105 protein-coding genes, 1 tRNA gene and 1 riboswitch (2 of these 107 only partly in view) are annotated in these 111,749 nt (G+C 65.4%); of the genes, 61 read left to right on the top strand and 45 right to left on the bottom strand.

Features of this window, described 5'->3' with window-relative positions:
- Positions 1 to 1,054: the 5' portion of a PHA/PHB synthase family protein gene (locus tag ACE3OV_RS05430; protein ID WP_374325797.1), read on the bottom strand. The gene continues 779 nt to the left of window position 1, outside the view; only the first 1,054 of its 1,833 coding nucleotides appear in the window; it begins with the start codon at positions 1,052 to 1,054; its stop codon lies off the left edge, out of view.
- Positions 1,055 to 1,077: 23 nt separating this feature from the next.
- On the bottom strand, positions 1,078 to 2,118 hold the full coding sequence (locus ACE3OV_RS05425; protein ID WP_374326234.1) for an MBL fold metallo-hydrolase: 1,041 nt from the start codon (positions 2,116 to 2,118) through the stop codon (positions 1,078 to 1,080).
- A 97-nt stretch (positions 2,119 to 2,215) separates the two neighbouring features.
- Here ACE3OV_RS05425 and ACE3OV_RS05420 point away from each other — a divergent pair, with 97 nt between their 5' ends.
- From ACE3OV_RS05420 to ACE3OV_RS05325, 20 genes are all read left to right on the top strand, one after another.
- Positions 2,216 to 2,605 (top strand): MerR family DNA-binding transcriptional regulator, encoded by a 390-nt coding sequence (locus tag ACE3OV_RS05420; RefSeq protein WP_374325795.1) that lies wholly within the window; start codon positions 2,216 to 2,218, stop codon positions 2,603 to 2,605.
- A 61-nt stretch (positions 2,606 to 2,666) separates the two neighbouring features.
- Positions 2,667 to 3,110 (top strand): PaaI family thioesterase, encoded by a 444-nt coding sequence (locus ACE3OV_RS05415; protein ID WP_374325793.1) that lies wholly within the window; start codon positions 2,667 to 2,669, stop codon positions 3,108 to 3,110.
- A 28-nt stretch (positions 3,111 to 3,138) separates the two neighbouring features.
- Positions 3,139 to 4,311, top strand: a complete 1,173-nt coding sequence (locus tag ACE3OV_RS05410; RefSeq protein ID WP_374325791.1) for an isovaleryl-CoA dehydrogenase — start codon at positions 3,139 to 3,141, stop codon at positions 4,309 to 4,311.
- Positions 4,312 to 4,442: 131 nt separating this feature from the next.
- On the top strand, positions 4,443 to 5,591 hold the full coding sequence (gene can / locus ACE3OV_RS05405; protein ID WP_374325789.1) for a carbonate dehydratase: 1,149 nt from the start codon (positions 4,443 to 4,445) through the stop codon (positions 5,589 to 5,591).
- A 36-nt stretch (positions 5,592 to 5,627) separates the two neighbouring features.
- The gene (locus ACE3OV_RS05400) at positions 5,628 to 6,818 is read left to right on the top strand and encodes an acetyl-CoA C-acyltransferase (protein WP_374325786.1); all 1,191 of its coding nucleotides are present in this window, start codon (positions 5,628 to 5,630) and stop codon (positions 6,816 to 6,818) included.
- A complete protein-coding gene (locus ACE3OV_RS05395; protein ID WP_374325785.1) occupies positions 6,819 to 7,733 on the top strand; it encodes a DMT family transporter in 915 nt (304 codons plus the stop codon).
- Positions 7,730 to 8,866: an acyl-CoA dehydrogenase gene (locus tag ACE3OV_RS05390; RefSeq protein WP_374325783.1), complete on the top strand. Its 1,137-nt coding sequence runs from the start codon at positions 7,730 to 7,732 to the stop codon at positions 8,864 to 8,866. Before ACE3OV_RS05395 ends, ACE3OV_RS05390 begins: the two co-directional genes overlap by 4 nt.
- 60 nt (positions 8,867 to 8,926) lie before the next feature.
- Positions 8,927 to 9,547 (top strand): 2-hydroxychromene-2-carboxylate isomerase, encoded by a 621-nt coding sequence (locus ACE3OV_RS05385; protein ID WP_374325781.1) that lies wholly within the window; start codon positions 8,927 to 8,929, stop codon positions 9,545 to 9,547.
- 18 nt (positions 9,548 to 9,565) lie between these two features.
- Positions 9,566 to 10,165: a TIGR00730 family Rossman fold protein gene (locus ACE3OV_RS05380; protein ID WP_374325779.1), complete on the top strand. Its 600-nt coding sequence runs from the start codon at positions 9,566 to 9,568 to the stop codon at positions 10,163 to 10,165.
- Positions 10,166 to 10,220: 55 nt separating this feature from the next.
- The gene (locus ACE3OV_RS05375; protein ID WP_374325778.1) at positions 10,221 to 11,828 is read left to right on the top strand and encodes a carboxyl transferase domain-containing protein; all 1,608 of its coding nucleotides are present in this window, start codon (positions 10,221 to 10,223) and stop codon (positions 11,826 to 11,828) included.
- A gap of 684 nt (positions 11,829 to 12,512) precedes the next feature.
- Complete coding sequence (locus ACE3OV_RS05370) at positions 12,513 to 13,301, top strand: enoyl-CoA hydratase/isomerase family protein (RefSeq protein WP_374325776.1); 789 nt, start codon at positions 12,513 to 12,515, stop codon at positions 13,299 to 13,301.
- Positions 13,302 to 13,304: 3 nt separating this feature from the next.
- A complete protein-coding gene (locus ACE3OV_RS05365; protein WP_374325775.1) occupies positions 13,305 to 15,305 on the top strand; it encodes an acetyl-CoA carboxylase biotin carboxylase subunit in 2,001 nt (666 codons plus the stop codon).
- A 64-nt stretch (positions 15,306 to 15,369) separates the two neighbouring features.
- Complete coding sequence (locus ACE3OV_RS05360) at positions 15,370 to 15,609, top strand: type II toxin-antitoxin system Phd/YefM family antitoxin (protein WP_374325774.1); 240 nt, start codon at positions 15,370 to 15,372, stop codon at positions 15,607 to 15,609.
- Positions 15,606 to 16,007 carry a type II toxin-antitoxin system VapC family toxin gene (locus ACE3OV_RS05355; protein ID WP_374325772.1) on the top strand — a complete coding sequence of 134 codons (402 nt, stop codon included), beginning with the start codon at positions 15,606 to 15,608 and terminating at the stop codon, positions 16,005 to 16,007. The genes ACE3OV_RS05360 and ACE3OV_RS05355 overlap by 4 nt, the downstream gene beginning before the upstream one ends.
- A 4-nt stretch (positions 16,008 to 16,011) precedes the next feature.
- Entirely contained in the window at positions 16,012 to 16,920 is a 909-nt protein-coding gene (locus ACE3OV_RS05350; protein ID WP_374325770.1) for a hydroxymethylglutaryl-CoA lyase, read from the top strand.
- Positions 16,917 to 17,906: a hypothetical protein gene (locus ACE3OV_RS05345; RefSeq protein WP_374325769.1), complete on the top strand. Its 990-nt coding sequence runs from the start codon at positions 16,917 to 16,919 to the stop codon at positions 17,904 to 17,906. Before ACE3OV_RS05350 ends, ACE3OV_RS05345 begins: the two co-directional genes overlap by 4 nt.
- Positions 17,906 to 18,100, top strand: coding sequence for a DUF1289 domain-containing protein (locus ACE3OV_RS05340; protein WP_374325767.1), 195 nt, complete (start codon positions 17,906 to 17,908; stop codon positions 18,098 to 18,100). Before ACE3OV_RS05345 ends, ACE3OV_RS05340 begins: the two co-directional genes overlap by 1 nt.
- Complete coding sequence (locus ACE3OV_RS05335; RefSeq protein ID WP_374325764.1) at positions 18,097 to 18,264, top strand: DUF1289 domain-containing protein; 168 nt, start codon at positions 18,097 to 18,099, stop codon at positions 18,262 to 18,264. The genes ACE3OV_RS05340 and ACE3OV_RS05335 overlap by 4 nt, the downstream gene beginning before the upstream one ends.
- Positions 18,261 to 19,175 (top strand): MBL fold metallo-hydrolase, encoded by a 915-nt coding sequence (locus tag ACE3OV_RS05330; RefSeq protein WP_374325762.1) that lies wholly within the window; start codon positions 18,261 to 18,263, stop codon positions 19,173 to 19,175. The genes ACE3OV_RS05335 and ACE3OV_RS05330 overlap by 4 nt, the downstream gene beginning before the upstream one ends.
- Before the next feature lie 58 nt (positions 19,176 to 19,233).
- Entirely contained in the window at positions 19,234 to 20,847 is a 1,614-nt protein-coding gene (locus ACE3OV_RS05325; RefSeq protein ID WP_374325760.1) for a methyl-accepting chemotaxis protein, read from the top strand.
- A gap of 3 nt (positions 20,848 to 20,850) precedes the next feature.
- On the opposite strand, the gene ACE3OV_RS05320 is transcribed toward ACE3OV_RS05325, so the two are convergent.
- Together ACE3OV_RS05320 and ACE3OV_RS05315 are read right to left on the bottom strand one after the other, a co-directional pair.
- Positions 20,851 to 22,029: a M20 aminoacylase family protein gene (locus ACE3OV_RS05320; RefSeq protein WP_374325759.1), complete on the bottom strand. Its 1,179-nt coding sequence runs from the start codon at positions 22,027 to 22,029 to the stop codon at positions 20,851 to 20,853.
- A gap of 82 nt (positions 22,030 to 22,111) precedes the next feature.
- The gene (locus ACE3OV_RS05315) at positions 22,112 to 23,455 is read right to left on the bottom strand and encodes a tetratricopeptide repeat protein (RefSeq protein WP_374325757.1); all 1,344 of its coding nucleotides are present in this window, start codon (positions 23,453 to 23,455) and stop codon (positions 22,112 to 22,114) included.
- A 114-nt stretch (positions 23,456 to 23,569) separates the two neighbouring features.
- Here ACE3OV_RS05315 and rapZ point away from each other — a divergent pair, with 114 nt between their 5' ends.
- The 5 genes from rapZ to ACE3OV_RS05290 are packed head-to-tail and all read left to right on the top strand — an operon-like array spanning position 23,570 to position 26,537.
- Positions 23,570 to 24,412, top strand: a complete 843-nt coding sequence (gene rapZ, locus ACE3OV_RS05310; protein ID WP_374325755.1) for an RNase adapter RapZ — start codon at positions 23,570 to 23,572, stop codon at positions 24,410 to 24,412.
- On the top strand, positions 24,412 to 24,786 hold the full coding sequence (locus ACE3OV_RS05305; RefSeq protein WP_374326233.1) for a NusG domain II-containing protein: 375 nt from the start codon (positions 24,412 to 24,414) through the stop codon (positions 24,784 to 24,786). Before rapZ ends, ACE3OV_RS05305 begins: the two co-directional genes overlap by 1 nt.
- Positions 24,767 to 25,300: a Gx transporter family protein gene (locus tag ACE3OV_RS05300; RefSeq protein ID WP_374325753.1), complete on the top strand. Its 534-nt coding sequence runs from the start codon at positions 24,767 to 24,769 to the stop codon at positions 25,298 to 25,300. The genes ACE3OV_RS05305 and ACE3OV_RS05300 overlap by 20 nt, the downstream gene beginning before the upstream one ends.
- Positions 25,297 to 25,908, top strand: a complete 612-nt coding sequence (locus ACE3OV_RS05295) for a flavin prenyltransferase UbiX (protein WP_374325750.1) — start codon at positions 25,297 to 25,299, stop codon at positions 25,906 to 25,908. The genes ACE3OV_RS05300 and ACE3OV_RS05295 overlap by 4 nt, the downstream gene beginning before the upstream one ends.
- Positions 25,908 to 26,537 (top strand): LON peptidase substrate-binding domain-containing protein, encoded by a 630-nt coding sequence (locus tag ACE3OV_RS05290; protein WP_374325748.1) that lies wholly within the window; start codon positions 25,908 to 25,910, stop codon positions 26,535 to 26,537. Before ACE3OV_RS05295 ends, ACE3OV_RS05290 begins: the two co-directional genes overlap by 1 nt.
- A gap of 46 nt (positions 26,538 to 26,583) precedes the next feature.
- On the opposite strand, the gene ACE3OV_RS05285 is transcribed toward ACE3OV_RS05290, so the two are convergent.
- Both ACE3OV_RS05285 and ACE3OV_RS05280 read right to left on the bottom strand, forming a co-directional pair.
- Positions 26,584 to 26,892: a P-II family nitrogen regulator gene (locus ACE3OV_RS05285; protein WP_374325746.1), complete on the bottom strand. Its 309-nt coding sequence runs from the start codon at positions 26,890 to 26,892 to the stop codon at positions 26,584 to 26,586.
- The gene (locus tag ACE3OV_RS05280; protein WP_374325744.1) at positions 26,889 to 27,833 is read right to left on the bottom strand and encodes a sodium-dependent bicarbonate transport family permease; all 945 of its coding nucleotides are present in this window, start codon (positions 27,831 to 27,833) and stop codon (positions 26,889 to 26,891) included. The genes ACE3OV_RS05285 and ACE3OV_RS05280 overlap by 4 nt, the downstream gene beginning before the upstream one ends.
- 107 nt (positions 27,834 to 27,940) lie before the next feature.
- Here ACE3OV_RS05280 and ACE3OV_RS05275 point away from each other — a divergent pair, with 107 nt between their 5' ends.
- The gene (locus tag ACE3OV_RS05275) at positions 27,941 to 28,846 is read left to right on the top strand and encodes a LysR family transcriptional regulator (RefSeq protein WP_374325742.1); all 906 of its coding nucleotides are present in this window, start codon (positions 27,941 to 27,943) and stop codon (positions 28,844 to 28,846) included.
- Here ACE3OV_RS05275 and ACE3OV_RS05270 read toward each other — a convergent pair.
- Positions 28,843 to 29,277 carry a cyclic nucleotide-binding/CBS domain-containing protein gene (locus tag ACE3OV_RS05270; RefSeq protein ID WP_374325739.1) on the bottom strand — a complete coding sequence of 145 codons (435 nt, stop codon included), beginning with the start codon at positions 29,275 to 29,277 and terminating at the stop codon, positions 28,843 to 28,845. The genes ACE3OV_RS05275 and ACE3OV_RS05270 overlap by 4 nt on opposite strands.
- A gap of 174 nt (positions 29,278 to 29,451) precedes the next feature.
- On the opposite strand from ACE3OV_RS05270, the gene ACE3OV_RS05265 reads away from it, so the two are divergent.
- Positions 29,452 to 31,689 carry an alkaline phosphatase gene (locus ACE3OV_RS05265; RefSeq protein ID WP_374325738.1) on the top strand — a complete coding sequence of 746 codons (2,238 nt, stop codon included), beginning with the start codon at positions 29,452 to 29,454 and terminating at the stop codon, positions 31,687 to 31,689.
- Here the strand turns inward: ACE3OV_RS05265 and ACE3OV_RS05260 are convergent.
- The 3 genes from ACE3OV_RS05260 to ACE3OV_RS05250 form a co-directional block, all read right to left on the bottom strand.
- Positions 31,686 to 33,968, bottom strand: a complete 2,283-nt coding sequence (locus ACE3OV_RS05260) for a response regulator (protein ID WP_374325736.1) — start codon at positions 33,966 to 33,968, stop codon at positions 31,686 to 31,688. The genes ACE3OV_RS05265 and ACE3OV_RS05260 overlap by 4 nt on opposite strands.
- Positions 33,965 to 34,951, bottom strand: a complete 987-nt coding sequence (locus tag ACE3OV_RS05255) for a sugar ABC transporter substrate-binding protein (RefSeq protein WP_374325734.1) — start codon at positions 34,949 to 34,951, stop codon at positions 33,965 to 33,967. Before ACE3OV_RS05255 ends, ACE3OV_RS05260 begins: the two co-directional genes overlap by 4 nt.
- A gap of 342 nt (positions 34,952 to 35,293) precedes the next feature.
- Positions 35,294 to 35,367 (bottom strand) — tRNA-Gly (locus tag ACE3OV_RS05250).
- A gap of 262 nt (positions 35,368 to 35,629) precedes the next feature.
- On the opposite strand from ACE3OV_RS05250, the gene ACE3OV_RS05245 reads away from it, so the two are divergent.
- On the top strand, positions 35,630 to 36,088 hold the full coding sequence (locus ACE3OV_RS05245) for a hypothetical protein (RefSeq protein ID WP_374325733.1): 459 nt from the start codon (positions 35,630 to 35,632) through the stop codon (positions 36,086 to 36,088).
- 84 nt (positions 36,089 to 36,172) lie between these two features.
- Here the strand turns inward: ACE3OV_RS05245 and ACE3OV_RS05240 are convergent, their stop codons facing one another.
- Complete coding sequence (locus ACE3OV_RS05240) at positions 36,173 to 36,664, bottom strand: flavin reductase family protein (RefSeq protein WP_374325730.1); 492 nt, start codon at positions 36,662 to 36,664, stop codon at positions 36,173 to 36,175.
- 63 nt (positions 36,665 to 36,727) lie between these two features.
- Here ACE3OV_RS05240 and mutY point away from each other — a divergent pair, with 63 nt between their 5' ends.
- Positions 36,728 to 37,768 (top strand): A/G-specific adenine glycosylase, encoded by a 1,041-nt coding sequence (gene mutY, locus ACE3OV_RS05235; protein ID WP_374325728.1) that lies wholly within the window; start codon positions 36,728 to 36,730, stop codon positions 37,766 to 37,768.
- Here the strand turns inward: mutY and ACE3OV_RS05230 are convergent.
- Positions 37,740 to 38,942 (bottom strand): HD-GYP domain-containing protein, encoded by a 1,203-nt coding sequence (locus tag ACE3OV_RS05230; protein ID WP_374325726.1) that lies wholly within the window; start codon positions 38,940 to 38,942, stop codon positions 37,740 to 37,742. The genes mutY and ACE3OV_RS05230 overlap by 29 nt on opposite strands.
- Positions 38,943 to 38,961: 19 nt before the next feature.
- Entirely contained in the window at positions 38,962 to 39,525 is a 564-nt protein-coding gene (locus ACE3OV_RS05225; protein ID WP_374325724.1) for a hypothetical protein, read from the bottom strand.
- Between the two features lie 90 nt (positions 39,526 to 39,615).
- On the opposite strand from ACE3OV_RS05225, the gene ACE3OV_RS05220 reads away from it, so the two are divergent.
- The 5 genes from ACE3OV_RS05220 (at position 39,616) to ACE3OV_RS05200 (ending at position 44,260) form a co-directional block, all read left to right on the top strand.
- Positions 39,616 to 41,523, top strand: a complete 1,908-nt coding sequence (locus ACE3OV_RS05220; protein WP_374325721.1) for an ATP-binding cassette domain-containing protein — start codon at positions 39,616 to 39,618, stop codon at positions 41,521 to 41,523.
- Between the two features lie 86 nt (positions 41,524 to 41,609).
- A complete protein-coding gene (locus ACE3OV_RS05215; RefSeq protein ID WP_374325719.1) occupies positions 41,610 to 42,023 on the top strand; it encodes a hypothetical protein in 414 nt (137 codons plus the stop codon).
- Positions 42,024 to 42,142: 119 nt separating this feature from the next.
- Positions 42,143 to 42,751 carry a bifunctional phosphoserine phosphatase/homoserine phosphotransferase ThrH gene (gene thrH / locus ACE3OV_RS05210; RefSeq protein WP_374325717.1) on the top strand — a complete coding sequence of 203 codons (609 nt, stop codon included), beginning with the start codon at positions 42,143 to 42,145 and terminating at the stop codon, positions 42,749 to 42,751.
- Between the two features lie 103 nt (positions 42,752 to 42,854).
- A complete protein-coding gene (gene purU / locus ACE3OV_RS05205) occupies positions 42,855 to 43,718 on the top strand; it encodes a formyltetrahydrofolate deformylase (protein ID WP_374325716.1) in 864 nt (287 codons plus the stop codon).
- Complete coding sequence (locus tag ACE3OV_RS05200; protein WP_374325715.1) at positions 43,718 to 44,260, top strand: hydrolase; 543 nt, start codon at positions 43,718 to 43,720, stop codon at positions 44,258 to 44,260. Before purU ends, ACE3OV_RS05200 begins: the two co-directional genes overlap by 1 nt.
- A 4-nt stretch (positions 44,261 to 44,264) precedes the next feature.
- Here the strand turns inward: ACE3OV_RS05200 and ACE3OV_RS05195 are convergent, their stop codons facing one another.
- From ACE3OV_RS05195 to ACE3OV_RS05180, 4 genes are all read right to left on the bottom strand, one after another.
- Positions 44,265 to 45,020, bottom strand: coding sequence for a metallophosphoesterase (locus tag ACE3OV_RS05195; RefSeq protein WP_374325713.1), 756 nt, complete (start codon positions 45,018 to 45,020; stop codon positions 44,265 to 44,267).
- 68 nt (positions 45,021 to 45,088) lie between these two features.
- Positions 45,089 to 46,582 carry an ammonium transporter gene (locus ACE3OV_RS05190; RefSeq protein WP_374325711.1) on the bottom strand — a complete coding sequence of 498 codons (1,494 nt, stop codon included), beginning with the start codon at positions 46,580 to 46,582 and terminating at the stop codon, positions 45,089 to 45,091.
- Positions 46,583 to 46,593: 11 nt separating this feature from the next.
- Positions 46,594 to 46,932, bottom strand: coding sequence for a P-II family nitrogen regulator (gene glnK / locus ACE3OV_RS05185; protein WP_374325709.1), 339 nt, complete (start codon positions 46,930 to 46,932; stop codon positions 46,594 to 46,596).
- An 81-nt stretch (positions 46,933 to 47,013) separates the two neighbouring features.
- Positions 47,014 to 47,820 carry a TorF family putative porin gene (locus ACE3OV_RS05180; protein ID WP_374325707.1) on the bottom strand — a complete coding sequence of 269 codons (807 nt, stop codon included), beginning with the start codon at positions 47,818 to 47,820 and terminating at the stop codon, positions 47,014 to 47,016.
- Positions 47,821 to 48,063: 243 nt separating this feature from the next.
- Between ACE3OV_RS05180 and ACE3OV_RS05175 the strand changes: the two genes are divergently transcribed.
- Genes ACE3OV_RS05175 through ACE3OV_RS05165 form a run of 3 tightly spaced genes read left to right on the top strand, consistent with a single transcriptional unit; the run spans position 48,064 to position 51,008 of the window.
- A complete protein-coding gene (locus tag ACE3OV_RS05175) occupies positions 48,064 to 48,312 on the top strand; it encodes an accessory factor UbiK family protein (RefSeq protein WP_374325705.1) in 249 nt (82 codons plus the stop codon).
- A gap of 4 nt (positions 48,313 to 48,316) precedes the next feature.
- The gene (locus tag ACE3OV_RS05170) at positions 48,317 to 49,804 is read left to right on the top strand and encodes a YifB family Mg chelatase-like AAA ATPase (protein WP_374325703.1); all 1,488 of its coding nucleotides are present in this window, start codon (positions 48,317 to 48,319) and stop codon (positions 49,802 to 49,804) included.
- 4 nt (positions 49,805 to 49,808) lie between these two features.
- Positions 49,809 to 51,008: a multidrug effflux MFS transporter gene (locus ACE3OV_RS05165; protein ID WP_374325701.1), complete on the top strand. Its 1,200-nt coding sequence runs from the start codon at positions 49,809 to 49,811 to the stop codon at positions 51,006 to 51,008.
- Here ACE3OV_RS05165 and ACE3OV_RS05160 read toward each other — a convergent pair.
- Entirely contained in the window at positions 50,988 to 51,380 is a 393-nt protein-coding gene (locus ACE3OV_RS05160; protein WP_374325700.1) for a rhodanese-like domain-containing protein, read from the bottom strand. The genes ACE3OV_RS05165 and ACE3OV_RS05160 overlap by 21 nt on opposite strands.
- A 90-nt stretch (positions 51,381 to 51,470) precedes the next feature.
- Here ACE3OV_RS05160 and ACE3OV_RS05155 point away from each other — a divergent pair, with 90 nt between their 5' ends.
- The gene (locus ACE3OV_RS05155; protein ID WP_374325699.1) at positions 51,471 to 51,968 is read left to right on the top strand and encodes a hypothetical protein; all 498 of its coding nucleotides are present in this window, start codon (positions 51,471 to 51,473) and stop codon (positions 51,966 to 51,968) included.
- On the opposite strand, the gene mobA is transcribed toward ACE3OV_RS05155, so the two are convergent.
- The 3 genes from mobA to ACE3OV_RS05140 all read right to left on the bottom strand — a co-directional run bounded on the left by mobA (position 51,965) and on the right by ACE3OV_RS05140 (position 54,600).
- Positions 51,965 to 52,549, bottom strand: a complete 585-nt coding sequence (gene mobA, locus ACE3OV_RS05150) for a molybdenum cofactor guanylyltransferase MobA (protein ID WP_374325697.1) — start codon at positions 52,547 to 52,549, stop codon at positions 51,965 to 51,967. The genes ACE3OV_RS05155 and mobA overlap by 4 nt on opposite strands.
- Positions 52,550 to 52,667: 118 nt before the next feature.
- On the bottom strand, positions 52,668 to 53,216 hold the full coding sequence (locus ACE3OV_RS05145; RefSeq protein ID WP_374325696.1) for a flavodoxin family protein: 549 nt from the start codon (positions 53,214 to 53,216) through the stop codon (positions 52,668 to 52,670).
- Positions 53,217 to 53,301: 85 nt separating this feature from the next.
- Positions 53,302 to 54,600: a DEAD/DEAH box helicase gene (locus tag ACE3OV_RS05140; protein WP_374325694.1), complete on the bottom strand. Its 1,299-nt coding sequence runs from the start codon at positions 54,598 to 54,600 to the stop codon at positions 53,302 to 53,304.
- A gap of 61 nt (positions 54,601 to 54,661) precedes the next feature.
- On the opposite strand from ACE3OV_RS05140, the gene ACE3OV_RS05135 reads away from it, so the two are divergent.
- Positions 54,662 to 54,811 carry a hypothetical protein gene (locus tag ACE3OV_RS05135; protein ID WP_374325692.1) on the top strand — a complete coding sequence of 50 codons (150 nt, stop codon included), beginning with the start codon at positions 54,662 to 54,664 and terminating at the stop codon, positions 54,809 to 54,811.
- On the opposite strand, the gene ACE3OV_RS05130 is transcribed toward ACE3OV_RS05135, so the two are convergent.
- From ACE3OV_RS05130 to ACE3OV_RS05115, 4 genes are all read right to left on the bottom strand, one after another.
- Complete coding sequence (locus tag ACE3OV_RS05130) at positions 54,795 to 56,276, bottom strand: N-6 DNA methylase (protein WP_374325690.1); 1,482 nt, start codon at positions 56,274 to 56,276, stop codon at positions 54,795 to 54,797. The two genes, ACE3OV_RS05135 and ACE3OV_RS05130, sit on opposite strands and share 17 nt — an antisense overlap.
- An 84-nt stretch (positions 56,277 to 56,360) precedes the next feature.
- A complete protein-coding gene (locus tag ACE3OV_RS05125; protein WP_374325687.1) occupies positions 56,361 to 58,007 on the bottom strand; it encodes an RNA-binding domain-containing protein in 1,647 nt (548 codons plus the stop codon).
- A 51-nt stretch (positions 58,008 to 58,058) separates the two neighbouring features.
- A complete protein-coding gene (locus tag ACE3OV_RS05120; protein ID WP_374326232.1) occupies positions 58,059 to 60,212 on the bottom strand; it encodes a restriction endonuclease subunit S in 2,154 nt (717 codons plus the stop codon).
- Positions 60,212 to 63,046 carry a DEAD/DEAH box helicase family protein gene (locus ACE3OV_RS05115; protein WP_374325685.1) on the bottom strand — a complete coding sequence of 945 codons (2,835 nt, stop codon included), beginning with the start codon at positions 63,044 to 63,046 and terminating at the stop codon, positions 60,212 to 60,214. Before ACE3OV_RS05115 ends, ACE3OV_RS05120 begins: the two co-directional genes overlap by 1 nt.
- A gap of 93 nt (positions 63,047 to 63,139) precedes the next feature.
- Positions 63,140 to 63,208: riboswitch (S-adenosyl-L-homocysteine riboswitch) on the top strand.
- 75 nt (positions 63,209 to 63,283) lie between these two features.
- On the opposite strand from ACE3OV_RS05115, the gene metH reads away from it, so the two are divergent.
- From metH to murB, 13 genes are all read left to right on the top strand, one after another.
- Positions 63,284 to 66,943, top strand: coding sequence for a methionine synthase (gene metH, locus ACE3OV_RS05110; protein ID WP_374326231.1), 3,660 nt, complete (start codon positions 63,284 to 63,286; stop codon positions 66,941 to 66,943).
- A gap of 19 nt (positions 66,944 to 66,962) precedes the next feature.
- A complete protein-coding gene (locus ACE3OV_RS05105) occupies positions 66,963 to 67,439 on the top strand; it encodes a VF530 family DNA-binding protein (RefSeq protein WP_374325683.1) in 477 nt (158 codons plus the stop codon).
- A 140-nt stretch (positions 67,440 to 67,579) separates the two neighbouring features.
- Positions 67,580 to 68,776: an NrdH-redoxin gene (locus tag ACE3OV_RS05100; RefSeq protein ID WP_374325681.1), complete on the top strand. Its 1,197-nt coding sequence runs from the start codon at positions 67,580 to 67,582 to the stop codon at positions 68,774 to 68,776.
- A gap of 75 nt (positions 68,777 to 68,851) precedes the next feature.
- Positions 68,852 to 69,508 carry an HAD family hydrolase gene (locus ACE3OV_RS05095; protein ID WP_374326230.1) on the top strand — a complete coding sequence of 219 codons (657 nt, stop codon included), beginning with the start codon at positions 68,852 to 68,854 and terminating at the stop codon, positions 69,506 to 69,508.
- Between the two features lie 207 nt (positions 69,509 to 69,715).
- The gene (locus ACE3OV_RS05090) at positions 69,716 to 70,672 is read left to right on the top strand and encodes a TAXI family TRAP transporter solute-binding subunit (RefSeq protein WP_374325679.1); all 957 of its coding nucleotides are present in this window, start codon (positions 69,716 to 69,718) and stop codon (positions 70,670 to 70,672) included.
- A gap of 6 nt (positions 70,673 to 70,678) precedes the next feature.
- Positions 70,679 to 72,748 (top strand): TRAP transporter permease, encoded by a 2,070-nt coding sequence (locus tag ACE3OV_RS05085; protein WP_374325677.1) that lies wholly within the window; start codon positions 70,679 to 70,681, stop codon positions 72,746 to 72,748.
- Positions 72,745 to 73,125 carry a DUF1850 domain-containing protein gene (locus tag ACE3OV_RS05080; protein ID WP_374325675.1) on the top strand — a complete coding sequence of 127 codons (381 nt, stop codon included), beginning with the start codon at positions 72,745 to 72,747 and terminating at the stop codon, positions 73,123 to 73,125. The genes ACE3OV_RS05085 and ACE3OV_RS05080 overlap by 4 nt, the downstream gene beginning before the upstream one ends.
- Positions 73,107 to 74,978 carry an ATP-binding protein gene (locus tag ACE3OV_RS05075; protein ID WP_374325673.1) on the top strand — a complete coding sequence of 624 codons (1,872 nt, stop codon included), beginning with the start codon at positions 73,107 to 73,109 and terminating at the stop codon, positions 74,976 to 74,978. Before ACE3OV_RS05080 ends, ACE3OV_RS05075 begins: the two co-directional genes overlap by 19 nt.
- Positions 74,959 to 75,318, top strand: a complete 360-nt coding sequence (locus ACE3OV_RS05070) for a 5-carboxymethyl-2-hydroxymuconate Delta-isomerase (protein ID WP_374325671.1) — start codon at positions 74,959 to 74,961, stop codon at positions 75,316 to 75,318. Before ACE3OV_RS05075 ends, ACE3OV_RS05070 begins: the two co-directional genes overlap by 20 nt.
- A complete protein-coding gene (locus tag ACE3OV_RS05065; protein ID WP_374325669.1) occupies positions 75,311 to 76,642 on the top strand; it encodes a sigma-54-dependent transcriptional regulator in 1,332 nt (443 codons plus the stop codon). Before ACE3OV_RS05070 ends, ACE3OV_RS05065 begins: the two co-directional genes overlap by 8 nt.
- Positions 76,643 to 76,706: 64 nt before the next feature.
- Positions 76,707 to 77,297 (top strand): BglII/BstYI family type II restriction endonuclease, encoded by a 591-nt coding sequence (locus ACE3OV_RS05060; RefSeq protein ID WP_374325667.1) that lies wholly within the window; start codon positions 76,707 to 76,709, stop codon positions 77,295 to 77,297.
- A 1-nt stretch (position 77,298) separates the two neighbouring features.
- Positions 77,299 to 77,961, top strand: coding sequence for an MT-A70 family methyltransferase (locus ACE3OV_RS05055; protein WP_374325665.1), 663 nt, complete (start codon positions 77,299 to 77,301; stop codon positions 77,959 to 77,961).
- Between the two features lie 9 nt (positions 77,962 to 77,970).
- Complete coding sequence (murB, locus tag ACE3OV_RS05050) at positions 77,971 to 78,984, top strand: UDP-N-acetylmuramate dehydrogenase (RefSeq protein WP_374325663.1); 1,014 nt, start codon at positions 77,971 to 77,973, stop codon at positions 78,982 to 78,984.
- Here murB and ACE3OV_RS05045 read toward each other — a convergent pair.
- Positions 78,959 to 79,660, bottom strand: a complete 702-nt coding sequence (locus tag ACE3OV_RS05045; protein ID WP_374325661.1) for an N-acetylmuramoyl-L-alanine amidase — start codon at positions 79,658 to 79,660, stop codon at positions 78,959 to 78,961. The genes murB and ACE3OV_RS05045 overlap by 26 nt on opposite strands.
- A 61-nt stretch (positions 79,661 to 79,721) precedes the next feature.
- Here ACE3OV_RS05045 and ACE3OV_RS05040 point away from each other — a divergent pair, with 61 nt between their 5' ends.
- Together ACE3OV_RS05040 and ACE3OV_RS05035 are read left to right on the top strand one after the other, a co-directional pair.
- Positions 79,722 to 80,114: a cupin domain-containing protein gene (locus tag ACE3OV_RS05040; protein WP_374325659.1), complete on the top strand. Its 393-nt coding sequence runs from the start codon at positions 79,722 to 79,724 to the stop codon at positions 80,112 to 80,114.
- A gap of 39 nt (positions 80,115 to 80,153) precedes the next feature.
- Positions 80,154 to 80,723 (top strand): hypothetical protein, encoded by a 570-nt coding sequence (locus tag ACE3OV_RS05035; RefSeq protein ID WP_374325657.1) that lies wholly within the window; start codon positions 80,154 to 80,156, stop codon positions 80,721 to 80,723.
- 9 nt (positions 80,724 to 80,732) lie between these two features.
- Here the strand turns inward: ACE3OV_RS05035 and ACE3OV_RS05030 are convergent, their stop codons facing one another.
- From ACE3OV_RS05030 to ACE3OV_RS04990, 9 genes are all read right to left on the bottom strand, one after another.
- Positions 80,733 to 81,068, bottom strand: coding sequence for a DUF1840 family protein (locus ACE3OV_RS05030; RefSeq protein ID WP_374325655.1), 336 nt, complete (start codon positions 81,066 to 81,068; stop codon positions 80,733 to 80,735).
- Between the two features lie 33 nt (positions 81,069 to 81,101).
- Positions 81,102 to 82,421 carry a sigma-54-dependent transcriptional regulator gene (locus tag ACE3OV_RS05025; protein WP_374325653.1) on the bottom strand — a complete coding sequence of 440 codons (1,320 nt, stop codon included), beginning with the start codon at positions 82,419 to 82,421 and terminating at the stop codon, positions 81,102 to 81,104.
- Positions 82,418 to 84,331 (bottom strand): ATP-binding protein, encoded by a 1,914-nt coding sequence (locus tag ACE3OV_RS05020; protein WP_374325651.1) that lies wholly within the window; start codon positions 84,329 to 84,331, stop codon positions 82,418 to 82,420. The genes ACE3OV_RS05025 and ACE3OV_RS05020 overlap by 4 nt, the downstream gene beginning before the upstream one ends.
- Before the next feature lie 100 nt (positions 84,332 to 84,431).
- Positions 84,432 to 85,832 (bottom strand): aspartate ammonia-lyase, encoded by a 1,401-nt coding sequence (locus ACE3OV_RS05015; protein ID WP_374325649.1) that lies wholly within the window; start codon positions 85,830 to 85,832, stop codon positions 84,432 to 84,434.
- Positions 85,833 to 85,868: 36 nt separating this feature from the next.
- Positions 85,869 to 86,597: an amino acid ABC transporter ATP-binding protein gene (locus tag ACE3OV_RS05010; RefSeq protein ID WP_374325647.1), complete on the bottom strand. Its 729-nt coding sequence runs from the start codon at positions 86,595 to 86,597 to the stop codon at positions 85,869 to 85,871.
- Positions 86,598 to 86,620: 23 nt separating this feature from the next.
- Positions 86,621 to 87,304, bottom strand: coding sequence for a glutamate/aspartate ABC transporter permease GltK (gltK, locus tag ACE3OV_RS05005; protein ID WP_374325645.1), 684 nt, complete (start codon positions 87,302 to 87,304; stop codon positions 86,621 to 86,623).
- On the bottom strand, positions 87,305 to 88,042 hold the full coding sequence (locus ACE3OV_RS05000; protein ID WP_374325643.1) for an amino acid ABC transporter permease: 738 nt from the start codon (positions 88,040 to 88,042) through the stop codon (positions 87,305 to 87,307). It lies immediately after the preceding gene.
- Between the two features lie 58 nt (positions 88,043 to 88,100).
- Positions 88,101 to 89,165: an asparaginase gene (locus ACE3OV_RS04995; RefSeq protein ID WP_374325641.1), complete on the bottom strand. Its 1,065-nt coding sequence runs from the start codon at positions 89,163 to 89,165 to the stop codon at positions 88,101 to 88,103.
- 85 nt (positions 89,166 to 89,250) lie between these two features.
- A complete protein-coding gene (locus ACE3OV_RS04990) occupies positions 89,251 to 90,150 on the bottom strand; it encodes a glutamate/aspartate ABC transporter substrate-binding protein (protein WP_374325639.1) in 900 nt (299 codons plus the stop codon).
- A 307-nt stretch (positions 90,151 to 90,457) separates the two neighbouring features.
- Here ACE3OV_RS04990 and ACE3OV_RS04985 point away from each other — a divergent pair, with 307 nt between their 5' ends.
- From ACE3OV_RS04985 to ACE3OV_RS04970, 4 genes are read left to right on the top strand one after another with little or no spacing between them, the layout of a single operon-like run.
- Positions 90,458 to 91,108, top strand: a complete 651-nt coding sequence (locus ACE3OV_RS04985) for a methyltransferase domain-containing protein (protein WP_374325636.1) — start codon at positions 90,458 to 90,460, stop codon at positions 91,106 to 91,108.
- The gene (locus ACE3OV_RS04980) at positions 91,108 to 92,001 is read left to right on the top strand and encodes an ROK family protein (RefSeq protein WP_374325634.1); all 894 of its coding nucleotides are present in this window, start codon (positions 91,108 to 91,110) and stop codon (positions 91,999 to 92,001) included. The genes ACE3OV_RS04985 and ACE3OV_RS04980 overlap by 1 nt, the downstream gene beginning before the upstream one ends.
- 11 nt (positions 92,002 to 92,012) lie before the next feature.
- A complete protein-coding gene (locus ACE3OV_RS04975) occupies positions 92,013 to 92,714 on the top strand; it encodes an MOSC domain-containing protein (RefSeq protein WP_374325632.1) in 702 nt (233 codons plus the stop codon).
- 17 nt (positions 92,715 to 92,731) lie between these two features.
- Complete coding sequence (locus tag ACE3OV_RS04970; RefSeq protein WP_374325630.1) at positions 92,732 to 93,922, top strand: nitrate/nitrite transporter; 1,191 nt, start codon at positions 92,732 to 92,734, stop codon at positions 93,920 to 93,922.
- Here ACE3OV_RS04970 and ACE3OV_RS04965 read toward each other — a convergent pair.
- On the bottom strand, positions 93,866 to 94,849 hold the full coding sequence (locus tag ACE3OV_RS04965) for a hypothetical protein (protein ID WP_374325628.1): 984 nt from the start codon (positions 94,847 to 94,849) through the stop codon (positions 93,866 to 93,868). The genes ACE3OV_RS04970 and ACE3OV_RS04965 overlap by 57 nt on opposite strands.
- A gap of 134 nt (positions 94,850 to 94,983) precedes the next feature.
- Between ACE3OV_RS04965 and ACE3OV_RS04960 the strand changes: the two genes are divergently transcribed.
- Both ACE3OV_RS04960 and ACE3OV_RS04955 read left to right on the top strand, forming a co-directional pair.
- The gene (locus ACE3OV_RS04960; RefSeq protein ID WP_374325626.1) at positions 94,984 to 95,823 is read left to right on the top strand and encodes a phosphate/phosphite/phosphonate ABC transporter substrate-binding protein; all 840 of its coding nucleotides are present in this window, start codon (positions 94,984 to 94,986) and stop codon (positions 95,821 to 95,823) included.
- Positions 95,820 to 98,126, top strand: coding sequence for a response regulator (locus ACE3OV_RS04955; RefSeq protein WP_374325623.1), 2,307 nt, complete (start codon positions 95,820 to 95,822; stop codon positions 98,124 to 98,126). Before ACE3OV_RS04960 ends, ACE3OV_RS04955 begins: the two co-directional genes overlap by 4 nt.
- A gap of 7 nt (positions 98,127 to 98,133) precedes the next feature.
- Here the strand turns inward: ACE3OV_RS04955 and ACE3OV_RS04950 are convergent, their stop codons facing one another.
- The 8 genes from ACE3OV_RS04950 to rsmB form a co-directional block, all read right to left on the bottom strand.
- On the bottom strand, positions 98,134 to 100,116 hold the full coding sequence (locus tag ACE3OV_RS04950) for a primosomal protein N' (RefSeq protein ID WP_374325621.1): 1,983 nt from the start codon (positions 100,114 to 100,116) through the stop codon (positions 98,134 to 98,136).
- Positions 100,117 to 100,377: 261 nt separating this feature from the next.
- Positions 100,378 to 101,445 carry a uroporphyrinogen decarboxylase gene (gene hemE / locus ACE3OV_RS04945; RefSeq protein WP_374325618.1) on the bottom strand — a complete coding sequence of 356 codons (1,068 nt, stop codon included), beginning with the start codon at positions 101,443 to 101,445 and terminating at the stop codon, positions 100,378 to 100,380.
- Between the two features lie 670 nt (positions 101,446 to 102,115).
- Entirely contained in the window at positions 102,116 to 103,570 is a 1,455-nt protein-coding gene (locus tag ACE3OV_RS04940; RefSeq protein ID WP_374325616.1) for a TrkH family potassium uptake protein, read from the bottom strand.
- A gap of 11 nt (positions 103,571 to 103,581) precedes the next feature.
- Positions 103,582 to 105,015, bottom strand: coding sequence for a Trk system potassium transporter TrkA (gene trkA / locus ACE3OV_RS04935; protein ID WP_374325614.1), 1,434 nt, complete (start codon positions 105,013 to 105,015; stop codon positions 103,582 to 103,584).
- 16 nt (positions 105,016 to 105,031) lie between these two features.
- A complete protein-coding gene (locus ACE3OV_RS04930; protein ID WP_374325612.1) occupies positions 105,032 to 106,297 on the bottom strand; it encodes a sigma-54-dependent transcriptional regulator in 1,266 nt (421 codons plus the stop codon).
- The gene (locus ACE3OV_RS04925; protein ID WP_374325610.1) at positions 106,275 to 108,410 is read right to left on the bottom strand and encodes an ATP-binding protein; all 2,136 of its coding nucleotides are present in this window, start codon (positions 108,408 to 108,410) and stop codon (positions 106,275 to 106,277) included. Before ACE3OV_RS04925 ends, ACE3OV_RS04930 begins: the two co-directional genes overlap by 23 nt.
- Entirely contained in the window at positions 108,407 to 109,039 is a 633-nt protein-coding gene (locus ACE3OV_RS04920) for a DUF4390 domain-containing protein (protein WP_374325608.1), read from the bottom strand. The genes ACE3OV_RS04925 and ACE3OV_RS04920 overlap by 4 nt, the downstream gene beginning before the upstream one ends.
- Entirely contained in the window at positions 109,002 to 110,261 is a 1,260-nt protein-coding gene (gene rsmB / locus ACE3OV_RS04915; RefSeq protein ID WP_374325606.1) for a 16S rRNA (cytosine(967)-C(5))-methyltransferase RsmB, read from the bottom strand. The genes ACE3OV_RS04920 and rsmB overlap by 38 nt, the downstream gene beginning before the upstream one ends.
- 33 nt (positions 110,262 to 110,294) lie before the next feature.
- On the opposite strand from rsmB, the gene ACE3OV_RS04910 reads away from it, so the two are divergent.
- The gene (locus tag ACE3OV_RS04910; protein WP_374325604.1) at positions 110,295 to 111,194 is read left to right on the top strand and encodes a S1/P1 nuclease; all 900 of its coding nucleotides are present in this window, start codon (positions 110,295 to 110,297) and stop codon (positions 111,192 to 111,194) included.
- Here the strand turns inward: ACE3OV_RS04910 and fmt are convergent.
- Positions 111,178 to 111,749: the 3' portion of a methionyl-tRNA formyltransferase gene (gene fmt / locus ACE3OV_RS04905; RefSeq protein ID WP_374325601.1), read on the bottom strand. The gene runs 352 nt beyond the window's last position; 572 of the gene's 924 nt are visible here — the last part of the coding sequence; the start codon falls outside the window, past its right edge; the stop codon is at positions 111,178 to 111,180. The genes ACE3OV_RS04910 and fmt overlap by 17 nt on opposite strands.

The following is a 111,749-nucleotide window of genomic DNA, read 5'->3' as shown; positions in this document are numbered from 1 at the left end:
CCTTTTTTGCCGCCATGTAGGCCAGCGTGGACATGGTCAGCGTGCCGCCGATGCAGTAAGCGGCCAGGTTCACGGAATCCTCGCCGGTCTGTGCGCAGACCTGGGTGATCGCTTCCAGCGTTCCGTTCAGCATGTAGTCTTCGAAACCAACCTGAGCCATCTTCTCGTCCGGATTGACCCAGGAGATGATGAAGGTGGTGTGGCCCTGGTCGGTCGCCCACTTGACGAAGGAGTTCTTCTCGCGCAGGTCGAGAATGTAGTACTTGTTGATCCACGGCGGGACGATCAGGAAGGGCTTCTTGTACTGCTCGGTGGTGCCCGGGTTGTACTGGATCAACTGGAACAGTTCGTTCTGGTACACCACCTTGCCCGGCGTCGTCGCGACGTTCCTGCCCATCTCGAAAGCCGAAGTGTCGGTCATCCGGATGCGCAGCTGACCGTCTTCATTCATGTCCTGCAGCAGGTTGTTCAGGCCCTTGATCAGGTTCTGGCCGTGGCTCTTGACCGTCTCGCGGAAGACTTCCGGGTTGGTCAGCGCGAAGTTGGACGGCGACAGGGCATCAATGTACTGACGGGTGAAGAAGTTGACCTTCTGCTGCGTCGCATCGTCGAGACCCTCGGTGCAGCAGACCGTGTCATGGATGTGGCGGGCGGCGATCAGGTAGGACTGCTTGACGAAGTCGAACAGGAAATGCTGTTCCCAATCCTCGTCCTTGAAACGCTTGTCGCCCTTCTGCGGCACGGCAACCGGCGCAGTGCCTGGCATGCCGAGCATCTTCATCATCGAGCCCTGCCACAGCGAGAAGTAATCCCACATCATGTTCATCTGGGTCTGCGCCAGCTTGTAGGGATTGGCCATCAGGCGGGCAGAGAGGTCCATGAAGGCACGGGCAACGCCCATTTCGTCGGACGGCGTCTCGACCCCGTCCTTGGCCTTCTTTTCCATGTACTGGGTGATGATGCGCGAAGCGCGCTGGGCGACCTCGGCGTAGGTCTTGGCCATTTCGGCCGGATTGGGCAGATTCAGGCCCTGTTCTTCCGTTTGCTGCGACATGTGAAGCTCCCTCTGTCAGTGCGTCAGTGCGTGGCGGATCGTTGTGGCAACCGCGAATAGCGAATCACGCCGTCGTCGCCGATTTCCCTCGACAATCGTCCGGCCTGTTCCAGATAGTTCAGATGGGCAATTGCTTCACCCATCGCGAACATGGTTTGGTGTGTATCGAGCGCCCGACCAAACAACACGTCGAGCAACCCGGCTGCGCTCTGCGGCGCTTGTTCACAGCTATTCTCCAGCGCATGCAATCGTTCTTCGTGGTGCGCATGCAAGGCACCCACACGCGCCTGCACCCCGGTGAAGGGCAGGCCGTGCGATGGCAGGACCAATGTCTGCGGCGGAATTTCCCCAGCCATCACGGTCAGCGATTCGAGATACCAGCGCAGCGCATCGGCATCCGGCGTTGCGGCAAAAACGCTGATGTTGGTCGAGATTTTCGGCAGCAGCATGTCGCCTGAAATTAACACGCCAAGTTTGGCACAGTAAAGCGCCAGATGTTCCGGCGAATGGCCGTAGCCGATGAGAATTTTCCAGGTCTGTCCATCGACCGTCACCGACTCCCCCGCCTTCAGCCGGTGATAGTGCGCCGGCAGACCCGGTACCGCCCGCCGGTAGCCCGAGCCACGGCTGGCGAACTTGTCCAGGCGGTCAGCATCAAGACCATGCTGCCGGAACTGTTCGACCATGTACTGAGCACCATGGCCGCCGACCTCGTTCCACACCGCGTGCGCAGTCAGGAACTCGGCGCTGGTCATCGCCAGTGGCGCACCCGTCTGCTCCATCAGCCAGGTCGCCAGACCGAGGTGATCTGGATGGAAGTGGGTGACGATCAGGCGCTTCACCGGCCCGTCCAGACGGTCGAGGATGCCGCGCCAGGTGGCGCGCACACCGTCATCCGGGAAGCCGGTGTCGATGATGGTCCAGCCCTCGCCGTCGCGCAGCAGCCAGAGGTTGATGTGGTCGAGTTGGAAAGGCAGCGGCATGCGCAGCCAGAAGACGCCGGACGCGACCTCGCGCAACTCGCCGGCGGCGGGTATCTCCGGGTAGGGGTAATGTAGGGACATGGTTTTCCGTTTTCGTTTTTCGAGCAAGTTACCATACGGTAGCGGATTGAAAAAAGCCCCGCCATCTGCTTAACTTCGCCGCAACCAAGGAGTCATGATGAGCCAGCCGGCCACCTTCAGCATTTCCGACCTCGCGCGTGAGTTCGCCATCACCCCGCGCACCATCCGTTTCTGGGAAGACCAGGGCATCCTCGCCCCGCAGCGCGAGGGCCAGAAACGCATCTTCACCCGCCGCGACCGCGCCCGCTTGAAGATGGCCCTGCGCGGCAAGCGCCTGGGCTTGAGTCTGGCCGAGATCAAGGACCTGATCGGCATGTACAACTCGACCGAGGACGAAACACCACAACTCCTCGAATGCCTGCGCATCATCGAGAAGCGCCGCGCCGCGCTGGAACAGCAGCGCGAGGACATCGAAGCGGTGCTCGCCGAGATCGGCCAGTTCGAACAGCAGTGCCAGCAGGAACTGACGCGCCGGAAAAATGCGTGATTTTTTTTGCCGGTTGGTTTACGTTTACGTCAACGTAAATTAATTCATCCCCATGTACGCCATGCCCCACCCCGCCGATCCCGATTTCGCCGCCCGCGTTCTTGCCAGTTTCGCGCGCCAGAACGCCATGCAGCTGATCCGCGCGGAGATGCCGCTGGTCGCCTACGGCCGCACCGAAATCCACGTTCCGCACTGGGACGGCATCGAGCAGCAGCACGGTTTCGTCCATGGTGGCGTGGTCGGCATGATCGCCGACTCGGCGGCCGGCTACGCGGCGATGACCACGGTTCCGGCCAGTGCCTCGGTGCTGACCGTCGAATACAAGATGAACCTGCTCGCCCCGGCCGATGGCGACAAGCTGATCGCCCGCGGCAAGGTGGTACGCGCCGGGCGCACGCTGATCGTCACCCAGGCCGAGGTTTTCGCGGTCAAGGGCGAAAAGGAAGTTGCCTGTGCACTGATGCAGCAGACGATCATGGCGATGCACGGCAAGACGGAAAAGTAAGACCAGACAACAAACCGGAGACAAAGCAATGAACATTCCCAGCCTCGACTTCGCCCTCGGCGAAGACATCAACCTGCTGCGCGACGCCGTCAAGGCTTTCGCCGACGCCGAGATCGCCCCGCGCGCCGCGGAAATCGACCGGGTCAACGAATTCCCCGCCGACCTGTGGAAGAAATTCGGCGACATGGGCCTGCTCGGTATGACCGCCGGAGAGGAATACGGCGGCACCAATATGGGCTACCTCGCCCACATCGTCGCGCTCGAGGAAATCTCGCGCGCCTCGGCCTCGGTCGGTCTCTCCTACGGCGCCCACTCGAATCTGTGCGTGAACCAGATCCGCCGCAACGGCAGCTCAGCGCAGAAGCAGAAATACCTGCCCAAGCTAATTTCCGGCGAACACGTCGGTGCGCTGGCGATGTCCGAGCCGAACGCCGGTTCCGATGTCGTCTCGATGAAGCTCAAGGCGGAGAAGAAGGGCGACCGCTACGTGCTCAACGGCGCCAAGATGTGGATCACCAACGGCGGCGACGCCGACACCCTGGTGGTCTACGCCAAGACCGATCCGGAGGCCGGCGCCAAGGGCATGACCGCCTTCATCGTCGAGAAGGGCATGAAGGGTTTCAGCCACGGCACCCATCTCGACAAGCTGGGCATGCGCGGCTCCAACACCTTCCCGCTGTTCTTCGACGACTGCGAAGTGCCGGAGGAGAACGTGCTTGGCGGCGTCGGCAACGGCACCAAGGTGCTGATGTCCGGCCTCGACTACGAGCGCGCCGTGCTCTGCGGCGGTCCGCTCGGCATCATGGCCGCCTGCATGGACGTGGTCGTGCCCTACCTGCACGAGCGCAAGCAGTTCGGCCAGGCGATCGGCGAATTCCAGCTGATGCAGGGCAAGGTCGCCGACATGTACTCGACCTGGCAGGCCACCCGCGCCTACGTCTATGCGCTGGGTCGCGCCTGCGACACCACCGACCACAGCCGGACCCTGCGCAAGGACGCCGCCGGCGCCATCCTCTACTCCGCCGAGAAGGCGACCTGGATGGCCGGCGAGGCAATCCAGACGCTGGGCGGCGTCGGCTACACCAACGAATACCCAACCGGCCGCCTCTGGCGCGACGCCAAGCTCTACGAGATCGGCGCCGGCACTTCGGAAATCCGCCGCATGCTGATCGGCCGGGAGCTGTTCAATGAAACGACCTGACGGACGGCTGGAGACTTCCTGAATTCATAATTATTGGCACGATAGAATGTGCGCCTGACCGCAGCCTCGGGCTGGGTAAACGCACATCGCGGCGCCTCCTCGCAGCGCCGCCCTATCAGGAGCCACACTGCATGAAACTGAACCTACGCACCCTGACCGCCGCCGACACCAACGAGATCGAACGCGTCCGCCAGTTCTTCCGCAACTACGCGGGCTGGCTGGGCGTCGACCTGTCGTTCCAGAATTTCGACCAGGAAATGGCCTCCTTGCCCGGTGCCTACGCGCCGCCGCATGGCCGGCTGTTCTTCGCCGAATACGACGATCAGGGCGCCGGTTGCGTCGGCATCCGGCCGCTCGCCGATGCGGCGGGGGTCTGCGAGATGAAGCGGCTCTACGTCGAACCGAACTTCCGTGGCCTCGGCATCGGCCGCCGGCTCGCCCTGGCTGCGATCAAGGCAGCCAAGGAACTCGGCTACCGCAAGCTGCTGATCGACACCCTGCCGAGCATGCGCATGGCGGTCAAGCTCTACCGCGAACTGGGTTTCACCGAGGCGCCGAGTTACTACCATACGCCGATCGAAGGCACGATCTTTCTCGCCCTCGACCTCGACAACTGGTCGGAAGAGGAAATCCGCAGCGAAAACCTCTGCCACCTGTTCGATTTCAACCGCGCCTGGGCGCGCCAGATGCAGGAAGTCGACCCGCAGTATTTCGACAAGCTGTCGACGCTGCAGGCACCGGAATTCATGTGGATCGGCTGTTCCGACTCGCGGGTGCCGGCCAACCAGATCGTCGGCCTGCTGCCGGGCGAGGTTTTCGTCCACCGCAACATCGCCAACATCGTCGTCCACACCGATCTCAACTGTCAGTCGGTCCTGCAGTACGCCGTCGATGTGCTCAAGGTCAAGCACATCATGGTCGTCGGCCATTATGGCTGCGGCGGCGTGCGGGCGGCAATGAACAAGGATCGCAACGGACTGGTCGATGTCTGGCTGCGTCACGTCCAGGACGTGCACGCCAAGCATGCGAACCACCTTGAGGCCCTGCCCGAAACTCAGCGCTATGACCGCCTGTGCGAACTCAATGTGCTTGAACAGGTGACCAACGTCTGCCAGACCTATGTCGTCCAGGATGCCTGGAAGCGCAACCAGAAGCTCACCATTCACGGCTGGATCTACGGGCTCAAGGACGGTCTGATGCATGACCTCGGCGTCACCGTCGATTGCCTGGACGACCTGCCCACCCGCTACGACGCCGCCCTGCGAGCGCTGCTCGGCTGAACCCATTCCCATAACAATCCGCAAGGAGAACACAGCATGAATGACCCGATTGTCATCGTATCCGCCGCCCGTACTGCCATGGGCAGCTTCCAGGGCGGTTTTTCCGGCCTGACCGCCGCCAACCTTGGCGCCGAGGCGATCAAGGCCGCCGTGGCCCGTGCCGGCATCGACGCCAACCTCGTCGACGAGGTCCTGATGGGCTGCGTCCTGCAGGCCGGCCAGGGCCAGGCCCCGGCCCGCCAGGCCGCACTGCAGGCCGACCTGCCGCTGTCGGCCGGTTGCGCCACCATTCACAAGGTCTGCGGCTCGGCGATGAAGGCGACGATGCTCGGCCACGACGGCCTGCTCGCCGGTTCCTGCGACATCGCGGTGGTCGGTGGCATGGAGTCGATGACCAACGCCCCCTACCTGCTGCCCAAGGCACGCGGCGGCTACCGCCTCGGCCACGGTCAGATGATGGACCACATGTTCCTCGATGGCCTCGAAGACGCCTACGGCAAGGAAACGCGCGGCCGCCTGATGGGCACCTTTGCCGAAGAGTGTGCGGCCACTTACGGCTTCACCCGCGAAGCTCAGGATGCCTACGCGATGCAATCGACGACGCGCGCCATCGCAGCCAGCAACAACGGTTCCTTTGACTGGGAAATCACCCCGGTCACCGTCGCCGGCCGCAAGGGCGAAGTCGTCATCGACAAGGACGAAGGCCCGTTCGCGGTCAATGTGGACAAGATCCCGACCCTGAAGCCGGCGTTCAAGAAGGACGGCACCGTCACCGCCGCCAACTCCTCGTCGATCTCCGACGGCGCCGCCGCCATGGTACTGATGCGCGCCTCGCAAGCAGAAAGGCTCGGCCTCACGCCGCTTGCCCGCATCGTCGCCCACACCACCCACGCGCACGCTCCGGCACTGTTCCCCACCGCACCGGTCGGCGCCATGCAGAAGTTGTTCGGCAAGACCGGGTGGACCGCAGAGAGCGTCGATCTCTACGAAATCAACGAGGCTTTCGCCGTCGTCACGATGGCCGCGCTGCACGATCTCAAGCTCGACGCCGCAAAGGTCAACGTGCATGGCGGCGCCTGCGCACTCGGTCACCCGATCGGCGCTTCCGGCGCCCGCATCGTCGTCACCCTGCTCGGCGCCTTGAAGAAGCAGGGGCTCAAGCGCGGCGTCGCCTCGCTGTGCATCGGCGGCGGCGAAGCGACCGCTCTCGCGGTGGAAATGCTCTAAGTGCCGCAAGCGGCCCGGACCCTGACCTACGTCAAGCTGGTGGCAGCGATGGCGATGTGGGGCGGCACCTGGATTGCCGGGCGAGTGATCGCCCAGGAACTCAGTGCCCCGCTCGCCGTCGCCGCGCTACGCTTCGTCGTCGCCGGCCTGGTGGTCGGCGGCGTGATGCTGGTCGCCGGCGGCGGCATACCGCTGCCGAAGGACCGGCAGGAATGGGGTCTGGTCTGGGCCCTCGGTTTCTTTGGCATCTTCCTCTACGGCCTGTGTTTCTTTTTCGGGCTGCAGCACATCCCGGCCGGGCGCGGCGCCCTGGTGGTCGCGCTCAATCCGGTGGTCATCGTGCTGCTCGCCTGGGCCATCGGCAAGGAAGGCATGAACCGGCGCAAGGCGCTGGGCAGCGCGATCGCCCTCGCCGGCTGCCTGACCGTGATCGGCAACGGCGACCCGCTGGCCCTGCTGCAAGGCACGGTCGGCATCGGCGAGTGGCTGATCCTCGGCTGCGTGCTGAGCTGGGCGGCCTACACCTTCATCGGCTGGCGGGCGACCGGCCATTTCTCGGCGCTGGCGACCACGCTCTACGCAAGCTTCAGCGGCGCCTTCCTGCTCGGCCTGGCGGCGCTGGTGCAGGGCGACATCGACCTCAGCGCCTGGTCGTGGCGGGTGTGGAGCAGCATGCTCTTCCTCGCCGTCTTCGGCACCGCCATTGCCTACACCTGGTTCACCGCCGCCGTGCAACAGCTCGGCGCCGGCCACGCCTCGGTCTTCATCAATCTGGTACCGGTCTTCGCCGTGCTGCAGGCAGCCGTCCTGCTCGACGAGCGCCTCGGCCTGCCGGTGCTTTTCGGCGGCCTGCTGGTAATTGCCGGCGTCTGGCTGACCACCGTACAAAAAACAACTCTGGAGAAAACAGCATGATTCTGACGCAAGAACAGGAAATGATCCGCGACACCATGCGCGCCTTCGCGCAGGAACGCCTCGCCCCCTTCGCCGCCGAATGGGACAAGAACCACACCTTCCCGGCCGACGCGCTGAAGGAACTCGGCGAACTGGGCGCCATGGGCATGTGCGTGCCCGAGGAATGGGACGGTGCCGGCATGGACTACATGTCGCTGGTGCTAACGCTGGAAGAAATCGCCGCCGGCGACGGCGCCACCTCGACCATCGTCTCGGTGCAGAACTCGCTGGCCTGCGGCATCACGCAGAAATACGGCACCGACGCGCAGAAGGAAGAATGGCTGAAGCCGCTGGCTCGCGGCGAAAAGTGGGGCTGTTTCTGCCTGACCGAGCCGCACACCGGGTCGGACGCCGCCGCGATCACCACGCGCGCCGACCGTGACGGTGACCATTTCGTGCTCAACGGCGTCAAGCAGTTCATCACCACCGGCAAGCACGCCCACATGGCCATCGTCTTCGCGGTGACCGACAAGGCCGCCGGCAAGAAGGGGATTTCCTGCTTCCTGATCCCGACCAGCACGCCGGGCTTCATCGTCGGCCGCACCGAGGACAAGATGGGCCAGCACGCCTCCGACACCGTGCAGATCATCCTGGAAAACTGCCGCGTGCCGGCTTCCGCCCTGCTCGGCCAGGAAGGCGAAGGCTACAAGATCGCCCTCTCCAACCTCGAAGCCGGCCGCATCGGCATCGCCGCGCAGAGCATCGGCATGGCGCGCGCCGCGTTCGAAGCTGCCGTGCGCTACGCCAGGGAGCGCGTTACCTTCGGCGTGCCGATCATCGAGCACCAGGCGGTCAACTTCAAGCTGGCCGACATGAACACCCTGCTCGACGCCGCCCGCCTGATGGTCTGGCGCGCCGCCCAGCTGAAGGATGCCGGCAAGCCCTGCCTGAAGGAAGCGTCGATGGCCAAGATGTTCGCCTCCGAAGCGGCCGAGAAGATCGCCTCCGACGCCATCCAGATCCACGGCGGCGTTGGCTACACCAGCGACTTCCCGGTCGAGCGCATCTACCGCGACGTACGCATCTGCCAGATCTACGAAGGCGCCAACGACATCCAGCGGCTGGTGATCGGTCGATCGATCGCGGCCGAATAAGCCTTTGCGGCCGACCGGGCGAAGAACCCCGGCGGCCGCCCTACCCCTGCGGAGACTTTCATGAGCGATATCACCACCCCAGCACCAATCGATTTCTGGTTCGATTTTTCCAGCCCCTACGGCTACCTGATGGCCGAGAAGATCGACGACGTCGCCGCCCGCTTCGGGCGCAAGGTGCGCTGGCATCCGATCCTGCTTGGCATCATCTTCCAGGCCACCGGTTCGCGCCCGCCGGTCGACGGCGTCAGCAGCAAGGGCAACTACATGCTGCACGACTTCGCCCGTTCGGCGCGCTTCCTCGGCGTTCCCTACAAGATGCCGAGCCGCTTCCCGCTGCCGACACAGAACGCCGCCCGCGCCTACTACTGGCTGCACGGCCAGGATTGCGCGCTGGCCCGGCGTTTCGCCCGCGCCGTCTATCGCGCCTTCTTCGTCGACGACCTCGACATCTCCGCGCCGGACACCGTTCTCGACATCGCCGCCAGCCTCGGCATCGACCGCGCAGCCCTCGCCGCCGCACTGCAGGCCCCGGAAATCAAGGCCCGCCTCAAGGATGAGTGCGAGCAGGCGCTGGCCGCCGGCGTCTTCGGCTCGCCGCACGTGATTATCGACGGCGAAGCCTTCTTCGGCGCCGACCGCCTGCCGCAGATCGAACGCTGGCTGGAAAGCGGCGGCTTTTAACCCACTCACAGGAACAGCATGCAACGTATCTGCGTCTTCTGCGGCGCCAACGCCGGCAACAAACCGATCTACCGCGCCGAGGCCGAAAAACTCGGTCGGCTGCTCGCCGCGCGCGGCATCGAACTGGTCTATGGCGGCGGCAACGTCGGCCTCATGGGCGCCGTTGCCGATGCCTGCCTCGATGCTGGCGGCACGGTCATCGGCGTCATCCCGCAAGCCTTGATGGGCAAGGAAGTCGAAGGCCGCCCGGTAGATCACCGGACACTGACCCGGCTCGAAGTCGTCGATTCGATGCACACGCGCAAGGCGCGGATGGCCGAACTGGCCGAAGGCTTCATCGCCATGCCGGGCGGCTTCGGCACCTTCGAGGAATACTGCGAAATCCTCACCTGGGCGCAGCTCGGGTTCCATGTGAAACCGATCGGCCTGCTCAACATCGCCGCTTACTACGACCCGCTGCTGGCGATGTTCGACCATGCGGCAGCGGAAGGCTTCCTGCGCGAACAGAACCGGGCGATGGCGCTGAGCGACAGCGACCCGGAAGCCCTGCTCGCCGCGATGGCCGCTTTCCGACCCGAGCCGGTCAGCAAATGGCTCAAGGAGGAAAGGCAGTTGTAACAGCTTTCCGTTTTTCCATTTTCAGGCAACGCAAAGAGAAAAGAAGCGAGGAGACATGACCATCCTGAAATCCCAACTGAACCCGCGTTCGGCCGACTTCCAGGCCAACGCGACGGCCATGCAGGCGGTTGTCGCCGACCTGCAGGAAAAGGTCGAGAAGATCGCCCTCGGCGGCCCGGAAGCGGCGCGCCAGAAGCACCTGGCGCGCGGCAAGCTGCTGCCGCGCGAGCGGGTCAGCGCCCTGCTCGACCCCGGCACGCCCTTCCTCGAGATAGGACAATTCGCGGCGTACGGGATGTACGGCGGCGACGTTCCCGCCGCCTCGGTAATCGCCGGCATCGGCCGCGTCGAGGGCGTCGAGTGCATGATCGTCGCCAACGACGCGACGGTGAAGGGCGGCACCTACTACCCGCTGACCGTCAAGAAACACCTGCGCGCGCAGGAAATCGCGCTGGAAAACCGCCTGCCGTGCATCTACCTCGTGGACTCCGGCGGCGCCTTCCTGCCGATGCAAGACGAGGTCTTCCCGGACAAGGAACATTTCGGCCGTATCTTCTTCAACCAGGCCAACCTGTCGGCTCAGGGCATTCCGCAGATCGCGGCGGTCATGGGTTCATGCACCGCTGGTGGCGCCTACGTGCCGGCGATGTGCGACGAGTCGATCATCGTCCGCGATCAGGGCACGATCTTTCTCGGCGGCCCGCCGCTGGTCAAGGCGGCGACCGGTGAAGTCGTCAGCGCCGAAGACCTCGGTGGCGCCGACGTGCATACGCGTATCTCCGGCGTCGCCGACCATCTGGCCGAGAACGACGCCCATGCGCTGGCCATCGCCCGGCGCATCGTCCGCGACCTGAACTGGAAAAAGACGCCGCCGGTCACCTTGACCGCACCGAGCGCGCCGCTGTTCAGCCCGGAAGAGCTGTACGGCGTGATTCCGACCGATACCAAAAAGCCCTTCGACGTGCGCGAGATCATCGCCCGCATCGTCGATGGCTCCGACTTCGACGAATTCAAGGCACGCTACGGCACCACGCTGGTCTGCGGTTTCGCCCGCATCTACGGCTACCCGGTGGGCATCGTCGCCAACAACGGCATCCTGTTCAGCGAATCGGCGCTCAAGGGCGCGCACTTCATCGAACTCTGCGCCCAGCGCGGCATTCCGCTCGTCTTTTTGCAGAACATCACCGGCTTCATGGTCGGCCGCAAGTACGAAAACGGCGGCATCGCCCGCGACGGCGCCAAGATGGTGACGGCCGTCGCCACCGCCAAGGTGCCGAAATTCACCGTCGTCATCGGCGGCAGCTTCGGCGCCGGCAACTACGGCATGTGCGGCCGCGCCTACAGTCCGCGCTTCCTCTGGATGTGGCCGAACGCGCGCATCTCGGTGATGGGCGGCGAACAGGCGGCCGGCGTGCTGGCCACGGTCAAGCGCGACGGCATCGAAGCCAAGGGCGGCAACTGGTCGGCGGAAGAAGAAGCCGCCTTCAAGGCGCCGATCCGCGAGCAGTACGAAACGCAGGGCCATCCCTACTACGCGTCGGCGCGACTGTGGGACGACGGCATCATCGATCCGGCGGATACCCGGCGCGTGCTCGGGCTCGGGCTGTCGGCGGCGATGAATGCGCCGGCGGAAGCGACGAAGTTCGGGATTTTCCGGATGTGATGGGGATGGGGTTTTCTGAAACGCTGGGTTCCGATGGACCGCTGAGTTTCGCGCCTGGCGCGCGGGCTTATTCGGTTGTTGAACCGCTGGGTTCCGCCGTTGACCGGCGGGCGTACTTTCTTTTTTGTGGAAAAAAGAAAGTAGCCAAAGAAAAAGCCACCCCCAGGTCGGCGCCGGGCTACGCCCGGTCCCTTGCGCTACTCGACGGTCCGGGCGGCTGGCTAAACTCGCCGCTACGCGGCTCAAACAACTCCAGCCGACTTCCCCCGGACCGCCTGCGTTGCTCAGCGCCTCTCAGGGGGGCCCTGAAAACCAATGGCGCGCAAAGCCGGGTTGGCAAAACAATCGACAAAGCCAACACGCCCCAAACTGCGATCGGTTTGCCGGGCCCCTTGGAAGGCGCCGAGCAACGCAGGGTAGTCGGGGGCCTTCGGCTGGCGTTGTTTGAGGCCCGCAGGGCCGAGTTTAGCCAGCCGCCCGACTGCCCGAGTAGCGCAGGGAAGCCGCGCAGCGGGCGCCGACCTAGGGGTGGCCTTCTTTTTGGCTACTTTTTCTTGGCCACACAAGAAAAAGTACGCCCGCGCGTCAGGCGCGGAAGGCAGCGCTCAAAAATCCAAAGCTACCCGCATCAAACCAAAAACACACCCGTAAAAAAACCAACAAATCCGCAGGAGACAAACCCAAATGCCCTTCCAAGCCCTGGAAATCGAACTAAGCGGCCCGATCGCCACGATCTGGATGAACCGCCCCGACCTCCACAATGCCTTCGACGAAACCCTGATCGCCGAACTGACCGCCGCCTGCATCGCCCTCGACGGTGATGCCGATGTGCGTGTCGTCGTCCTCGCCGGGCGCGGCAAGAGCTTCTCGGCCGGCGCCGACCTCAACTGGATGCGTCGCGCCGCCAACAACGGCATCGATGAAAACCTCAACGACGCCCGCGCGCTGGCCGGCATGCTGCGAACGCTGGCCGAGATGAAGAAGCCGACCATCGCCCGCGTTCAGGGCGCTGCGCTCGGTGGCGGCATGGGCCTGGCGTCGGCCTGCGACATCGCCGTCGCCTCGACCAAGGCGGTGTTCGCCACCTCCGAGGTCAAGTTCGGCATCATTCCCTCGGCGATTTCGCCCTACGTGCTGCGCGCCATCGGCGCCCGACAGGCGACGCGCTACTTCCAGACCGCCGAGCGCATCGACGCCGCCCGTGCCCGCGAAATCGGGCTGGTGCATGAAGTGGCCGAACCGGAAGCACTCGACAGCAAGGTCGCCGAGATCGTCAGCGCCCTGCTCGCCGGCGGTCCCAACGCGCAGGCCGCCGCCAAGGACCTGATCCGCGCCGTCGATCACCAGCCAGTCAACCACACCCTGGTCGAGGAAACCGCCCACCGCATCGCCCATTTGCGGGCGACGCCGGAAGCGCGCGAGGGCATTTCCGCCTTTTTGGACAAACGTCAGCCCAACTGGATGGGGGAATAAGCGATGTTCACCAAGATTCTGATCGCCAACCGCGGAGAAATCGCTTGCCGCGTGATCAAAACCGCCCGCCGCATGGGCATCCGTACCGTCGCCGTCTATTCCGAAGCCGACGCCAACGCCCGCCACGTGCGCCTGGCCGACGAGGCGGTGCTGCTCGGGCCGGCGGCAGCGCGCGAGTCCTATCTGGTCGCTGACAAGATCATCGAAGCCTGCCAGCGCACCGGCGCCCAGGCCGTGCATCCGGGCTACGGCTTCCTTTCGGAGAATGAAGAGTTCGCCGAGGCGCTGGCCGCCGCCGGCCTGGTTTTCATCGGCCCGCCGGCGTCGGCGATCCGCGCCATGGGCTCGAAGTCGGAAGCCAAGAAGCTGATGGGCACGGCCAAGGTGCCGCTGACGCCGGGCTACCACGGCGACGACCAGCGGCCGACGCTGCTCCATGCCGAGGCCGAGAAGATCGGCTACCCGGTGCTGATCAAGGCGGCCGCCGGCGGCGGCGGCAAGGGCATGCGCCTGGTCGAGAAATCCGAGGATTTCCCCGATGCGCTGGCCTCCTGCAAGCGCGAGGCGCTGTCGAGTTTCGGCGACGACCATGTGCTGATCGAGAAATACATCACCAAGCCGCGCCACGTCGAAATCCAGGTCTTCGCCGACACGCTGGGCAACTGCGTATATCTCTTCGAGCGCGACTGCTCGGTGCAGCGCCGCCACCAGAAGGTGCTGGAAGAAGCCCCGGCACCAGGCATGACCGAGGCCCGCCGCCGCGAGATGGGCGAGGCAGCGGTGGCCGCCGCCAAGGCCGTCGGCTACGTCGGCGCCGGCACGGTCGAATTCATCGCCAACCAGGACGGCAGCTTCTTCTTCATGGAGATGAACACCCGTCTGCAAGTCGAACACCCAGTCACCGAGATGATCACCGGCCAGGATCTGGTCGAATGGCAGTTGCGCGTCGCCGCCGGCCAGCCGCTGCCGCTCAAGCAGGAACAACTGGAAATCCGCGGCCACGCTCTGGAGGCGCGCATCTACGCCGAAGACGCCAACAAGGGCTTCCTGCCCGCCACCGGCAAGCTGGTGCGCCTGGTGCCGCCGGCCGAGTCGATCAACGTGCGGGTCGATACCGGCGTCGAGGAGGGCGACGAGATCACGCCCTTCTACGACCCGATGATCGCCAAGCTGATCGTCTGGGACGAAACCCGCGACGGCGCCCTGGCGCGCATGCGCAAGGCGCTGGCTGACTACCGCGTCGCCGGACTGACCACCAACATCGATTTCCTCTCCCGCCTGGTCGCCTGCCCGGCCTTCGCCAGGGCCGACCTCGACACCGGCCTGATCGAACGACAGAAGGACTTCCTCTTCCCCGCCGCCCAGCCGGTGCCGCGCGACGCGCTACTGGTCGCCACGGTCGGCGAACTGCTCTGGGAACAGCACGCGGCGAAGCTGGCCGCGCAGCACAGCGGCGATCCTTACTCGCCCTGGCATGCCCGCGACGGCTGGCGGATGAACCTGTCGGCCGCGCGCACGATCAGCTTCATGGACGGTGAAACGCTGGTCGAAGCCCGCGTCCGCTACCTGGGCGAACGCTGGGAAATCTCGCTCGGTGGCGAAATGACCGTGGCCAGCGGCAGAAAGCTGGAAGGCGACCGCTTTGCCGTCGAACTCGACGACCGTCGGCTGATCGCCTCGGTGGTCGCGGTCGACGACAAGCGCACGGTCTTCCTCCAGGGAAGCACGTACTCACTCCTGCGCGACGACCCACTGCACCGCGTCGATGCCGGCGACAGCCACGGCGGCGGCCTGACCGCACCGATGCCCGGCAAGGTCGTCGCCCTGCTCGCCCAGCCCGGCCAAAAGGTGGAGAAAGGTACGCCGTTGCTGATCCTCGAAGCGATGAAGATGGAGCACACCATCACCGCCCCCGCCGCCGGCACCCTCAAAGCCTTCTGCTACGCCGCCGGCGAACAGGTGGCAGATGGGGCGGCGCTGGTCGAGTTCGAAAGCGAATCGTGACAACTTGACAAGATAGCCTTCGCTACCTAGGATCAATCCACGACGAACCCTAGCGAGATAGATCATGCAAACCATCCAGGTTGGTGAATTCAAAGCCCGTTTCTCCGAAATGATCGATTCGGTGCGCGCCGGCGAAACCATCGTCGTTGCCTACGGCCGCAACCAAGAGAAGGTTGCGGCACTGATTCCCTACGACCAATTGCCGGCCAGCCAACCGCGCCAGCTCGGCGTGCTGGCCGGCAAGGCGACGGTCGCCTTCGGCGACGATTTCGCTATGACCGACGAAGAACTGCTCGGCGCATGAAACTGCTGCTCGACACACACGCGCTGCTCTGGGCGATCATCGCCCCGGAGCAGTTGTCCGCCGAGGCGCGAGCTGCCATTACCGATCCGGCGGCGCAGGTTGCCGTCAGCGCCGTTTCCTTCTGGGAAATCGCCATCAAGGCGGGGCTGGGCAAGCTCACCCTCACCGGCACCACGCCGGAGGCTTTGGTCGAAGCCGCGCAGCAGCAGGGTTTCGACCTGCTGCCGCTCGATCCTCGCCTGGCTGCCAGTTTCTCGCGCCTGCCCGCCGACCCGCAGCATCGTGATCCATTCGACCGTATGCTGGTTTGGCAGGCGATTTCGCTTGGTTACACGCTGGTCAGCCGGGACCGGAAAATCGCTGCCAGCCCGATCGAGGGCTTGCGCCTACTTTGGTGAAACCATGAATACCTTGCCGAACAAAGTCAAAATCGTCGAAGTCGGCCCGCGCGACGGGCTGCAGAATGAAAAGCAGGTCGTCCCGACCGAGATCAAGATCGAATTGATCGAGCGCCTGGCCGAGGCCGGGCTGTCGGTGATCGAGGCGACTTCCTTCGTCTCGCCGAAGTGGGTGCCGCAGATGGGCGACAACGCTGCCGTGCTGGCCGGCATCAAGCGCCGGCCGGGGGTCACCTACATGGCGCTGACGCCCAACCTGCAGGGTTTTGACGGTGCCGTCACGGCAAAAGCCGACGAAGTGGCGATCTTCGCCGCCGCTTCCGAGGCGTTTTCGCTGAAGAACATCAACTGCTCGATCAGCGAGAGCCTGAAGCGCTTCGAGCCGGTACTTGCCGCCGCCTCGGCGCTGGAGATTCCGGTGCGCGGCTACGTTTCCTGCGTCGTCGGTTGCCCCTATGAAGGCGCGGTGGCGCCGGAAAAGACTGCCGAAGTGGCGAAAGTCCTTTACGACATGGGCTGCTACGAGGTGTCGCTAGGCGACACCATCGGCGTCGGCAATCCGGCGTCGGTCACGCAGATGATCGAGGCCTGCGCCCGCGTCGTGCCGATCGAGAAGCTGGCCGGCCATTACCACGACACCTACGGCATGGCGATCGCCAACATCTACGCCTCGTTGCAGGCCGGCATGGCGGTTTTCGACGCCTCGGTCGCCGGGCTGGGCGGCTGTCCCTACGCGAAGGGCGCGTCCGGCAACGTGGCGACCGAGGATGTCGTTTACCTGCTCGACGGATTAGGCATACAAACCGGCATCGATCTGGCTAAACTGGCGGCAGTCGGCGACTGGATCGCCACCTCCATCAACCGCCCGAACGGCGCCAAGGCCGGCCGGGCCCTTTGTGCCAGCGCCGCTTGACCTTCCTTTCCGCTCTTGCCGATCTGCTGAAGCCCGCGCCGCAGCCCGACCCCGAGGTCACAGCGGCACTCGATCGCGTGATCGGCATGGTCGATCCGCTGGTCCGCGCTGCACCGCGCCTCGACAAACACCTGCTGGCCGCCGTCGAACACGCACTGGCTTATTGCCAGGGGCTGGTCAGCGCCCTGCCCGGACCGTTCGAGATCAACCGGCGCAGCTTCGCCAGCGACATGCTGGTGCATGCGCTGTTCGCGACACCGACCGACATCGACGAGATGCTTGGCCGCAGCCAGGCGATCCGCGATTTCCTGCAACGCCCGGAGTGCTGGGCCAGCGACTGCTTCTGCGCGATGCTGGCGGCGCGCCGCCAACAGAAACGACAGTTCGGCCTGGCGCAACAGGGCAACGTGATCCGCAGCGATGTACCGCAGGAAATCGTCTATTTCTCGGACCAGACGCTGATCGAACCCAGTTGCAACCTGGAGACGACGCGCCAGCGGCTGCAGGCGCGGGCGCTGGAAAGCCTGCTGCGCAGTTTCAACGCCCACGTCGACCAGCTGCGCCGCGAACGCCAGGGCCTGCGCGCCGACCTCTCAGTCGAACACGCCCAATTGCTCGTCAGGCAGCAGCAACATCACGCCGATGAGGATGAACGCCATACCCGCCATCTGGTTGAACTCGACCTGCGCCTGCGCGAAAACAGCGAGGCGCTGATGCCCGAGCATCTGGTCGAAGTGCTGGCCGACTTCCTGCGCCACCCGGAAAGCGCGCTGGCGCTGACGCCGGTCAGCATCCGCATCGACCGCATGGGCATCGTGCACGAGCCGAGCGAACCCGGCGACGACGCGCAAACCATCAATTTCCCGGAACTTTCCAGCCGCGACCGGCGTCAGCATCTGGCGACGCTGGTCCGCATCACGCGCGAGGAAGCGCAGGCCGCCGTCGCCAACGCCATCGACCGCCAGAAACGTTACGTCCTCCTCTGATGCCTGCCCTGCCCGCCTCACCCTGCACCAACGTCTGCCGCATCGACCCGACCAGCGGCTTCTGCGTCGGTTGCCGGCGCACTCTCGACGAAATTGCCAACTGGTCGCGTCTCGACGCCCCAGCGCGGCTGGCCGTACTCGCCACACTGCGCGACCGCCAGCCGGCCCCACCCCGCCCCGGTGAAAGACCATGAGCGAGCCCAGCGAAGACCTTTACCCCTGCGTCGGCATCTGCACCACCGACCCCGACAGCGGCTACTGCCTCGGCTGCGGGCGACCGCCGGCAGAGGAGCCGGAGACCGCCGTCCCAACCCAGACACCAGTGCCGGCGACAGGCGAAACCCAGCCCCCGGCATGACGGCGAAGCTGCCGGACAGCCTCCGGGTCATCGAGCGCGGCTGGCTGTCGGCCAACAACATCCTCGCTTTCGACGGCGAGCGGGCGACGTTGATCGACAGCGGCTACGTCACCCACGCCGAACAAACCGTCGCCCTGCTCCGTCACGCGCTCGCCGGTTGCCGCCTCGAACGCCTGCTCAACACCCATTCGCACTCCGACCACATCGGCGGCAACGCCGCGGTACAGGCGGCTTTCGGCTGCAGCATCGCGGTCCCCGCCGGCCTCCAGGCGAGCATCGCCGAATGGGACGAGGATGCCCTGCTGCTTTCGCCGCTTGGCCAGCAAGCGGCGCCGTTCCGCCACGACGGGCTGATCGAGGCCGGCAGCGAGATCGAATTCGCCGGACTGAGCTGGCAGGCGCTAGCGGTACCCGGTCACGACATGGAAGCGCTCGCCTTTTACAACCCGGAACGCCGTCTGCTGATTTCCGGCGACGCGCTGTGGGAAAACGGTTTCGGCGTCGTCTTCCCGGAACTGCTCGGCACCGCCGACGGCCTGGCGGCCACCCGGGCGACGCTGGAAATGCTCGGCCGCCTGCCGATCGACATCGTCATTCCCGGCCACGGCGCCCCGTTTGCCGACGTCGAGCGGGCGCTCGCCACCGCCTTTCGCCGAATCGATGGCTTTTGTGCCGACATCGAGCGACTGGCCTGGCACGCCCTCAAGGTGATCGTCGCCTTCGCACTGATGGAAAGACGCCAACTGGCGGCAGCGGGTTTTGCCGATTTCGTGGCCAGCCTGCCGTTCGCGGTCGATATCAACCAGCGCTATCTCGCGTTGGCGCAAGACGAACTGGCCACCCGCCTGCTCGCCGACCTGAGCGGCGCCGGTGTACTCGTTCATCGGGGAGATATGCTCATCCTTCGCTGACCCAAACCCGGCGCAGCCTCTTACAATGGTAATAGTGATCAAATATAAGGGGACAGTGATGAGCTTTCGTAATCGATTGTTGTTGGGCATGGCGCTGATCATGGCCGCCTTCGTCAGCGCCGTCGCCGTGGCTTATCAAGGCATGCTCGGAACCTCGAGCAGTTTTGGCCGCTTTCTCGACGGCACCAGCGCGCTACGCCAGGATTACCGCGAGATGTACGCCCAGGGCTTGCAGATGGGACAGGCGCTACGCAACATCACCCTCGATCCGGAAAACCCGAAGGCTTACCAGAACCTCGACAAGGCGCGCGAGGATTTCGCCAGGGCGCGCCAGTCGGCGGTTGCCAATGCCGCCAAGGTAGAAGGGTTCAGCGAAACGAGCGCGGGACTGGAAAAGCTGGCCGAGGCCCAGGCCAGCGCCCAGAAGGAAGTGCTGGCAGCGCTCAAGGAAGGCCGCTTCGATGAGGCCAAGGCGCTGATCAATGCCAAGGAAACGCCAGCCTGGCGGAAGTTGAAGCAGGTGCTGCTCGACGATCTCAATGTCCTGAAACAGAAAACACTGGAAGAACGCCAGCGCGTGGAAGATGCCGCACACAATCAGGAAGTGCTGACCCTGGTGCTGACGGCAATTGCCATCCTGATCGGCATCGGCAGCGTGTGGACCACGCTCGCCTACGTCCGCCGCGAACTGGGTGGCGAACCGGCCTACGCCCGTGAGGTTGCCAGCGCCGTCGCCACCGGCGACCTGAGCCGGACGATCGCCCTCGACGGCAGCAACGGCGCCAGCCTGCTCGGTGCGCTGGCCCGCATGCAGGATCAGCTGCGGCAACTGGTCGGTTCGCTGGCCAGCCACGCCCGGGAAGTCGAGCAAGGCGCCCGTCTGGTCGATGACGCGACGCGTCAGGTCGCCGCCGGCAGCCAGCAGCAGTTGAACTACGCTCAGGAAATGGTCAGCAATGTCCATGTCGCAACCAGCGGCCTCAACGACATCATGCGGGCGGTCAGCGAAGCCGAACGCATCGTCGGCGACTCCGGCGCCACCTCCGACAGCGGCGCCGCGCTGGCCAGCAAGGCGGCGGCGGAAACTGCCGAAATGGCCGGCTCGGTGCAAACGACGGCGACCCACATCCGCGAACTGGGCGCCCAATCGGCAAAAATCAGCTCGATTCTCGGCGTCATTTCCGACATCGCAGGCCAGACCAACCTGCTCGCCCTCAACGCCGCCATCGAGGCCGCCCGCGCCGGCGAACAGGGCCGCGGCTTCGCCGTCGTTGCCGACGAGGTGCGCAAGCTGGCTGAGCGCACCAGCCAATCCACCGCCGAGATCTCGGCCATGGTTTCCAGCATCCAGTCCGGCACCCAGCGAGCCGTCGAAGGCATGGAGGCCGGCCTGCTGCAGGTTGGCGAGAGCGTCGAACTGTCCCGCCAGTCGCGTGAGGCCTTTGACCGCATGAAGGCCAGTTCGCAGGAAGTCAGCACGGTCGTCGGACGCATCGCGCAGGCGATCAGCGCCGAAAACGACAGCGAACAGAAGATCGAAGCGCTGGTCGAGCAGGTGCGCAACCTGATCGCCCAGAACGATCAGGCACTACGCCAGGTAGTGAGCAGCGCCGACCGCCTGAACGCCGTTTCCGGCGAACTCAATCAGGCCATCGCCCGCTTCCGCCTGTAGTTTTCAGGCCTGCTTGGGCAGGGCGCGGCGCACCAGCTGCGCCCAGTAAGCGACGCCCAGGGTCAGCAACTGGTCGTTGAAATCATAGTGCGGGTTGTGCAGCGTGCACCCGCCAGTGCCCGGGCCGTTGCCCAGCCAGACGTAGCAGCCGGGTTTCTCGCGCAGCATGTAGGCGAAATCCTCGGCACCCATCGACGGCAGGATGTCGGTCAGCACCCGCTCGGCGCCGAACACCTCGGCGGCGACCTGCTGGCAGAATTTTGCCTCAGCCGGGCTGTTGACCGTCGGCGGATAGCGGTGCTCGAAACGCACCGAAATCTGCGCCCCGTTGGCGGCGGCGATGCCGCTGCACAGCCGCTCGATGGCGCGCTCGATGCTCTCCTGGACTTCCGGCTTGAAGCTGCGGATGGTGCCGCGCATCACCACTTCTTCCGGGATGATGTTCCAGGCCTCGCCAGCGTGAAACTGGGTGACGCTGACCACCGCCGCGTCGCAAGGATGCAGCGTGCGGCTGACCACGGTCTGCAGCGCCTGCACCAGTTGCGCGCCGGTGACGATGGCGTCGATCCCCTGGTGCGGCATCGCCGCGTGGCAGCCGTGGCCGCGCACGTGAATCTCGAAACCGCAGGTGCCGGCCATCACCGGCCCCGGCATCGCCATCATCTCGCCGACCGGGATGCCCGGCCAGTTGTGCAGGCCAAATACTGCCTCGACCGGGAATTTCTCGAACAGGCCGTCCTCGATCATCACCGCCGCGCCGCCCTCGGACTCCTCGGCCGGCTGGAAGATGAAGACGACGGTACCGTCGAAATCCTGGTTCTCCGCCAGGTAGCGGGCAGCACCGAGCAGCATCGCCGTGTGGCCATCGTGGCCGCAGGCGTGCATCTTGCCGGGGTGACGCGAGTGGTGCGGGAATTCGTTCAGCTCGGCGAGCGGCAGCGCGTCCATGTCGGCGCGCAGACCAATCATGCGCGCCGAGCTGCCAGCCTTGAGGACACCGACGACACCGGTTTTCGCCAGGCCACGATGCACTTCCAGACCGTAGCGGAGCAGTTCGCCGGCAACGATGTCGGCCGTCCGTTGCTCGTCAAAAGCCAGTTCCGGATGAGCATGGATGTCACGACGCAGCGCCGTCAACTCGGCCAGAAAAGACAGCTCGAACAGGGGAAGGGTCGGGGTCATGGTGTCTCTCCACGGGTTTTCTTGTACCAGCCATTATCCCGGATTCCTCGATTGACCGCAGTCGTCCGTCGCCGGGCGCCGCCTAGTCGAAATCGACCGGATGCAAATGGAGTTTCTGTTGATCCTCCACCAGATGCAACGGAACGGCATGACTGTTACGGATCAGGAACAGGCTGTCACCGGCGGCCAGTCGCTGTCTGAACCACGCTTCATCGCTCGACGAACTGGCCAGGCAACCGCCACGGTCGGTGCGGTAGCTGGGACCATTGTCCAAGGCCAACGGCTCGTCAGTGGGCGCGCTGAGCGCAACGACGCGCGCCGACTCGTTGGCCAGCGGCAAGCCATCCGGCCCGTCAATGTCCGTCAGGCAAAGACGCAGGCTGATCTTACCCGCCGGCAATTGCGCAGGCCGTCCCCGTTTTTCGGCGATGAAGCGCATCCGAGCCAGCCGCTGCGCGGCATCCTTGTAGGCATAGGGCGGCCAACTGACAGCATGTTTCCGGGCCAAGGGATGCAGTTCGTCTACCTGGGCGAGCAGCTCCGCCAATGCTTCGATACCCTGCTCGGCGCGCAAACGTCGGCCAAAAATTTGGGACAGCTCCCCCAGCGCTTCGGCGAAACCGGCCCGCGCCGCCCGCAGGAAATAGCCCTCGGCCAAACCTGCGGGATCGCCGGCGTCCTTTTCCAGCAGACCCAGGGCATGAGTCGCGGCAAGCACACCGCGCGCCTGCGCCTTCTCGAACCAGGGACGGGCAGCGGCATGATCACCGCTGTAGTAAAGCATGGCGCCGTAGTTCTGGAAGACCGTCGCCACCTCGCGGGCGACCCCGAGATCGACCCACTTCATCAGTTCTTGCCGGTCAGCCTCGTCGGCAACGATGCGCCAGGCGGTGCTGCGCACGCGAACGATATCGCCGATCACGGCCGCATCGCCCGACAGGGCGTAAGCCTGCTCGTAGTAACTGGCTGCCGTCAGCAACATGGCACGCTCGTCCGCCAGGCCGAACAGCTGAGAACGGGTCAGGTCGTGCGCGCGCCCGAGGTTGTACAAGGTCGGCTCGCGCAAACCGGCATCCAGCGCCTGCTGGAAGAAGCGGATCGCCGCCCCCCTATCGCCGCGCTCCAGCGACAAGTTGCCAAGGTTGTGAAGAGCACGCGGACTGCCGAGCTTGGCGGCCTGTTGGTAATAAATGATCGCCTGCTCGGTATCGACCTCAATCCCGAGCCCAAGATGGCAAGCCTTGCCAAGCAGGAACAAGGCATCGGCGGCCGCTTCACCACCACCGCTCGCCACCTCCCGGGCCGCCGCCTGAAACGCGGGGTAATTCTTCTCCAGCAGCAGTTGCTCGATGGCCGAGGGCGCCGCCCACACAACAGATGACAGCAAGGCAAGATAAAAGGCCAGCAGGTGGCGACGCGAAGACATGAAGGAGAGCATGGCAGACAGAACAAAAGCGGGGAAAGCATGATATGCCATAGTCCTGACCATCAGCCAAGGAAAGTTGCCGCACACCGCCGCCATCCTTTATCCTCACCGACCATGGAACTCATACTGATCAGCGGCCTTTCCGGCTCCGGCAAGTCCGTCGCCCTCAACCTGCTTGAAGACTCTGGCTATTACTGCGTCGACAACCTGCCGGTGGCGATGCTGACGGTTCTTGCCGGCATGCTCAAGGAAGAGGCCGTAAGCAAGGTGGCGGTCGCCATCGACGCCCGCTCCGGCGGCGGCATCGATCTGCTGCCCGGCAAACTCAAGCGCCTGAGCGAGGACGAGGTCAAGGTCACCTTCCTGTTCCTGCACGCCAACGAGGAAACGCTGCTCAAGCGCTATTCCGAATCGCGGCGCCGCCACCCGCTGGCCGACGAGCAGCGTTCGCTGGCCGAATCGATCCGCCTGGAGAGCGAACTGTTGGCGCCGATCGCCGGTCTCGGCCACCGCATCGACACCAGCGGCCTGAAAGCCAGCGCCCTGCGCGAATGGGTGCGCCAGTTCATCGAAAGCCAGCCCGGCCAGGGGCTGACGCTGATGTTCGAATCCTTCGGCTTCAAGCACGGCCTGCCGCTCGATGCTGACCTCGTCTTCGACGTCCGCTGCCTGCCCAACCCGCATTACGATCCCGCCTTGCGCCCGCTCACCGGACGCGACCGTCCGGTCGCTGAATTCCTCGAAAGCGACCCCGACGTCGTCCGCATGCGCGAGGACATCGGCCGCTTCGTCGCCGACTGGCTGCCCAGCTACATCCGCGACAACCGCAATTACCTGACGGTGGCCATCGGCTGCACCGGTGGCCAGCACCGCTCCGTCTATCTGGCGGAAACGCTGGCCCGCCGCTTCGCCGGCCAGGCCCGTGTGCTGGTCCGGCATCGCACGCTGGCCGGTTGATGCGCTGGCTGGCGCTGATCCGCCCCGGCGACTGGCTGGTTTTCCTGCTTGTTGCGGCGCTGGTCGGTTTCAGCATCCCGCAATTCTGGCAGGGCGGCCTCGCCGACCGCGCCATCGTTCGCCAGGAGGGCAAGGTCTTTGCCGAGGTCGATCTGCGGACCCGGCGCGAAATCCTCGTCCCGGGCCCGCTCGGCATCACCCGGATTGCAGTCGAACCGGGGCGCGCGCGCGTCGTCGCCGACCCTGGTGTACGCCAGTATTGCGTCAAGCAGGGCTGGCTGATGCGGCCCGGCGAAATCGCCATCTGCGCCCCCAACCGCGTCAGCCTGCAGATCACCGGCCGGACCAAGGTCTATGACTCGCTCAGTTATTGAACTCACGGTCACCCCGGAAGACCGCCGGGTGGCCTGGCTGGCCACCGCTGCGGTTGGCCTGGCGCTGGTCGACGCGGCGATCCCGACGCCGCTGCCGGGAATCAAGCCGGGGCTCGCCAACATCGTCACGCTGATCGTTCTACTCCGCTACGGCTGGGGCACCGCGGTCTGGGTCAGCGTCCTGCGCGTCCTCGCCGGCAGCCTGCTGCTCGGCTATTTCCTCGCTCCCGGCTTCTTCCTGTCGGCCGCCGGCACGACGCTCAGCCTGCTCACGCTGGGCCTCGCCCGCCACCTGCCAGCGCGCTGGTTCGGGCCGGTCAGCCTGTCCATCCTCGCTGCGCTGGCACACATCGGCGGCCAGCTACTGCTCGCCCGCGCCTGGCTGATCCCGCACGACGGCGTCTTCCTGCTGCTGCCGCTGTTCGCCGCCGCCGCGTTATTCTTCGGCACCATCAACGGCCTGATCGCGGCTAAACTGCTGGCTGACTCTCCCGCCCCGGATTCCGCTTCATGAGTGCCACCGTCTGCCTCGCCCTGACCGGCGCCTCCGGCCTGCCCTATGGCCTGCGCCTGCTCGAATGCCTGCTCGGCGCCGGCTGCCGCGTGCAACTGCTGTATTCGCAGGCGGCGCAGATCGTCGCCCGCCAGGAACTGGATTTCGACCTGCCGTCGCGCCCGGCCGACGCCAAGGCTGCGCTGCTCGCCCGTTTTCCCGGCGTTGATGGCGACAGGCTGCAGGTTTTCGGCCGCGAGGAATGGTTCGCGCCGGTCGCTTCCGGTTCCAATCCGCCCGACGCGATGATCGTCTGCCCCTGTTCGATGGGCACGCTGGCTGCAATCGCCCAGGGGCTTTCCGACAAACTGATCGAGCGCGCCGCCGACGTCGTCCTCAAGGAAGGCCGCAAGCTGGTGCTGGTTCCCCGTGAAACACCGTTCTCGGCGATCCATCTGGAAAACATGCTGCGCCTGTCGCGCGCCGGCGCCGTCATCCTGCCGCCCAGTCCCGGTTACTACCACCACCCGCAGAGCGTGCAGGACATCGTCGATTTCGTCGTCGCCCGCGTCCTCGACCAGATCGCCGTTCCCCACACGCTGATGCAGCGCTGGGGCGAGGACCGCTGATGGGCTGGTTCGACTTCATCCGCGCCCCCGGCGGCGGCGGCGTCGAGACGCTGGAGATTCCGCTGTTTCCGCTCAACACCGTGCTCTTCCCCGGCGGCGTGCAGCCCTTAAAGGTCTTCGAACAGCGCTACCTGGACATGACGGCCGCCTGCCTGAAGGACAACACGCCCTTCGGCATCTGCCTGATCGATGCCGGCGCCGAGGTCGGCGAAGCGGCGGTGCCGCACACCGTCGGCACATTGGCCAGCATCGCCAACTGGGAAATGGAACAGCTCGGCATCCTGATGCTCGACGCCATCGGCGGGCGGCGCTTCCGCATCCTCGACCACGAGGTCGGCGGCGACAAGTTGTTGCGCGCCACCGTCGAACTGCTTGCCGAACCTGACGTGCCGCTACCGCAGAACCGCGAGCGGCTGCTGCCTCTGCTCCAGCGCGTGGTCGGCGACCTCGGCCCGGCGCGCATGCCGGAACCGCACCGCTACGACGATGCCGGCTGGGTCGGCTACCGGCTGACCGAGGTGCTGCCGATCCAGAACCTGGCCAAGCAGAAGTTGCTCGAACTCGACGACCCGCTGGCCCGCCTGGAAATCCTCGAAACCTTCCTCGATCAGCGCAAGCTGCTGGGCTAGGGCGTATTCACAGTAAGCAACGGGCGCAGGTTACTGTGAACACGCCCTAAAACTTCTCCGCCCGCAGCACCTGGACGTCGGACAGGAAGACAACGAGCTGGTAGCTACTGAAATACTGCGCCTCCAGGTGACGGATGACGGCTTCGGCGACCGCTTCGTCGCACAGCACCTCGACCCGGATGTTGGCACTGGCCGGCCAGGCCGCGTCGCGGCGACCGTGGGCGCCGCTGCCGCGGGCGTCGGAAATCGTGTAGCCATGCGCCCCGAAACCCGGCAATTCCTTCTCCAGGCGCTTCTCCAGCGCCGCCTCGCAGACGATGGTCAGCAACTTGCGGGTTTGCAACGGGCGATTCATGCGAAGACTCCATGCAGGGTAGTGGCCAGCCAATAATAGGCCGGAATGCCGAACAACAGGTTGAAGGGGAAGGTGACGCCGAGCGCGGCGCCGATCGACAGCCCCGGGTTGGCTTCCGGTACGGCGATGCGCATCGCCGCCGGCGCCGCGATGTAGGACGCGCTGGCATAGAGCGTCGCGAGCAGCGTCGTGCCGCCGACCGACAGGCCGAGCAAGAGGCCGGTGACGATGCCGAGCGTGGCTCCGACCAGCGGCATGGCGATGGCGAAGCCGGCGAGGAAGACACCGGCCCGGCGCAGGTCGCCGATGCGGCTGGCGGCGACCAGGCCCATTTCGAGCAGGAAGATCGCCAGCATGCCCTTGAACAGGTCGAAGAACAGCTTGTCGAGCGGCTTCAGACCCTCGCTGCCGGCGACCCAGCCGATCACCAGGCCGCCGAGCAGCAAGACGATGCTCTTGCCGGCGAAGACCTCGTGCAGCACCTTGCCCCAGTCAGCCGAGCCCGCGCCGCGGCGCGCCAGCCAGATGCCGATCATCAGCGCCGGGAATTCGAGCAGGACGAGGAACACAGTCATGTAGCCCTCGGCGCTCTCGCCGCGGCCGAGCAGGAAGGTCGAAGCAACGGCGAAGGTGACAACGCTGACCGAGCCGTAATGGGCGGCGATCGACGCCGCATCGGCGCGCGGCAGCTTGCCCAGGCGCGCCAGCACCGGAAAGGCGATGAGCGGGATCAAGGCCCCGGCGGCGACAACGACGGCGGCGGCGAGCAGCAACTCGCCGACCGGGTAGCGCGCCAGCTCGACGCCGCCCTTAAGGCCGATGGCGAGCAGCAGGAAGATGCTCAGCGACTCGTAGAGGACGGCGGGGATGCGCAGGTCGGAACGGATCAGCCCGGCCAGCGCGCCGAGCAGGAAGAAGAGGATGACGGGTTCGAAGGGCATGAAGGCTATCCAGCAGGCGGCGGGGCCGCGACGGCGTGACTATCCCTTCTGCCAGCGATTAAATCCAATTAAACTTGGCACGCCAAGCATTTGTTGAAACTTATATATTGAAGCGCCACATCACCCCGCGCCAGCTTGAAACCTTTGCCACGGTCGCCCGTCTGGGCAGTTTCTCGCGCGCCGCCGAGACCCTGCACCTGACCCAGCCGGCGGTCTCGATCCAGGTCCGCCAACTGGTAGAAACGCTGGGCCTGCCGCTGTTCGAGCAGATCGGCCGCGACATCCGTCTGACCGCCGCCGGCGAGGAATTGCTGGCGACGGTGCGCGTCCTCGACCACGAATGGAACCGCCTCGACGCTGCGATCGGCGCGTTGAAAGGCCTGCACAGCGGGCGTCTGCGCGTCGCCCTGGTGAATACCGCACAGTACTTCCTGCCGCGCATGCTCGGCGCCTTCTGCCGCCGCTACCCGGAGATCGACGTCCAGCTCGAGATCACCAACCGCGCCGGCGTCGTCGACCGGATGCGCAAGAACGAGGACGACCTCTACATCATGTCCTACCCGCCGCAGGACATCGACGTCGTCGTCCGCCCCTTCCTCGACAACCCGCTGCATGTCGTCGCCCCGCTCGGCCATCGCCTGACCGGCCGGCGGATCGACGCCACCGCGCTGGCCGACGAGCCCTTCCTGCTGCGCGAAGCCGGCTCCGGTTCGCGGGCGGCGGTGGATCGTCATCTGCAGGCGAGCGGGCAGACGCTCAAGGTCAGGCTGACGGTCGCCAGCAACGAGGCGATCCGCGACCTCGTCGCCAGCGGCGTCGGGCTTTCCATCCTGTCGCGCCACGCGCTCGCCGCCGATCCGGCTGACAACGGCCTCTGCCTGCTCGACGTTGCCGGCTTCCCGATCCAGCAACCGTGGTCGATCGTGCACCTGAAGGGCAAGGTGCTCTCCCTGCCCGCCCAAGCCTTCATCGGCGAACTGCTGCAGGCGGCGGCGCCGCCGGCAGCGGCTTAGAGAACTTCCGCCAGCGCCTCGCGCTGCGCCATCTCGCCGGCGAAACTGATCATTTCCAGGCCCAGCGCGTCACGCGCCGAAACCAGGCCGAGCGGCCGGCCGCCCGGATCGACCACCGGCATGTGGCGGAAGCCGCCCTCGTACATCAGGTGCAGGACATGGCCGAAGATCATCTCCGGCGGCACGGTGCGCGGTTCCGGCGTCATCACCGCCGACACCGGCGTCGTCCCGTCCAGCCCCGCGGCCAACACCTTGTAGGCCAGGTCGCGCTCGGTGCAGATGCCGAGCAGCAGGCCCTCCGGCGACACCACCAGGACGGCCGCCTGGCTGTGCCGCTTCATGTGCGCGGCGACGGTGCGCACGTCGTCTTGCGGCTGGCAGACCAGGAATTGGCGATTCTGGACAATCTTGATCACAGCTCTGTTCGGCATTTTCGTCTCCTCGTGTTGGTAGGTTGTACTACTGAGGGTAGTGACCGGTTGCCGGGACGGAAGTTGCAACGAAATTCGCCGGTCCGGCGACTTCGCTGATCCAACGCGGGCTGTCACAGCCCCATAACCTGCCCCCGGCAGACTGCGCACTTTCCGCATCGTCAGGGGCTGTTCATGAGCGTCAACGTCACGCGCCGCAATTTCCTGCGCGCCACCGGTTTCATCACCACCTCGATCGCCACCTTCGGACTCGGCGGCTGCCTGGGCAGCAGCGGTGGCGGCAGTGCCGACCGCCACAAGTTTCCGCAAAGCGTCGCCGCTGCCGATCCGCGCCCGGACAGCGTCGTGCTGTGGACCCGCATCCTGGCGCAAGGCGCCGACGACATCGCGGTCGCCAGCAGCGGCGACATCGACGCCCAGTTGCTGCTTTCCAGCGACCCCGCCAACGCCGCGCTGCTCGGCGGCAACCAGGCGCTGCAGGGCAAGGAGATCGCCACCGTCAGCGTTACCGCCCAGCAACGCTACGACCACACGATCCGCCACAAGCTGGGCGGCCTCAGCCCGGCCACCACCTACTATTACCAGTTCCGCGTCGACGGCAGTCGCTCGCGCGTCGGCCGTTTCCGCACCGCGCCGGCCAGCGACGCCGCGATCGGTCAGCTCAAGTTCGGCCTGCTCGTATGCCAGGACTGGAGCGTCAATCACTGGGCCGGTTTCGACGACCTGCTGGCGCGCGACGACGATCTCGATTTCTTCATCCACCTCGGCGACTACATCTACGAAACGGTCGGCGCCGCCTTCCAGAGCGGCAGCGTCGAAAGCCGCCACAGCGCGCTGGTCTTTCCCGACGGCACCGCCAACGCCGACGGTTCGAGCTACGCGACCAGCCTCGACGACTACCGCTACCTGTACAAGCGCTACCGTTCCGACCCGCGCCTGCAGGCGGTCCATGAGCGCTACGCGATGATCGCCATCTGGGACGACCACGAGTTTTCCGACGACTGCTGGGGCGACGCCGTCACCTACGACAACGGCAGCTACGACCCGGCCAGCGGTGCTGGCGACAACAGCCACGCCACTACCCGCCGTCGCGCCGCCAACCAGGCCTGGTTCGAGTACATGCCTGCCGACGTCAGCTTCGACGACTCGGTCGCCGGCTTCGCGACGATCCGCCTCTACCGCGACTTCCGCTTCGGCACCCTGGCCCACCTGCTGATGACCGACGAACGTCTCTACCGCAGCGACCACCTGATCCCGGAAGCGGCGCCCAACCCGGCCACCGGCAATGCCATCGGCTCGCTCGGCAGCCGCTACATGGTCCCCGAAGCCCTCCTCTACGACCAGGTCGAAGCGGCCAAGATCGCCGCCGGCACCGCCCTCGGCGACCCGCTGGCGCTGGTCTCGATGCTCGGCGCAACGCAGCGCGACTGGTGGAAGACGACGCTGGGCAACGCCAGCACGACCTGGAAGCTGTGGGGCTCGGAAGTCATGCTGCTCAAGCTCGGCCTCGACGGCACGCGCGCCATCGCCGCGCTGATCGCCCTGCAGGCGGTGCCGACGGTAGGTGCCGCCACCGCCTTCGGCGTGATCATGCCGGACATCGTCGCCAACGGCGTCAATTCGGCCTACATCCCGGCCGCCGACAAGGCCGCGCTCGCCCCCTACTTCCAGAAATTCGTCCTCAACGCCGACATGTGGGACGGCTACGACGCCGAACGGCGCGAGCTGATGAACTTCATCGCCGGCCACAACATCGCCAACGTCGTCGCCCTGACCGGCGACATCCACGCCTTCTACGCCGGCGAAGTGCGCGACAACTACCGCGCCGTGAGCGGCGGCAACCCGGTGATGAACGAGATCGTCGTCGCCGGCGTCTCCAGTGATTCCTTCTTCTCCTACCTGAAGAGTGCCGTCGCCGCGCTGTCCAGCGACCTCGCCACGTTGGTCTACTACCCGATCAGCAATCTGCCGGTACCCGGCGTCGGCACCATCAGCTTCGACGTCAACCTGCTCGACTACACCCTCGGCCGCCCGGCGCCGACGCTCGCCGACCTGCAGCAGCAGGTGCGCCACCCGGTGCGCAGCGCGCTGGCGCAAAAGGACATCCCGGAAGCCCAGCTCGACGCGACGACCGACGCCGTGGTCAACGCGCTGGCCGCCGACCCCGCCTTCAATACCAAGCTGCTCGGCCTCGCCCAGACCCTCGCCGGGCTCGACGGCAACCCCTGGCTGGAACACATCGACAGCGACGCCCAGGGTTACGGCGTGGTCACGCTGACGCCGGGCGAACTGGTCTGCCACCTGCGCAAGATGCATCGCCTGATCGGCAGCGCGGCGCCGAACGGGCCGGTGGTGGCCAGCGAAACGACGATCCGGATCGCTGCCGGGTCGCCCCAGGTGAATGTCGGTTAGTTTTCCGCAGCTACTGGCTGGCGCTTGCTCAGCCAGTTGAGCAGCATGGCGTAGAGCTGTTCCGGACGGACCGGCTTGGCGATGAAGTCATCCATGCCGGCAGCAAAGCAGCGCTGCCGGTCCTCGGCGAAGGCGTTGGCGGTCATGGCGAGGATCGGCGTGTGCGCATGCGGCGCCAGCTGCCGGATGCGCCGCGTCGCTTCCAGCCCGTCCATGTTGGGCATCTGCATGTCCATCAGGATCAGCCCGTAATCGTTCCCGGCCGCCAGTTGCACCGCCACCGCGCCGTCCGCCGCAGTGTCGACGACCAGACCGGCATCTTCAAGCATGGCAAGAGCGATTTCCCGGTTGATCGGCTCGTCCTCCGCCAGCAGGACGCGGGTACCGGCGTGATTCCGGCCGAGGAGAGCTTCCGCCTGCATCTGAGGCAGGTCGGCCGTCGCAGTCGCAGCCGGCGCCTTGCGCAGCCGCGCGGTGAACCAGAAGGTGCTGCCCTGGCCCGGTACACTGCTCGCCCCGGCCGCGCCCCCCATCAGTTCGGCCAGTTTTCGGGTGATCGCCAGCCCCAGGCCGGTACCGCCATATCTCCGTGTCGTCGAGTTGTCGACCTGAACGAAGGCGGAAAAGAGGCGCTCCAGGGCGCCGCTCTCGATACCGATTCCGGTGTCGCTGACTGCAAAACGCAACAGGAGATCGTCACTCGTCTCTTCGAGCACCAGTGTCCGCAGGGTGATCGTGCCGGCCTCGGTGAATTTGACGGCATTCGCCAGATAGTTGAGCAGGGCTTGCTGGAGACGCGTGCGGTCGCCCATCAGTGCAAACGGTATGCTGGCATTTTCGAGCACCAGATGCAGCCCCTTGGCGCGCAGGTTGCCGCCGACGATAGCCACGACGTTGTCGACAATCTCCGCGATGCGCACCGGCTCCTCTTCCAGGACGAATTTCCCGGCTTCGATCTTGGACAGGTCGAGAATCGCATTGATGATTTCCACCAGGTGATGCCCTGCGCCTTCCAGCTTGTCCAGCTGATCGGCCTGCGTGCCGCTGACCCCGGCACGCCGGATCATGTGCGCCATGCCGGTGATGGCGTTGAGCGGCGTGCGGATTTCGTGGCTCATGTTGGCCAGGAAGGCGCTCTTCGCCATGTTGGCGGTTTCGGCAGCCTCCTTCGCCTGCTGCAGTTCGATCGTCCGCTCGGCAACCACCTCTTCCAGATGATCGCGGTTGCGCACAATCTCCAGCTGGTTGGCCCGGCTTTCGGTAATGTCGTGACCGATGCCGAGCACACCGATGAGCGCCCCGTCGGGCCCGAACATCGGTGTCTTCGTCGTTTCGAGCAGGGCCCGGCGGCCATCCGCGGCATAGGTGATCCATTCCTCGTTGACCGTGGACTTGCCCGCCGCAACGGCAGCCCGGTCGTTGGCCCGGAAACTGTCGGCGAGCACCGGATCGACGAAATCGTAATCGGTCTTGCCGACTATCACTTCTTCCGGATGTCCGAAAAAGCGCTCGAACTCCCGGTTACAGGAAAGGTAGACCCCATCGGCGTCCTTCAGCCAGATCAGATCCGGAATGGTCGAAATGACGGTACGCAACAATACACGTTCCTGATCCAGCTCCTGGGCAACACGCCGGATCGGCATGGCGAAATGGGCACTCAGGCGCCGGGTCAGGACGATCCCGATCAACAGCAGGCCGGAGGTCAGGACGATCATGTACACCATGCCGGCACGCAAGGCATTCGAACTCTCGACTTCCGACAGGCCAACCTGAATCACCCCGAGCACGGCGTTGTCGTAACCGCCCCGATAAACCAGTGTCACCTCGCGTATCGGCACGCCATCGCGCACCAGGTGGCGGACCACTTCCGGCGTCCGCTCCGAAACCACCTGCTCGATCAGCGGCAACAGTCCAGGATCGACCGGCGCGTCGTTGCGCGCCGGATCGCTGTCGGCAATCACCTGGCCGGCCTTGTCGATCAGACGTACATAGACCAGATCCGGATGCGACTGCTTGACCTCCTCCAGCATCAGGCGGGCGTGATACTTGCCGGAAAAACTGATGCGATTGACCGCGTTGGCGAGCACACGCGTGGTCAGCGAGGAAAGCTTGTCCTGCTCGCGGCTCATGACCTGATAGAGATAACCGCCACCCGCCAGCAGGATGACGGCCATCAGGACAAAGATCAGCCCGCCGAAGGCAAGGGCCATGCGCCGGTCAACGTCGGCGACATTGGGCAGGATGGCACCGCCCCGGGTTATCGCGCCGGGCCTTGTCACCGGGACTCCATGACCTGGCCCGACCACAACCGCTGATTGGCCTGCCACGGCTTCTCGAAAGCCTGGGGCAGTGGCCCCAGCCAGCCCGGATAACGATCCACGGTTTCACGGGTGACCGGAAAGACCGGAACCAGAATGTGCCTGGCCACCGGTTGCTTGCGCAGCACCGCATAGGCAACCCGCATGGCTTCGGCGCCCAGCGGACCGCAGAACTGGGCGGCATCGATCACCGACAGACGACCGGCACGGATGTTGCCCACCGCCACCGGATCGCCATCGACGCTGGCCACTGCAATTTCGTCACGCCCCGCCCGCGCCAGCACGTCGACCACAGCCAGACCGCCGCCATCATTTACGGTGAACACGACATCAACGCTGTTACGCTGGGGAAAGTCACGCAGGATCGCCTCGCCCGCCTTGCGTCCACCAAGCGGCTCAACGGCCTCGTAGGTCTTGAGGATGCGGAAGGCCTTGCCATGGTCGCGCAGGGCATCCAGGAAAGCATTCAGGCGTTCGACCGTCGACGAGACCAGCGGATACTCGACCAGCGCCAGACGCAACACCGCATTGCCAGGAAACCGGGAAGCGATGTACTCGCCGCCCAGATAACCTGCCTGACGGTTGTCCGAGGTCACGTAGGACGCAAGTTTGCCGCCGCTGATGTATTGATCGTAAGCAACCACGGGAATTCCCGCCGCATTGGCCGCCTTGAGCGGCGCCGCCAGCGCCGCGTTATCCGACGGCTGGACGACGATGATGTCGGGCCGGGCTGCCACCATGGCCTGCATCTGACGAATCTGACGCTCGACGCCATCGACACCGTCGCCAGCCACCTCCGGCAGCAGCACAACGCCACGCGCCCCTGTCCTGGGCGCCTGTTCGTTGATCCGTCTGGCCTCGGCCTCCAGCCCCTGACGCATCGCCACCTGACCGGGAATGCTCATCGACCAGTAAAGCACTCCCACCTTGTAAGCGCTCTCCACCGCAGTCGCCGCACCGCACAGACTGAGGAGAAATCCGAGTAACGCCCAGTGCAAGCTATATGCAAACCGCATTAAAACCCCCCGAGATAATCCGCTGCCGCAAGGCATATCGCCTTGCACCACTGGCCGCTGCGCAACCGAAACAGCCTGACTCATCACGGACAACAGTTGCAAAGTATAAGCCTTACTTTCGGCATAATTCATCCGGCGCCGGAATCGCACAGGCTAGGTGATGACAAGCCAGGAGCTCGAATACGCGCAAGCATGCACCGACAACAAAAAAGCCAACCGCTTCGGGTTGGCTTTTTCTTTTGCAGATCAACGACCTGTCTGAATTCGATGTGGAGCGGGCGATGGGAATCGAACCCACGGCTCTAGCTTGGGAAGCTAGGGTATTACCATTATACGACGCCCGCTCGGGCAGCAAAGGCTGGGATTCTATGCCGAGATGGCAGGCAATTCAATCTCGTACGGCAGTCGCGGCGCGTCAGGCCAGCCGCCTTGCCTCGATTTTCGCGCATTTCGTGCTTCTTTCATGGCTCTCTGTAACGCTGCTGCACCAATGCGTAGCAAGCGGTCACCGGCGGGAACCCCTGCCTCATGCTCATTGACCAAGTGCATAGCAAGCATTCACCGGCGTTGCCGGGCCAATCGCAACCAAGCACTGAGGAGTCACTGATGCGCCCCTACCCGACCAACAGCCCCCAGGCAATCGCCCGCATCGTCGCCCTGGGCATGCTGATCGACGGCGTCGCCGACGAAACCGAATACCGCCTGATCGAACAGGACGCCAGCCTGCGCGCGCTCGGCATCGATAGCGGGCAGATCGACGCGGTGATCCGCGAGTTTTACGAGGATCTCGAACTCGGCGGCTCGATGACGCACACCCTGGACCAGCGGCTGAGCGCTGCCGAACTTGCCCGGATTCTCGGTGAAATCACCTACCCCTACCTGCAGCAGAGTTTGCTGCGCAGCATGATGCGGATTGCCGTGGCCAACGACGAGTTGAGCAGCGGCGAAGCCCGGCTGATCCGCGAAGCGCTGCTGCGCTGGAGTAGCGACGAAGGGGTGGGCAGTTTGACGCAGTCGCCGGAAAGGCCGGGGCGGCACCGTTCCGACCGGCGAGCGGCACACTGATCGCAGTCCGGCGGGGGCATTGCAGCCATCGTCATCGCCGCGCAGCGGACTCGGGCTGCCGGGGCATCCCGGCAGCCCGCATTTTCAGGCCTCCGCCAGCCTGCGGTACTGGCCGGCGTGGAAGAGCAGCGGCGCAAGGGCCGGGTTTTCGGCGTAGCGCTCGACGCGACCGATGAAGATGCTGTGGTCGCCGCCCGGGACTTCGCTTGCGTTGGCGACCTCGAAGCTGGCGCAGCAGCCTTCCAGCACCGGCGCGCCGCCGCAGCCGCCGCGCCAGGGCAGACCGGCGAAGCGGTCGGTCGGCCAGGTGGCGAAGCGGTTGGAGAGGTCCTGCTGCTCGGCGGCGAGGATGTTGATCGCGTGGTGGCTGGCCTTGCGGAAGGCTTCCAGGTTGGCCGAGTTGCTGCCCAGGCACCAGAGGACCAGCGCCGGCTGCAGCGAGACGGCGGAGAAGGAGTTTACCGTCAGCCCAATCGGTTTGCCATCCGGGTCGATGGCCGTGACGACGGCGATGCCGGTGGCGAAACGGCCGAGGGCATTGCGCAGGGCGCGGGTATCGGTAACGGGCTGGGTCATGGGCGTCGCGAGCGAAAAAAGGACGTATTATCCCGGCTCCTGCTTTCCGCGTCGAGACGAAATTTGCCGCAAGAACAAAGCTTTGCCCAACGCCTGATCGCCTGGCAACGGGCCGCCGGACGCCATGACCTGCCGTGGCAGGGAACGCACGACCCTTACCGGGTCTGGTTGTCGGAGATCATGCTGCAGCAGACTCAGGTGGCGACGGTACTGCCGTATTACGCCCGCTTCCTGGCCAGTTTTCCCGACGTCGGCGCACTGGCGGCGGCACCGATCGAGCAGGTAATCGAGCATTGGGCCGGACTCGGCTACTATGCCCGGGCGCGCAACCTGCACCGCTGCGCGCAGCGCATCGTCGCCGAATACGGCGGACGCTTCCCGGAGAATGCCGCTGCGCTCGCCGAGTTGCCGGGCATCGGCCGGTCGACGGCAGCGGCGATCGCCGCTTTCTGCTTCGGCGAACGGGCAGCGATCCTCGACGGCAACGTCAAGCGGGTGCTCTGTCGGGTGTTCGGGATCGCCGGTTTTCCCGGCGCGACGGCGGTCGAACGGCGTCTGTGGACACTCGCCGAAAGCCTGCTGCCGGCGGCCACCGAGGTCGGCGCCTACACCCAGGGCCTGATGGATCTGGGGGCGACGCTGTGCACGCGCGGCCTGCCCAATTGCCCGGCCTGTCCCTTTGCCGAAAGCTGCGTCGCCCGCCGCGAGAACCGTCAGCGCAGCCTGCCTGAGGCGAAGCCGCGGCCGCCGCTGCCTGAGCGCGAGGCGGTGTTCGTGCTGATCCTGGCCGACGACCGCCTGCTGCTCGAACGACGGCCGCCGCACGGGCTGTGGGGTGGTCTGCTGGTGCCGCCGCAGGGCGAGCCGGCGGCAATCCTGACTGCACGCGGCCTGGTCGCCAGCGAACAGCGAGAACTGCCGCCGCTCAAGCACGCTTTCACGCATTTCCGGCTAACCCTGAAACCGCTGCTCTGCCGCGTCTCCGCACCGAGCTCGGCCAACGAACCGGGTGCCGCCTGGCTGCCGCTGGCCGAAGCTGCCGCCGCCGGCGTGCCGACGCCGATCCGCAAGCTGATCAGGCAGGTTGCCAGCGCAGGGGACTGAGTCCCCAGCGTTCGAAACTTTCGGCGCGCAGGATGCGCCCGTAATGGTTGCCGATCTTGCGCGACAGGTCGGCGCGCACCGGCTCGACGTATTGCCGGCGCCCCGCATGGTAGATGACATTGACCACCGGGCGCAGCGGATCGCCCGGCGTTCCCTGCTCGACCACCGCCAGGTGGCCGCTTTCCAGCAACACCAGGGTGCCGACCGGATAGACGCCGAGCGCATGGACGAGGCCGGCAACCAGCGCGGGGTCGAACTGCACCCCGCCCTGCTCGTAAAGCTGGCGCAGCGCGGCGGTCGGCGCCAGGGCGGCACGGTAGGGGCGGTCCGAGGTCATCGCGTCGTAGGCATCGACGACGGCGGCGATGCGGCCGGCCAGCGTGATGTCGTCGCCGGCCATGCAGTAGGGGTAGCCGCCACCGTTATAGCGTTCGTGGTGTTCGAGGATCACCGCAACGGTGGTCTCGGGCAGGCTGACCGTCGCTTCCAGCACCGCCAGGCCTTCCTCGACGTGGCTCTGGACGATCGCATATTCGGCCTGCGACAGTTGCCCCTGCTTGCTCACCAGGCCTTCGTCGATGGCCGCCAGGCCGATGTCCTTGAGCAGCGCGCCGAGCGCCATCTTCTCCAGTTCGGGGGCAGCGACCTGCTGCTGGCGCGCCAGGGCGACGGTCAGCGCGGCGGTGGCGACTGCGTGGCCAGCGTCGTAGGTCTCCGGACGCTTGATCCGGGCCAGCGGCACCAGCGCGTCCGGGTTGCGGGCAACCGACTCGATCAATTTACCGACCACGGCTTCCAGCGCCAGCGCATCGACCCGTTCGCCGGCCCGCGCCGCGCGTGCCAGTTCGTCGAGCTGGCGGCAGGCATCGCCGAGCAGGCGGCCAGCCCGCCGCCGCTCCTCGCCGAGCGACACCGTCGCCGGCGGCCGCACCACCTGGCGCAGGGGAAGCGGCGGCGGCGCAGCCGGCAGGCGGGTAACGGGCAGGTCAATGTCGCGCCCGCGCCGGGTATCGATGCTGATCTCGGCAAAGCCGGCGTCGATCAGGCGGCGGATCTGCGCCCAATCGCGAACTGGAAAGCGGGTCAGCCAGAGGCCGTGCTCCAGCCAGGGTTTGTGCAGATCGACAACGTACATGCCGGGCCGGAGCTGGTCGATGACTATCCTGCGCATCATCGCCCCACCCCTCCCCGGCCTATTGTCTGGCAGCCCGGGCTGCCGCCCTGGCTTCGGCCTCGGCCAGCTTGCGGGCGTGCGCCTCGACCTTGCGCCGGTGTGCCGCCTCGCGTTCGGCGCTGCGCCGGGCGCCGGCCTCGGCCTGGCGCGCCTTGCGGGCGACGATTTCGTCGCGCCGTGCGGCGTCCGCCTGGTCGCGGGCGGCAATCTCCTGTTCGCGCTGCGCCAAGTTACGCGCTTTTTCTTCGGCATCGGCGGTGGCCTGTGCCTGGCGCGCAGCAAGTTGCTCGCGCTTGACCTGGCGCTCCATCTCGTCGGCTTCGCGCTCCTGCGCCCGGCTTGCCTGACGAACCCCAAGCTGTTCGTCACGCGCCTCGTTGATACAGTCGTTGACCAGGAATTTTGCCTGGCAGACGAGGCGGCGCCGCTCGAACTCAGCGTCGGCCGCACGCTGCCGCTGCGCGGCCTCGGTTTTGAGCGCGGCGGCCCGCTGCAGGCGGGCGTCCCAATCAGCTTCGTCGGCCAGCGCGATGCGACCAGGCAGCAGGAAGACAGCAAGGGCTGCAAAGTATCGATATTTCATGCCATGGACCCGGGAAACGGCGGCATTTCGGGACAAACCCGGCCGGCCATGCAGGAATTTTAGCAGCCCGCCGCTATAATTCGCCCCGCCATGATTTCCCTGCGCCAACTCACTTTCGCCCGTGCCGGCCGCCCGCTGGTCGTCGACGCCAGCCTGCAGATCCACCCCGGCTGGAAGGTCGGCGTGGTCGGCGCCAACGGTTGCGGCAAATCCAGCCTGTTCGCCCTGCTTGCTGGCGAACTGCACGCCGAACAGGGCGACTGCGACATTCCCGCCGTCTGGCAGATCGCCCGCGTCGCCCAGGAAACCCCGGCCCTGCCGACCCCGGCGCTGGAATTCGTGCTCGACGGCGACGTCGAACTGCGCCGCGTCGAGCGCGAACTGGCGGCCGCCGAAGCAGCCGGCGACGGCGAGGCGATTGGCCGCCTGCACGCGCGCTACGCCGACATCGACGGCTATTCGGCCAAGGCCCGCGCCGCCGAGGTGCTGCATGGCCTGGGCTTCACCGACGCCGACTTCGCCCGTCCGGTGGCCGATTTTTCCGGCGGCTGGCGGGTCCGGCTGAACCTCGCCCGCGCCCTCTCCTGCCGTTCCGACCTGCTGCTGCTCGACGAACCGACCAACCACCTCGACCTCGACGCCGTGCTCTGGCTCGAACAGTGGCTGAAGAGCACGCCGGCCACTTTGCTGCTGATCTCGCACGACCGCGATTTCCTCGACGCCGTCGTCGGCCAGATCGTCGCCATCGACCAGCAGCGGATGACGCTGACCAGCGGCGGCTACTCCGACTACGAGCGCGCCCGCGCCGCCCGCCTGGCCCAGCAGCAATCGGCCTACGAAGCGCAGCAGCGGGAAATCGCCCGCTTGAGCCGCTTCGTCGAACGCTTCAAGGCCAAGGCAACCAAGGCGCGCCAGGCGCAGAGCCGGGTCAAGATGCTCGAACGGATGGAAATCATCGCCGCCGCACACGCCGATTCGCCGTTCCAGTTCAGCTTCCGGCAGCCGGAAAGCCTGCCCGACCCGCTGCTGCTCATCGAAAACGCCGCTGCCGGCTACGCCGAGCGCAAAATTCTGGAAAACCTCACGCTGACGCTGCGCCCCGGCTGCCGGATCGGCCTGCTGGGGCGCAACGGCGCCGGCAAATCGACGCTGATCAAGCTGCTCGCTGGCAGCATTGCCCAACAGGGCGGCGAGCGCAAGGAAGCCAAGGCGCTCAACATCGGCTACTTCGCGCAGCACCAACTGGAACAACTGCGCCCCGAAGAAACCCCGCTCTGGCACCTGCAAAAGCTCGAACCACTGACGCCGGAACAGGAACTGCGCGACTACCTGGGCGGCTTCGATTTCCGTGGCGAAATGGCCAGCCGCCCGGTCGGCCCCTTCTCTGGCGGTGAAAAATCGCGCCTGGCGCTCGCCCTGCTCATCCGCACCCGGCCCAACCTGCTGCTCCTCGACGAGCCGACCAACCACCTCGACCTCGAAATGCGCGAAGCGCTCGCCTTCGCGCTGCAGGATTACGAAGGCGGCATGGTCGTCGTCTCGCACGACCGCCACCTGCTGCGTAGCTGTACCGATGAACTGTGGCTGGTCGACAACGGCGCCGCCACGCCCTTCGACGGCGACCTCGACGACTACGCCGCCTGGCTGGCCGCCCAGCGCAGCGCCGACAAGGCACCGGCCGCCGACGCCCAGGCCGAAAAAGCCGAACGTCTGCAGCAACGTGCCGACGCCAAAGCCAACCGCCAGGCACTCCTCGCCGAACGGCGCAAGCTGACTAAGGAAATCGAGCAGATCGACCGCAACCTGGCCAAATGGCAGGAAGAGAAAGCCGCGCTCGACGGCCAGTTCGCCGACCCCGATTTCTACGCCACGGTCGACCGCCAGAAAAGCGAAGAAATGCACCGCCGCGCCGGCGAACTTGGCGACGCCATCGACACCGCCGAACTGCGCTGGCTGGAGCTGCACGAAGCGCTCGATGCGCTGCCGGCGGTGGATTGAACAAGCGCCCGCTTATTCCAGACGGGCCACGAAAGACGATGGCATAATTCTCGGCAATTTCACTTTCAGCCGCTGCTCTGCCTATCATGAGCCATCGAAGCAAACTCAACACGCACAAGGCCTTCCAGCTCGCACTGCTGCTTGGCGCACTCCACGCCGCAACCGGAATAGCCAGTGATAGTGACTACGCGCTATCGACTGTGGATAAGAAACCGATTCCCCGATCAGCCCTCTTCAAGCTCTGGCAAGAAATCGCCCTGAAACAATGCGATCACGCGGAAGAACGAAATAATACGTCTCCGCAACATTGCAGGGAGATCATTGCCAAGAGAGGCCCAGAATGTGAAATGGCGATGATCGGAAACACCCCGGAAATCATCGACAAAAAATCCGTAGTGAAGCAAATTGGGCGCAAGTACCTGCGGTGTGCGCTGCCCTACTATTTCTGCAATGGCATCGAAGTCCGGACGGAAGAAGAAGCCAGAAAAATTTGCCGTTGACATGAAACCCAACGACCTGTTCGATCTTTTCGGTCTTTCCCCGTAGCGCTGCAAGTTCAACGTCAATCCCGCCCATTCAGGTAAAATCGCGCTTTTTTGGCCGTCTCAGGGAGTTGACCGTGAAAATCGTCTGTCTTGACCTCGAAGGGGTCCTGGTTCCGGAAATCTGGATCGAATTCGCCGAGCGCACCGGCATCCCCGAACTGAAGCGGACGACGCGCGACGAGCCGAACTACGACACGCTGATGACCTATCGGCTGAACATCCTGCGCGAAAAGAAGCTCGGCCTGCCGGACATCCAGAAGGTGATCGCCGAAATGGGCCCGATGCAAGGCGCCCGCGCTTTCCTCGACCAGCTACGCGAGGACTATCAGGTGATCATCCTGTCCGACACCTTCTACGAATTCGCCCACCCGCTGATGCGCCAGCTGGGCTGGCCGACGCTGTTCTGCCATTCGCTGGAAGCCGACGCCGACGGCATGCTGGTCAACTACCACCTGCGCATGCCGAACCAGAAACAGGAAGCGGTCAAGCGCTTCAAGGAACTGAACTTCACCATCGTCGCTGCCGGCGATTCGTACAACGACACGGCGATGCTCGGCGAAGCCCACGGCGGCATCCTGTTCCACCCGCCGGAAAACGTCATCCGCGAATTCCCGCAGTTCCCGGTGGTGCGCGACTACGACGCACTGCGCTCGGAAATCGACAAGGCTTTTGCCAAGGCCTGACGGCCATTGGCGCCAGCCTTAGGCGCATTGCACCACCCCCGCTCACTATGTTCGCCGCCCCCCGAGGGGGCTTGGCGCAGCTTTTGAAAGCCGCATCGATACCATGCATCGCGACCGGTTCTACACCCTCTCCGCCTCCTGCCCCGACCAGGTCGGGATCATCGCCCGCGTTTCCGGCTTCATCGCCGAGCACGGCGGCTGGATTCTCGAATCGAGCTTCCACGCGGACGACCTGACCGGTCGCTATTTCATGCGCATCGAGATCAAGGCCGATTCGCTGCCTTTCCTGCTCGCCGAGTTCCGCGAACGCTTCCGCCGCGAAGTCGGCGAACCGCTGGCGATGGACTGGCGGATCAACGATAGTGCAGTGAAGAAACGGGTCGTCGTGCTGGTCTCCAAGCAGGAGCACTGCCTCTACGACCTGCTGGCCCGCTGGCAGTCGAAGGAACTGGACATCGAGATTCCCTGCGTCATTTCCAACCACGACACCTTCAAGGGTTTCGTCGAGTGGCACGGCATTCCTTTCATCCACGTACCGGTCAATGCCGACAACAAGGCCGCCGCCTACGCCGAAATCCAGCGCATTTTCGACGACGTCCGGGCCGACACCATGGTTCTCGCCCGCTACATGCAGATCCTGTCGCCCGAACTGTGCGACGCGCTGAGCGGCCGCATCATCAACATCCACCACAGCTTCCTGCCCAGCTTCGTCGGCGCCAAGCCCTACCATCAGGCCTACCAGCGCGGCGTCAAGCTGATCGGCGCAACCTGCCACTACGTGACCAGCGAACTCGACGCCGGCCCGATCATCGAACAGGACGTGATCCGTATCGACCATTCCGATTCGCCCGACGACATGGTCCGCTACGGCAAGGACATCGAGAAGACCGTGCTCGCACGCGGCCTGCGCTACCACCTGGAAGACCGGGTGCTGGTGCACGGCAACAAGACGGTGGTCTTCCGCTGATGCTGATCTCCCGCACCGATTCGCTGCTCCTCGTCGTCGACATCCAGGAAAGGCTGGCGCCGGCGATCCACGATACCGACACGGTGACCGCCAATTCGGTGCGCCTGCTCGAAGCGGCGCGCCTGCTCCAGGTGCCGGCCTTCGTCTCCGAACAGTACGTCAAGGGGCTTGGCCCCAGCGTTGCGGCGATCCGCGACGCTGCGGTCGACGCCCGTTTTTTCGAGAAAATTCACTTCTCGTGCACCGCCGAACCGGGTGTCAGCGAGCTCTTGTGCGCCGGGGGGCGTCGACAGGTCATCCTGACCGGCTCGGAAACCCATGTCTGCGTGCTGCAAACGGCGCTTGGTCTGCTCGGCGAAGGCTTTTCTGTGTTTCTCGTCGCCGACGCCGCGTCGTCGCGTACGCCAGAGAACCGCCAGCTGGCCATCGACCGCCTGCGCAGCGCTGGCGTGCACATCGTCAGCACCGAGATGGTCTTGTTCGAATGGCTGCATCGCGCCGGCACCGACGACTTCCGTGCCCTGCTGCCGCTGATCCGCTGACCTTTCAGTAGGGAACGACAGGCGCCGCTTCCAGCGGCAGGTAGTGACTGCGCAAGGGCACTCCCGGCAACAGGTCATGAACCAGCAGCCCCGGCGCTTCCGGTGTCCAGGCCAGCGCTCCGTCCTGCAAGGCAATCTGGTGTACGGTGGAAGGCGCCGTCGCCGCCATTTTTCCGGCGAAACCGGTAAACACCGGACGATGCACATGGCCACACCAGACGGCCTCAACCAGTGGCCGTCGCAACAGCCAGGACGCCAGCGCCTTGCCGTCCCGGCAGCCGATCTCGTCCATGCCGGCAATGCCCACCGCGAATGGCGGATGGTGCAGGATCACCACACTGCGCCGACGCTCCGGGTAATTGGCGTCGAGCCAGCGCAGTTGCGCCTCGCCGATTTCGCCCCAGGGCTGGCCCGGCACCTGACTGTCGAGCAGGAGCAAGGTCAGCGGCCCGAGATCGAAACGCCGGCAGAGCATTTCCGGATTTTCCCAATGTCCGGGAAAGGCCGCGAACATCGCGCTGCGCTGATCGTGATTGCCGGGCACCAGCGCCAGCGGCAAGGCCAGGCCGGCCAGCGTCGACGCCAGCCGGGTGTAGGTGGCGACATCACCGGCTTCGGCAAGATCGCCGCTGATCAGCAGCAAATCGGCCTGCAGGCCGGCCACCCGGGTCAGCGCCATGGCCAGCGCCGCCCACGGATCGATTTCCCCGAACAGGGGATCGGGCCGCAGATGCAGATCGGATAACTGGACTATGCGCATGGGGTGAGCATAGCAAAAAAAGCGGGCACCCAAGGGTGCCCGTGAAGGGAGAGAGACTACGAATCTGCTTAGTGGTGGTAGGCGCTTTCGCCGTGCGAGGTGAGGTCGAGACCTTCACGCTCTTCGTCTTCCGGCACCCGCAGACCGATCGCGATATCGACCAGCTTGTAGGCCACCAGGGAGACGACACCGGACCAGACGATCACGGTCGCCACGCCCCAGGCCTGGGCCGTCACTTGAGCAACCATGTCGTAGCTGCCAACCGCATTCGCAACGTAGTCATAGACACCGGTACCGCCCAGCGCCGGATCGGCGAAGACACCGGTCAGGATCGCGCCGAGGATGCCGCCGACGCCATGGACGCCGAAGACGTCGAGCGAGTCGTCGGCGCCGAGCAGGCGCTTCAGGCCATTGACGCCCCACAGGCAGACGATGCCGGCGAGCAGGCCGATGACGATGGCGCCCATGACACCGACGAAGCCGGCAGCCGGGGTGATCGCCACCAGGCCGGCAACGGCGCCGGAAGCAGCACCCAGCATCGACGGCTTGCCCTTGAAGATCCACTCGGCGAACATCCAGGACAGCGTCGCGCAGGAGGTGGCAACCCAGGTGTTGACCATCGCCAGGGCGGAACCGCCGGAAGCTTCGAGCGCCGAACCGGCGTTGAAACCGAACCAGCCGAACCACAGCAGCGAAGCACCGATCATCGTGAAGGTCAGCGAGTGCGGAGCCATGGCCACCGAACCCAGACCGGTACGCTTGCCGATCATGTAGGCACCAACCAGACCGGCGATCGCGGCGTTGATATGGACGACGGTACCACCGGCGAAGTCGAGGGCGCCCTTCTGGAACAGGAAGCCAGCGGTGGCACCGGCTGCTTCAGCCGCAGCGGCATCGGTATAGGCATCCGGACCGGCCCAGTACCAGACCATGTGCGCCATCGGGACGTAGGACAGGGTGAACCAGATGACCATGAAAACCAGGATCGCCGAGAACTTGGCACGTTCGGCAAAGGAGCCGACGATCAGGCCGCAGGTGATGGCAGCAAACGCGCCCTGGAAGATCACGAAGATCAGCTCCGAAATCACCACACCCTTGCTGAAGGTCGCCCCGACGGATTCCATCGTGATCCCGTTGAGGAAGAGCTTGTCGAGTGTGCCGAAGAAGGCGTTGCCCTCGGTAAAGGCCAGCGAGTAGCCATAGACCACCCAGAGCACGGAGATCAGCGAGAAGACGACGAAGACCTGCATCAGTACCGACAGCATGTTCTTCGAACGCACCAGGCCACCGTAGAAGAGCGCCAGGCCGGGCAGCGACATCAGGATCACGAAAGCCGCGCAGACCATGATCCAGGCGTTGTCGCCCTTGTTGGGCACCGGTGCGGCAGCGGCCGGCGCTTCCGCCGGGGCAGCAGCTTCGGCGGCGGGAGCGGCAGCAGCAGCCGGTGCTTCGACGACGGCAGCCGCCACGGGTGCGGCATCGGCCGCCTTTTCTTCGGCCCAGGCCGGTGCCCCGAAGGTCACCGCGCCCAGCAGGGCCAGCATTGCAAAAATTCGTTTCATGTCACGACTCCTTACAGGGCATCGGCGCCGGTCTCGCCGGTGCGGATACGGACGACTTGTTCAAGATCGAAGACGAAGATCTTGCCGTCACCGATCTTGCCGGTGCTGGCGGACTTCTCGATGGCTTCGATGACCTGGTCGATCTGGTCGGCCTTGACGGCAGCTTCCAGCTTTACCTTGGGCAGGAAATCGACGACGTACTCGGCCCCGCGATACAGCTCGGTATGACCTTTCTGGCGGCCGAAACCCTTGACCTCGGTTACCGTGATGCCCTGCACGCCAATGGCGGACAGCGCCTCACGCACTTCGTCAAGCTTGAACGGCTTGATGATGGCAGTAACGAATTTCATGAGTGTTCCCCTAACTGGTTGAAACTTTTTGGCTCTCCCCGCCGCCCGGGCCCGTGCAACGGCGGGGAGAGGACTGATGAATCAGAAGGACTTGGTGAAGGAGAGGACGGCACGCCCCTTGCCCACGTCGACATTGGCGCGATTGCCCCAGCAATACATGGCATGGGAATCGCCACAGCCACGAGCGTTGGTATCGGTATAGCTCAGGCCAACGACACCGAAGCCGACATCCTTGGTGACACCGAGCTTCCAGTCGGTATAGGAGGCCGAGCTATTGTTCTTGATCTTCTGGTGCCCAACGTGACCGATGATGGTCCAGCCTTCGGCAATCGGGTAGCTGGCAGTCAGATCCAGATAACCGCTGCCCTTGGTGTCCTTTCTGTTCCAACCCGTCGTCTTGTCGTAACCCTGCCAGGCGAAAAGGTTTTCGGAAAGGGCATGCGAGTACTTCAGGGTCAGAAACTTCCAGCCGATGGAAGCATACAGTTCGAAAGAATTCGGAGATTCAATCTGGGGAAGAGCGCCAGGCGCTTCTTCCTTCTGCTTTCCGGGGTAGAAGTAATACAGACCGCCAACGTCGTAGGTGAAATCACCGGCAAAGCTGCCGCGATAACCAGCATAGAAATCCCACTCCATGCTGTTGTCATCCTTGATGCCGTTATCGACCCATGAGACATTGGACGCCCAGGTACCGGCGTAGAGGCCGCTGGCATGGCTGTAGTCGAAGCCGCCCTGAATGGCCGGCTTGTGATCGGTCTGGCTGATGCCGCGGAAGATGTAATCGGTTGCCAGCCCGACGTTGGCCGACAAGGTGTGCGGACTGTCTTCGGCGATGGCCGGAGCGGCAACGGCGCCAGCGATAGCCAGTGCGATCAGGGACTTCTTCATGGTGTCTCTCCTGTAAAGGAAAATTGAAAAAAGGAAAACGTTTTGTGCAACCAGCAATGCACGACCCGTGCCAACATCACATTTCCCTGTTTTTTCATCGACTTGCTGCGCCGCACCAGGAATGCACAGCGAAGCGGAGCACCAAGGCGGTGCAGTTACAGTCCGTTACGCACCAGTGACGAGCGACGGGGTAAAACGCTGGAAATACCGCTGTGCTAAACTCGCCGGCCACGGAGGAAAACCATGCTCGACCCCAAGATCCTGGAAGATTTCGGCAACAAGATGAGTGCCCTGCTCGCCAATTCGCCGGCCAAGGACATCGAGAAGAATGCCAAGGCGCTGCTCGGCGGCCTGTTCGGCAAACTCGATCTGGTCACCCGCGAGGAATTCGACATCCAGGCGCAACTGCTGGCCCGCACCCGCGAGCGCCTGCAGGCGCTGGAAGCCCGCGTCGAGACGCTGGAAAAGGCGCGCACCGACCACCCGCAATAAGTCGATGGCACTGGCCGTCGCCCTCAGCCGGGGACTCGACGGCCTCGATGCGCCGCCGGTCACGGTCGAGGTGCACCTGGCCAACGGCCTGCCCGGGCTGACCCTGGTCGGCCTGCCCGATACCGAAGTGCGCGAGGCACGCGACCGGGTTCGCGCTGCCATCGTCAATTCCGGTTTCGAATACCCGGCCCGCCGCATCACCGTGAACCTGGCGCCGGCCGACCTGCCCAAGGAATCCGGCCGTTTCGACCTGCCCATCGCCCTCGGCATCCTCGCCGCCAGCGGGCAGATTCCGGCAGCCAGCCTGAACGGCCACGAATTTGCCGGCGAACTCTCACTGTCCGGCGAACTGCGCCCGGTACGCGGCGCGCTGGCGATGGCCCTGCAGGCGGCGGGCGACGGCAAAACCTTCGTCCTACCCACGCTCAGCGCCGGCGAAGCGGCACTGACCGGGCAAGGCGACATCCTCGCTGCGTCTTCGCTGCTCGCCGTCTGCGCCCATCTCGCCGGACAGAGTGCGCTGGCGCCCCCGGCGCCAGCCACGCCTGAGGCCGACGATGCCCTGGCCGATCTCGCCGACGTCCGTGGCCAGGCGCAGGCGCGACGGGCACTCGAAGTCGCCGCTGCCGGGCGCCATTCGCTGCTGATGATCGGCCCGCCCGGCGCCGGCAAATCGATGCTCGCCGCCCGCCTGCCCGGCCTGCTGCCGCCGTTGAGCGACACCGAGGCGCGGGCGTCGGCGGCCGTGCTTTCGCTGGTCGGCCAGTTCCGCGCCGAGCGCTATCGCCAACGAAGTTTCCGCAGCCCGCACCATACCGCGTCGGCGGCGGCGCTGGTCGGCGGCGGCAATCCGCCGCGCCCCGGTGAAATCAGCCTGGCCCACCACGGCGTGCTGTTTCTCGACGAAATTGTCGAATTCGACCGTAAAGTCCTCGAAACCCTGCGCGAGCCGCTCGAAACCGGGCGCATCCACATCGCCCGCGCCGCCCGCCAGGCCGAATTTCCGGCCCGTTTCCAGTTGGTGGCGGCGATGAACCCCTGCCCCTGCGGCTACCACGGCGACGCCCGCTGCCAATGTACGCCCGAGCAAGTCACCCGTTACCGGGGAAAATTGTCCGGCCCCCTGCTCGACCGCATCGACCTGATCATCGAAGTCCCGGCGCTGCCCGGCGAAGCGCTGACCGGCACGGCCAGCGGCGAAAGCTCGGCGGCGGTGCGGCAGCGGGTCGACCGCGCCTGGGCTCGCCAACAGCAGCGCCAGGGCGATGCCAACGCCCGCCTCGACAGCGCCGGCGTCGATACGCATTGCCAGCCGGACACTGCCGGCCGCAACCTGTTGCAGCAGGCGGCCAAGCGCCTCGGGCTGTCGGCGCGCGCCTGGCACCGCGTGCTGCGCGTGGCGCGCAGCATCGCCGACCTGGCGGAAAGCGATATCATCACGGCCCCCCATATTGCCGAAGCGATCCAGTACCGCCGCTTCGCCGCCGACTGATTCCATGCCCCACCGTTCCCGCAGCACCCGCGGCATCGCGCTGCTGCTTGCCTGCCTGTCCGCGCTCGGTCCGTTCTCGATCGACACCTATCTGCCTTCCTTCCCGGAAATCGCCCAGCGCCTGGGCGCGACGCAGATCGAGGTGCAGCAGACGCTGTCCGCCTATCTCTTCTCCTTTGCCGCGATGACCCTGTGGCACGGGGCGATCGCCGACCGCTTCGGGCGCCGCCGGGTGATCCTCACCGCGCTTGCGCTGTTCGGCATCGCCTCGCTCGGCTGCATGCTCGCCAGCGGCATCGGTCAACTCTGGTTCTGGCGCGGCATCCAGGGCGTCACTGCGGGCGCCGGCATCGTCATCAGCCGCGCCATCGTCCGCGATCTCTACGACGGCGCCGACGCCCAGCGCCTGATGGCGCAGATCACGATGATGTTCGCGCTGGCGCCGGCCATCGCGCCGGTGATCGGCGGCTGGCTGCAGAGCGCCTTCGGCTGGCGTTCGGTTTTTGCCTTCCTGAGCCTGGCGACCGTCGCCTTGTGGATCGCCTGCCTCTACCTGCTGCCGGAAACCCTGCCGCCCGCAAAGCGCCAGTCCCTGCGCCCGGGCTACCTGGCGAGCACCTACCGCAAGGTCTTCAGTTCGCCCCGCTTCCTCTTCGCCTGCGCCGCACTGGCGCTCAATTTCGGCGGTTTCTTCATTTACGTGCTGTCGTCGCCGGTGTTCCTGATGCGTCACCTCGGCCTGCCGGAAACCGCCTTCCTCTGGCTGTTCGGCCCGGCGATGCTTGGCCTGATGAGCGGTTCGTGGTGCTCCGGACGGCTCGCCGGCCGCCTTGCCCCGGGCCGCACGATCGCCGTCGGCTACGCGGTGATGGGCATTGCCGCCAGCCTCAACCTGGCGCTCAACCTGAGCCTGCCGCCCGGCCTGCCGTGGAGCGTCGCACCGCTCTTCGTCTACACCCTCGGCATGTCGCTGGCGATGCCCAATCTGACCCTGTTCGCACTCGACCCCTTCCCGGCGCAGCGCGGTCTGGCAGCCTCCTGCCAGACCTTCTTCCAGTCCGGTTTCAACGGCGTCGCTGCAGCCTTGATTGCGCCAGCCCTGTGGAGTTCGACGCTGCACCTGGCGCTCGGCATGGCCGGTCTGCTCGCTGTCGGCGGCCTGGCTGCCCTCGCCCACCGACGGCTAAGACTGTTGCCAGGGTAGGCCGCGATAACGCCAGCCACCGAGGGTGCCGCGGTGGAAATCCTCGTCGAGCGGTCCCTCGAAGCCTTCCAGAACATTGATCACCTGCGTGAAGCCCGCCGCCTCGAGCGCCTCGCCAGCGGCCAGCGAACGCACACCGCTGCGGCAGATGAGCAGCACCGGCCGGGCCAGCTCGCCCTTGAGCAGACGTTTCACCTTGGCCGCGAAATCCGGATCGATTTCCCAATCCGGGCCGTCCTGCCAGGCGACATGTTCGGCGCCGACCGGGTGGCCGACGTACATGTGCTCGATCTCGGTCCGGCAGTCGACCAGGACCGCCTCCGGCGTCTGTTGCAGGAAAAGATGGGCGGCGCGGGGATCGAGATGCTGCATGGACGGAAAGGTAATTGATCAGGAGCCTTATTATGAGAGCCCGGCGCCAGTTTGCGTAAACTGAGCGGCTTCACCCGAGAGGAAATTCCAATGCAACTGCCTCGCTGGATCGCCACCATCTTCTCCGCCCTTGCCGCCGTGCTGCTGCCGGCCTGCGATGCGGTCAACCTGCCCGAAATCAAGCCGGGCATCACGACCCAGGCCGAAGTGCGCAGCCGCATGGGCGAACCCGGTTTCATCCACCGCAACGACGACGGCACGGTGACCTGGGAATACAGCCGCCAGCCAGCCGGCATCCACTGCTACATGATCAGCTTTGACGGCCGCGACATCGTCGCCGAAATGGAACAAGTGCTGACCCCGGAAAACCTGGCACGCATCACCCCGGGCATGCGGCAATCGGAAGTCCAGCGCCGGCTCGGCCAGCCGGCGCGCCGCGAGGTGTTCCGTAATCTCGGCGAAGAGGTCTGGGAATGGCACATCGCCGGCGACATCCCGACTGAGGAGACCTATTTCTCGGCGCACTTCGACCTTGACGACGGCACGCTGCGCAAGGCCGGCCAGCGCATCGAAGCGAAAAACCGCTAGCGGCTGGCGAAACGTGCCAGTTCCTGGCACGTGTTGATGTTCTCGAAGGCCGCCGGCTGGTCGTCGAAAGCGACTTCGACCGCGGCCAGCGTCGCCGTCCACCCGCCGAAGCGGCGCTCGCCGGCCTGCAGCCAGGCCGCCAGCGACGGCAGCAGTTCGCGCCGACACAGGCAAAACACCGGATGCAACTGGTCGCCGCTACGGGCGACGGCAATCTGCGCGGCGTTTGCAGTCAAGGCCGCAAACAGCCGGGAAACCAGATCGTCCGGCAAGAAGGGCGAATCGCAGGGCGCGGTCGCCACATAGGGCGTCGTCGCCGCCGCCAGCGCCGCGTGCAGCCCGGCCAGCGGCCCGGCGAAGCCATCGATGGCATCGGCGACGACCGGATGGCCGAAAGCGGCGTAACGCTCGGCGTTGCGGTTGGCATTGATGAGCAGGCTGCCGACCTGCGGCGCCAGGCGTTCGATTACATGCGCCACCAGCGGCCGCCCGTCCAGTTCCTGCAGGCCCTTGTCGACGCCGCCCATGCGTCGGCCGAGGCCGCCGGCCAGGACAACGCCGGTGATCAAGCGGCGATCCATCGCTGCCTCCGCGCCTGCCATGGCCGAGCGAACAGGCCGGCGGCAAAGCTGCCGGCAAGCAGTGTGAGGGCCAGCTTCGCCAATACTGACACGGCGCGGCGAACGGCTGAACCGGCGATCATGCGGCGAAGAAGCCCCGGGCTGCAGCCAGCGCCTCGCCATCGGCGAGCACCGCCCCCGGTGCCCCGCCCTTGCCCCACAGCGGCGGCCGGAAATCCATGGCAAGGAATTCGGCGCACAGCCGGTAGCTGTCGAACATCGGCTGCGCCTTGTCGCGGTTGCCGCTGGTGGCGATCACCCACAAGCGCTTGCCGGCCATCGCCTCCTTGAAATCGACGCCGGGCACGCGCAGCCAGGCGCTCCAGTGGTCAAGATAGGTCTTCAGCGGCGACGGCACCGAGAACCAGTAAACCGGCGAGACGAAGACGAGGTCGGTGGCGGCCAGGGTTTCGTCGAGCAGGGTTTTCAGATTGCCTTCCGGCAGGGGATAGCTGCCGGCGGTATGGCGCAGGTCGACGAAGGGCGGCAGATTCAGGTCGGCCAGTCTGAACCAGAGCTGCTCGGCAGCGGCCGGCAGGCTGCGCGCGGCGTGGCGGGCCAGAGTTTCGCTATTGCCGGTGCAGCCGGGCTCGCGCGTGCTGGCGTCAAGGAAGAGGAAACGGGACATGGCGGATCGTCAGTGGTAAGCAAAGGGGCATTCTGGCACGACAATTCTTCGTCCGGGCAGCGCACCCGGCCCCCTGAGCTGCTGCTCAACGACCACGATTGCCCGGCTTGCGGGGCGCCGAGCGCGCCTTGCGCCCGCCGGCGAATTCATCGACCCAGTTGCTGCGCGGGGCACGCGCTGGCGCCCCCGGCCGGGCTGCTACCGGCCGCGCCTTGGCCGGCGATCCCGGCGCCGTCGGCGGCACGTGGTGGCACGGTTCGAAACCCGGCTCCTCGTCGCGCGACAGGGGTTTGCGGAGCAGCGCCTCGATCGCCGCCAGTAGCGGCGCCTCGTCGGCGGCGACGAAGGAGATCGCCTCCCCCGCCTGACCGGCGCGGCCGGTACGGCCAATCCGGTGCACATAGTCCTCGGCCTGCAGCGGCAGATCGAAATTGACCACCTGCGGCAGACCGTCGATGTCGATGCCGCGCGCCGCCACATCGGTCGCCACCAGCACTTCCACGGCACCCGCACGAAAGGCCTCGAGCGCCTGCTGGCGCGACGCCTGCGGCCGGTCGCCGTGGATCGTGTCGGCGGCAATCTGCTTCGCCTGCAGGCGGGCGAGCAGTTCGTCGCAGCCCTTCTTCGTCTTGACGAAAACCAGCACCTGACGCCAGCCGCGGTCGCGGCGCATGAACAGGAAGAGCTCGGTCTTGCGCTTCTTGTCGACCGGGACGACCCACTGCTTGACCGTCTTCGCCGCCGTGTTGCGCGGCGTCGCCTCGATACGCAGCGGCTTCTGCAGGCGGCGACCGGCCAGCTCGCCAACGTTGGCGGCGAAGGTGGCGGAGAACAGCAGGGTCTGGCGCTGCCGCGGCAGCGCCTGGAACAGGATGTCGAGATCGTTGGCAAAACCGAGGTCGAGCATGCGGTCGGCCTCGTCGAGGACAAGGGCGCGCAGTTCGCGGAAGCGCACCGCCCCCTTGGTGAACAGATCGACCAGACGGCCCGGCGTCGCCACCAGCACATCGACGCCGCTGCCCAGGCGCTTCATCTGCGGCCCCAGTTCAGCACCGCCGTAGGCGGCATAGCAGCTCAGCGGCAAGCCGGCGCCGTAGCGGACGAAGCTGGCGCACACCTGCTCGGCCAGCTCGCGCGTCGGCACCAGCACCAGCACGCGGACCATGCCCGCGCCGACCGCCGTCGTCTCGCCGAGCAGGCGCTGCAACAGCGGCAAGGCGAAGGCGGCAGTCTTGCCGGTGCCGGTCTGCGCCGCAACCAGCAAGTCGCGCCCGGCCAGCACGGCGGGAATGGCCTGCTGCTGCACCGGCGTCGGCGTCCGGTAGGCAAGGCCGGCGAGGGTTTGCAGCAAGGGTTCGGCCAGGCCGAGGGCGGCGAAGCTCATGACGATGATTCCGGGGGAAAAGTGCGGATTTTAGCCGGCCACACGTCAAAAGGTGATCAGCTTGTCCGACACCAGCCTCAGCTCGGCTTCACCCCTGGACAAAGCCGACCTGACGATCGGCCTGAACCCGGGCTGCCCCGAAACCGCGTTCACCGTCGGGCTCGCAGCGAAGCGCTCGGCTGATCCGACGAAGCTCAGGACAGGGTGCTGACCACGCTCCTGAAACTGGCCAGACCGGCTTCCAGATTCTCGATGATCTCGCCGGCCAGTTCGTCCGGTTCCGGCAGATTGTCGAGGTCGGCCAGACTCTTGTCCTTCAACCAGAAGATATCCAGGCTGGTCTTGTCGCGGGCAAGAATCTGCTCGACGCTGAAGCGGCGCCAGCGGCCTTCCGGGTTGTTCGTCTCATGCCAGGTTTCGCTACGCGCGAAACGATTCAAGGGGCTGTAGCAGGCGACGAAACCCTGCAAATCCTCGTAGCGCAGCGGCTTCTTCTTCAGCGTGTGATGAATGTTGGTGCGGTAGTCGTACACCCAGACTTCCTTGGTCCACGGCTCGGCGCGCGCCGGCTGGTTATCAAAGAACAGCACGTTGGCCTTGACGCCGTTGGCGTAGAAAATCCCCGTCGGCAAGCGCAGGATGGTGTGCAGGTCGGTGGTTTCCAGCAACTTGCGGCGCACCGTTTCGCCCGCTCCGCCCTCGAACAGCACGTTGTCCGGCACCACCACGGCGGCGCGGCCGGTCGTCTTCAACAGGCTGCGGATGTGCTGCACGAAATTGAGCTGCTTGTTCGAGGTCGTCGCCCAGAAACCCTGACGGCTGTAGGTCAGGTCGTCGCGGTCCAGCTCGCCGTCCTCGTTGGTGAACACCATGCTGCTCTTCTTGCCGAAAGGCGGGTTGGCCAGCACGTAGTCGTAGCTCTCCGGCGGCGGCGCGATCAGCGCATCGTTCGGCGAAATCGGGCTGTCGCCGTCGATCTCGCCGATGTTGTGCAGGAACATGTTCATCAGCGCCAGCCGGCGCGTGCCGGCGACGATCTCGTTGCCGAAGAAGGTGTCGTGCTTCAAAAAAGCCCGCTGCTCGCGGTCCATGCCCGGATAGGTGTCGACCAGGAAATCGTAGGCAGCAAGGAAGAAACCGCCCGTGCCGCAGGCCGGGTCGGCAATCGTCTTGCCCGGCAATGGCCGCACACACTCGACCATCGCCCGGATCAAGGGGCGCGGCGTGAAATACTGCCCGGCGCCCGACTTCGTATCCTCGGCGTTGCGCTCCAGCAAGCCCTCGTAGATGTCGCCCTTGACGTCGGCACCCAGCGTCACCCAGTTGGTTTCATCGACCATATCGATCAGGCGCGACAGCTTGGCCGGGTCCTGAATCTTGTTCTGCGCCTTGGTGAAAATCTGCCCGAGCAGCCCCGGCTTGTTGCCCAGCTCGCGCAGTACGGTAACGTAATGCACCTCCAGCGCCGCCCCGCGCACCGCCTTGAGGCTGCTCCAGCCAAGGTTTTCGGGTATGCCGATCTTGCGGTTGTAGGGCGGCCGGCTGTACTCGTCGGCCATTTTCAGGAAAATCAGGTAAGTCAGCTGTTCGAGGTAGTCGCCATAGCCGACGCCGTCGTCGCGCAGCGTGGTACAGAAGCTCCAGACACGGGAGACGATGGATGCGGTTGCGTTCATGGGTGTTTCAATCTCTTTCCTGAGCCTTGCCCACTTCCGAATACGGAAGTTAAGCGCGTAAATTTATGCGCCTCGGCGCGTAAACTACCGTTTCCGATAGCTCGAATCCTTTCTAAACCCTTGTTTTTCAAGAATTCCATCTTCGCATAGCTGTTTCGTTAATTTATACGCCTGGCTCGTTGTCAAACGACACAGGCGCATCACATCCTTGCGGGCAATGCTTCCGTTCTGGGCAATGAAGCCGAGGATCAGTTGCTCCTGCTGCAAGCGGTCAAATCCGACCTGCTGGATATATTCGGTCTGCTCCCCGAGCAAACCGTAAAGTGTGGGCGACAAGGTGTACGTCCTGCCGCGCCCTGCACCATGGGCTTGCAGCAGCCCTGCTTCGACCAGCGCCTCGATCGTGCCGGTGATACGGGCCGGCTCTTTCTGGACAAAGGCGGCCAACTGTTCACTGCTTGCCCGCCGCTGCTCACGCAGCGCCGCCAGAACGATCAGGCTATCGACCGGCAACTCCTTATGGCCCCGTGCCTCTTCCTCAAGAATCACCTTCAGAAAAGCCTCATCGGCCGCGGCAAGGCTCAAGGACAACACCACGGAATGGCTATCGGACAAGCTGAAATCCGGCACATGCCGGCCATAACGCAGCAAGCCACGATAGATCAGATCGACCCCGCGCCCGGTTCGCTCAACCAGCCCGATGCGCTTCAAGGCATCGGCCAGCACCGGGTTGCGTGGGCGCGGCTCGGTCACCAGCAGGTTGTTCAGCGTCACCCCTTCGACAAATCCGCCGGGGTTGCTGATTGTCAGCGACTCGCCGGAAAGCCGCACATGCACCGCCCCGCGCAGCGCGTAATCGCGGTGCGTGATGGCATTGGCGATAGCCTCGCGGAAGGCGCGCTGATCGAGGCGTGGCACCGGTACGCGGAACAAGCCGGACTGGAACTCCCGCTCCGTATTGAGCGGCTTGAACAGGGTTTCCACCCATTCGAAGGCGCGCAGCAACGGCGCCCGGCTGAACTCGTTGAAACGCACCTCTTCGCCTTCGAGAATCTGGAAGGCGATTTCATGCGTCGGCACCAGCGCCCGCAGCGAAGCCTCGTTGCCGATCAACAGCAGCCCGGTCAGCGAAGGCAGATAACCGGCCGGCGTGCGCACCGTCAGCCCGAGCGCCGCATCAAGTTGCGCATCGTCAAGTTCCAGCAAGGCCCGGTCACCATTGAAACGCTCGATGAACTGGCGCAGCCGCGCCCGCTCAATCGGATCAAGATCGCTCGCCAAGGCCCCGGCCACGGCCTGCGCACTGACATCAAGCAGCCCGAAACTCGCCTGCCGGCTGGCAAACTCATGCGGCAGATAAGGCACGCACTCCGGCTGCCCGTTGGCCTGCAAACGCCGACGCTTCAGCAAACCATCGCTCGTCGCCACCGGCTGGCCGCACTTCGGCACCGAGATACGGGCCACGGCAAGACCATTCACCTCAAGCCGTTCGACGCTGACGCGCAACATCGGTTGCGTCCGGTTGGCAATCAGTGCCGCCAGGCCATCGAGAAAGCGATGATCCTGGTGCAAGCCGGTCACCCGGCCATCGTCCTCGACACCCAGATAGATTTCCCCACCCTCGCCATTCGCCATGCACACCACGGCCTCGATCAGATCGCGATCCGGCAGGCACTTGCGGTCGCTCTTGAATTCGCAGGTCAGGGATTCGGAGGAGGGAATCGGGCGCACGGTGGAGTCCTCAACAATTGGTCAGCGGCTTGCTGCCCATTTTCAACACGTTCATACCTCACCTTTCGCTTTAACGAAACGCCCCCGCCCGGAGGGAACCAGGCCTTTTCCGCGCATCCACGCCAGCGCGGTAAAAAACTTGTCCCGCTCGATCTTCAATTTCGACTCGTGCCAGTTCTCCCGCGCTTCCGTGACGATTTCCTCGTCGTTCGGCGACTTACCCAGGAGCAGCAGATTGTTCCAGGCCGCATAGACGGTTGCCAGAATCTCTGCCTGACGCATGGTCATCGGCAACATCAGCTCAAGCAGGCGCTCGACTTCGCCAAGCCGTGCCCCGAGCACTCGACGGGTCTTGTCCAGCAACCGGGAAAACCCCGGCTTGGGATGAAACACATACTTGCCGCTATCCAGACGGGTCACCTCGAACCAGTTGGCAAGGCGGGCGCGATGCTCAACCCTTTTCAGATGCGGATGATCGTTCGGCCCGGCCGCTTCCTTGAGCGGCTGGCGTTCCAGATCGAGGCCCAGATGCGCCTCGACCAGGTGGCAGATTTTCTCTGCCTTGACGTGGCCGAAGTGTTCCAGTTTTTCCGGGTGCGACTCATGCAAGCGATAAGCCATCGCCACAATCCCCGCCTGCAAATCCTTGGCGGCGATACCCGGCAAGGGGACCGGGAAGGGAATGACCTGGCCGGGCGATGCCTTCAGTTCCAGGATCTCCGGCTGATCGGGCGCAATCCGCCGAGGCTTGCCTTTGCTCTGCCCCGACTTCGCGGCGCGGATGCGTTCGAGCAGGGCGGTGGCGGATTCGTCGTTTTTGTCCTGGGCGACCAGTTGACCGCAGAACGCCTTTTTCAGGATGGACTGGCGCAGCGCGTCGGCCTGTTGCAGCGCGGTGGCGAGAGTTTGGTCGAGTTGGTCGGCTTCGGAAAGTTTTTCGTCGATTTTGGAGACAACTTCTGCCATTTCATCAAGACCGCACAATGGCAATAACAACTCAGAAACACGCTCTTTGTTTAGCGCCTTTTGGTTATTCCCCGAACCAATTTTCCTTGTGATTTCGTACTGATAGACAAGGTATTGATATACAAACTCTGCTGAACAGCCTGCCTCCGAAACACGAATTGCCGCTGTGTTCTGGTTATGGGCTGCAGCCACGTCAAGAATCGCAGCCTGCCCTCGCGTCTTTCCCTCGCCAATCATTGCCAACATGACCGTTCCGGGAGGATGTAACTCCGTCGAGGCATTTGCAAAACCTTCTGCTGAGATTTTCTCTTTCGTGCCCCTAATTCGGCAAAAGGCAACCTCCCCACTACTTACCCACGGAATTTCGCCACCCCAAAAATCATTCCGTTTTCTGCTTGGCGTAGAGCCAACGAACACATTGAACAATTGTCCAAAACGAACCCACCCCCACCCCGCCGGCAATTCCGGCAGCTCGGCGAGTTCTTCGGTGGTGAGCGGCGGCAGGGGCTTGGGGGGTTTGGGTTTGGGGCCTGGTTGGCCGGTGGTTTGCCAGTCGGCGAGTTGTTGCTGGTAGCGGGCCTGGCGTTCGCGGGCGATGCGTTGTTGCAGGGCGGCGGCGGTTTCGAGCTGGTCGGCGTGGGCGGCGCGCCAGGCGGCGGTGAGCTTGCCTTCGAAGGCATTTTTGAGCAGCGACTGGCGATAGACCTTGAGCTGTTCGCGGGCGGTTTTCAGGCTGGCCACGCCCTGATCGAGTTCGGAGAACAGTTCCTCGATTTTGGCGACGATGCGGTGTTGTTCGGCAAGCGGAGGGAAGGCGACCTCAGTCGACTCAAATTTCCCCTTGGTAACATGCACCATTCCTGAGCCATGCGCTTTCGCATAAAGATCAGCCGTAATTTTCTTCAACAAATAAAACAGAAATTTTTGGGTAGTACAGTCGCGGGGAACAACGTTAAAAATGTGCTGATTCAGCCAAGCCTCACCACCATTCCAGATATGTGCGCCCAGTGAAGCAGACCAAGCAAATAGCAGGTCACCGTTTTTCAGAAGGTATTTTTCTTCGTGTTCAACCGGCGAAAAGTTGAATTTAGCGGTTGGGTCATTCAGGTTCTGAATTCTGACAATCGGCTTACCTGATGTCTTCCATTCCTCTGGCTTGAAAGCACGGCCATTGATGTAATCCGCGAGGTCACCAACGGTAGCGTGCGCCCAGCCTGAAGGCAAATCACGTTCCCCCATCACGCTACCAACGCCTCATTCAACTCATCCAGCAACGGGTCCATGCCTTCGCCGAACAGTTGCCACATTTTCCCCAGCCCGCCCTGGGCGTCGAAGGGGCTGTAGTCCAGATCGCTGCGGTCGACGTGGAAAGAGTGGCAAATATGGTCGCGGAGCATGCGTAGCCAGTTCATCTGTGCTTCGTTGAATTTTTCGGTGGTGCCGGCGTGGTGCTGCATGATCCAGGTCTGGAAGTTCTTGCGCACGGTGTCGGCGAACGGGGTGATCTTTTCGTCCAGCCCGCAGACGCGGCGGATCAGGGCGACCAGCGCGGTCAGTTCCTGTTCCGGCGGGGCGCCATTGTAGCTGTCCAACTGGCCGTAGGCTTGCCAGACGCGCAGCGGGGCGAGTTTGGGTTTGTCGGCCTTGAGCTTGTCGAGTACCTGGCGAACGAGTTTCAGCGTGACTTCGCGCCGCCGCCAGGGTTGGGCGAAGTAGATGGTCAGCGCTTCGATTTCATCTCGGTTTGCCGCTAGCCAGTCGGCGAATTCGTGGGTCAATGCCTCAGCCTGGGCGGCGCTGTCCTGGCTCCAGCCGGCGTAGATGACGCTATCCAGGGTGTCGTGGTCGATGGTCTGTTCTTTTTCGCGGCGAATGGTATCGATCAGTTCGATGAATTCGCCGTTCAGCAGCGCCGCCGCCTCGCCGACCAGTTGTTGCTGGGCCTGCTCGCGCGCCGTATCGCCGGGGTCGTTGCCGATGGGTAGTCCGGCCAGTTCAAGGGCGCGGGCTTCGATGAGGTCGGCGTCGATGGCGTTGAACAGTTGGCTGACCAGGTGGCTGAGTTCAACGCCGCCGGCCGCTTCGCGCAGGCGGCGCTGGTCGTCGGCGTCGAGTTGCTTGTTCAGGCGCGCCAGCCGGCCGGCCAGCGAGGAGACGCTGTCGGTGTCGCTGGCGCCCATCAGGATGCCCATCGCGAGGTCTTTCAGCGGCACGCCGGGCTTAGTGATCAGCGGCTGGCTGGCGGTCTTGAGCGATTTGGTGACGCCGATGGCGTCGACGATGACGTAGTGGGTCTTGGCGGTTTTGGCGCTGGGGGTGACCTTGCGCAGGGCGTCGAGGTCGAGGGTTCGAGTCCCCCGACCTTTCATCTGCTCAAAGTAGTTGCGGCTTTTGACGTCGCGCATGAAGAGCAGGCATTCGAGCGGTTTGACGTCGGTGCCGGTGGCGATCATGTCGACGGTGACGGCGATGCGCGGGTGGTATTCGTTGCGGAACTGGGCGAGGATGGATTTGGGGTCTTCGCCTGGCTGCACGCTGCCGTCGGCGAGCTTTTTGTCCTGTGCGGCGCGGTAGGTGACTTTCTTGCAGAAGGCGTTGCCTTCGCCGAATTCCTCGCGCACGGTCTGGATGATGTCGTCGGCGTGGCTGTCGGTTTTGGCGAAGATCAGCGTTTTGGGCACTTCCTCACGGCCGGGGAAGATGGCCGGCAGGTATTTGCGGAAGTTGTGGATGACGGTGCGGATCTGGTCCGGATTAACGATGTCGCGGTCGAGTTGTTTGGCGGTGTAGGCGGCGTCTTCGTCCTGCTGCTCCCAACGCTTTTTGCGCGTCAGGCGTTCGCGCTTTTCGACCTGCTGCTGCGCGGCGATGACGCCGCCTTGCTGGGTGACCTGGGTGTCGATCAGGTAAATCTCGTTGCCGACGTTGACGCCATCGGCGACGGCTTTTTCATGGCTGTAGTCGCTGACGACGTTCTTCCTGAAAAAGCCGTAGGTGCGATTGTCGGGCGTGGCGGTGAGGCCGATCAGGCTGGCGTCGAAGTAGTCGAGCACCTGCTGCCAGAGGTTGTAGATGCTGCGGTGGCATTCGTCGATGAAGATGAAATCGAAGAACTCGGGCGGGATTTTGGCGTTGTAGGCGACGGGCGGCGGGGCTTTCGGCTGCACCAGTTCGGCCGGGTTGATTTCTTCGGCATCCTCCGGCAATTCCTTATCCTGCAACAGCGAGTAGAGGCGCTGAATGGTCGAGATGCAGACGTCGGCGCCCTTGTCGACGAAGCTGCTTTTCAGACGCTGGACGCTGTAAAGCTCGGTGAATTTGCGGTTATCGTCGATGGGCACGTAGGCCATCATTTCCTGCTCGGCCTGCTCGCCGAGGTTCTTGGTATCGACCAGGAAGAGCACGCGCTTGGCGTCGGCGTGCTTGAGCAGCCGGTAAATGCTGGTGATGGCGGTGTAGGTCTTGCCGGCCCCGGTGGCCATCTGGATCAGCGCGCGTGGCCGCGCTTCGCGGAAGGATTGTTCGAGATTGGTGATCGCCGTTTCCTGGCAGTCGCGCAGGCGGAGCTGGGCGGCGGGCAGGTGTTCCGGGTTGAGCGGCGGCAGTTCGGCGAGGCGGGCGCGCAGGCTGCGTCCCGGTTTTTCAGTAGTGCCCAGCCAATCACGCAGGGTTTCCGGGCGGTGAAAGCTGAAGATTTCGCGCGAACGTGGCTTGGGGTCGCGGCCGTCGGTAAAGCGGGTGATGAGGCCGGTCGCTTCGTAGAGGAAGGGCAGCGGCTCGTGGTTATTGACCCATTTCAGCTTGGCGGCGGCGTAGCCTTCGGTCTGGCTCTCGTGCGCGGTCAGGCGCTGGCCTTCTTCCTCGCGCTTGGCTTCGATGACGCCCACCGCCTGCTTGTCGATGAATAGCACGTAGTCAGCGGGGCCGACGTCGGTCTGCCATTCGCGTACAGCAACCCCGCTGGCAGCACCGAAATTGACCTTGTTCTTCGCCTGCACGACCCAGCCGGCGGCGCGCAGTTGCGCGTCGATACGGTCGCGTGCCTGTTGTTCGGGGTTCTGGTTTTCGGTCATGCCCGGGCCGGAAAATGCAATCAGTCGGACATCATAAGCGAAGAATCAGTGACTTGGCTTGGCAGGCGGCCCGCCAGCCGGTACACTTCGCCTCCTGCCGAGGAGCGCTGCGACCTTTTCCCGAAGGCCAGGCTCGGCAACGATCAACGGCGCTCGCAAACCCTGTTTCCCGCCGGTTTGCAGCGCCGTTCGCTTTTGCAGCGTCACCGGTACTTTGCTTTGCCGAGGTAATCCATGATCCAGCCCGACCGCTCCACCGAACTCCAGTCCCTGCTCGAACAACGCCTGCTCGTCCTCGACGGCGCCATGGGCACGATGATCCAGCGCCACGGCCTGCAAGAGAAGGATTACCGGGGTGAGCGCTTCAAGGACCACCCGCACGACCTCAAGGGCAACAACGACCTGCTGGTGCTGACCCGGCCCGACGTCATCGGCGGCATCCACCGCGAGTACCTGGCCGCCGGCGCCGACATTCTGGAAACCTGCACCTTCAACTCGACCGCCGTCTCGCAGGCCGACTACAACCTGACCGAACTGGTCTATGAACTGAACTTCGAGGGTGCCGCGCTCGCCCGCCGCCTGTGCGACGAATTCACCGCGCAGAACCCGGCCAAGCCGCGCTTCGTCGCCGGCGTGCTCGGCCCGACCTCGCGTACCGCGTCGATCTCGCCGGACGTCAACGATCCCGGCTACCGCAACGTGAACTTCGACGAACTGGTGGCCAACTATTTCGAAGCCACCACCGGCCTGATCGAAGGCGGCGCCGACATCCTGCTCGTCGAAACCGTCTTCGACACGCTCAATGCCAAGGCCGCGCTGTTCGCCATCGAGAAATACTTCGACCTCGCCGGCCGCCGCTGGCCGGTGATGATTTCCGGCACCATCACCGACGCTTCCGGCCGCACGCTCTCGGGCCAGACCGCCGAGGCCTTCTGGAACTCGCTGCGCCACGTCCAGCCCTTGAGCTTCGGCCTCAACTGCGCGCTCGGTGCCAGCGAGCTGCGCCAGTACGTCGAGGAACTGTCACGCGTCTGCGACTGCTATGTTTCCGCCCACCCCAACGCTGGCCTGCCCAATGCTTTCGGCGGCTACGACGAAACCCCGGAACAGCTGGCCGACGAGATCGCCGGCTGGGCCGAGCGCGGCATCGTCAACATCGTCGGCGGCTGTTGCGGAACCTCTCCAGAGCACATCCGCGCCATTGCCGAGCGCGTTGCCGCGGTCGCGCCGCGCCAAAAACCGGCCATCGCCCCGGCGTTGCGCCTATCTGGCCTCGAAGCCTTCAACGTCACCGCCGACTCGCTCTATGTGAACGTCGGCGAACGCACCAACGTCACCGGCTCGCGCGCCTTCGCCCGGATGATCCTCGAAGGCCGCTTCGACGACGCGCTCGCCGTCGCCCGCCAGCAGGTCGAGAACGGCGCGCAGGTGATCGACATCAACATGGACGAGGCGATGCTCGACTCGCTCGCCGCCATGGACAAGTTCCTCAAGCTGATTGCCTCGGAACCGGACATTTCGCGCGTGCCGATCATGATCGACTCCTCCAAGTGGGAAGTCATCGAAGCCGGCCTCAAGTGCATCCAGGGCAAGGGCATCGTCAATTCCATCTCGATGAAGGAAGGCGAAGCCAAGTTCCTCGAACAGGCCAGGCTCGCCCGCCGCTACGGCGCCGCCGTCATCGTCATGGCCTTCGACGAAAAGGGCCAGGCCGACACCTATGCGCGCAAGACCGAAATCTGCGGCAAGGCGTATGAGCTGCTCACCGGCATTGGCTTCCCGGCCGAAGACATCATCTTCGACCCGAACATCTTCGCCATCGCCACCGGCATTCCGGAACACGACAACTACGCTGTCGATTTCATCGAGTCGGTGCGCTGGATCAAGCAGAACCTGCCGCACGCGCACATTTCCGGCGGCGTTTCCAACGTTTCCTTCAGCTTCCGCGGCAACGACCCGGTGCGCGAGGCGATCCACACCGTCTTCCTCTACCACGCCATTAAAAACGGCATGACCATGGGCATCGTCAACGCCGGCATGCTCGGTGTGTACGACGACCTGGCGCCGGAGCTGCGCGCCAAGGTCGAGGACGTGGTTTTGAACAGGAACCCCGGCGCCGGCGATGCGCTGGTCGAGTTCGCGCAGACCGTCAAGGAAGGCAAAGCCAAGGACGCCGGGCCTGACCTGTCGTGGCGCGAGCAGTCGGTCGAAAAGCGCCTCGAACATGCGCTGATCAAGGGCATCACCGATTTCGTCGTGGCCGATACCGAGGAAGTGCGCGCCAAGCTGGAAAGCGAAGGCAAGCCGCCGCTGGCGGTCATCGAAGGCCCGCTGATGAGCGGCATGAACGTCGTCGGCGACCTCTTTGGCGCCGGCAAGATGTTCCTGCCGCAGGTGGTCAAGTCGGCGCGCGTCATGAAGCAGGCGGTCGCCCACCTGCTGCCCTACATCGAAGCCGAAAAGGCGCGTACCGGCCTCGGCTCCAAGGGCAAGATCCTGATGGCGACGGTCAAGGGCGACGTGCACGACATCGGCAAGAACATCGTCGGCGTGGTGCTCGGCTGCAACGGCTACGACGTCATCGACCTCGGCGTGATGGTGCCCTGCGACAACATCCTCAAGGCGGCGCTCGAGCACAAGGTGGACATCATCGGCCTGTCCGGCCTGATCACCCCGTCGCTGGAAGAAATGGCTCACGTTGCAGCCGAGATGAAGCGGCACGGCATGAACCAACCGCTGCTGATTGGCGGGGCGACGACCAGCCGCGCCCACACCGCGATCAAGATCGCCACCAACACCGACAGCCCGGTGGTTTACGTGCCGGACGCCTCGCGCGCCGTCGGCGTCGCCACCAAGCTGCTGTCGACCGACCAGAAGGCCGGCTACGTTGCCGAAATCGCCGCTGAATACGAAACCGTGCGCGCCGAACACGCCGGCCGCAAGGGCGCCACGCTGGTCAGCCTGGAAGAAGCCCGCGCCAACCGTTTCACATGGAACGCGGAACATACCCCGGTGAAGCCGGCGCAACTCGGCCGCCAGACGTTGGATATCCCGCTCGCCGACCTCGTCCCCTACATCGACTGGTCGCCCTTCTTCCAGAGCTGGGACCTGGCCGGCCGCTTCCCGGCCATCCTCAGCAACGACGTCGTCGGCGAAACCGCCCGCCATCTGTTCCACGACGCGCAGGCGATGCTGGCGAAAATCGTCGCCGAGAACTGGTTGACCGCCCGCGCCGTGTTCGGTCTCTACCCGGCCCGCGGCGAGAACGAGGACATCGTTCTCTACACCGACGAATCGCGCAGCGTCGAGGCCGCCCGCTGGGTCGGCCTGCGCCAGCAGATCAAGCAACCGGCCGGCCGCTTCAACACCGCGTTGGCTGACTTCGTTGGTGAAAACGACTATGCAGGCGCCTTCGCCGTCACCGCCGGCCTCGGCATAGCCGACCGCGTCGCCGCCTTCGAAGCCGCCCACGACGATTACTCGGCAATCATGTTGAAGGCGCTGGCCGACCGCTTCGCCGAGGCCGCTGCCGAATGGCTGCACATGAAGGTGCGCACCGAATTCTGGGGCTACGCCAGGGACGAAACGCTCGACAACGACGCGCTAATCGCCGAGGCCTACAGCGGCATCCGCCCCGCCCCCGGCTACCCGGCCTGCCCCGACCACACCGCCAAGCGCGAGCTGTTCGCCCTGCTCGACGCCCCGGCGATCGGCATGGCGCTGACCGAATCCTGCGCCATGACCCCGGCCGCCGCCGTCTCCGGTTTCTACATCGGCCATCCGGCGGCCAAATACTTCGCCATCCCGAAGATCGGCCGCGATCAACTGGAAGACTGGGCGCAACGCAAGGGCATGGCGGTCGGCGAAGCCGAACGCTGGCTGGCGCCGCTGCTGTAATCAACTGCCCGAACGCCCGATGACCGACGAAATCAACTACAGCAACAACCCCCTGCACGGCGTCAGCCTGAAGCAGGTGGTGACGGAACTCGCCCAGCACTACGGCTTCGAAATCCTGTTCGCCTACCTGAACATCAACTGCTTCAAGACCAAGCCGAGCATCGACTCCAGCATCAAGTTCCTGAAAAAGACCGACTGGGCGCGCGAGAAAGTCGAAGCCTTCTACCTCTACCAGTACAAGAGCCTGCCACGCGCCTCGGCCGAGCAATTCGAGCGCCCGCCACGCGACCGCATCGTCCCGCCGGAGCAGCTTCCCGGCCCGCCCGCCGTGTTGAGCCTGGAAGACGCCGAGCGGCTGCGCGAAAAGCGCGCCAGAAAGGCGGCTCAGCACGATCAGGAAAAAAGCCGCCGCCCGACCCCGGGCAGAAGTGCAACGCCAACGCGCCAAGTTCCGCCCGGCAACGACAGCGATCCCTGGGCGAAGTGGCGGAAGTGACGCCCCTTGAGCCGACTGCTGCCGCTACGCCCGGACGGCTTCGTCGTGCGCCAGACTACCCGGCCAGCCCCGACCACACTGCCAGGCGAGAAATCCTCGCCCTGCTAGACTGACATCCGTATCCACCCCCGGTCAGGAAAATGTCAGCCCGCCGTCTCCTGCTCCTGCTCTGCCTGCTCAGTTGCATCCCCGCACTACGGGCAGAAGTGATTCTGGAAGTCTATTGGTCACTGAACTGCCCGCACTGCCGGGTAGCGGTTCCGCAAATCGAGGCACTGGCCGGGGAGAACCCCTGGCTGCACGTTGAAACCTACGAACTGACCAGCAATCCCGCTCACGTCGAACGCTTCGTCGCGCGGGCAAAAGCGCTGGGGGCTACAGCCCAGGCGGTACCGACCCTGATTTACTGCGAGCGCATGGAAGTTGGCTGGGACGACAGCCCTGCTGCCCGTGCCGCCTTCCTGACACGCCTGCGGGCCTGCGCGGACGGCCAGCCGGCAGCGCCGCCACCGCGCCCGCTGAAGCTGCCGCTGTGGGGTGAAGTCGATCCGGCCACGCTGTCGCTGCCGGTCCTGACCGTGCTTCTGGCAACCCTCGACGCCTTCAACCCCTGCGCCTTCTTCGTGCTGCTCTTCCTGCTCTCACTGCTGGCGCATCAGCAGCAGCGTGGACGCATGCTGGCCATTGGTGGCGTCTTCGTGCTCTGTTCCGGCCTGATGTACTTTGCCTTCATGGCAGCCTGGCTCAACCTCTTCCTGATCGTCGGCAGCCTGCCCTGGATCACTGCCGCCGCCGGGGCACTGGCCGTGCTGGTCGGTCTGATCAACGTCAAGGACTTCGTTGCCTTCAAGCAAGGCGTCTCGCTGTCGATCAGCGCATCCCGCCGCCGCGACCTGTTCCAGCGTTTCCGGCAACTGCTGCAAGCCAACCGACTGCCGACGCTACTCGCCTCGACCATCGTCCTGGCAGTGGCCGCCAACCTTTACGAACTCCTGTGCACGGCGGGCCTGCCGATGGTCTTCACACGCATCCTGACCCTGCGCGAAGCGACGCCGCTGACCCATTACCTCTATCTCGCTCTCTACAACCTGATCTATGTCGTCCCGCTCGCCCTGATCGTCCTTGCCTTTGTCCGGAGCCTCGGCGCCCGCAAGTTAAGCGAACGCGAGGGACGCCTGCTCAAGCTGCTGTCCGGCCTGATGATGCTGGGGCTGGGAGCGATCCTGCTGCTCGCCCCGGAACAGCTCGACCGGCTTGAGGTCGCCTTGCTCCTGCCGCTGGCTGCCGTCGGTCTGACCGCCCTCGCCGCCCGCTACACCCGCCACGGGCCAGGCTGATGCGCAGGCAGGATGGCGGAGGAAATGCGGCGCGAATCGCGCTATCCTTCGCTTCCCCTGCCAGTACCGACCGCCATGCCCCGCTACCTGCACATCCTGTTCGACCTCGACGGCACGCTGATCGATTCGGCGCCGGCGATCCTCGCCAGCTTCCACGACGCTTTCGCGCAGACCGGCGTCGCGCCGGCGCGCGCCATCGATGCCAGCGTGATCGGCCCGCCGCTCAACGAGACCCTGCAACTCCTCTCGGGCAGTGACGATCCGGCGTTGATCGGGCGACTGGCCGAAGCTTTCAAGGCCAGCTACGACAGCACCGGCTACCAGGCGACCGCCGCCTACGCGGGCGTCGGCGAACTGCTCGCCGCACTGGCCGGCGCCGGGCTGACGCTGTCGATCGCCACCAACAAGCGCCTCCACCCGACCCGGCTGATCCTCGATCACCTCGGCTGGTCCAGTCATTTCGCCCACGTCTACGCGCTCGACCTGTTCACCCCGCGCCTGCCGCACAAGGCGGCGATGATAGCCCGCCTGCTCGCCGACCAGGGCATCGCCAGGGAAGACGCCATCTACATCGGCGACCGTAGCGAGGACGGCGAATCGGCCGACGCCAACGGCCTGCCCTTCGTCGCCGTCACCTGGGGCTACGGCAGCCTGAACGCCGACGAAATGCGCGCCGGCTGGCAGGCGGCGGCGCAACCGGCCGCCCTGGCGGCACTCCTGCTCGCCGACTGAACGCTGTGCCGATGGTGCGGATTTCCGCACCGAGCGCGGCGCCGATTCCGGAATTCCGCACGCGCGGCCGTCGCCAGCCACCCGGCGGCCGCCGCTTAAGCCCGTGAAATCAGTTGCTTGGCTACCCAAGCCAGCAACTGGCACAGCTCCTGCAAACGTTTCTCCGCAGCCGCCCAGCGGCGCATTCCAATTAACGGAGGAGAAACCATGAAACTGCGCAAGCAACTGCGTTCCCTGATCGTCGCCAGCACGCTGGCCATCGGCGCCAGCGCCGGCCAGGCGGCCGAATTCATCAACGTCCTGACCGGCGGCACGAGCGGCGTCTATTACCCGCTCGGCGTCTCGCTGACCCAGATCTACGGCAAGGTGCTGCCCGATGCCAAGATGTCGGTGCAGGCGACCAAGGCCTCGGCCGAAAACCTCAACCTGCTGCAGGCCGGCAAGGGCGAAATCGCCTTCACCCTGGGCGACACGCTGTCCGAAGCCTGGAAGGGCAATCCGGAAGTCGGCTTCAAGGCGCCTTTGAACAAGCTGCGCACGGTTGCCGCGATCTACCCGAACTACATCCACTTCCTCGCCTCCGCCGACTCCGGCATCAAATCGCTGGCCGACCTCAAGGGCAAGCGGGTTTCGGTCGGCGCCCCGAAGAGCGGCACCGAACTGAACAGCCGCGACATTCTCAAAGCCGTCGGCATGGGCTACCAGGATTTCGCCAAGGTCGAATACCTCGGCTACTCGGAGTCGGTCGAACTGATGAAGAATCGCCAGCTCGACGCTACCCTGCTCTCCTCCGGCCTCGGCGTGGCCGCCGTGCGCGACCTGGCGACGGCGCTGAAGATCGTCGTCATCCCGATCCCTGCCGATGTGGTGGCCAAGATCGGCGACGCCGCCTACCAGTCCGGCACCATCCCGGCCAACACCTACAACGGCCAGACCACCGACGTGAACACCGTGCTCGTCCCGAACTACCTGGTCACCCACGCCGGCGTTTCCGAGGACATGGTCTACAAGATGACCAAGTCGATGGCCGAGAACCTCGACACCATGGCCACCGCGCACGCCGCCGCCAAGGCGATCAAGAAGGAAAGGATGGCCAACGGTTCGCCGGTGCCGCTGCACCCGGGCGCCGAGAAGTACTACCGCGAAGCCGGCCTGCTCAAGTAAGCCATCATGTCGGCCCACGTCTCCCCGCCCAACATCGAGCAGGAGACGTTCTCCGAGCACGGCGCCCAGCGCCGGCTCGGGGGCGTCGCGCTCCTTATCCTGACCGGCACCGCGCTGGCGTTTTCGCTCTACCAGCTCGGCATTGCCGCCTTCCATCCGCTCTCCAGCCTGGTCATGCGGGCGCTGCACGTCGGCTTCCTGCTCACCCTGACCTTCCTGCTCTTCCCGATCCGCAAGAGCGGCCGCCTCGACCGCGTCGCCCCGCTCGACTGGCTGCTCGCCGTCGGCGCCTTCGCGCTCGCTTCCTACCAATGGATCTTCGAGGTCGACCTGATCCAGCGCGCCGGCGACCCGAGCACGCTCGACCTCGTCGTCGGCACGGCGCTGATCGCCCTCGTCTTCGAGGCCGCCCGCCGCATCCTCGGCCTGGCGCTGCCGACCATCTGCGCCCTGTTCCTGCTCTACGGCCTGTTCGGCCAGCACCTGCCGGGCGACCTCGCCCACCGCGGCTATGATTTCGCGCAGATCGTCGATCAGCTCGGCTTCGGCACCGAAGGCATCTTCGGCATCCCGACGCTGGTGTCGACCAACTACATCTTCCTCTTCGTGCTGTTCGGCGCCTTCCTCGAACACGCCGGCATGATCAACCTGTTCAACTCGGTGGCGCTCGGCTTCGTCGGCCACGCCAAGGGCGGCGCCGCCAAGGTGGCGGTGGTTTCGTCCGGGCTGATGGGGTCGATTTCCGGTTCCGGCGTCGCCAACGTGCTGACCACCGGCCAGTTCACCATTCCGCTGATGAAGCGCTTCGGCTACTCCGGCGTCTTTGCCGGCGCCGTCGAGGCGACCGCCTCGATGGGCGGCCAGATCATGCCGCCGGTGATGGGCGCGGTTGCCTTCATCATGGCCGAGAACCTCAACGTGCCTTACTTCGAGATCGTCAAGGCAGCGCTGATTCCGGCCGTCCTCTACTACCTCACCGTGTTCTGGATGGTTCACCTGGAAGCCGGCCGGCGCAAGCTCGGCGGCCTGGCCAAGGCAGACTGTCCGAACCCGTGGCAGGCGATCCGCAGCCAGTGGTACCTGGTGCTGCCGCTGGTCGGCCTGGTCGGCATGCTGTTCAACGGCTTCACGCCGATGTACTCGGGCATGGTCGGTCTCGCCCTGTGCGCCATCCTGATCCTCGGCGCCGCCGTCGCCGCGCGCATTTCCGGAACCGCCTTCCGCTTCGTCTTCTGGCTCGCCGTCGGCCTCGGCGCCTCGCTGCTGGTCAAGTGGGGCGTCTATCCGGTGCTCACCGTGATCGCCCTGCTGGTCGTCGCCTGCCTGTTCGTCCAGGGCGGCCGCGAGACGCTGCGCGTCATGCGCAACAGCCTGGTCGACGGCGCCAGGCAGGCGCTGCCGGTCGGCGTGGCCTGCGCCATCGTCGGCGTGATCATTGGCGTCCTGACGCTGACCGGGGCGGCGACCAATTTCGCCGGCTTCATCCTCAAGGTCGGCGCTGATCACCTGTTCCTGTCGCTGCTCCTCACCATGCTGATCTGCCTGGTGCTCGGCATGGGCATCCCGACCATCCCCAACTACATCATCACCAGTTCGATCGCTGCCCCCGCCCTGCTCGACCTCGGCGTGCCGCTGATCGTCAGCCACATGTTCGTCTTCTACTTCGGCATCATGGCCGACCTGACGCCGCCGGTGGCGCTGGCCGCCTTCGCCGCCAGTTCGGTGGCCAAGGAGCCGGCGATGAAGATCGGCGTCAAGGCGGTGCAGATTGCCATCGCCGGCTTCGTCGTGCCGTTCATGGCGGTCTACGACAATGCGCTGATGCTGCAAGGGGATCCGTCGGTGTTCGCTGTTGCCTACATCGTCGGCAAGGCCTTGCTGGCGATCACGCTGTGGGGCGCCGCCAGCATCGGCTACCTGCGCGCGCCGCTGGCCGCCTGGGAACGGGTCTGGGCCGCGGCTGCCGCCTTCCTGCTGGTCGCGGCGCTGCCGCTCACCGACGAGATCGGCTTTGCCGCCTGCGCCGCCTTCATCGGCTGGCACCTGCTGCACAGCCATCGCCTGCAGGCGGCATGAGCGCGATCTGCCTCGTCGCCGGCCTCCTCGTGGCGCCGCTCGGCGAGGCGGTGACGCTGCAATGGACGCATTCGATCCAGAAAACCCTGTGGGCGGAAGACTACCGCCTGCAGGGCGACGCGCTGCGCCTGACCGCGGCCCGCGTCCTCGGCACCGGGGCCGGCATGGAACCGCCGCCCGACGCCGTCTACCGTGACGGCGCCTGGCACTACACGCCGGCCCTGCCGGCGTTGCCCAAGGTCACGCTGCGCCATTCGCCCTACGTCGCCCCCCATACCGTCTGTGTCGGCGCCGACTGCCGGCCGCTGCCGGCCTGGCTACCCGGCCTGCCCGGCGACACGACGGTCGACCTGCAGCCATGTCCGCCCCAGCCCTGAGCCTGCCGACCGGCGATAAAACTGGTTACGATGCGGCCATGCCCGGATCGTCGCCCTCCCTCTCCCGCGTCTGGCTGCTCACCGCGGCGGCGGCGGCAAGCTGCCTGCTGGTTGGCCTGATCGCCTACCGTCTGTTGCTCGGCAGCTATCTGGCGCACGAGCAGCAGGTGGCCAGCCAGCGCCTCGACGCCTTCGCGCTGTCGCTGGAAGCGACGCTCAACCGCCATGAATCGCTGCCCGGCCTGCTCGCCCTCGAGCCGTCGCTCGCCGCGCTGCTGCGCGAGCCGCACGACGCGCAACGGATTGCCGCCGCCAACGCCTATCTCGAAGCGGCCCAGCAGGGCGCGGCGGTCGCCGCCACCTACCTGATCGACGCCGACGGCCTGACGCTGGCCGCCAGCAACTGGCGCCAGCCGCGCAGTTTCGTCGGCCACAACTACGCCTTCCGGCCCTATTTCACCGATGCCGTGGCGCAAGGTCTGGGCCGTTTCTACGGGGTCGGCGTGACCACCGGCGAACCGGGTTATTTCCTCGCCGCGCCGGTGCGCAGCGACGGTCGCGTGCTCGGCGTCGTCGTCCTCAAGGTCGGCCTGGAGGCGATGGAGCAGGCCATGGCCGAGGCCGGTGACACGCTGCTGCTGGCCGACGCCGACGGCATCGTTTTCCTCTCCTCGCAACGGCGCCTGCGTTATCGCACGCTGGCGCCGCTGCCGGCCGCGGTCAGCGCCCGCCTGGCGGAAACCCGGCAATACGGCAACCAGACGATCCAGCCCCTGGCCGACCGCCCGCTGGCGCTCGACGGCTCGGCGCCGCAGCGCCTGGCCCTGGCCGGTGAGCCGATCCGTGAGTTGCTGCTGTTGAGCCGCCCGGTCGGCAATCTCGGCTGGCGCGTCGTCCAGCTCGGCCGCCCCGACGAGGCCCGCGGCGCCGCCTTTTCCGGGGCGATGGCGGCGGCACTGGCGGCCGCCTTCGGCCTCGGCGTCGCCGCCCACCTGCGCCACCGGCGGCGGCGGCGCGAGGAACTGCGCCGCATCCACGGCGAACTGGAACAGCGGATCGCCGAACGCACCGCCGACCTGACCGGGAAAGTCGCCGAACTGCAGCGCACCGAGGCGATCCTGCACGAAACGCGCGACGCCGCGGTGCAGGCCGGCAAGCTCGCCGTCCTCGGCCAGTTGTCGGCCGGCATCAGCCACGAACTGAACCAGCCGCTGGCGGCACTGCAGACCTTCGCCGACAACGCCAGCGCCCTGCTGGCGCGCGGCCGCCACGAGGAAGTGGCCGAGAACCTGCAGATGATCGGTGAGCTGATCGGCCGTACCGGACGCATCGTCCGCCAGTTGAAGACCTTCGCCCGCAAGGAGGCGGCGACGCCGCAGGCGGTCGCCGTCGCCGCCGCGATCGAGCACGCGCTGCTGCTGGTCGAGCCGCGCCGGCGCGACAGCGGCGCCCGCATCGAGGTCAGCCAGGACGCCGCCGGCCTGAGCGTCGTCGCCGAAGCCGGGCGCCTCGAGCAGGTGCTGGTCAATCTCATGCTCAATGGCCTGGACGCGATGCAGGGACAAGCGGCGCCCAGCCTCGAAATTGCCGTCGCCCGCGCCGGCGACTGCGTCCGCCTGAGCGTGCGCGACCACGGCCCGGGCATCGCCGACGAGGTCCGCGACCACCTCTTCGAGCCCTTCTACACGACCAAGCCCGCCGGCGCCGGCCTCGGCCTTGGCCTGGCGATCTCGCAGGCCATCGTCGACAGCTACGGTGGCACACTACGTACCGAGAACGCGGCCGACGGCGGCGCCGTGTTCGTGCTGACGCTGCCCGCCGCCGGAGACGACCATGCCGCACCTGACGCTTGAATACACCGCCAACCTCGCCCTCGCCCCGGCTGCCGCGCTGGGCGCGATCAACACGGCGGCTTTCGACTCCGGGCTGTTCGGCGAGGCCGACATCAAGAGCCGGGCGTACTGCGTCGACGATTTCCGCATCGGCATCCAGCCGCTTGCCCGCGCTTTCGCGCATGTGCGCATCGCCTTGCTTGGCGGGCGTTCCCCGGAAGAACGCAAGGCCCTGGCCGATGCCGTGCTCGCCGCCCTGAGCGCAACACTGCAGGCACCGCCCGGCCACGAACTGCAACTGAGTGTCGAGACCGCCGACCTCGACCGCGCCAGCTACGCCAAGGCGGTCGTCCGTGGCTGAGGCGCCGGTCTTCCTGATCGAGGACGACGCCGCCGTGCGCAAGGGCTGCGAGCAGGCGCTGGCGATCGCCGACATCCCGGTGCGCGGCTTCGCCGACGCCGAAAGCATGCTCGCCGCACTGGCCACGACGCGGCCGGCGGCTGTGATCAGCGACATCCGCCTGCCCGGTCGCGACGGCCTGACGCTGCTGCGCGAACTGCGCCAGTTCGACCGCGAGCTGCCGGTGCTGCTCGTCACCGGCCACGGCGACGTGGCGATGGCGGTTGAAGCGATGCGCGACGGCGCGCACGATTTCATCGAGAAGCCCTTCCCCTCCGAACGACTGATCGCGGCGGTCAGGAGCGCCCTCGACAAGCGCGCCCTGCTGGTCGAGAACCGCCAGCTCAAGGAACAACTGCACGCCGCCGGCCTCAGCGCGCTGATCGGCGAGACGCCGGCGATCCAGGCCATTCGTCAGTTGATCGGCACGCTCGCGCCGACCGGTGTGGACATCCTGATCAACGGCGAAACCGGCAGCGGCAAGGAAGTCGTCGCCCGCGCCATCCACGACGCCAGCGGCCGGCGCGGCCCCTTCGTCGCGGTCAACTGCTCGGCGCTGCCGGAAACTGTCTTCGAGAGCGAACTCTTCGGCCACGAAGCCGGTGCCTTCACCGGCGCCGGCAAGCGGCGCGTCGGTCGCATCGAACACGCCGACGGCGGCACGCTCTTCCTCGACGAGATCGAGTCAATGCCGCTCGCCCTCCAGGTCAAGCTGCTGCGCGTGCTGCAGGAACGCAGCGTCGAACGCCTGGGCAGCAACCAGAGCATCGCCGTCGATTGCCGCGTCGTCGCCGCCAGCAAGGCCGACCTCAAGGCGCTGGCCGACGCCGGCCAGTTCCGCGCCGACATCTATTACCGCCTGAACGTCGTCAGCATCGACCTGCCGCCGCTGCGCGAGCGGCGTGACGACATCCCGCTGCTCATTGCCGCCTTCCTCCAGGAAGCCGCCCAGCGCTACCAGCGCCCGCCGGCTAGCTGGACACCGGCCGACCTGGCGCGCTGGCAGGCGCACGACTGGCCGGGTAACGTGCGCGAACTGAAGAACGTCGCCAATCGCTGGGCACTCGGCCTGCCCGACGGCCTCGCCGGCTCCGCCGGGACACTGCCCGCCGCGTCGCTCGCCGCGCAGGTCGACGCCGCCGAGCGGCGCGCGATCGAAACTGCACTGCAGGCCAGCAGCGGCAACGTCGCCCAGGCCGCGGAAGCCCTGCAGGTCCCGAAAAAAACGCTCTACGACAAACTCACCCGCCACGCCATCAGCGCCGATAGCTACCGGACGCACTGACTGTACGGCGCTTTTTCCCCTTCCAGGCCGACGCCACGCCCCGGCCGGCTGATAGAATGGCGCCATGAGTCTTGACCTCCTTCCCCCCTTCATCCGCGAGCATTACGAAGTGCACGAATGGAAACACGCGTGCGCCATCCTGAAGCAGGATTTTCCGGACGAATGGCAGGAAATCGTCGGTGTGCTGAGCGATTTCCGTTTGTTGAAAAGCTGGCTTACCGTTGGCGGCGGCCGTAAATCCAAAGTTGCCGAAGCCTTCGATGGCGCCCTCGGCAAACTCGGCTGGCAGGAGAAAGGCTTCGACACCAAGATGGTGGTCGATGGGGTCAGCCTCGATTCACCGACTCACAAGGTCGACTGCTTCAAGAACCGGGTTGCGCTGGAAATCGAGTGGAACAACAAGGACCCGTTCTTCGACCGGGATCTCAACAATTTCCGCCTGCTCTTCGATCTGCGCGTAGTTAGCGTCGGCATCATCGTGACCCGCTGCGACGAACTGCAGGACATCTTCGACAAACTGAGCCGCGGCACGTCGTATGGTTCCTCGACAACGCACATGGGCAAACTGCTCCCCCGCATCCAGGGTGGTGGCGGTGGCGGATGCCCCTTGCTGGTCTTCGGCATCCGCAAATCACTTTACGAGGAGGACTGCTGAGATGCAGCTAACGGCAGCAGAAGATTTCAAGTCCTCGATTACCGGGCAATTCAGCACCATCCTGGCCGATCCGCCCTGGCAGTTCCAGAACCGGACCGGCAAGATGGCACCGGAACACAAGCGCCTTGCGCGCTACCCGACGCTGACGTTGGATGACATCAAAGCCATCCCGGTCGCCGATGTTGCCGCTGCCAGCAGCCACCTCTACCTGTGGGTACCGAATGCACTGCTGGCCGAAGGGCTTGCAGTAATGCAAGCCTGGGGCTTCACCTACAAGTCGAACATCGTCTGGCACAAAGTGCGCAAGGATGGCGGACCGGATGGACGCGGCGTCGGCTTCTATTTCCGCAACGTCACCGAACTGGTGCTCTTCGGCGTTCGCGGCAGCATGCGCACGCTGCCGCCCGGCCGCCGCCAAGTCAATTTCCTCGCCACGCAAAAACGCGAGCATTCGCGCAAACCCGACGAGTTCTACGACATCGTTGAGTCGTGCAGCCCCGGTCCCTACCTGGAACTGTTCGCCCGGCATCGGCGCGAAGGCTGGCAGAACTGGGGTAACGAAGTCCCTGAAACCGTCGGCGAGCATATTTTGAGCGAACGCAAAGCCGCTCGCGAAGCCCAACTGACGCTACTTCAGGATACTGCGCCTTACAGTGTCGGTTGATTCGGGCAGATGCAGCAGCTTAACACCGCCATCGACCTCACCCCCTACAACACCCTCGCCCTACCCGGCCGCGCGGCGCATTACCTGAAGGTCACCGATCCGGCCCAACTGGCGGCGGTGCCGCCGGGCGAGCGTCGTTTCGTCCTCGGCGGCGGCAGCAACCTGGTGCTCACCGGCGATTTTCCGGGGCTCTTGCTGCACATGGCGATCGCCGGCAAACGTCTGCTGCGCGAGGATGACGAGGCCTTCTACATCGAGGCCGGGGCCGGCGAGAACTGGCACGACTTCGTGCAATGGACGCTGGCGCAGGGCTGGCCCGGGCTGGAAAACCTGTCGCTGATCCCCGGCACGGTCGGTGCCGCGCCGGTGCAGAACATCGGCGCTTACGGGCTGGAAGTCGGCGAACGCCTGGATTCGGTGACGGCCTGGGATTTTGAAAAGCAGGCCTTGTTCACGCTCGACCGCGATGCCTGCCGTTTTGCCTACCGCGACAGCGTGTTCAAGCAACAGGGCTGGCACCTCGACGGCCGGATCGCCATCGTCTCGGTCGTCTTCCGCCTACCCAAGGCCTGGCAGCCGAACATCGGCTACGCCGACCTGCGCCAGGAACTGGCCGCCCGCGGCGTCGCCGAGCCGGTCGCCAGCAATGTCGCCGACGCGGTGATCGCCGTCCGCCAGCGCAAGCTGCCCGATCCGGCGCTGACGCCGAACGCCGGCAGCTTCTTCCACAACCCGGTGGTCGACCGGCAGACCGCCGACGCGTTGAAAACGCAGCATCCGGCACTGCCCTGCTACGCGCAGCCGGACGGCCGGGTCAAGCTGGCTGCCGGCTGGCTGATCGAGCAGGCCGGCTGGAAGGGCAAGGCGCTCGGGCCGGTCGGCATGTACGAGAAGCAGGCGCTGGTCCTGGTCAACCGGGGCGGTGCGACCGGCGCCGATGTGCGGCGGACGATGGCCGCGGTACAGGCCGCGGTGCGCGAGAAATTCGCTATCGAACTCAGTCCGGAGCCGGTATTTCTTTGACTTGCAGGCAGGCAGCCAGGCCGGTCGCCAACGCGTCGGCCATGCGCGCCTGACGCGCCGGATCGAGCAGTTCCAGCTCCTCGTCCTTGTGCTTGATCACGCCGGCCTCGAACAGCACCGCCGGCAGCGTCGTGCGGTAGAGGACGACCAGGTTGTCGTAGTACCAGACGCCGTTCCGCGCGTCGGCCGCGACGTGCCGGCGGCCATGCCAGTCGCTCGGCACGAAGCCGGCGCGACGCAGCATCGCCCCCATCGTCGAGGCGCAGAGCAGGCTGGTCGGCAGATCCGGATTGGCCGCCGAGACGAAGATGCCGTAGCCGCGCTTGGCCTCGGTGTGGGTGCGCTCGACGCCTTCCCAGGTCCACGGCAGCAGCCAGGCCTCGCCGATCGAATCGTGGTGGATGGAGATGAAGAAGTCGCTGCCGACGGCCGCCTCGGGACGCGCCGCCAGGCTAGCGATGGCGCCGTCGAAATTGACCCGGCGCACCTGCTGGCCGCCGGCTTCCAGGCGGTCGGCGAGGACACCGGCGAAATCGCGGTTGAACTCGAACTCGCTGCGCCCGCGCGCCGAGATGGCGCCGCTATCGCGCGTGCCGTGGCCGACATCGACGGCGATCGCGGCGGCAAGGGCATTTACATTAAACAACAGGAACAAGCAGAGGATCGGCAGGCGCATGCGCCGATTATCGCGGCAAATCGCCCGCCGGCCCAGCCCGCGACGACACCCTTGGCTTAAAATGCCCACCCCGCCCCCGACCCGCATCGCCATGCCCCAACTGACCGTCTTCTCCCGCCAGTCGCCCGCCCCGGAGTACGACCGGCCGCGCCCCGAGCGCTTGCTCGAAGGCAACCCGCTGCGCACCACGCACGAGCATTTCGCGGCGCCGCAGGGCGATCTGGTCGCCGGCGTCTGGGCCTGCGAGCCGGGTGCCTGGCGCATCGCCTTCGGCGCCAACAAGGACGAGTTCTTCTGCATCATCGAGGGCCGCGTCCGGATCGCCGACAACGAAGGCAACAGCGCCGAATTCGGCCCCGGCGAGGCGGGCGTCATTCCGGCTGGATTCACCGGCAGCTTCACCGTCCTCGAAGCCGTCCGCAAGCACTACGTGGTGCTGGAACGGGCTGACTGAATTGCGCTATAGTCGGCGCCAGGCCGACTGGAAAGAACAATGACCGAGAATCCCCTCCCGCCGCGCGGCACCTCCGCCCACAATCCCGACCTGAGCTGGAGCCAGGTCCGCGAAACCGTCCTCATGCTGGAACTTGCCGCGGTGCAGATCGAGCACGCGATGAAGGACAGCAATGCCTCGGTCGACGTACTGACCCGCTCCTTCACCGCGATGGCCGGCTGCATGCAGGAAATCGCCGGCAAGGTTGAAGGCCTGCCGGAAACCGGCGGCGTCGGCGCAGCCCGCAACGAACTGCTGGGCGCCGCCGCCAACGTGTCCGGCATGGTGCACCAGGCGATCATCGCCTTCCAGTTCTACGACAAGCTGGTCCAGCGCCTGGCCCACGTCGGCCTCAGCCTGGGCGAACTGAGCGATCTGGTCGGCGAACCGGCCCGTCTCTACAACCCGGGTGAGTGGGTGGCGCTGCAGAACCGGATCAAGGGCAAGTACTCGACGCGCGAGGAAATCGCCATGTTCGACGCGGTAATGCACGGCGTCCCGGTCCAGGAAGCAATCGAACGCTTCATGGCCGAGATGAAGGACAAGAACGACGATATCGAGCTGTTCTGAGCGCCCCGCTCAGAAGTCAGCGGCCGCCGTCCACATGATGTGAGCCTGCGGACCGGCCTTGGCCGTGCGTTCGAGCATGTCGATCAGCGGCCAGGCGCGTTGCGGCAAACTGACCGGCAGGGGTTTGGCCTTGTCTTCCTCGTCTTCCGGTTCCGGTTGTGCCGCCGCCTGACGCCGCGCCTCGGCCACCGCCGCCTGCAGCTTGGCCGCCGCCGGCAGCATTTCCGGCGGGGTGAACACGCCGCGCGCGGTGGTCGCCTTGCCGACGATATCCAGCAGGGTTTTCGCCGTTTCCGCGTACATCAGCACTTCGCCGGTTTCGCTCGATTCGAAGGTCACGATCATCGCATTCGTCCGTGTCGTCAGGAGGGAGAGGCACTATAGCAGACCGTACTTCTTCAGCTTGTCATGCAGCGTGGTGCGCGCCGCCTTCAGCGCGTCGGCGGTACGCTGGATGTTGCCGCCCTGGCGCGTGAATTCGTCGGCGATGAGCAGGCGTTCGTAGTTCTCCACCGCCTCGGTCAGCGACGGCGCGCTGGCCGGCGCACTGCCGCCGCCGGCAGCGCCGATGCCGAGAACGTGGCATTCGGCGGCGTTCTTCAGTTCGCGGATGTTGCCCGGCCAGTCCTGCGCCATCAGTCGGTGCAAGGTGTCGGTGGTGAGCGCCGGTGGCGGGCGGTTGTAACGCTTGGCGGCCTGCAGCAGGAAGGCGTCGTAGAGCGCCGGGATGTCCTCGCGCCGCTCGCGTAGCGGCGGCAGTTCGATGCGCACGACGTTGAGCCGGTAATAGAGGTCGGCGCGGAACTTGCCCTGCTCCGACCAGACCTTGAGGTCTTCCTTGCTCGCCGCGACGACGCGGCAGCTGACCGGCAACTGCTGGTTGGAACCGAGACGCTCAATGACGCGCTCCTGCAGCACGCGCAGCAGCTTGATCTGCATGCTCATCGGCATGCTCTCGACCTCGTCGAGGAAAAGCGTGCCACCGCTGGCGTATTCGATCTTGCCGATGCGCCGCTTCTGGGCGCCGGTGAAGGCGCCCGGCTCGTGGCCGAAGAGTTCGCTGTCGAGCAGGTTATCGGCCATGCCGCCGCAGTTGAGGGCGACGTAGTTCTCCTGGCCGGCGCGCGACAGGTCGTGCAGGCAGCGGGCGACCATTTCCTTGCCGGTACCGGTTTCGCCGTAGATCAGCACGTCGACGCCGGCGTCGGCGACGTCGAGGATCAACCGGCGCACCTTCTGCATCTGCGGCGAACGGCCGATCAGCCGGGCTTCGAGGTCGTCGCGCTGGTCGAGGCGGCGGCGCAGCGCTTCGACTTCCAGCACCAGCGCCCGCTTTTCCAGCGCGCGGCGCACGACATCGACCAGATCGTCGGTCGAGAACGGTTTCTGCATGAAATCGTAGGCGCCGTTGCGCATCGCCTCGACCGCCAGCGTGACGTCGCCGTGGCCGGTGATGATGATCACCGGCAGGTCGGGGTCGAGGCCGCGCACCTTGCGCAGCAGGTCCATGCCGCTGGCGCCGGGCAAGCGCATGTCGGTGACGATGATGCCGGGAAACTCGGGATTGAGGTGCTTCTCGGCCTCCTCGGCGGAAGCGGCGGCGAGCACCGGGATGCCGGCCAGCTGCATGGCCTGCTCGCAGCCCAGGCGGACGTGCGGATCGTCTTCGACAAGGAGGACGGACAAAGGCGTCTTCATGGCGTATCCCGGTGGGTCGGTGGCAGTGGCGGCAGCATGACGACGAAGCGGGCGCCCCCACCCGGCGCCGGGCCGGCCATCAGGTCGCCGCCGAAGTCACGCAGTATATCGCGCGAAATGGTTAGCCCCAGGCCAAGCCCTTCGCCCGGCTGTTTGGTGGTGAAGAAAGGTTCGAACAGGTGGGCCAGCGCCTCTTCGGAGAAACCGTAGCCACTGTCGCTGACCGCCAGCGCCAGCTTGCCCGAACTGGCAACATCGACGCTGAAGCTCAAGCGGCGTACCGGCTCGTCGCGCATCGCGTCGAGGGCGTTGCCGATCAGATTGACCAGCACCTGCTGCAGGCGGTTGCGATCGCACCAGGCGACGTTTTGACCGGGCGCGATACCGCGCTCGACGCTGACATTTTCCTTCTTCAGCCGTGACTCGAAGAGGAAGAGCGCGCTGTCCACCGCCTGCGCCACATCGACCGCGCTCGATACCGCCGGCGACTTGCGGGCGAAGGTCTTCAGCGGCCCGATGATGTTGCCCATCTGCTCGGTCAGTTGCTCGACGATGGCGAGATTGCGTTCGGCCGTCGCGCTGTCACCGCGGCGCATGAATTCGGCGGCGTTGGCCGACAGGGTGCGGATGGCGCCGAGCGGCTGGCTCAGTTCGTGGGTGACGCCAGTCGCCATCTGGCCGAGGACGGCCAGCTTGGCCGCCTGCACCAGCTCGTCCTGGGCGGCGCGCAGCGTCTGTTCGGCACGCTGGCGCTCCTGCACTTCGCGCTGCAGACCGGCAACCGCTTCCGACAGGTCGGCGGTGCGTTCCTCGACCTTGCGTTCCAGTTCCTGATTGGCGCGTTCGAGCATCGCCCGCGCCTCCTCGCGGCCGCGCGCCAGGCGGCGGCGCTGGCGGGTATACAGGACGCCGAGCAGCAGGCAGCCGAGGGCGGCAACACTGAGCGCGGCATGCGTCGCCGCCTGGATGCCGACCGGGCGCAGGTCGGAAAAGACGACGATGCGCCAGGCGGTGCCGGACAGGTGGCGCGACATCGCCAGGTAGGGGCGCGCGCCCTGCGCTGGCGCTACGTCGTCGCGCAGGTGCTTGGGCAGGCGGACGATGCGCCCCTCGTCGGCGCCGGCAAGGTCGATGTCGAGGCTGATCTCGCCCAGCGGCTGGCCGGCGAACTGTTGCCGGCCGAGACGGTCGAGGACGTCGCGCGGCTGCGGGCGCAGCGTCGCGTAGCGCCATTCCGGTGGCGAGGCAAGCAGCACGACGTCGTTGCGGTCGACGATCAGCGCCGGCGCCTCCTGCGCCAGCCAGCGCCGCTCGACCTCGCGGATGCCGGACTTGACGACGGCGACGCCGATCACCTTCCACTCCTGCGTCTCGTCGCGGATCGGCAGCGCGAAGTAGTAGCCGGGCTCGTGCCGGATGTGGTCGACCGCGTAGTGGCGGGCCGGCGTACCGCGCACCGCATCGCGGAAGAAAGGCATGTAGGAGAGGTCGGAGCCGAGCAGGTTGTCGGAGAAGATCCAGTCGCTGGAGGCGACGACGGTACCGCTGGTGTCGAGGACGAAGATCGCCGGGCCGCCGAGATGGTCGTTGAGCTTCTGCAGGAAACGGTTGGCCTCGGCCTGCAGGATGTCCTGCCCCTCGCTCGGGCCGCGCAGCAGGGCGACGATCTCGGCGTTCAGTTCGACGGCGCTGGGGATCGAGGCGTGGCGGGTGACCTCGCTGTCGATCGCGGCACCGAGGATGTCGAGCTGGTGCGAGGCCGCCTCGCGCATTTCGGCCACCCCGTAGTGCTCGGAAAGCCGGTAGGAAAAGAAGGCGAGCGCCAGGAAGGCGACCAGCAACGCCGCCAATCCGAGCAGACGGTGCGGACGGGGCAAGGGTGTGGGCAGTTGGGCGGCGGAATCCGGCATGACGGGACGGGCTCAGGGAGCACTCATTGTACGGCCGAACGCCCGCCCGCCGCGGCGGGCGGCGGGCGGGCGACGGCGGAACCGGCTGCCGGCATCGACCTCAGCCTGGCCGGCGCGGCGCGGTCAGCACTTCGGGCGCTAGGACGGCGGCCAGTTGCGCCTGGTCCATCAGTCCCATCTCCTCGACCAGTTCGGCAACGCCACGGCCGCTGCGCAGCGCTTTCTGGGCGACCCGGGTGGCGTTCTCGTAACCGATGTGCGGATTCAGCGCCGTCGCCAGACCGGCCGAAGTGCGTACTCGCTCCGCCAGCAGCTCGCGGTTGGCGGTGATGCCGCGCACGCAATGGGCGGTCAGCGTGCGGCAGCCGGCGGCCAGGTGTTCGATGCTCTTGAACAGACTGTGGGCGATGATCGGTTCGAAGGCGTTCAACTGCAGTTGGCCGCCCTCCGCCGCCATGGTGATGGTGACGTCGTTGCCGATCACTTCGAAGGCGATCTGGTTGACCACTTCCGGGATCACCGGATTGACCTTGCCCGGCATGATCGACGAACCGGCGGCGCGCGCCGGCAGGTTGATTTCATTGAGCCCGGCCTGCGGGCCGGAAGAGAGCAGACGCAGGTCGTTGCAGGTCTTCGACAGCTTGGCGGCAACGCGCTTCAAGACACCGGAAAGCTGGACGAAGGCGCCGCAGTCCTGGGTCGCCTCGATCAGGTTGGGCGCCGCTTCCAGCGCGAAACCGGAGAGCCGCGACAGGTGATCGATGGCGAGCTTGGAATAGCGCATGTCGGTATTGATGCCGGTGCCGATCGCGGTGGCGCCGAGGTTGATTTCGCGGATCAGGGCGATCGCCTCGCCCAGGCGTAACTCGTCCTCGTGCAGCATCACCGCGTAGGTCGAGAACTCCTGGCCGAGCGTCATCGGCACGGCATCCTGGAGCTGGGTACGGCCGATCTTCAGCACGTCCTTGAACTCCTCGGCCTTGGCGGCGAAGGCTTCGCGCAGGCCGGCCATCGCCGACAGCAGGCCACGGATGGCGAAGCAGGCGGCAACGCGCAGCGCCGTCGGATAGACGTCATTGGTGCTCTGCGACATGTTGACGTGATTGAGCGGGTGCAGATGGGCGTAATCGCCCTTCTGGTGGCCGAGGATTTCCAGCGCCCGGTTGGCGATCACCTCGTTGGCGTTCATGTTGGTCGAGGTGCCGGCGCCGCCCTGGATGACGTCGACGACGAACGCATCGTGCAGCTTGCCGCCGGCGATTTCCTGGCAGGCGGCGATGATCGCGTCGGCGCGCGTGCGGTCGAGCTGGCCGAGTTCGGCATTGGCCATCGCCGCCGCCTGCTTGGTCAGGGCCAGGGCGCGCACCAGTTCGCCGTAAGTGCCGATGCTCTTGCCGGTGATCGGGTAGTTCTCGATCGCCCGCAGCGTATGCACGCCCCAGTAGGCGCTGGCCGGTACTTCGGCGTCGCCGAGAAGGTCGTGTTCGAGTCTTGTGCTCATGTTGTCTCCGTTGTGTTTTTGGGGTTGGGGTCAGGCTCAGTGGTGCAGGATCTTGGCCAGGAACTGCTGCGCCCGTTCCGAACGCGGATTGGCGAAGAAGGCTTCCTTGCTGTCGTCCTCGACGATGCGGCCGTGGTCCATGAAGATGACCCGGTTGGCAACGCGCTTGGCGAAGCCCATTTCGTGCGTGACGCACATCATGGTCATGCCTTCCTGGGCCAGTTCGGTCATCACGTCGAGCACTTCATTGACCATTTCCGGGTCAAGCGCCGAGGTCGGTTCGTCGAACAGCATGCAGATCGGGTCCATCGCCAGCGCCCGGGCGATCGCCACCCGCTGCTGCTGGCCGCCAGACAGCTGGCCGGGGAACTTGTGGGCATGTGCCTTGAGGCCGACCCGGTCGAGCAGCTTCAAGCCCTTGTCGATGGCCTCGTCCTGCTTGCGGCCGAGCACCTTGACCTGGGCGATAGCCAGGTTCTGGGTGATGCTCATGTGCGGGAACAGTTCGAAGTTCTGGAAGACCATACCGACGTGGGCACGCAGCTTGGACAGCTTGGTCTTCGGATCGCCGACCGAGGTGCCGTTGACGATGATCTCGCCCGACTGGAAGGGTTCGAGGCCATTGACGCATTTGATCAGCGTCGATTTGCCGGAACCCGAGGGGCCGCAGACGACGATCACCTCGCCCTTGCTGACCGTGGTGCTGCAGTCCTTGAGCACGTCGAAGGTGCCGTAGTTCTTGCTGACATGGGAAATCTGGATCATGACAATCTCCTGGAAACGCGGCCTCAGGCCGGTTGGTATTTTTTCTGCAGATGCTTGACCAGCATCGACGCGGCAAAGCAGAGGACGAAATAGACGAGACCGGCGAACAGCAGCAGTTCGACCAGCCGTCCGTCGCGATCGCCGACCTTGTAGGCGGCACCGAAGAAGTCGGCCAGCGCGGACACGTAAACCAGCGAGGTGTCCTGGAACAGGATGATGGCCTGGGTCAGCAGCAGCGGCACCATGTTGCGGAAGGCCTGCGGCAGGATCACCAGGCGCATCGCCTGACCATAAGTCATGCCCAGCGCCTGGCAGGCAGCCATCTGCCCCTTCGGCACCGACTGGATGCCGGCACGGATGATCTCCGAGTAGTAGGCTGACTCAAACAAGGCAAAGCCGATCATCGCCGAGGCCAGACGCAGGTCGGTATTGGGCGGCAGGCCGAAGAGGTCGGCGATGAAGCGCGGCACGATCAGGAAGAACCAGAGCAGCACCATGACCAGCGGTATGGCGCGGAACAGGTTCACGTAGCCGGCGGCAAACAGCGACAGCGGCTTGATCGAAGACAAGCGCATCATCGCCAGCAGGGTGCCCCAGACGATGCCGACAACAATGGCGGTCAAGGTGATTTCCAGCGATACCGCCATGCCGTCCCAAAGTATCGGCAAGGCGCCGGGGATCGAAGACCAGTCGAATTCGTAAACCATTTACTTGCCCCCCATGTAGCCCGGCACGCGGACCTTGTCTTCCAGCTTCTTCATCAGCGTCATGACGATGACGTTGATCGCCACATAGGCCACGGTGACGGCGATGAAGGATTCGTAGGGTTGCGCCGTGTAATCGACCAGTTGGCGCCCCTGGGCGGCCAGTTCGAGCAGGCCGATGGTTGAGCAGACGGCGGAATTCTTGAAGATGTTGAGAAATTCCGAGGTCAGCGGCGGCATGATCAGGCGGAAAGCCATCGGCAACAGCACGTGGCGATACACCTGCGGCAGCGTGAAACCGAGCGCCAGGCCGGCGTTCTTCTGGCCGCGCGGCAGCGAGTTGATGCCCGAGCGCACCTGCTCGGCCACCCGGGCACTGGTAAACAGCGCCAGGCACAGCATCGCCGCCAGGAACTGCTGCAACACCGGATGCGACTGCTTGTAGGCGTCGCCCAGGCTCTGCGGCACCAGTTCCGGCATCACGAAATACCAGATGAACAGTTGCACCAGCAGGGGGATGTTGCGAAAGAGTTCGACGTAAGCAGTAGCGAGCCCGCTCAGCAGCTTGTTCGGGACGGTACGCAAGACACCGACAACGGCACCGAGCAGCAGCGCGATGACCCAGGCGCTGAGCGAGAGCATCAAGGTCATCTGCAGGCCGGCAAACATCCAGCCAAGGTAGGTCGTGTCACCGACCACGGTGGTTTGCAGGAAGATGGACCAGTTCCATTGGTAATTCATGAGGAACTCCTGAAAAGGTGATTGAGGGCGACCGGAGCCGGCCGCCCGCGTGCCGGGATCAGTATTCCCAGAAAATGCGCTGCAGTTCCTTGCTGTCGCCGGTCTTGGTCAGGGCGACGGTGGCCAGGATGCGGGCCTTCTGCGGGTTGAGGTCGTGGGCGACGACCCAGTCGTACTGGTCATCCGGCTGCTCGGCGTTGCGCAGGACGAAGCCGCCGGCATTGACGTGCGACGAACGGATGATGTGCACGCCCTGTCCACGCAGTTCGCGCAGCGCCGGAACGACGTTCTTGGCCACCGAACCGTTGCCGGTACCGGCGTGGATGATCGCCTTGGCACCGCTGGCGGCGAGCGCCTTGTAGGCGGTGTCGGCGACGTTGCCGTGACCGTAGGCGATGCCGACTGCCGGCAGGCTGTCGATCTTGTCGATGTCGAACTCGGAGTTCACGGTGTGGCGCTTGGCCGGCAGGCGGAACCAGTAGTTCTTGCCTTCGACGATCATGCCCAGCGGACCCCAGGGGCTCTTGAAGGCGCCGGTCTGGATGTTGATCATCTTGGACACATCGCGCCCGCTGTTCAATTCGTCGTTCATCGCCACCAGCACGCCCTTGCCGCGTGCATCCTTGGCTGCGGCAGCGGCGACGGCGTTGTACAGGTTGAGCATGCCGTCGGCCGACATCGCGGTGCCCGGACGCATCGAACCGACGAGGACAATCGGCTTGTCGCTCTTGATCACCAGATTCAGGAAGTAGGCGGTTTCTTCCAGCGTGTCGGTGCCGTGGGTGATGACGATGCCGTCAACGTCGGCCTGCTTGGTCAGCGCCGAAACACGCTTGCCGAGCGTCAGCAGATGCTCGTTGGTGAAGCTTTCGGAAGCGATCTGGAATACCTGCTCGCCGCGCACGGCAGCAACCTTGGCGAGTTCCGGAACGCCGGCGATCAGCTTGTCGACCGGCACTTTCGCTGCCTGGTAGGTGGCGCTGTTGGTGGCTTCCGCACCGGCACCGGCAATGGTGCCGCCAGTGGCGAGGATGACGACGTTGGGTTGGGCGGCCATGACCGCCAGCGAGGCGGCGCAACCGGCGGCGAAGACCGCGCAACGGGTGAAAATTCGCTTGAACATGATGAACTCCTCTGTTTTTTAGGGATGAGCCGGGCCTGGCACCTCACTCGGGAGGTGCCGGCAGCACAGCAAATGATTTGGGGAATTACTCGAAGGCTTTGTCGTTCGGCGCCTTGTACAGGGCCTTCATTTCAGCCGACAGCGGCATGTTCAGGTTCAGGCCCTTGGGCGGGATCGGGTTCATGAACCACTTGTTGTAGATCTTCTCGGCGTCGCCGGAAGTCATCGCCTTGGTCAGCGCCGCATCGACCACCTTCTTGAACTCGGCGTCGTCCTTGCGCAGCATGCAGCCGTAAGCTTCCTTCGACTGCGCCGTGCCGACCACCGCCCAGTCGCCCGGCTTCTTGGCCTTGGCCATTTCGCCGTAGAGCAGCGCGTCATCCATCATGAAGGCGACGGCACGGCCAGTTTCCAGGGTCAGGAAGCTTTCGCCGTGATCCTTGGCCGAGATGACGTTCATCTTCATCTGCTTTTCTTCGTTCATCTTGCGGATCAGGCGCTCCGACGTCGTACCGGCAGTGGTGACGACGTTCTTGCCGGCGAGGTCGGCGAAGTCGTTGATGCCGGAGGTCTTCTTGGTCATCAGGCGGGTGCCGATGACGAAGATGGTGGTCGAGAAGCCAACCTGCTTCTGGCGCTCAAGATTGTTGGTGGTCGAACCGCACTCGATGTCGACGGTACCGTTCTGCAGCAGCGTGATGCGGTTGGCCGAAGTGACCGGCATCAGCTTGGTGTCGAGCTTGGCCAGCTTCAGTTCGCTCTTGACCGCATCGACGACCTTGAGCATCAGTTCATGCGAATAACCGATGACCTGTTGCTTGTCGTCGTAATAGGAGAACGGGATCGAGGATTCGCGGTGACCGAGCGTGATGCTGCCGGTGTCCTTGATCTTCTTCAGCGTTGAGGCTTCCTGAGCGACCGCCGGGGTGACGGCAGCGGTGGAAAACACGGCGGCGAGAGCGGCAGCGAGGGCGATACGTTTCATGTCTTCTCCTGATGAGTGAGGAAGCCCCGAGCGGGCTTCGACAGCCAATGCATCGCAAGCCATGTGCCAGGCAAAAGCAAGCGGCGCGGCTGCGATAAGTCATTGATTCCCTTCGGCACAAGCGGCCCGACGAGAGCGAGGGCCAACGGATTTCCGATATTCCGGCCGGCCAAGCCCTCGGTTTTCCGACACCGCGGTCAGCTTCGCGCAGCCGGAACGCCCCGTCAATTGCGGACTTCCCCAAGGGGAACACCCGGTTGTCAGGGGTCGTCCAGCTCGTGCACAATGGCTGGGAGGGGGAGACACCATGAACAAGAATCTGCAAGCCAGTCCCTGGGCAGAGGAAAACGACCCGATCCAGCAACTGGCACTGGAAGAGTGCGTCAAGCGCCAGCGCTTCGACAACGCGGTTTCCGTGCTCGTCATGCCGGCCGGCGGCGCCAAGCTGGCGACCCGCTTCGCGGCGCTCGGCGCGCAGGTCACGCTGGCCGACCAGGCCAGCCGCCGGCAGGAAATCGAAGGGCGCGTCCTGGCTGCCGGCTATCCAGACCACATCCGCTTCGCCGCCACCGAACTACCGGCCCCGCCCACGCAGGATGACGCTGCCCCCTACGACATCATCGTTTTCCGCCATGGTCTCTGCCATCTGCCTTACGCTCGCGGCAAGCAGCTGATCCAGCAGTTGATGCAGCAATTGAAAATCGGCGGCAAGCTCTACCTTTCCATCATGGGCCTGCATTCGGAGCTGGGGGAAGACTACGCCGGGCGCGAACAGTCGATCTACGAACGCTGGAGCAAACTTTCTCCGAGCATGGCACGCAAGTACGAGATGCCGGACGCGGTCTGTCTCTATTCGGAACGCGACCTCTTCCTGCTACTACTCGAATCCGGCGCCAGCGTGCTGCGCACGCTGACCACCACCTGGGGCAACGTCAAGGGCGTCGCCGTGCGCGTCTGATGCGCCTGGGCATTGACCTCGGCGGCAGCAAGATCGAGATCGTCGCCCTCGCCACCGACGGCAGTGAGCGCCTGCGCCGCCGGGTGCCAACCCCGCAGGGCGATTACCGGGGTACCTTGCAGGCGATCGCCGGCCTGGTCGCCGGCGCCGAAAACGAAACCGGCGACCACGGCAGCGTCGGCATCGGCATCCCCGGCGCCGAATCGCTGCTCGACGGGCGGATCAAGAACGCCAACTCGACCTGCCTCAACGGCCAGTCGCTGCGCGATGACCTGCAGATGCTGCTGCAGCGGGAAATCCGTCTGGCCAACGATGCCAACTGCTTCGCCCTGTCGGAAGCGATCGACGGCGCCGGGCGCGGCGCCCGTTGCGTCTTCGGCGTCATCCTCGGCACCGGCGTCGGCGGCGGCATCGTCATTGATGGCAAGGTCCTGATCGGCGCCAATGCGATCGCCGGCGAGTGGGGGCACAACCCGCTGCCGCCGGCGGCAGACGATCCCCTGCCCGCGCTGCCCTGCTACTGCGGTCGCCAGGGCTGCATCGAGACCTGGCTGTCCGGCCCCGGCCTCGCTGCCGACCACCGCCGGAGCAGCGGCAGCGACCTGAGCGCGGTGCAGATCGCCGAACACGCAGCCGCCGGCGACAGCGCCTGCGCGGCGACGCTGGACCGCCACCTGGCCCGCCTCGGCCGCGCCCTGGCCGGCGTCATCAACCTCCTCGATCCGGAAGTCATCGTTCTCGGCGGCGGCCTCTCCAACATCCGGCAACTTTACCGGCGCCTGCCAGAGGCCTGCCTGCCCTACGTCTTTTCCGACAGTTGCCGAACCCGCTTCCTGCCGGCCGTGCATGGCGACTCGTCCGGCGTACGGGGCGCGGCCTGGCTGTGGGACTGACGGCATCCGGCATGGCACGAGTCTCCCTCTTCGTCGGCGGCATCCGGCCGCTGCCCGGATCCGGTCGTCCGACCGGCATTTACAAGCTACCGGCCAGCGGCCCGCTCGAACTCGGCATCAATGGTTTCACCACTGACCAGCAGGCCGACCTGCGCGTGCACGGTGGCCCGGAAAAAGCCGTCCACCTCTACCCGACGGCGCATTACGCGCGCCTTGCCGCGCGCTTCCCGGAAATCGCCAGCCAGCTAGTTCCCGGCAGCCTCGGCGAGAACCTGGCGACGCCCGATCTCGACGAAGACAGCGTGCGCGTCGGTGACATCTGGCGGCTCGGCAGCGCCCGCCTGCAGGTCTGCCAGCCGCGCAGTCCCTGCTGGAAGATCGACGAACGCTTCGCCACCGATGGCATGGCGCAATTCATCGCCGAGCAGCGGCTGAACGGCTGGTACTGGCGGGTCGTCACTCCCGGCACGGTCGCCCCCGGCGAGCCGCTGCTGCTGGAAGAAGCCGCCAGCGCGATGACGCTGGGCGAAGCACTGCGGCTGTGCCAGACGCACCGCCCGCCGCTCGCCGAACTCGACCACCTGGCAACGACACCGGGCATCGCCAGCCACTGGCGGCAGAAGATCGTCCAGCGCACCGACTGGCTGCGACGCCACCCCGATACACCCGCCCCGGCCCCGCTCGGGTTCCATGTGAAACCGCCACAACCGTGACCCCTCCCAACAATCTGATGCGGCGCCTTTTCCTGCCGTTTGCCGCCGGCTACTTCCTGTCCTACCTCTACCGCACGGTGAATGCCGTGCTCGGCCCGGTAATCGCTGGCGAACTGGCCCTGCCCGACAATGCACTGGGCCTGCTCACCAGCACCTACTTCCTCGCCTTCGGCGCTGCCCAGCTACCGCTCGGCATGCTGCTCGACCGTTTCGGGCCGCGCCGCGTCGAAGCCGCGCTGCTCGTCGTCGCCGCTGCCGGTGCCGCGCTGTTCGCCAGCGCCGACGGCCTCGGCGGGCTGACCGTCGGCCGTGCCCTGATCGGCCTCGGCGTCTCGGCCTGCCTGATGGCCTCGTTCAAGGCCTTCACGCAATGGTTTCCGCCCGAGCGCCAGGCCTCGTTGACCGGCTGGATCATGGCCTCCGGCGGCATGGGCGCGCTGGCGGCGAGCAAGCCGCTGGAACTGGCGCTCGGCGTCACCGGCTGGCGCGAAATCGTCCTCGCCCTCGCCGCGCTGACACTGGCGGTCGCCGCCCTGATCTGGCGCAGCGTTCCGGAGCGCCCGGCGGAGGCCGGCGGCAGCGGCTTCGCCGAGCAACTGGCCGGGGTCCGGGAAATCTTCGCCAGCCGGCATTTCTGGCGCTACGCGCCGATGGGCTGTTTTTTCACCGGCGGCTTCATGGCCGTGCAAGGCCTCTGGGCCTCGCGCTGGATGAACGTCACCGAGGGGCTGGCCGCCGCCGCCGTCGCCGACCGGCTGACCTGGATGGGCCTGGCCATGCTCGGCGGCTTCCTGTTCATGGGCTTCTTCGCCAGCACCCTGGTGCGCCGTGGCGTGCCGCTGGCGACGCTGTTTCGCGGCGCGATGCTCGCCGCCTTTGCCGCCTTCGCGCTGATCTGCAGTTTTCCGCAAGCGGGCGGCGGCCTGCTCTGGCCGCTGCTCGGCGCCTGCTTCTCGCTCTCCAACATCGCCTATTCGCTGGTCGCCCAGGCCTTCCCGAGCCGGCTTTCCGGACGCGCCAACACGGCGCTGAACCTGCTCGTCTTCGCCGGCGCCTTCGGCCTGCAGTGGGGCATCGGCGGCCTGGTCGACGCGCTGCAGGCGGGCGGCATGCCTGCCGTCACCGCCTACCGCAGCGCCTTCTTCGGCCTGCTAGGCCTGCAGGCCATGTCGCTGGGCAGCTTCCTCTGGCTCGGCCGGCGCCGCTGAGGTCGCCAGGTCGACCTGCTGCATGATCCCCGCCCGGCCGCTTTCCATCAGGTAGACCCCGGCCGCGCGAATCTGTCCGAGCAGGACGTTGTCCGGCGACTTGAGCGAGAACGGCGCCGCCACCGCCCCCGTATGCAGGGCACCGACACCCGCCGCAGTCAGCGATTCGAAGCGCTCGCCCGACCACAGGGCAAGCTTGTCGAACGCGGCATCGCCCTCGTCGATCCAGCCGTTGCCGTCGAGGTCATGGCTCGCCAGTTCGGCAAAGCCATCGCCGCTGCTGGCGCCGAACAGCTCGCTGCCGTCGTCGGCCCGCCCATTGCCGTTGCGGTCGAAGACCAGGAAGCAGTTGCCGGCGCCCAGCTCGGGCAGGTATTCGACCTTGCCGTCGCAGTCGAGGTCGAAGCTGAAGCGCTGTTCCGACAACTCGCAGGACTGGCCGGAGAAATTCAGCACCAGCGGATCGCGCAGGCGGACGCTGCCGCTTTCCGAAAGGACGCTGGTTTTCCCGTAATGGCGCGACATCTCGAGTGAGAGGTCGAAAGCCAGTTCGCGGCCGTCACAGGTATTGACCGTGCCGCTCGCACAGACCTGGGTACGCTCGCTTTCCTCGACCCGTTCGCTGATCGTGCTCTGCCAGGCGAATTCGCGTCCCGTCCGGGCTTCCTCGGCGGTCGCCGGCAACGGCACCCAGGCGGCATCGTCCTGCCGGCATTGCCGGCCATCCATTGCCGCAAAGATCGCCCCGACCAGCGCGTCAAGCAGGCGCTGGACCCGCTTGCGCAGCTCGGCAAGGTTTTCGTCGTCACTCGCCGCCATACTCTCGAACAACTGCCGGAAACCGCTCTGCGAGGCGACCTCGAGCCGTCGCTCGTAACTGGCTTCGTGGCTTGCCGTCAGCTTGACGGTAGACGTTTCGATTTTCATGACCACCCTCCTGGCTGTGTTTGGGTGACCACACTTGCAAAGGGCGTGCCGGATACCGGCGAAAGTCCGATGGACACTCCTCGCCGACAGACGGAGAATCGGCAGTGAATCGCTCTCACCTTGAGGCAGCAGCCATGAAACCCTTCAGCCTCCGGATCATCCGGCAAATTTTTCTGGCAGCCTGCGTGCTGCTCGGCACCCTCCTCCCCGCCGCCGCCGAGGAAAGCTATACCTTCTCGGTCGTGCCGCAGTTCGAGCGGCGCATGTTGTTCAGCATCTGGCAACCCATCGTCGATCAGCTGGAAAAGCGCACCGCCCTGCAGCTGCATCTGGTCACCTCGCTGTCGGTCAGCGATTACGAGAGCGACGTGCAGAAGGGACAGTACGACTTCATCTACCTCAATCCCTACATGATGCCGGTGGTCGCCGAAACGCCCGGCTACATTCCGCTGGTGCGCGATGCCCGGCCGATCCACGGCATCCTGGTGGTGCGCAAGGACAGTCCACTGCAGAAAGTCAGCGATCTGCAGGGCAAAACGCTGGCCGTGCCGTCGATGACCGCGCTCGGCGCCAGCCTGCTGCTGCGCGCCGAGCTCGACCGGCAGTTCGGCGTCAAAACCCAGGTCATCATCGCCAAGACCCACAGTTCGGTCTTCCTGCACGTCATCAACGGCTTCGCCGATGCCGGCGGTTCGGTCCAGAAGACGCTGGGCGAACAGGATGCCCGGATTCAGGGGGCCCTGCGCGTCCTGCACCGTACCGCGCCGATGCCCTCGCATCCGCTCGCCGCACACCGGCGGGTGCCCGCCGAAGTCCGGGAAAAAATCCGCCAGGCCTTCATCGAACTGGCCAGCACCAACGAAGGCCGGGCCCTGCTCGAGAAAGTGCCGATGCAGTCGCCGGTCGCCGCGCAGATTGCCGATTACGACGTGCTCAAGTCGCTGCAGCTGAATAATTACCTGGAACAACCGTGATCGACCGCCTGTCGCTGCGCTGGAAGCTGCTGCTGCCGCTGTTGCTGGTGGCGCTGGCAGTCGCCCTGCTGATGGACCGCTTCTGGCTGCAGCGCAGCCTGGCCAACGTCGAGCAGACCCAGTTGCAATCGGCACAGCGCCATCTCGACAGCATCGGCGAAAGCCTGTTGCCGCTGGTCATGGGTCAGCAGCTCGACATCATCAACGAGAATCTCGACCGCCTGCTGGAAAAGAACCCGGACTGGGTGTCGATCAGCCTGATCGACAGCAATGGGCGGCAGCTCTATCCGCTGCTGATCGAGCGCGACGAAGCGCTGCGCGAAATTGGCGGCGACCTGCGTCGCCTGTCGCAACCGCTGAACTTTGCCGGTCGCCAGCTCGCCCGCATCGACGCCCTCTACGACCTGGCGCCGCAGATGAACCTGCAGCGCCGCGAACACCGGACGATGAGCGCGATCCTGCTGGCGCTGCTGGGCGGCTGCGTGCTGTTGCTGTGGATTCTGGTCGAACGGGTGGTACACCGGCCGTTGCGCCGCCTCTCGGAAGCCGCCGCCGAACTCGCCCGGCGCAATTACGCGGCGGCGCTGCCGCTTGCCGGCGATGACGACCTCGGCCAACTGATCGAGGCTTTCGAGCGCATGCGCCGCGAGTTGCAGAGCCACCATGCCGCCCTCGACCGCGAAATCGCCGAACGCCGGCAGGCCGAGGAAGGCCTGCGCCTGTTTTCGCTGGCCGTCGAGCAAAGCCCGGCCAGCATCCTGATTACCGATACCGAATCGCGCATCGAGTACGTCAACGCCTCTTTCGTCCACAACACCGGTTTCCGGCGCGATGAAGTGCTGGGCGAAAACCCGCGCCTGCTGCATTCCGGCAAGACCGCCCCGGAAACCTACGGCAGCCTGCGCCGGGCACTGGCCCATGGCGAAACCTGGTCGGGGGAATTCCATAACCGGCGCAAGGACGGCAGCGAATACATCCAGGCGGCAATCATCACGCCGTTGCGCGAACCGGACGGCCGGATCAGCCACTACGTCGCGGTACAGGAAGACGTCACCGAGAAGAAACGGCTGGCCGCCGAGCTGGACAGCTATCGCCTCCACCTGGAAGAGCAGGTCGCCGTGCGCACCCGCGAACTGGGCGAAGCCAAGGCCGCCGCTGAGAAGGCCAACCAGGCAAAAAGCGCCTTCCTCGCCAACATGAGCCACGAAATCCGCACCCCGCTCAACGCCATCGGCGGCATGACCCACCTGATCCGCCGCGGCGGCCTGCCGCCGGAACAGCTCGAGCGCCTCGACAAGCTCGACGCCGCCAGCCATCACCTGCTGGAAACCATCAACACCGTACTCGATCTGTCGAAGATCGAAGCCGGCAAGCTGATGCTCGAGGAAATCGTCTTCAACCCGGTCAGCCTGCTCGAAAATGTCCGCTCGATGCTGCTGGAAAAGGCAGAGAGCAAAAATCTGGCCTTCACCATCGAACGCACCCCACTGCCGGAACGCCTCCTTGGCGACCCGACCCGGCTGCAGCAGTGCCTGCTCAATTACGCCAGCAACGCGATCAAGTTCACCGAAAAAGGCAGCGTCGCCCTGCGCGCCGACCTGATCGACCAGGGCGACCACAGCGTCCTGCTGCGCTTCGCGGTCAGCGACTCCGGTATCGGCATCCCGGTCGAAGCCCAAAGCCGGCTGTTTTCTGCCTTCGAACAGGCCGACACTTCGACCACCCGGCGCTTCGGCGGCACCGGCCTGGGACTGGCGATCACTGCCAAGATCGCCGCAGCGATGGGCGGTTCGGTAGGCCTCGACAGCGCCCCCGGCAAAGGCAGCAGCTTCTGGTTCACCGCCCGCCTGCGCCAGGCGCCCGAAATGGGCAGCACCGCAAGCGACAGCAGCGGCGAGCCGGAGGAAACACTGCGCCAGCGCTGCCGCGACTGCCGCGTCCTGCTGGTCGAGGACGAGCCGGTCAACCGCGAGATCGCCCTCGAACTGCTCGCCGACACTGGCCTGAGCGCCGATTTCGCCGAAGACGGCGCGCAGGCGGTGGCCATGGTCAGCGCCCGGGATTACGACCTGGTCCTGATGGACATGCAGATGCCGCGCCTGGACGGTCTCGAGGCGACGCGCCGCATCCGCCGCCTGCCCGGCCGGGAAAAGCTGCCGATCGTGGCGATGACGGCGAACGCCTTCGCCGAGGACAGGGCTAATTGTTTCGCGGCCGGCATGAACGACTTCGCCAGCAAACCGATCGACCCCGAACTGCTCTACCGCCTGTTGCTCAAGTGGCTGCCGCCGCGCCACAGCTGAACGACGCTTACAGCTCCAGCGGATCGACTTCGAGATGCCAGCGCAGGCGCGCCGGCTGCTTGAGCTGCTCGATCGCCGCCCGCCAGCGCGGCAAGAAGGCCTGCAGCGCCGGACGCGAACCGGCTTCGACCAGCAGCTGGGCGCGCTCCAGGTTGGCCAGGCGGGCCATGCGCATCGGTACCGGGTCGTAGAGCATCACCTGCTCGTGCTCGGCGACCGGCGGCAGCGCCACCGCCTGGGCCAGGAAAGCCATGGCGTCGGCCATTGCCGGCGCTTCGGCGCGTAACACTGCCTGGAAGGCGTAGGGCGGAAAACCCGCCTGCTCCCGCTCCTTGAGCTGACTGGCGGCGAAACCGGGGTAGTCCTGGGCAACCAGCGCCGCGAATAGCGGATGCTCGGGATACTGGGTCTGGATCAGTACCTCACCTTCCAGTTCGGCCCGCCCGGCGCGGCCAGCGACCTGCATCAGCTGCGCGAACAGGCGCTCCGGCGCGCGCCAGTCGGCGGCGTAGAGCGCCGAGTCGGCGCCGAGCACGCCGACCAGCGTCAGCTTCGGAAAATCGTGCCCCTTGGCCAGCATCTGCGTACCGACCAGAATGTCCGCCTCGCCGCCGTGGATGCGGTCGAGCATCGCCTCCCACTGCTTGCGGCTCTTCACCGAATCGCGGTCGACGCGCAGGATGCGGGCCTCCGGAAACTCGCCCTGCAGCCATTCCTCGACCCGCTGCGTGCCGCGGCCGAAGGGGTGGATGTCTTGGTTGCCACAGGTCGGACAGGCACGCGGAATGCGCTCCTCCAGGCCGCAGTGGTGGCAGCGCAGACGGCGGTCGGCCAGGTGCAGGACCAGGTTGGCGGCGCAGCGGTGGCAGCGCGACACCCAGCCGCAGGCCGGGCACGCCAGCACCGGCGCGTAGCCGCGCCGGTTGAGGAAGACCAGACTCTGCTCACCGCGTTCCAGGCGCTGGCGGATGGCGCTCACCAGCGCCTCGCTGACACCTTCGCGTAGCGCCATGCGCCGGGTATCGACCAGGCGCACCGCCGGCAGCCGGGCCTGCGGATTGGCGCGCTCGCGCAGGGTCAGCAACGTGTAGCGGCTGCCTTGCGCATTGGCCCAGGTTTCCAGCGACGGCGTCGCCGAACCGAGCAGGATCGGCACCGCCTGCTGGCGGGCCCGCACCACCGCCAGGTCGCGCGCCGAATAGCGCATGCCATCCTGCTGCTTGAACGAGGGATCGTGCTCCTCGTCGATCAGGATCAGGCCGAGCCGCGGCAGCGGCGTGAAGACCGCCAGGCGGGTGCCGAGGACGATTGCCGCCGCGCCGCTGAAGGCGGCGCGCCAGTTGCGCTCGCGCGCCGCTTCGGCCAGTTCGCTGTGCAGCGCGACCACGTTGTGCTCGGGAAAACGGCTGCGCACGCGCGCTTCCAACTGCGGCGTCAGGTTGATTTCCGGCACCAGCAGCAGCACCTGGTCGCCGAGCGCCAGCGTGCGCTCGATCAGGCGCAGATAGACCTCGGTCTTGCCGCTGCCGGTGACGCCGAACAGCAGGTGGGCGGAAAAGCCGCCGTTGATCGCCACCGCGTCGATCGCCACTGCCTGCTCGACAGTCAGTGCCGGCGCTGGCAGCGGCGCCACCGCCTTCACCGCCCGCCCGGCCCGCCGCTGCGGCGCCGCCAGACGCTTGAGGCCGACCGGCAGCGCCTGCATCAGCACTTCACCGAAGGGCGCCTGGTAATAATTGCTGGCGAACTCGCAGAGGGCGAAGAAATCCGCCGGCAAGGGCGGCAGATCGTCGAGGATCGCCGTCGCCGCCTTTAGCTGCTCAAGTGGCCATTCCCCTTGCTCGACGACGCCGACGACGATGCCGATCTTTTCGCCGCGCCCGAAAGGCACCCGCACCCGGCGCCCGACATCGGCTGCCGACGCCTGCTCGACCCGGTATTCGAACAAGCGGTGTAGCGGCAGATCGAGGGCAACGCGCAAAACGGGCATGCAGCAGACTCGGTGGGAAACCCTGGCGGAAGCTTGTCCACAAAAGCTGTGGATAACTTTGTGGATCGCTGGCGTAAAGAAATGCTAAGTCAGCGATTTGTAAGGCTTTTGTTATCTTGCCGAAATATTGTGCAAAATAACAACTCCTTATTTTTCAGTAACTTGCCTTATTTCCGGGATGTCAAGCCAATTTCCCGGGCGGCCGCTCCCCGGGGAGCGGAATTCTGTGCATAAGTCAAGCCGCCCCGGGGAGATGAGTCCTCACTTACGCAGCGTACGGCTGTGCGCATGGACCGTCTCGACCAGCACCGAGACGTTCTCGGGCGGCGTGTACTGCGAGATGCCGTGGCCGAGGTTGAAGACGTGACCGGTGTTGCCCGGACCGAAGCTGTCGAGCACCTTGCGCGTTTCGGCGGCGATCGTTTCCGGCGTGCCGAACAGCACGTTGGGGTCGATGTTGCCCTGCAGCGTCACCTGGTCGCCAACACGGCGACGGGCTTCGCCGATGTCGATCGTCCAGTCGAGACCAACCGCATCGCAGCCGATGGCGGCGATCTTCTCCAGCCACAGGCCGCCGTTCTTGGTGAACACGATGCTCGGAATGCGCTGGCCGTCCTTTTCCTTCTTCAGGCCGGCGACGATGCGCTGCATGTAGGCCAGCGAAAACTCCTGGTAAGCCGCTGCCGACAGCGAACCGCCCCAGGTGTCGAAGATCATCACCGCCTGGGCGCCGCAATCGATCTGCGCGTTCAGGTACTGGGTCACCGCATCGGCGGTCACCGCCAGGATCTTGTGCAGCAGGTCCGGCCGGCTGTACATCATGCCCTTGATGTGCCGGAAGTCCGACGAGCCCTGCCCTTCGACCATGTAGCAGGCAAGCGTGTACGGGCTGCCGGAAAAGCCGATCAGCGGCACCGAGTTGTCGAGCGCGCGACGGATTTCCGCGACCGCATCCATCACGTAGCCAAGGTGATCGTAAGGATCGGGCGCGCTCAGGTCGTTGATCGCCCATTCCTCGCGCAGCGGCCGTTCGAACTTCGGCCCCTCGCCCTCAGCGAAATAGAGGCCGAGACCCATCGCGTCGGGCACGGTGAGGATGTCGGAAAACAGGATGGCGGCATCGAGGTCGTAACGGGCGAGCGGCTGCAACGTCACCTCGCAGGCCAGCGACGGCGTCTTGCACAGATTCAGGAAATTGCCGGCGCGCTTGCGCGTCTCGCAATACTCCGGGAGATAACGACCGGCCTGACGCATCAGCCAGAGCGGGGTGTATTCGGTGGGCTCCTTCAGCAGGGCGCGCAGGAAGGTGTCGTTCTTGGGTCGGCTCACGGTGTACTCCGCCTGAAATCTGGAAAGGGGGAATTATCCCGCTTTCCGGGGGGAAGGTCACGGCGGTGGAGGGATTTGATGGTTTTGATGCTGGCCGTTGGCTTGTGAGCGAGGTTGGTTGCTGATCCGCTGGATTCCGCGCCTGACGCGCGGTCGTACTTTCTTTTTGATGGCAAAAAGAAAGTAGCCAAAGAAAAAACCACCCCAGGTTACGCGGTCGGCTACGCCGACTCCCCTGCGCTACTCGAAGGGCCGGGCGGCTGCGCAACTCGCCGCTGCGCGGCTCAGACAGTGCTCGCCGACTTCCCCCGGCCCTTCTCCGTTGCTCGGCGCTCCACATGGGGGCCCCGAAAAACAGCGGTATGCGAGGGTTTGCGGTTGAAAGAGCGTTGTGCTTTCAGCAGCGATCGGTTTGCCGGGCCCCTTGGGAGGCGCCGAGCAACGCAGGGCCTGGCGGATAAAGGGCGAGCACTGTCTGAGCCGCGTAGCGGCGAGTTGCGCAGCCCCCGCCAGGGCCGAGTAGCGCAGGGCACCCGCGCAGCGGGCGCCGACCTAGGGTCGCCTTCTTCTTTGGCTACTTTCTTCTTGGCGAAACAAGAAGAAAGTACGCCCGCCGGTCAGCGGCGGAAAACAGCGGATCAGCAAAGCAACCCGCAATCAACACGCCCCCCTACTTCCGCCAGAACGCCGGCGTCAAAACCACCAGTAAGGTAAATATCTCCAAGCGCCCCAGCAACATCGCAAAGGTGCACACCCAGGTCTGGAAATCACCAAGGACGGAAAAATTCGACGCTGGACCGACCAGCCCCAGCCCGGGTCCGGTGTTGTTGATGCTGGCGACAACGGCGCTGAAGGCGGTGACGATGTCGAGCCCCGTAAAGGCCAGCGTCAGGGTCATGGTGACGATGCTGACCATGTAGATGAAGGCAAAGGCGAGCACCGCGAACAGCACTGACTGTGGCGCGGTGGCACCGCCGAGACGGACGTTGTAGACCGCCGACGGGTGCATTGCCCGCACCAGTTCGCGATAGACCTGCTTGTAGAGCAGCAGGGCGCGCATCATCTTGATGCCGCCGCCGGTCGACCCGGCGCTGGTCGAGAAGCTGCACAGAAAAAGCATCCAGAGGCCGGCGAACATCGGCCACTGGCCGTAATCGATCGTCGAATAGCCGGTGGTGGTGGCCACCGAAACAACGTTGAACAGGGCGAGGCGGAAGGCTTCGTCCATGTCGGCGATGCTGCCCTCCTTCCACAAATAATTGGCGAGGACGAAACCGCTGGCGAGCAGGATACCGACAAACCAGCCAGCCTCCGGATCGCGACCATAAACGAACAGCGAGCGCCCGGTCAGCGCCAGGAAATGCGTGGCGTAATTGACCCCGGAGAAAAACATGAAGGCAAGACAGATCCATTCGATGGTCGGCGACGCGAAATGGCCCAGACTGGCATCGTGGGTCGAGAAGCCGCCGAGCGAAACGGTCGAGAAGGCGTGGCAGAAGGCATCGAACCAGCTCATGCCGGCCCAGGCGTAAGCAAGGATGCAGGCGATGGTCATCGCCACGTAGATCAGCCACAGGCCTTTCGCCGTCTGGGTGACGCGCGGCGTCAGGCGGTTGTCCTTCATCGGCCCCGGTATCTCGGCGGCAAGCATCTGCCGGCCGCCAATGCCGAGCATCGGCAGGATGGCGACGACCAGGACGATCAGCCCCATACCGCCCAGCCACTGCATCAGGTGGCGCCAGAGGTTGATCGAATGCGGCAGGCTGTCGAGCCCGGACATCACGGTACCGCCGCTCGCGGTGAGCGCTGAAACCGCTTCGAAATAGGCGTCGGTGTGGCTCATGCCGAGCTGGATCATGAACGGCAGCGCGGAAAACGCCGGCAACACCGTCCACACCAGGACCACCAGCAGGAAGCCGTCGCGCACGCTAAGATCGCGCGTGCTATGGCGGTAGCGGTACCAGAGGAAGGTGCCACACAACTCGGTGAGCAGGAAGACCAGATCGTAGGCACGCTGGGCGCCGTCGTCGGCGATGTGCGAGACGACCAGCGGCGCCAGCAGGGCCAGACCGAACAGCATCAGGATCATGCCGAGGGCACGATGGACGGAGGCGAAACGGGTCATGAGCTGCGGGTTCACAGGAAATGGAAACCGACCTGGAACAGCTTCTCGACCTTTTTCACGAGCTTCTTGCGCGTGCAGAAGATGATCACGTGGTCGTCCGGCTCGATCACCGTGTCGTGGTGGGCGATCACCACTTCACCGTAGCGGGTGATCGCCGTCCAGTCGTCGGTCTGACCGACGACGATCGGCTCCTCGAAATTGCGCACCAGGGCAGCGACGGTGACGCCGCGCGGCCATTCGACTTCGTCGATGCGGCGACCGACCACCTTGGAGGTGTTGCGGTCGCCGTGGGCGACGATTTCCAGCGCTTCGGCGGCGCCACGGCGCAGCGAATGGACTTCGGCGACGTCACCCTGGCGGACATAGGCGAGCAGCGTGCCGATCGAGACCTGGGCCGGCGAGATGCCGATGTCGATCGGCCCGCCCTCGATCATCTCGGCGTAGGCGCGGCGATTGATCAGGGCGACGACGCGCTTGCAGCCCAGGCGCTTGGCCAGGCTGCCGGCCATGATGTTGTCTTCGTCGTCGTTGGTCATGGCGAGGAAGAGGTCCATCTCGCCGATGTTTTCCTGTTCCAGCAATTCCTCGTCGGTGGCGTCGCCGCACAGCACCAGGGTGTCGTTGAGTTCGTTGGCGAGCAGTTCGGCGCGCGGCCGCCGGCCTTCGATCAGCTTGACCTCGTAATGCCCTTCCAGCGACTTGGCCAGGCGCAGACCGATGTTGCCACCGCCGGCGATCATGATCCGCTCGACCCGGCTGACTTCGCGCCGCAACTGGTTGAGCACCGGATGGATGTTCTCGGTGGCGGCGAGCAGGAAGACTTCGTCGCCGCTTTTGACGACGGTATCGCCCTCCGGGAAGACCGGCTGGTTGTCGCGGAAGATGGCGGCGATGCGGGCGTCGATCTCGGGCGGCAGCAGGTCGCGCATGGCCTTGATCGGCTTGCCGACGATCAGCCCGCCGTCGTAGGCGCGGACGCCGACCAGGCAGACCCGGCCGCGGGCGAAGTTGAGCACCTGCAGGGCGCGCGGAAACTCGATCAGGCGGCGGATGTAGTCGGTGATCACCTGTTCCGGGCAGAGCGCGAAATCGACCGCGAAGTTGTCGTCCGAAAGCAGCACCTCGTCTTCCAGGAAATCGCGCGAACGCAGGCGGGCGATGCGGGTCGGGATGTTGAACACGGAATGCGCCAGCTTGCAGGCGACCAGATTGGACTGGTCGCTCTGGGTAACGGCGATCACCATGTCGGCATCCTCGGCCCCGGCGCTGCGCAGCACCGACGGTGTTGCCGCATCGCCAACGACGGTGCGCAGGTCGAGGCGATCCTGCAACTGGGCTAGACGCTGCGGGTCCTGGTCGACGATGGTGATGTCGTTCTCTTCCGAGACCAGGCCTTCAGCAACGCTGGCACCGACCTGGCCGGCGCCGAGAATGACGATCTTCATGCCCCCTCCCTCGTTCTTATTCGTCGTTGCGTTTGCCGAGCCGGATGTCGAGCTGCTTCAGCTTGCGGTAGAGGTGCGTGCGTTCGAGCCCGGAACGCTCCGCCAGCCGGGTCATGTTGCCGCCCTCCTGGCGCAGGTGGTGTTCGAAGTAGAGTTTCTCGAAGGCGTCGCGCGCCTCGCGCAGCGGCTGCTCGAAGAGCGGCAGGAAGGACAGCGCGGCGCCGGTGTCCTCCTCCTGCTCGGGCATCACCCGGGCCACGTCGTCGGCGTCGATTTCGTCGTCGAGCGCCGTCAGCGCCAGATTGCGCACCAGTCCGTAGAGGACATTCCAGCTGGCATCGGCATGGCGCTTCCAGGGCAGCGTGCGCAGCGCATTGAGCGCTGCCGTCGAGAAACGCCGGTGCGGCACTTCACCACGCTCGACGAAGTTGCCGAGCAGCAGGCTGGCGATTTCCGGCAGATCGTCGACATGACCGGCGAGCGCCGGCAAGGCCACCCAGATCTCGCCCAAGCGGGCGATCAGCTTGCTGTCCCAGCCATGCTCGGCAAGCACGGAAAGCGGTGTGGTACTGGCGGCGATCAACTGCAGGTTGAGCTTGTCGGCGCGGTCGACGGCAAAGGCCAGGTTCATCTGCTGCATCTTGCCCAGTGCGGCGAGATCGGGAACGAAGAGAATGCCGCCGCTGGTCTTTTCCAGCACTTCCTGGCTCAGCGCGCTGCTCGTCGTCGACAGATCGAGCCAGGGCGCGCGCGGCGCCAGCAGCGTGCGTGCGGCAATCTCCGCCATGCCGGCGGTGGCACCCTTGATCAGCACGACCGAAGCCTTGGCCGCTGCCTGCTCCAGGCGGCGGCGGAACTCCTTGACGAAGGGCAGGCGGGAAAAGGCTTCCAGGGTCAGCGGCGGGCGCGCCGGCGGCGCATCGTGCTTGAGTGCCTTCTGCACGCTGCCGAGCAGCTTCTGCAGGGCGATCGGCTTTTCCAGGAAGTCGAAGGCGCCAAAGCGCGTCGCCTCGACCGCAGTATCGATCGTCCCGTGGCCGGACATCATCACCACCGGCATGTTGAGGTGACCGCCGGCATGCCACTCCTTGAGCAGCGAGATGCCGTCGGTGTCGGGCATCCAGATGTCGAGCAGCACCAGGTCCGGGCGCAGTTCGTGGCGCACGCGACGCGCCGCCGTGGCGTTCTCGGCGAGGCGCACGTCGTAGCCCTCGTCGATGAGAATTTCGGAAAGCAGTTCGCGGATGCCGACTTCGTCATCAACGACCAGAATGATTGCCATGCTTGGCCTCCTTGTCCCGTACCAGCGGCAGGCGGATGTCGATCCGCGCACCACCGGCCGGCGCATTGCTGATTTCTATACTACCTTGATGCTCATCGACGATCTTCCTGACGATGGGCAGACCGAGCCCGGTGCCCCGGGCCTTGGTCGTCACATAGGGTTCGAAGATGCGCGGCAGCAACTCGACCGGAAAACCCGGACCGTTGTCGGTAATGCTCAGGCGCAGGCAGCGCCCGACCTGTTCGGTAACGATGTCGACGCGGCCGTCGGCGCGCCCCTCGAGCGCGTCCTCGGCGTTGCGCAGCAGGTTGTGGATGATCTGCCGCAACTGGGTCGCATCACCGCACACTGGCGGCAAATCCTCGCCCAGCCGGCTGTCGAAATGCACCGATGAGCTTTCGTACAGCCCGAGCACCTCGCGTAGCAGGGCGTTGAGGTCGAGCGGTGCGACTTCCAGCACCGGCTTGCGCGCGTAATCGCGGAAATCGTCGACCATGCGCTTCATCGCCTGCACCTGGGCAATGATCGTCTGTGTGCCGCGTGAGAGCATCTCGGCGTCGCCGTTGCTCAGACGGTCGGCCAGCTTGAACTGCAGGCGTTCGGCGGAGAGCTGGATCGGCGTCAGCGGATTCTTGATCTCGTGCGCCAGCCGCCGCGCCACTTCGCCCCAGGCGGCGGTGCGCTGGGCGGCGATCAGGTTGGTGACGTCGTCGAAGACGACAACATCGCCACCGCCGCTGCTTTCCGGCAGGCGCGAGGCGCGCAGCAACAGCACCTGCGGCGCACTGTTCGGCCGCTCGATTTCCAGTTGCGCCCGCCACTCCGGCTCATCGGTGCCGGCAAAATGCTGGTCGATGAAGGCGGCGAGAACCTGCTGACGCGGCCAGTCTGCTGGCGCCAGGCCGATCAGGCCGGCAAATTCGTCATCGAGGATATTGGCCGCACCGCCATTGACCGTACGCAACAGGAAGTCGCGGTCGAAAACCAGGACCCCGGCCGAGAGGTTGGCCAGGATCGATTCCAGATAAGCCCGGTGGCGGTCGTTTTCGCGACGGACATCGGCCAGTTGCCGGGTCATCCGGTTGAAGGACTGGGTCAGCACGCCGAGTTCGTCACCACTGTAGATCGCCTGACGCTGCGAAAAGTCGCCCTGCGCCACTGCCTGCGTCCCCTCGGCCAGAATGTGCATCGGCGCCACCAGGCGGCGGGCCATCCAGAAGGCCAGCGCAAAGGCGCTGAACAGTGCGACGAGCACGGTCAGGGTCAGGGTCAGCGCGTAGATCCCGGTCAGCCCCTGACGTGCCAGCTGCAGTTCCTGATAGTCGCGGTAGACCTCCTGAACCGCCTCGGCATCGAGCGCCAGGGTAGCCGGCACCAGTTGAGTCACCTGCAGGATGCGCGGCTCGGCAAAGAGTTCAAGCGAAGTCACCGGCAGCAGCACGCGCATGAACATCCGCTCGTTCTCCCCCTCGATCCCGCTCAGGCCCTGCGCTGCGCGGGCCTGGCGCAACTGGGCCTGACTCGGTGGATTGGGTAGCTGATTACCAAGATCGCCGGTGGCGCTGGACAGCAACTGGCCGCCGAGGGAGAAAAGCGCCGCCGTATGAACCCCCCGCTCCTCGCGCAGGCGGAACAACGCCGAACGCTGCGCGGTCTCCGGCACCACCGACAGTTCGTCGGCCATGTCGTGGCTGCGCTGGGTGAGCTCTTCGAGCAGCGACTCGAGGGAAGAGCGCCCCAGCTGCAGGCCGGATTCCAGTGCCTTCTCGACGCGCACGTCGAACCAGCTTTCGATCGAGCGGGTCACGAACTGCACCGAAACGCCATAAACCAGCGCTCCCGGCAGCACCGCGATGACGCCGAACATCAGCATCAGGCGCAGCTTGAGGCGGGCGCCGAAGACCTGCGCCCGGTAATCGCGCCACAAGGTGCTCAACTGCCAGCCAACCAGCGCCAGCATGGCCAACGCCAGGACGACATTGAGCCCGACCAGCAGCGGGTAGTTGCGCGAGAAGACGACGGTGTCGGCCTCCGTCGCCATCAGCAACAGAAACCAGAGAATGCCGCCGATGGCGGCAGCCAGTGCCCCGGCAGCTGCAAGGAGTCGCTTCACTTATCCTCCGGCACGGGCGCAGGTACGGGCGCGGGGGCAAGCGGGGGCGGCAGGGTCGCCGACCAGATCTTCCAGTCCGACTCGAGATTCCAGTCCCTGCTGCCGAGCGCGCTGATCTGGAAAGGACGCGGCAACTGGGCAATGTCCAGCCGCAGGCGCAAGGCCGCCTGGTAGGTGCTGCCGGGAACCGCCACCGGGTCATTGCGCTCGATCACCTGCCAGTTGCGCAAACGGCGCAGCATGACCAAGGCCTCGCCCAGCGTCGCGAAGGATTGGTGCAGGCCACCGGTGCTCAAGCGATATTGCCGGGTCAACGCGTGGTAGGAGAGGCGGTAGGTCTGCTGCTTGCTGACCAGCTTCTGGTCGAACCAGTACCAGCGCTCGCGGGCGAGTTCGAACTCGGCGACGAAATAGAGCACGACGCCGCGATTGACCGCTTCCTCCAGGCGAGGATTGAGTTCGAACCGGAAATCGGCCGCCAGCACGTAGGCGTCGTCGCCCGCCGTAAGGCGCTGCTCGCGCACCTCGATATCCGCCGCCCAGCCGAATACCGGCAGGAAAAACAGCAGTAGCAGCCAGGCACGGCAGCGTTCAAGAACGCTTTTCGAGCAGGCAGTAGAAAAAGCCATCGCGCTCCGCATCGGGAAGTATCTGTTCTTCGTGAATGATCCCCGCTGCCGGCTGGCGAGCGAGGAAGCCCCTGATCTGCCGCTGATTTTCCCGGGGGAAGACCGAGCAGGTCGCATAGAGCAGTTTACCGCCCGGCCTGAGCACCTGCCACAGGGCATCGAGGATGCGCGACTGGGTCGCGGCAAAGCTGGCGATATCCTCCGGGCGCCGCAACCACTTGGCGTCCGGGTTGCGCCGCACGACACCGCTGGCGGTACAGGGCACGTCGGCCAGCACCGCATCGAAGGGAAGGCCGTCCCACCATTGCTCGAGCTGCGTGCAATCGGCCGCGACCACCTTCGCCGACAGGTGCAGACGGCCCAGACCATCCTCGATGCGGCGGCAACGGGCCGGCTTGAGATCAAGCGCCAGCAGGTCGAGATCGGCGCGTTCCAGCAAGTGCGCCGTCTTGCCGCCGGGTGCGGCACAGGCATCGAGCACCCGGCTGCCCGGCGCCGGCGCCAGCAGTTCGGCGGCACGCTGGGCACCGGGATCCTGGACCGAGACCAGGCCATCAAAAAATCCGGGCAGGCGATCGACCGGCACGGGCTGCGCCAGCGTCAGTCCATCGTCGCCGAGCGGACTGGCAGCAATTCCGGCCGCCGCCAGTTGCGCCTGGTAGTCGGCACGGCTGCAACGCCGGCGATTGACCCGCAGCGCCATCGGTGGTGCCAGGTTGCCGGCAGCGACGATGGCCGGCCATTGTTCCGGCCAGGCCGCCTGCAGTTCCTGCAACCACCATGCCGGGTGCTGGGTCGGAGCCACCGGATCGGCCTGCAAGGCCGCTTCCAGCGCCACCCGCTGGCGCAGGAAACTGCGCAACACGCCGTTGACCAGGGCGCGGAACTTGCCATGGGCGATTTCGCCGGCCGCCGAAACCGCCTGGTCAACAACGGTATGCACCGCCTCCGGCCGGGTTTCGAGCCGGTAGAGGGCAACCAGCAACAAGGCCCGCACTTCTTCCACCGCCAGCGGACGCTCAAGCAGGCGGGCAAGGAAGAAATCCCCCCGGCCGTAGGCGCGCAGGCTGCCGTAAACCAAGTCCTGCACCGCCGGGCGCGCCACCGCCTCAACCCGCCCAAGCAGGTTGTCGGCGAGACTCTGGCCGGCAAAAACCGCGGCGTCGATGCGGGCAGCCTGACGCAAGGCGTAGGCCAGTGAATTGAAAGGCAACCGTGACATGGCCCGGATTATCGCACGGGGCATAATTCCGGCATGCGTCCTTTGCTCATCTTCCTGTTCTCCGTTCTCGCCAGTGCCGATGCGCTGGCCTGGAATGCCGCCGGCCACCGCCTGAGCGCCATCATCGCCTGGCAAGAAATGGCACCGGAAACCCGCGCCTTCGTCGACACAGCGCTGCGCCACCACCCAGACCACGGCCGCTGGCGGGAAAAGGCCGGCGCCGACGACAGCGCGCTGATCTTTGCCGAGGCCAGCACCTGGCCCGACAGCATCCGCCATGATCCGCGCTTTACCGAGGAGACAGCCGCCTCGCCGCTGCCGGGCTTTCCCGACATGCAGCGGCACAGCAACTGGCATTACGTCGATTTCGATCGCCGGGGAAAACGTGGCCGCGGGCAACTCGACCGCCAGATCAGCACCTTGAGCGAGACCCTGAAAACTGCGCAGGATGCGGCAAGAATCGCCTGGGCCCTGCCCTGGCTGGCGCATCTGGTGGCCGACCTGCACCAACCCTTCCATGTCGGCTACCCCGCAGACCACGGCGGCAACAGCTTGCTGGTGGAAGACCCTGCTGACGCACGTCGGCCCTTCGTCAGCCTGCACACCTGGTGGGATGACCTGCCCGGCAAGTCGGGACTGCGCGGCAAACGCCTGTGGCAAAAAGCCGGTGCCCTGCTCGCCGAGCAGGCGCCACCGCAACAGGGCAACGAGGCGCTTTGGTTACGCGAAAGCCGCGCCCTGCTGCCTTCGCTCTACCCGGAGAACGCCGGCAGCGTGGCACTGCTGGTCGATGCCACCTATCAGGCGCGGGCCCGAAAGATTGCCGAGCGACGGATCAGCGAAGCCGGCTGGCGACTTGCCGGCCGGCTCGACGCCATCTACCGCCAGCGGGTTTCACATGGAACGCCGCTGGAATTCAGCCGGCAGCAGTAAACAAATCGCCTACACGCAGCGGATTGCCGGCCAGGAATTGCTGTACCGGCAGACGCTTGCCGCCGGCCTTCTGCAGCTCCCGGATCGCCAATGCACCCTCGCCACAGGCGACGACCAGGGTCTGGCGGTCGATCGCCAGGATTTCGCCGGGACGGCCGTTGCCGGCGCAAGGGCTGGCCGCCCACAGCTTGACGGTCTGCCCGGCGAGCTGGGCCTGGGCCCCGGGAAAGGGATTGAAGGCGCGCAGGTGGCGATCCAGTTCGGCCGCCGACTTCGTCCAGTCGATCGCGGCCTCCGCCTTTTCGATCTTGTGCGCGTAAGTAACGCCTTCTTCCGGCTGCGCCATCGCCGGCAGGGGCAGCCGGGACAGCGCCTCGACGATCAGGCGGGCGCCGCAGTCGGCCAGCTTGTCGTGCAGGCTTGCCGTCGTGTCATCGCCGGCGATCGGCAAGGCTTCACGCAGCAGGACCGGGCCGGTATCCAGGCCGGCTTCCATCTGCATGATGCAGACGCCGGTCTGTGCATCGCCCGCCAGCAGGGCGCGCTGGATCGGCG

This window comes from Azonexus sp. (assembly GCF_041909095.1).
GTDB lineage: Bacteria > Pseudomonadota > Gammaproteobacteria > Burkholderiales > Rhodocyclaceae > Azonexus.
This window is presented reverse-complemented; position numbering and strand designations above follow the sequence as displayed.

What these genes read in the sequence shown, in the direction of transcription:
- ACE3OV_RS05020 (WP_374325651.1), bottom strand. Translation starts at nt 84,331, where the DNA reads ATGCCGGATTCCGCCGCCCAACTGCCCACACCCTTGCCCCGTCCGCAC.
- ACE3OV_RS04920 (WP_374325608.1), bottom strand. Translation starts at nt 109,039, where the DNA reads ATGGCTTTTTCTACTGCCTGCTCGAAAAGCGTTCTTGAACGCTGCCGT.
- ACE3OV_RS05315 (WP_374325757.1), bottom strand. Translation starts at nt 23,455, where the DNA reads ATGTCTTCGCGTCGCCACCTGCTGGCCTTTTATCTTGCCTTGCTGTCA.
- ACE3OV_RS05105 (WP_374325683.1), top strand. Translation starts at nt 66,963, where the DNA reads ATGACCGACGAAATCAACTACAGCAACAACCCCCTGCACGGCGTCAGC.
- ACE3OV_RS05095 (WP_374326230.1), top strand. Translation starts at nt 68,852, where the DNA reads ATGCCCCGCTACCTGCACATCCTGTTCGACCTCGACGGCACGCTGATC.
- ACE3OV_RS04970 (WP_374325630.1), top strand. Translation starts at nt 92,732, where the DNA reads ATGCGGCGCCTTTTCCTGCCGTTTGCCGCCGGCTACTTCCTGTCCTAC.
- ACE3OV_RS05120 (WP_374326232.1), bottom strand. Translation starts at nt 60,212, where the DNA reads ATGGGGGAACGTGATTTGCCTTCAGGCTGGGCGCACGCTACCGTTGGT.
- ACE3OV_RS05340 (WP_374325767.1), top strand. Translation starts at nt 17,906, where the DNA reads ATGCCTGCCCTGCCCGCCTCACCCTGCACCAACGTCTGCCGCATCGAC.
- ACE3OV_RS04960 (WP_374325626.1), top strand. Translation starts at nt 94,984, where the DNA reads ATGAAACCCTTCAGCCTCCGGATCATCCGGCAAATTTTTCTGGCAGCC.
- ACE3OV_RS05380 (WP_374325779.1), top strand. Translation starts at nt 9,566, where the DNA reads ATGCAACGTATCTGCGTCTTCTGCGGCGCCAACGCCGGCAACAAACCG.
- trkA (WP_374325614.1), bottom strand. Translation starts at nt 105,015, where the DNA reads ATGAAGATCGTCATTCTCGGCGCCGGCCAGGTCGGTGCCAGCGTTGCT.
- ACE3OV_RS05285 (WP_374325746.1), bottom strand. Translation starts at nt 26,892, where the DNA reads ATGAATCGCCCGTTGCAAACCCGCAAGTTGCTGACCATCGTCTGCGAG.
- ACE3OV_RS05295 (WP_374325750.1), top strand. Translation starts at nt 25,297, where the DNA reads ATGAGTGCCACCGTCTGCCTCGCCCTGACCGGCGCCTCCGGCCTGCCC.
- ACE3OV_RS05265 (WP_374325738.1), top strand. Translation starts at nt 29,452, where the DNA reads ATGAGCGTCAACGTCACGCGCCGCAATTTCCTGCGCGCCACCGGTTTC.
- ACE3OV_RS04975 (WP_374325632.1), top strand. Translation starts at nt 92,013, where the DNA reads ATGGCACGAGTCTCCCTCTTCGTCGGCGGCATCCGGCCGCTGCCCGGA.
- ACE3OV_RS05410 (WP_374325791.1), top strand. Translation starts at nt 3,139, where the DNA reads ATGAACATTCCCAGCCTCGACTTCGCCCTCGGCGAAGACATCAACCTG.
- ACE3OV_RS05245 (WP_374325733.1), top strand. Translation starts at nt 35,630, where the DNA reads ATGCGCCCCTACCCGACCAACAGCCCCCAGGCAATCGCCCGCATCGTC.
- ACE3OV_RS05350 (WP_374325770.1), top strand. Translation starts at nt 16,012, where the DNA reads ATGAATACCTTGCCGAACAAAGTCAAAATCGTCGAAGTCGGCCCGCGC.
- ACE3OV_RS05270 (WP_374325739.1), bottom strand. Translation starts at nt 29,277, where the DNA reads ATGCCGAACAGAGCTGTGATCAAGATTGTCCAGAATCGCCAATTCCTG.
- ACE3OV_RS05300 (WP_374325753.1), top strand. Translation starts at nt 24,767, where the DNA reads ATGACTCGCTCAGTTATTGAACTCACGGTCACCCCGGAAGACCGCCGG.
- gltK (WP_374325645.1), bottom strand. Translation starts at nt 87,304, where the DNA reads ATGGTTTACGAATTCGACTGGTCTTCGATCCCCGGCGCCTTGCCGATA.
- ACE3OV_RS05190 (WP_374325711.1), bottom strand. Translation starts at nt 46,582, where the DNA reads ATGAAACGAATTTTTGCAATGCTGGCCCTGCTGGGCGCGGTGACCTTC.
- ACE3OV_RS05130 (WP_374325690.1), bottom strand. Translation starts at nt 56,276, where the DNA reads ATGAACGCAACCGCATCCATCGTCTCCCGTGTCTGGAGCTTCTGTACC.
- rsmB (WP_374325606.1), bottom strand. Translation starts at nt 110,261, where the DNA reads ATGTCACGGTTGCCTTTCAATTCACTGGCCTACGCCTTGCGTCAGGCT.
- ACE3OV_RS05070 (WP_374325671.1), top strand. Translation starts at nt 74,959, where the DNA reads ATGCCGCACCTGACGCTTGAATACACCGCCAACCTCGCCCTCGCCCCG.
- mobA (WP_374325697.1), bottom strand. Translation starts at nt 52,549, where the DNA reads ATGGATCGCCGCTTGATCACCGGCGTTGTCCTGGCCGGCGGCCTCGGC.
- ACE3OV_RS05115 (WP_374325685.1), bottom strand. Translation starts at nt 63,046, where the DNA reads ATGACCGAAAACCAGAACCCCGAACAACAGGCACGCGACCGTATCGAC.
- ACE3OV_RS05330 (WP_374325762.1), top strand. Translation starts at nt 18,261, where the DNA reads ATGACGGCGAAGCTGCCGGACAGCCTCCGGGTCATCGAGCGCGGCTGG.
- ACE3OV_RS05320 (WP_374325759.1), bottom strand. Translation starts at nt 22,029, where the DNA reads ATGACCCCGACCCTTCCCCTGTTCGAGCTGTCTTTTCTGGCCGAGTTG.
- ACE3OV_RS05025 (WP_374325653.1), bottom strand. Translation starts at nt 82,421, where the DNA reads ATGAAGACGCCTTTGTCCGTCCTCCTTGTCGAAGACGATCCGCACGTC.
- ACE3OV_RS05100 (WP_374325681.1), top strand. Translation starts at nt 67,580, where the DNA reads ATGTCAGCCCGCCGTCTCCTGCTCCTGCTCTGCCTGCTCAGTTGCATC.
- ACE3OV_RS05325 (WP_374325760.1), top strand. Translation starts at nt 19,234, where the DNA reads ATGAGCTTTCGTAATCGATTGTTGTTGGGCATGGCGCTGATCATGGCC.
- ACE3OV_RS05375 (WP_374325778.1), top strand. Translation starts at nt 10,221, where the DNA reads ATGACCATCCTGAAATCCCAACTGAACCCGCGTTCGGCCGACTTCCAG.
- purU (WP_374325716.1), top strand. Translation starts at nt 42,855, where the DNA reads ATGCATCGCGACCGGTTCTACACCCTCTCCGCCTCCTGCCCCGACCAG.
- ACE3OV_RS04930 (WP_374325612.1), bottom strand. Translation starts at nt 106,297, where the DNA reads ATGGCAATCATTCTGGTCGTTGATGACGAAGTCGGCATCCGCGAACTG.
- ACE3OV_RS05015 (WP_374325649.1), bottom strand. Translation starts at nt 85,832, where the DNA reads ATGAGCACAAGACTCGAACACGACCTTCTCGGCGACGCCGAAGTACCG.
- ACE3OV_RS05385 (WP_374325781.1), top strand. Translation starts at nt 8,927, where the DNA reads ATGAGCGATATCACCACCCCAGCACCAATCGATTTCTGGTTCGATTTT.
- ACE3OV_RS05355 (WP_374325772.1), top strand. Translation starts at nt 15,606, where the DNA reads ATGAAACTGCTGCTCGACACACACGCGCTGCTCTGGGCGATCATCGCC.
- ACE3OV_RS05090 (WP_374325679.1), top strand. Translation starts at nt 69,716, where the DNA reads ATGAAACTGCGCAAGCAACTGCGTTCCCTGATCGTCGCCAGCACGCTG.
- ACE3OV_RS05045 (WP_374325661.1), bottom strand. Translation starts at nt 79,660, where the DNA reads ATGCGCCTGCCGATCCTCTGCTTGTTCCTGTTGTTTAATGTAAATGCC.
- ACE3OV_RS05195 (WP_374325713.1), bottom strand. Translation starts at nt 45,020, where the DNA reads ATGCGCATAGTCCAGTTATCCGATCTGCATCTGCGGCCCGATCCCCTG.
- ACE3OV_RS05280 (WP_374325744.1), bottom strand. Translation starts at nt 27,833, where the DNA reads ATGCCCTTCGAACCCGTCATCCTCTTCTTCCTGCTCGGCGCGCTGGCC.
- ACE3OV_RS05140 (WP_374325694.1), bottom strand. Translation starts at nt 54,600, where the DNA reads ATGAGCTTCGCCGCCCTCGGCCTGGCCGAACCCTTGCTGCAAACCCTC.
- ACE3OV_RS05165 (WP_374325701.1), top strand. Translation starts at nt 49,809, where the DNA reads ATGCCCCACCGTTCCCGCAGCACCCGCGGCATCGCGCTGCTGCTTGCC.
- ACE3OV_RS04940 (WP_374325616.1), bottom strand. Translation starts at nt 103,570, where the DNA reads ATGACCCGTTTCGCCTCCGTCCATCGTGCCCTCGGCATGATCCTGATG.
- ACE3OV_RS04965 (WP_374325628.1), bottom strand. Translation starts at nt 94,849, where the DNA reads ATGAAAATCGAAACGTCTACCGTCAAGCTGACGGCAAGCCACGAAGCC.
- ACE3OV_RS04990 (WP_374325639.1), bottom strand. Translation starts at nt 90,150, where the DNA reads ATGAAACGTATCGCCCTCGCTGCCGCTCTCGCCGCCGTGTTTTCCACC.
- ACE3OV_RS05085 (WP_374325677.1), top strand. Translation starts at nt 70,679, where the DNA reads ATGTCGGCCCACGTCTCCCCGCCCAACATCGAGCAGGAGACGTTCTCC.
- ACE3OV_RS05400 (WP_374325786.1), top strand. Translation starts at nt 5,628, where the DNA reads ATGAATGACCCGATTGTCATCGTATCCGCCGCCCGTACTGCCATGGGC.
- ACE3OV_RS05060 (WP_374325667.1), top strand. Translation starts at nt 76,707, where the DNA reads ATGAGTCTTGACCTCCTTCCCCCCTTCATCCGCGAGCATTACGAAGTG.
- ACE3OV_RS05160 (WP_374325700.1), bottom strand. Translation starts at nt 51,380, where the DNA reads ATGCAGCATCTCGATCCCCGCGCCGCCCATCTTTTCCTGCAACAGACG.
- ACE3OV_RS04910 (WP_374325604.1), top strand. Translation starts at nt 110,295, where the DNA reads ATGCGTCCTTTGCTCATCTTCCTGTTCTCCGTTCTCGCCAGTGCCGAT.
- rapZ (WP_374325755.1), top strand. Translation starts at nt 23,570, where the DNA reads ATGGAACTCATACTGATCAGCGGCCTTTCCGGCTCCGGCAAGTCCGTC.
- ACE3OV_RS05055 (WP_374325665.1), top strand. Translation starts at nt 77,299, where the DNA reads ATGCAGCTAACGGCAGCAGAAGATTTCAAGTCCTCGATTACCGGGCAA.
- ACE3OV_RS05145 (WP_374325696.1), bottom strand. Translation starts at nt 53,216, where the DNA reads ATGTCCCGTTTCCTCTTCCTTGACGCCAGCACGCGCGAGCCCGGCTGC.
- can (WP_374325789.1), top strand. Translation starts at nt 4,443, where the DNA reads ATGAAACTGAACCTACGCACCCTGACCGCCGCCGACACCAACGAGATC.
- ACE3OV_RS05000 (WP_374325643.1), bottom strand. Translation starts at nt 88,042, where the DNA reads ATGAATTACCAATGGAACTGGTCCATCTTCCTGCAAACCACCGTGGTC.
- ACE3OV_RS05365 (WP_374325775.1), top strand. Translation starts at nt 13,305, where the DNA reads ATGTTCACCAAGATTCTGATCGCCAACCGCGGAGAAATCGCTTGCCGC.
- murB (WP_374325663.1), top strand. Translation starts at nt 77,971, where the DNA reads ATGCAGCAGCTTAACACCGCCATCGACCTCACCCCCTACAACACCCTC.
- ACE3OV_RS05010 (WP_374325647.1), bottom strand. Translation starts at nt 86,597, where the DNA reads ATGATCCAGATTTCCCATGTCAGCAAGAACTACGGCACCTTCGACGTG.
- ACE3OV_RS04950 (WP_374325621.1), bottom strand. Translation starts at nt 100,116, where the DNA reads ATGCCCGTTTTGCGCGTTGCCCTCGATCTGCCGCTACACCGCTTGTTC.
- ACE3OV_RS05035 (WP_374325657.1), top strand. Translation starts at nt 80,154, where the DNA reads ATGACCGAGAATCCCCTCCCGCCGCGCGGCACCTCCGCCCACAATCCC.
- ACE3OV_RS05030 (WP_374325655.1), bottom strand. Translation starts at nt 81,068, where the DNA reads ATGATCGTGACCTTCGAATCGAGCGAAACCGGCGAAGTGCTGATGTAC.
- ACE3OV_RS04980 (WP_374325634.1), top strand. Translation starts at nt 91,108, where the DNA reads ATGCGCCTGGGCATTGACCTCGGCGGCAGCAAGATCGAGATCGTCGCC.
- ACE3OV_RS05390 (WP_374325783.1), top strand. Translation starts at nt 7,730, where the DNA reads ATGATTCTGACGCAAGAACAGGAAATGATCCGCGACACCATGCGCGCC.
- ACE3OV_RS05360 (WP_374325774.1), top strand. Translation starts at nt 15,370, where the DNA reads ATGCAAACCATCCAGGTTGGTGAATTCAAAGCCCGTTTCTCCGAAATG.
- ACE3OV_RS05180 (WP_374325707.1), bottom strand. Translation starts at nt 47,820, where the DNA reads ATGAAGAAGTCCCTGATCGCACTGGCTATCGCTGGCGCCGTTGCCGCT.
- ACE3OV_RS05220 (WP_374325721.1), top strand. Translation starts at nt 39,616, where the DNA reads ATGATTTCCCTGCGCCAACTCACTTTCGCCCGTGCCGGCCGCCCGCTG.
- ACE3OV_RS05420 (WP_374325795.1), top strand. Translation starts at nt 2,216, where the DNA reads ATGAGCCAGCCGGCCACCTTCAGCATTTCCGACCTCGCGCGTGAGTTC.
- ACE3OV_RS05240 (WP_374325730.1), bottom strand. Translation starts at nt 36,664, where the DNA reads ATGACCCAGCCCGTTACCGATACCCGCGCCCTGCGCAATGCCCTCGGC.
- ACE3OV_RS05215 (WP_374325719.1), top strand. Translation starts at nt 41,610, where the DNA reads ATGAGCCATCGAAGCAAACTCAACACGCACAAGGCCTTCCAGCTCGCA.
- ACE3OV_RS05425 (WP_374326234.1), bottom strand. Translation starts at nt 2,118, where the DNA reads ATGTCCCTACATTACCCCTACCCGGAGATACCCGCCGCCGGCGAGTTG.
- ACE3OV_RS05335 (WP_374325764.1), top strand. Translation starts at nt 18,097, where the DNA reads ATGAGCGAGCCCAGCGAAGACCTTTACCCCTGCGTCGGCATCTGCACC.
- ACE3OV_RS05170 (WP_374325703.1), top strand. Translation starts at nt 48,317, where the DNA reads ATGGCACTGGCCGTCGCCCTCAGCCGGGGACTCGACGGCCTCGATGCG.
- ACE3OV_RS05080 (WP_374325675.1), top strand. Translation starts at nt 72,745, where the DNA reads ATGAGCGCGATCTGCCTCGTCGCCGGCCTCCTCGTGGCGCCGCTCGGC.
- ACE3OV_RS05305 (WP_374326233.1), top strand. Translation starts at nt 24,412, where the DNA reads ATGCGCTGGCTGGCGCTGATCCGCCCCGGCGACTGGCTGGTTTTCCTG.
- ACE3OV_RS05290 (WP_374325748.1), top strand. Translation starts at nt 25,908, where the DNA reads ATGGGCTGGTTCGACTTCATCCGCGCCCCCGGCGGCGGCGGCGTCGAG.
- ACE3OV_RS05415 (WP_374325793.1), top strand. Translation starts at nt 2,667, where the DNA reads ATGCCCCACCCCGCCGATCCCGATTTCGCCGCCCGCGTTCTTGCCAGT.
- ACE3OV_RS05230 (WP_374325726.1), bottom strand. Translation starts at nt 38,942, where the DNA reads ATGATGCGCAGGATAGTCATCGACCAGCTCCGGCCCGGCATGTACGTT.
- ACE3OV_RS05225 (WP_374325724.1), bottom strand. Translation starts at nt 39,525, where the DNA reads ATGAAATATCGATACTTTGCAGCCCTTGCTGTCTTCCTGCTGCCTGGT.
- ACE3OV_RS05075 (WP_374325673.1), top strand. Translation starts at nt 73,107, where the DNA reads ATGTCCGCCCCAGCCCTGAGCCTGCCGACCGGCGATAAAACTGGTTAC.
- ACE3OV_RS04995 (WP_374325641.1), bottom strand. Translation starts at nt 89,165, where the DNA reads ATGTTCAAGCGAATTTTCACCCGTTGCGCGGTCTTCGCCGCCGGTTGC.
- ACE3OV_RS05370 (WP_374325776.1), top strand. Translation starts at nt 12,513, where the DNA reads ATGCCCTTCCAAGCCCTGGAAATCGAACTAAGCGGCCCGATCGCCACG.
- ACE3OV_RS05040 (WP_374325659.1), top strand. Translation starts at nt 79,722, where the DNA reads ATGCCCACCCCGCCCCCGACCCGCATCGCCATGCCCCAACTGACCGTC.
- ACE3OV_RS05200 (WP_374325715.1), top strand. Translation starts at nt 43,718, where the DNA reads ATGCTGATCTCCCGCACCGATTCGCTGCTCCTCGTCGTCGACATCCAG.
- ACE3OV_RS04985 (WP_374325636.1), top strand. Translation starts at nt 90,458, where the DNA reads ATGAACAAGAATCTGCAAGCCAGTCCCTGGGCAGAGGAAAACGACCCG.
- ACE3OV_RS05155 (WP_374325699.1), top strand. Translation starts at nt 51,471, where the DNA reads ATGCAACTGCCTCGCTGGATCGCCACCATCTTCTCCGCCCTTGCCGCC.
- glnK (WP_374325709.1), bottom strand. Translation starts at nt 46,932, where the DNA reads ATGAAATTCGTTACTGCCATCATCAAGCCGTTCAAGCTTGACGAAGTG.
- ACE3OV_RS05175 (WP_374325705.1), top strand. Translation starts at nt 48,064, where the DNA reads ATGCTCGACCCCAAGATCCTGGAAGATTTCGGCAACAAGATGAGTGCC.